The organism is Burkholderia puraquae, from assembly GCF_002099195.1.
GTDB classification, from domain to species: domain Bacteria; phylum Pseudomonadota; class Gammaproteobacteria; order Burkholderiales; family Burkholderiaceae; genus Burkholderia; species Burkholderia puraquae.
Window position 1 is genome coordinate 171,124 of sequence record NZ_NBYX01000008.1, and the last position, 114,632, is coordinate 285,755.

Below are 114,632 nucleotides of genomic sequence, written 5' to 3' on the forward strand. Positions count from 1 at the left end.
GGCTCCCGCTACTTCGTGCCGCGCGCACCGCTCGTGGACGATCGCGACATCGACCGGCGCATGCGCAACGGCCAGTTGTCGCTCGCGATCGAGATTCCGCCCGGTTTCGCCCGCGACGTCGCGCACGGCCGGCGCGTCGAGATCGGCGCGTGGATCGACGGCGCGATGCCGATGCGCGCGGAGACGATCCGCGGCTATGTCGCCGGCATGCACGAGAACTGGCTGCGCGACCAGGCGAAGCGCCGGCTCGGCGCGTCGCTCGCGCCGGCCGTCGAGATCGCCGTGCGCTATCGCTACAACCCCGACGTCAGGAGCCTGCCGGCGATGATTCCGGCCATCATGCCGATGCTGCTGCTGATGCTGCCCGCGATGCTGACGGCGCTGGCCGTCGTCCGCGAACGGGAGCTCGGGTCGATCGTCAACCTGTACGTGACGCCCGTCACACGGGCCGAATTCCTGCTCGGCAAGCAGGCGCCCTACGTGATGCTGGCCATGCTGAACTTCCTGCTGATGGTCGTGCTGGCCGACGTCGCGTTCGGCGTGCGGATCAAGGGCAGTTTCTTCACGCTCGCGGCCGCGGTGCTGGTCTTCAACGTGGTGGCGACGGGCATCGGGCTGTTCGCCTCGACATTCACCCGCAGCCAGATCGCCGCGATCTTCATGACAATCGTCGGCACGCTGATTCCCGTCGTGCAATTTTCCGGGCTGCTCACGCCGCTGTCGTCGCTGGAAGGCGCCGGCAAGTGGATCGGCGCGGTCTACCCGGCCACCTACATGCTCGCGATCAGCCGCGGCGTGTTCAACAAGGCACTCGGCCTGGCCGACCTGTCGTCGCAGTTCTGGCCGCTGCTCGCGGCGGCGCCCGCCATCCTGGTCCTGACCGCCGTGCTGCTGCGCAAACAGGAGCGCTGACCATGTCGCGCCTGCTCGTCATTTTCCGGCTGGGGGTCAAGGAGCTCTGGAGCCTCGCCCGCGATCCGATCCTGCTCGTGCTGATCGTCTACACGTTCAGCGCGTCGATCTACGTCGCCGCCACCGCGCGCCCGGAAACGCTGCACAAGGTACCGATCGCGATCGTCGACGAAGACGCATCGCCGCTGTCCGCGCGCATCGCCGCGGCGTTCTTCCCGCCGCAGTTCGCGCCGCCGCCGATCGTCGGCGCGGCCGCGGCCGACCGCGGCCTCGACAACGGCGACTACACGTTCTCGCTCGACATTCCGCCGGATTTCCAGCGCGACGTGCTCGCCGGCCGCCCTGCGACGATCCAGCTCAACGTCGACGCGACCCGCATGACGCAGGCGTTTACCGGCGGCGGCTACGTGCAGCAGATCGTGTCGGGCGAAATCGATGCATTCGTGCGGCGCTATCGCGGCGCATCGTCGCCGCCCGTCGATCTCGCGATGCGGATGCGCTTCAACCCGAATCTCGACGAAGTGTGGTTCGGCGCGCTGATGGAGCTGATCAACAACGTGACGATGCTGTCGATGATCCTCACCGGGGCCGCGCTGATCCGCGAGCGCGAGCACGGCACGATCGAGCACCTGCTCGTGATGCCGGTGACGGCGGCGGAGATCATGCTTGCGAAGGTCTGGTCGATGGGGCTCGTCGTCACGGTGGCGGCCGTCGCGTCGCTGACGCTGGTCGTGGGCGGGGCGCTGCACGTGCCGATTCCGGGCTCCATCCCGCTGTTCGTGGCCGGGATGGCGCTGCACCTGTTCGCGACGACGTCGATGGGCATCTTTCTCGCGACCCTCGTGCGCAGCATGCCGCAGTTCGGGATGCTGCTGGTGCTCGTGCTGCTGCCGCTGCAGTTGCTGTCGGGCGGGCTGACGCCGCGCGAGAGCATGCCGGTCGCGGTGCAGGACGTCATGCTGGCCGCGCCGACCACGCATTTCGTCGAACTCGCGCAACGCATCCTGTACCGGGGGGCCGGCCTCGATGCGGTCTGGATCCAGTTCGCGGTGCTGTTCGCGATCGGTTGCACGCTGTTCCTGCTGTCGCTGATGCGCTTCCGCAAGACGATCGCGCAGATGGCGTAAGCGGCCGGGTGAGCGGCCGGATGCCCGCGCGGCGCCCGGATTCGTCCGTTGATACAGATCAACCGTGCCGGAACCCTTCACGCGATCATGACGTCACGACTTGCGCAATCCGTAGCGGCCGCGATCGCGGCCACGCGGCATCGCGCTCACGGGCGGCCGGCGGCCGCCTCCCTGGAGAACGTCATGATGCGCCTGCCCTTCCGGATCGTTCTGGCCACGCTCGGCGTGTTCGTCGCACTCGCGTCGCTGCTGGGCGTCGTGCACGCGATGCTGGTCGGGGTGCATGTGCTTCCGTACGCGATCGTCGCGCTGGTGGCGGGCAGCGCCGCCTTCGTCGCGCAGCCGGATCCGGGCGCCGGCGAGCATTCATGATGCGCTCGTACCCGGCTCACGCCCCATCATGAACGGCATCCTTCGCCTCGCGTTCAAGCTGCTCGTGAACGACAGCGCGAAGTTCACCGCGCTGACCATCGGCATCACGTTCTCGGTGCTGCTGATGATCGAGATGACGTCGCTGTTCGCCGGGATCCTGAACAAGTCGTCGGCGTCCGTGATCAACATCGGCGCGAAGATGTGGGTGATGGACCCTGCCGTGAAGACGATCGCGAACAGCATTGGCATGCCCGACTACGTGCTCGACGCGGTACGCAGCATCGACGGCGTCAAGTATGCGGTGCCGCTCTACTCCGGCGCCGCGCTCGTCAAGCTGCGCTCCGGCACCTACCAGGCGGTGACGATCGTCGGCCTGGACGATGCGAGCCTGCTCGGCCGACCGACGATGCTGCAGGCGCGGACGACAAACCCGCCCGCCCCGGGCACGGAAACGGCAATCCCTGATTTCCGTCAATCGCTTCACGCGGATCCGCGCTGTAATCGATTCACTGCTCCCTCGACTCCCGGTGAGGCGATCCATGAAACTGACTTTTCTCGGCGCGACCGAAACCGTGACCGGCTCGAAGTACCTGGTCGAGCACGGCAAGCGCCGCGTGCTGGTCGACTGCGGCCTGTTCCAGGGCACCAAGAACCTGCGGCTGCGCAACTGGAGCCCATTGCCGGTCGCGCCCGACACGCTCGACGCGGTCGTGCTCACGCACGCGCATATCGACCATACCGGCTATCTGCCGGTGCTGGCGCGCGAAGGCTATCGCGGGCCGGTGTACTGCACGGCGGCCACGGCCGAACTCTGCGACATCATGCTGCGCGACAGCGCGCGGCTGCAGGAGGAAGAAGCCGACTTCGCGAACCGCCACGGCTACTCGAAGCATCATCCGGCGCAACCGCTCTACACGCTGGACGACGCGCAGCGCGCGCTGCACCTGCTGAAGCCCGTCGCGTTCGACGAATGCACCGCGCTCGGCGACGGCCTGGCGTTCCGCCTGCTGCCGGCCGGACACATTCTGGGCGCGGCGAGCGTCGTGATGCACTGGGATCACAAGGTGCTCGCATTCTCGGGCGACCTTGGCCGCTATCACGACCCGATCATGCAGCCGCCGCTGGCACCCGCGCACGCGGACTACCTGGTCGTCGAATCGACGTACGGCGACCGGCTGCATCCGGATTCGGACCCCGAGAGCGAACTGGCTGCGATGTTCGACAAGACCTTCGCGCGCGGCGGCGTGGTCGTGATGCCCTGCTTCACCGTCGGCCGCGCGCAGGAAATCCTGCACTACATCGCGCGCCTGAAGGCGTCGGGCCGGATGGCACGCGTTCCGGTGTTCGTCGACAGCCCGATGGCCACCGACGTGACCGAGATCTATCGCCACCATATTCTCGAACACCGGTTGACGCCTTCCGAAGCGAACGCACTCGGCCACGCGGCCACGATGATCCGGTCGGTCGAGCAGTCGAAGGCGATCGCCGACCATCAGGGCCCGATGGTCATCATCGCGGGCAGCGGGATGGCGACGGGCGGCCGCGTGCTGCACCACCTGAGCCGCTACGCACCCGATGCGCGCAACACGATCGCGCTGGTCGGCTACCAGGCGGCCGGCACGCGCGGCGCGGCGCTGGCCGCGCACGAGCCGACACTGAAGATCCACGGCGAGTACGTGCGCGTGCGCGCGCAGGTCGAGTCGATCACGACGCTCTCCGCGCATGCCGACTATGAAGAGATTCTCCGCTGGCTCGGCACGATGCAGCGCGCGCCCGTGCGGACCTTCGTCACGCACGGCGAGCCGGCCGCGGCCGATGCGATGCGGCGGCGCATCGCGGAGCGGCTGCACTGGGCGTGCGAGGTGCCGGTGTATGCGCAGTGCGTCGATCTCGATGCGGTCGAATCCGGCGGCACACGCGAGCCTGCCGCACTGTCCTCCTGACGGCGTAACTAACCGGACGGGGCGGGAACCGGGTGTCGCATGCCGGTTCCCGCCGCGCGCTACCGGGCCATCAACCGGGCCATCAACCGACTTCGATGATGACCTTCAGCGCCTGCGTCTGCGCCGCGCGGCCGAACGTGTCGTACGCGCGCTCGACGTCGTCGAGCGAGAACCGGTGCGTGATCAGGTGTTTCGGATCGAGGCGCCCGGCACGCACGGTCTTCAGCAGCATCGGCGTGCTGACCGTGTCGACGAGCCGGGTCGTGATCGAGATGTTGCGATCCCACAGTTTCTCGAGGTGCAGGTCGGCCTTGACCCCGTGCACGCCGACGTTCGCAACCACGCCGCCCGGCGCCACCAGTGACGTGCACATCTCGAACGTCGCCGGAATCCCGACCGCCTCGATCGCGCAATCCACGCCGACGCCATCGGTCAGCTTCATCACGTCCGCCACCGGGTCGCCGGTGCGGCCGTCGAAGCACTCGGTCGCGCCGAAGCGCCGCGCCACGTCCAGCCGGTTGCTGTCCGGATCGATCATGATGATCTGCGCGGGCGAGTAGAACTGCGCGGTCAGCAGCGCCGCCAGCCCGATCGGGCCCGCGCCGACGATCGCGACCGAACAGCCCGGCTGCACCTTGCCGTTCAGCACGCCGCATTCGAACCCGGTCGGCAGGATGTCGGACAGCATCACGAGCGCCTCCTCGTCCGCGCCTGGCGGAATCCGGTAGAGGCTCGTCTGCGCATGCGGGATGCGCACGTACTCGGCCTGCGTGCCGTCGATCCGGTTCCCGAGGATCCAGCCGCCGGTCGTGCAATGCGAATACAGGCCGCGGCGGCAATATTCGCAGCGGCCGCATGACGAGATGCAGGAAATCAGCACGTGATCGCCCGGCTTCAGCGCGTCGACGGCGGCACCGACCTGCTCGACGATGCCGACGCCCTCGTGGCCGAGAATGCGGCCGGGTTCGCAGGTCGGCACGTCCCCCTTGAGGATGTGCAGGTCGGTGCCGCAGATCGTCGTGCGCGTCACGCGCACGAGCGCGTCGGTGGGCGACTGCAGTTCCGGCATCGGCCGTTCCTCGAGCGCCTTGCGCCCCGGGCCGTGGTAGACGAGTGCTTTCATCGTGGTTCCTCCATCGAAAGAATGGGTTGCAGGTTCGCTCATCAGGACGGCGGCGCATGCCGCACCTGTGCCAGCACCATCGCGAGTGCGCAGGACGCGACCCGGACGGCAGCGCCGTCGGCGCGGCTCGTCAGCACGATCGGTACGCGCGCGCCCACGACGATGCCTGCGCTGACGGCACCCCCGAGGTATTCGAGCTGCTTCGCGAGCAGGTTGCCCGCTTCGATGTCGGGCACGACCAGGATGTCGGCGCAGCCGGCGACCGGCGAATCGATCCCCTTGTCGCGCGCCGCCCGCAGCGAGATCGCGTTGTCGAATGCGAGCGGGCCGTCGACGATCGCGCCCGTGAGCTGGCCGCGCTCGGCCATCTTCGCGAGCGCCGCCGCGTCGAGCGTCGAGCGCATCGCCGGATTGACGGTCTCGACCGCACACAGCACGGCCACGCGCGGGCACGCCACGCCCAGCGCATGCGCGACGTCGATCGCGTTCTGCGTGATGGCCGCCTTCTGCGCGAGGTCCGGCGCGATGTTCACCGCCGCGTCGGTCAGGATGAACGGCCGCGGATACGCCGGTGTCTCGATCAGGAAACAGTGGGACATCCGCTTGTCGGTGCGCAGCCCTGATTCGGCGGCGACGACTGCGCCCATCAGCTCGTCCGTATGCAGGCTGCCCTTCATCAGCGCGCCGGCGCGGCCGGCCGCCGCGAGTTCGACCGCGCGGGCTGCTGCCGCATGGCTGTGCGGCACGTCCTCGATCGTCCACGGCGAAAGATCGACGCCCGCATCGTGCGCGACACGCAGCACCTTGTCGCGCGGTGCGACGATCAGCGGCTCGATCGCGGTCCCGAGAGGCGACGCGCCGAGCTCGGCCAGCGCGACGAGACTGGTTGCGTCGCACGGATGCACGACGGCAACGACGAGCGGCGGCGCGTTGCGTGCCCGCGCGATCAGCCCAGGCAGCGCGCCGTCCGCACGCGGCAGCAGGCCGGGCAGGCACGCGCCGCCGCTTGCATCCGGGTAGCGGTGCCCGTTCATGTCTCGAACACGTAGGCGCCGGGTGCCGCGGCAAGCCCGGCGGCCGGCGTGCGAGCCGGCACGTCGCCCGACGAGCGCGCATGCAGCCAGTCGCGCCAGCAGGTCCACCACGATCCGTCCACTGCGGGCGTGTCGTGCACGAATGCGCGCGGGCTGCGGTACGGCGCGCCCGGTTCGCGGGTCGCGCAGCGGTAGTGGCGGCCCGGATGACCGGGTTCCGACACGATGCCCGCGTTGTGGCCGCCTGCCGTCAGCACGAAAGTCAATGCATGGTGAGTCAGCAGATGGAGCTTGTAGACGGAGTGCCACGGCGAGACGTGATCGCGCTCGGTGCCCACCACGAACGTCGGCACGTCGAGATCCGACAGCGCGACCGGCCGCCCGTCGACGCAGTAGCGGCCTGCCGCGAGATCGTTGTCGAGGAACAGCCGGGTCAGGTATTCCGAATGCATGCGGTACGGCATGCGCGTGGTGTCCGCATTCCACGACATCAGGTCGTTCGGCTTCGTGCGCTTGCCGAGCAGGTATTCGCTCATCATCCGGGACCAGATCAGGTCGCGCGCGTTCAGCAGTTCGAACGCGGCGGACATCTGCGCGCCGTCCAGGTAGCCCTGCCGCCACATCAGTGCATCGAGTGCGGACAGTTCGCTCGCGTCGATGAACAGGCCGAGTTCGCCAGGTTCGCTGAAATCGGTCTCGGCCGCGAGCAACGTGACGGATCGCAGTGCGCCGTGTTGCCGCCCGTCGCGTGCGAGCGCCGCCGCGCCGATTGCCAGCAGCGTGCCGCCGAGGCAATAGCCGGCCGCATGGACCGCCTCGCCGCAGATCGACCGGACGACGTCGAGCGCGGCCAGGCAGCCGTCGCGCAGGTAATCGTCGAGCCCGAGATCGCGCGCTTCCGCGCCCGGATTGCGCCATGACACCGCAAACACGGTATAGCCCGCATCGACCAGGAAACGGATCAGCGAATCGTGCGGCTGCAGATCGAGGATGTAGTACTTCATGATCCACGACGGCACGATCAGGATCGGCTCGCGCGCGACGCGCGGTGTCGCCGGGTCGTATTGCAGCAGCTCGCACAATGCGTTGCGCCACACGACCCGGCCCGGCGTAATCGCCACGTCGCGCCCCGGCAGGTACGCACGCGCGTCGCGGCCACGCGTGCCGCCGGCGCGATCGAGCCACGCGTTCGCATCGTCGAGCCAGTGCCGCGCGCCCGCCGCGAGGTTCGCGCCGCCGCTGCGCATCGTCGCGTCGAGCGCGACCGGATTGGTCGCCAGAAAGTTGCCGGGCGAGCACGCGTCGAGCCATTGACGCGCGGCGAAACCGACCAGCTCCTCATGGTGCCGCTCGACACCCGGCACGCCGCGCGTCGCGTCGCGCCACCAGCGCTGGACCGACAGGAAGCCGTCGCGATACGCGCAAAACGGCCAGCCCGACCAGGCGGGCGCGGCGAAACGGGGATCGGCGCGCCCCGCATGCACGGCCAGGCCGTCCGTGTCTGCGTCGTCCGCCGCGCCGTTCTCCGCCGCCGCGGGCGCGGCCGCCATCCACGCCTGCGTCGCGAGTTCGAAGCACTTGCCCGGCGACACCGCCAGATGCGCGCCCCAGTCGAGCATGGCCAGCGCGAGCGACACGGGCGACAGCCCGAAGGTCATCGCGGCGACGTTGGCATGCGCGGCGCGGTTCCATCGTTCGGCGGGCGTCGCCTCGGCCGGCGCGCATTCGGGCGTGCCGGTTTTCTGCCGGTCCGGATCGGGTTGCTGCCTCGATTCGCGCACGAGCGGCGCGCGGATGACGGACGCTTTCATCGCATGTACATGCCGCCGTTGACGTCGAATTCGGCGCCTGTCGCAAACGCCGCCGCGTCGGAACACAGGAAGGCGACGAGCGCGGCGATTTCATCGGGGTCGCCGAGGCGACCGGCCGGAATCTGCGGCAGGATCTTCGTGTCGAGCACTTCCTTCGGCACCGACTCGAGCATCGCGGTGGCCAGGTAGCCAGGGGCCACCGTGTTGACCGTGATGCCGTGCCGCGCGAGTTCGAGCGCCAGCGACTTCGTGAAACCGTGGATGCCGGCTTTCGCGGCCGCGTAGTTCGCCTGCCCGTACGCGCCTCGCTCCCCGTTCACGGACCCGATGTTCACGATCCGGCCGAAGCCGGCGGCAATCATCCCGGGCACGAACGGCTTCGTCATGTTGAACAGGCCGTCGAGATTGGTGCGCAGCACCGCATCCCACATGCTCTTGGTCATCTTCACGAAGGTGGCATCGTGCGTGATGCCGGCGTTGTTGACGAGCACGTCGACGCGCCCGAATTCGGCCAGCACGCGTGCCGCGCAATGCTGGCACGACTCGTAGTCGGCCACGTCGACCTCGTACGCATGAAACGTGCGGCCCGCCTCGCGTTCGTGCGTGAGCCACGTCGCGACGTGGTCGTTGCGTTCGGTGTGCGACACCGCCACCGTCATGCCGGCCTCGTGCAGGCGGCGGCTGATCGCGGCACCGAGGCCACCCATTCCACCCGTGACGAAAGCGACGCGCTTAGCGGACATGATCGTGCTCCTGCGCGGCATGGCTGCCATCGAGACGCCGGACGGCCGTGGCGTCGTCGCCCGCGTCGACGGCTTCCGTGATGCCGAGCTCGAACGCGGCCATCCAGTCGCGCCACGGCATGCTCGCCTCGTTGACCACGGCCAGCCGCCCGAGATCGGGCCACCAGTCGGTCTGGTAGCGCGACAGTGCGCCGGCGCCGTAATCGCGCAACCACGTGCGCCACGCACTCGCGCTCTCGAACTGCCCGCGCATGCACAGCTCGGTGGCGTCCTGCCAGATCGCGACAGTAGCGATCGTGTAGTCGCGCATCAACTGCCGGGCCGTTTCGCCGAAAGCCGTCCATTGGTTCGTCGCCGTCAGCGCCTGCTGCAGGCCGTGCACCGCGTCGCGGTCCCGCTCGATGCGCCGCCCTGCCAGCTCATGCCATTCGTGCTGCCAGTCGCGGGTCAGCGCGGCCATGCGCAACGCGAGATCGCAACCCGCGCGGCACGCGTCGTTCGGTGTGGTCAAAGCTTGGGGGCTCATCGTATTCGCTCCTTCGATCCGGTCGATGAATTGGCGTCCGCTTCACTGTGCGACCGTGGCGCACGGCACCCGTTGATCTGAGTCAAGCACTCGGAAACCCTGCTTCGTAGACTGGATTGCACTGGCGGATCATCCGTCGATGGAGCGATTCCGATGAGCTACAAAAGCCTAGTCGTGCACCTCGATACGAGCGCCCGCGCGCATTCGCGTCTCGAGTTCGCGTTGCGTCTCGCCCGGCGCTTCGGTGCGCATCTCACCGGGCTGTTCGCGGTCTATACGCCGGAGCCGCATTCGTTCTACGTGATGGCCGGTTCCGCCGACTATTTCCGCGCGCAACGCGAGCAGCGCGACGAGCGGCTCGGCGCGCTGGAGCGCCTGTTTCACGCGGAAACGGCCCGCGCGAAGGTGCCGTCCACCTGGGTGCGCGCAGACGAACGCGCGAATGTGGCCGTGCCGCGCGCCGCACGTCTTGCCGACCTCGTGATTGCGGGCCAAAGCGACCCGAACGATCCCGAAACCTACATCGACGACCAGTTTCCGGAGAACCTCGTGCTGTCCGCCGGTCGCCCGGTGCTGTTCTGGCCATACACCGGCGAATTCCCGTCGATCGGCGAACGGGTATTCGTCGCCTGGGACGGCAGCCGCGAAGCTGCCCGCGCCGCGCACGACGCGCTCCCCTTTCTCGAGCATGCGAAGCGCACGACGGTCGTCGCCGTGGTCGACGGCGATTCGGAAGCGGCGACCACGCGCATTCCGGCCGCCGATGCCGCGTTGATGCTCGCGCGCCATGCGCGCGACGTGAACGTGCTCGACATCGACACCGGAACCGGCGAGTCAGTCGGCGACACGCTGCTGTCACGTGCTTACGAAACGGGCTCCGACCTGCTGGTCATGGGTGCCTACGGCCATCCGCGCTGGCGCGAGCTGGTCATGGGCGGCGCCACGCGCACGGTGCTGGCGTCGATGACGCTGCCGGTACTGATGTCGCACTGAACCTGGCGATGCGTACGCTCGCGCTGCTCGTCGTCAATGCCGGTTCGTCGAGCGTGAAATTCGCGGTCTTCGCGTATCCGCCGCACGGCGATCCCGTGCGGCGGCCGCTGCACGAGGGTGAAGCGGTCGCAACCGGCAACAGTGTATCGATCCGCTTCGACGCTGCCCCGGGCGGCACGCTGCCGCTGCACGCGGGCGATCCGTACCGCGCCGTGCTCGCGCAGATCGCGATGTGGATCCGCGTGCAACTGCCGCATATCGCGCTGGGCGCGATCGCGCATCGTGTCGTGCACGGCGGTGCCCGGTACGTCGACCCTGTCGTTGTCGACGACGCGGTGCTCGACGCGCTTCGCACGCTGACGCCGCTCGCGCCGCTGCATCAACCGCATAGCCTCGATGCGATCGAGGTGCTGCGCGACGCGTTTCCCGACGTGCCGCAAGTCGCCGTGTTCGATACCGCGTTTCATCGCACGCTACCGCGCGCCGAGCAGTTGCTGCCGCTGCCGCATGCATGGTTCGACCGGGGGGTGCGTCGCTACGGGTTCCACGGTCTGTCATACGAATACCTGGCCGTCGCGCTCGCCGAGCAGTTCGGCGCACGTGCGCACGGTCGCGTGATCGCCGCCCATCTCGGCAGCGGCGCCAGCCTGTGCGCGATGCGCGACTGCCGCAGCGTCGCGACGACCATGGGCTTCTCGGCGCTCGACGGGCTGATGATGAGCTCGCGCTGCGGGACACTCGACCCCGGCGTGGTCCTGCACCTGCTCGAGGCCGGCAAACTGTCCGCCGAAGCATTGGGCCACATGCTGTATCACGAGTCGGGCCTCAAGGGCGTGTCGGGCGCCTCCGGCGATCCGCGTGTGCTGCTGGCGTGCGAAGCCGCCGGTGACGTACTGGCCCGCGATGCGCTGGCACTCTACGTCCATCGCATCGTGCGCGAAGCCGGTGCGCTCGTCGCGCTGCTCGGCGGCCTCGACATGCTGGTCTTCACCGCCGGCATCGGCGAGCACTCGGCGGTCTTGCGCGAGCGGATCTGCGCGGCGCTCGCGTGGCTCGGCATTGAAATGGATGCGCACGCGAACGCGGACCACGCGCAGGTCGTGTCGTCCGCGTCGAGCGCGATCGCGGTAGTCGTCGAGCCGACCAACGAAGCGTGGATCGCCGCGCGCGCCGCGGTCGGTGTGCTGCGCGCCAACCGCGACGCTTGATCCAGATCAGCGCGACCGGCATGCACGCGCCGATGATGATCTCATCCACATCCGTTCAAGGGAAACGCCATGTACTCGAACATTCTGGTTGCACTCGACGGCAGCGACACGTCGTCCCGTGCACTTGACGCCGCGCTGGCTATCGCGTCGGAGACGGGTGCCCGGCTGACTCCCGTCTACGTCGTCGATTTCCTCGTGCCAGCCTACGACATGTACGGCTACGACCCGTCGATCCTGATCGACGCCTTTCGTGAAGAAGGGCTGCGCGTCACCGACGACGCGGCGCGGCGCCTGAAAGCGCGCGACGTCGCCGGCACGCCGCAGATCACCAACGTCGCGCCGGCCGGTGACGACATCCCGCACCGGATCGTCAGTCTTGCCAACGAAATCAAGGCCGATCTGATCATCATCGGCACGCACGGCCGGCGCGGCGTACAGCGCCTCTTCCTCGGCAGCGTGGCCGAGCGCGTGCTGCGCCTGGCCACGTGCCCGGTGCTGATGATTCCGGCGGGCTGCCCGTCCGGTAAACCCGCCGAGACCGTCGCGGCATCAACCGAAAAGGAGCCGTCATGAGCTACAAGACCCTGCTCGTCCACCTCGACGACAGCGAGCGCTGCGCGACCCGCGTCGACCTCGCGCTCGAACTCGCGGCACGCTGGAATGCGCATTTGATCGGCCTCTACGTGGTCTGCCAGGATCTCTTCGAGCCGTTGCGGCGGCCCGACGAACCGCTGAAGCTGGCCGTCTACGAGCGCCTGTGCGACCAGCGGCGCAAGGAGGCCGAGGAGAAATTCCTGATGGCCGCCGAGCGCGCGGGACGCAGCGTCGAATGGCAGGCACCGACCGGCGACGCGACCGCCGCCGCCATTCTGCACGCGCGCCACGCCGATCTGCTGATACTCGGCCAGGAAGACCCGGACGATCGCATGACCTACGTGGCGCGCCATTTCGTCGAGGATCTCGTGATGGGCAGCGGCCGTCCGGCGATCGTCGTGCCCTACGCGGGCGACGTGCGAACGATCGGCGAGAACGTGCTGATCGGCTGGGACGGCGGGCGCGAAGCCGCCCGCGTGATGGCCGATGCGCTGCCGCTGCTGGCCCGCGCGCGCTTCGTCAACGTGGAGACGGTCGTGCGCGGGCAGCCGGATCCGGACAAGACGCCGGCGGGCGTCGACGTCGCCGCGTATCTCGAGCGGCACGGCGTGCGCGCGTCGTTCTCGACAACGCCGCGCGACCGGTCGGTGGGAGTAGGCGCGACGCTGCTGAACCGGGTGACCGACCTGCATGCGGACCTGCTGGTGATGGGTCTGTACAGCCATACGCGCGCGCATGAACGCGTGCTGGGCGGTGCGACGCGCACCGTCCTCGAGACGATGACGGTGCCGGTGCTGCTGTCGCACTGACGCCGCACGCATGACAACGGGGCAGCCGCCCGCGGCTGCCCTCTTCCGTCACAACACGGCCGCGCACGCGCCCCGCCCCTCACGCACGACCAGCACCGGCCGGTCGGCGGTGCGCAGCAGCGACTCGGCGACGCTGCCGAGCAACGCGCGGCGCACGCCGCGGCGTCCGTGCGTGCCCATGACGATCAGGTCCGCGTCGCATTCCGCGGCGGCTCGCTCCAGCACGGACGACACGTCCTCGCCGCAAGCGTCGAGCGTACGGGCTGTGCCGCGCACGCCGCATAGCCGAAACGCGGTCTCGGCGTCCGCCACCGCGATCGCGGCCCTGTCCGCATCCAGCCCCTCCGGGTCGCGCTGGTCGACATAACCGCTGTCGACGTCCGTCAGCCGTGGCGCGTCCGATACCACGCACACGGCGACGATCAGGCCGCCCGAATCGCGGGCGAGCGCGATCGCCTCGTCGAGCGCCAGCCGCGAACTGCGGCTGCCGTCGATTGCCGCGAAGATCCTTGCATACATGATGCCTCCCTGGTGCCGTCGGGTTTCGACCGGCATGCCACACCAGTCTGGGCCCGACGCGCGTCATCCGGTTGACGCCGGTCAAGCCCGCAGGGCAGCCGGCATATGCATCGGTCCCGATTGGCGAATGCAGACAAAACGCGCACAATTTCGGGCGACATCGCAGTTTCAGCCCGCCCCGCTTCTCATACCCCGAGTCCGGGCCGCCGCCCGCCGCCAGCCAGCCGCCGGCGAAATCCGTCAGGATGAACGGCAATGACAGTCAATGCGTCCTCCTCCAAGGCCGGGCCGGCTCCGCGCAGGATTCGGCCTGCGCGATACGCGACCCTGGCCGCGCTGCTGACGCTGGCGCTCGGCCTGGCTGCATCGTTTGCCTGCGCCCGGCTTCTGCAAAACCGGGCGCAGGAAGCCGCCCAGGCTCGCTTCGCGCAATCGGCGACGCTTGCGACGGCCGACCTCCGGCGCAGCCTCCTCGGCGCCGCTACCGTGTTGCGTGGCGCGCGCGGCTTCGCATCGACGCTGGCCGTGCCTCAATCCGGCGACGCGTGGCGCCGCTACCTCGCCGGTCTCGATCTGGACGGTTTGAAGTCACCCGTCCGCAGCCTTGGAAGGATCGAGCCGAGCGCCGCCGACGACAATCAGGCGACCCGACGGGCGCTGCAGCGCGCGGCAGAAACCGGCAAGACCGCGCTGGCCGCGAATGCGATCCAGGACAGCACGGACGCGACGATCACCCGCACGGCGCTGACGCTGTATCTGCCGATTTTTGCGAACGCTGAAGACGGGGCTTCGTCCTGGCCGCAGCACGCGCGCGCGACCGGATACGTTTATGCGGCGCTCGATCCGGAGCGTCTTGTCGATCCATCGGTCCTGGATCGGCTGCACATGGAAATCACGGCCGACAACCCGACGGCTCCCGTCTATTCCGGCGGCTTCAGCGGCGACGACGCCACTGCCGCCCGCGACGTGCTCATGCGAACGGATGCGTTGACGTTCGGCGGCACACCGCTCTCGCTGCGCTACAGTGCGCCGCCCGCCGACACGTCCGGATCCGCGATGGCCGTGCGGGTGGCCGGAATCGCGCTGTCGCTGATCCTGGCCGCCCTCGTGCAGCAGGCCGCCGTCAAGCGAATGTCTGCAGTCGTACCTGTCGGCGACGGCCAGCCGACCGAGGCCAGGATGATGGGCATCATCCGGTCATCGATGGAGGCCATCATCACCGTCGATGAAAGTCAGACGATTGTGATCTTCAATCCGGCTGCAGAACGCGTGTTCGGCGTCTCCGCGATGGAGGCGATCGGCGCACCGCTCTCCCGCTTCATCCCCGAGCGCTTCCGTGCCGCACACACGCGGCACGTCGAACAATTCGGCGTGACCGGCGTGTCGGAGCGCCAAATGGGACAGCAGCGCGTGCTGTTCGGCCTGCGCGGCGACGGCTCGGAGTTTCCGATCGAGGCGTCGATATCGCAGATTCGCGACGGCACGGGCAAGCTGTACACGGTCATGTTGCGCGACGTTACCGAGCGAGTCCGGGCGGAAAATGCCCTCAAGCAGTCACGCGAGGAACTGCGCGACCTGTCCGCCAACCTGCAGAACGTGCGGGAGGAAGAAAAGACGCGGATTGCGCGTGAACTGCACGACGACCTCGGCCAGCAACTCACGGCGCTCAAGATGGATCTCTCCTCCGTCGAACTGGGGCTTGCGGGCGTCGTCGCCCCCCACACCGGCGTGCGCGAGCAGTTGGGCAGCATGCATCGCCTGATCGATTCGACCGTTGCGTCGGTTCGGCGCATTGCGGCCGATTTGCGGCCGGTGATGCTCGACGATCTCGGTCTCGTCCCGGCGATCGAGTGGCTGGTCAACGATTTCACGCATCGCTACCGGATCACGGTCGACCGGGACATCGCCCCCGTCGATACCGCGTTCACCAGCGCCGGTGCCACGACGCTGTTCCGCATCGTGCAGGAAGCGCTCACCAATGTCGCGCGGCACGCCGATGCGACGCAGGTGACGCTCGTATTGAAAGTGGAAGACGGCTACTGCATGCTGCGCATCGCGGATAACGGTCACGGCGCCCCGGAGAGCGCTCACGACGAGCGCGATCGCCCGTCGTTCGGGCTGATCGGCATCCGTGAACGCGCGCACATGCTCGACGGCACGGTGACGATCGACAACCGGCCCGGGACGGGGTTCACGATTACCGTGGCGCTACCGCTTCACGCCATCCAGCAAGGAGACATACTGTCATGATCAGGGTACTCATCGCCGACGACCACGCACTCGTCCGGGACGGCCTGCGGCACATCCTGCAGAGCGCGAGCGGCTTCGAGGTCGCGGGCGAAGCACGCGACAGTGCATCCACGATCGCGCTCGTGCGTGACACCCCCGCGAATGTCCTGGTGCTCGACCTGTCGATGCCAGGCCGAAACGGACTCGAACTCATCAAGCAGATCAAGGACGAGAAGCCGGCATTGCATGTCCTCGTGCTGACGATGCACGCCGAGCAGCAATACGCGGTGCGCGCGTTCCGCGCAGGCGCGTCCGGCTACATGACCAAGGAGAGCGCGAGCGCCGAGCTGGTCGCGGCGCTGACCAAGATCGCAGCCGGTGGCGTCTACGTCAGCCTGACCATGGCCGAGCAGTTCGCCCAGAGTCTCAACGAGCCGACCGATCTCCTGCCGCACCAGCGTCTGTCCGACCGGGAATTCGACGTGTTCCGGCGCGTCACCACCGGCGAGTCGATCTCCGAAATCGCGGAAGCACTTTGTGTCAGCGTCAAGACAGTCAGCACATACAAGACGCGGATCCTCGACAAGATGCAAATGCCGAACGACACGGCGCTCGTGCGCTATGCGATGCGCCACAAGCTGTTCGACGACCCGGACGAGCTCTGACGGCGGCAGCGCGGTCGGGTGGCCTGCTCCGGTGAACACGCTGCCCCGGCCGCATCGACGGCTCGCCACCGCGCATGCGGACCGGACTGCGCCAAACTGCTCGCCTTCGATATCGGTGACGTTCACCGTCACCGCGTGATATCGAAGATAGCGTCCGACATCGTCACCGGCATTGAGTCAGGTCAACGGAATCGTCGGCCGTTGCAGCTGCGTGGCTGCCTGCCTGTTGACGAATTGAGCCAGGCGACACGTGCTTGCCGCTGCAGCGGCGATCGCGACAGGATTCCGCGCCCCTTGTAGGAAACGCCCTACAACGCTTCCACGTGTCCTACCCCATCTTCAATCCCGGCTGATTTCCGTCGTGCCGCACGCCATCCATACTCCGTATCAAGAAAAGCAAGCAAACGTGCCTCCCGGAGCAAAGGCAGCATCACCGTCGAGACCGGCGTACCGGTCCCCAGGCCCGTCCGGAGTGGTTCCCCATCAGGAAGGCGGCAGATGTCAAGGCCGCCGGTACGACGGCCAGCGCGAACCTGCACGACAGCGATTCGCCGCCGCCCCAAAAATTGGAGCCGATCATGCAAAGCAATGCCGATGTTTCGCCGACCATGCCGTTACGTCCGTTACCTCCATTACGTCCGTTCATTCCGTTGCATCCGGTGGAACGGGCAGACCAGCCGAAGCGGGCCGCGTCCCGTTGCTCGACGTGCGCGTTGCGTACCGTCTGCATGCCGGCTGACCTTTCGCCTGACGATTTCGCGCGTGTCGACGCGATGATCTGCACGACGCGGCACATCAGGCGCGGCGAAACGCTGTTTCGCGCAGGCGACACGTTCAACAGCATCTACGCGGTCCGGACCGGGTCGTTCAAGACCATCGTGATGCATCGCGACGGTGACGAGCAGATCACCGGCTTCCAGATCGTCGGCGAATCGCTCGGGCTCGACGGCGTGCACACCGGGCACCACAACGGCGATGCGATCGCGCTCGAGGACAGCACGGTCTGCATCATTCCGTTTGGGCAACTCGAGCAGATGTGTCGCGAAGTGCGGCCGATGCAGCATCACGTGTACCAGATGATGGGCGGCGAAATCGTCCGCGAATCCGCGCTGATGCTGCTGCTCGGCACGATGACCGCCGAACAGCGCGTGGCCGCATTCCTGCTGAACCTTTCTACCCGCTTCAAGGCGCGCGGTTACTCGGCCGCCGAGTTCGTGCTGCGGATGACACGCGACGAGATCGGCGAATATCTCGGGATGAAGCTTGAAACGGTCAGCCGAATGATGTCGAAGTTTCAGCACAAGGGGCTCGTCGCGGCGCAAGGCAAACAGATTCGCATCGTCGATCCGGAAGGCCTCGGGCAGATCTGACCTCACTGCGTGCGCGGCAAGCGCATCAGCCGCGCATGGCGAGCACCGCCGCCCCTGACAAACGCCCCGTGCGCAAGTCGTCGAGCGCGCGGTTCGCGTCGGTCAACGCATAGCGCACGGCCTCGACCCGCAACGGCATCGTATCGGCGATCCGCATGAATTCGACTGCGTCCGCACGCGTCAGGTTGGCGACCGACACGATGCGGCGCTCGCCCCACAGCCACGCGTACGGAAAGCCCGGGATGTCGCTCATGTGGATGCCGCCGCATACCACGATCCCGCCTTTGTCGACGGCGCGGAGCGCGGCCGGCACCAGTGCCCCCACCGGCGCGAAGATGAGCGCGGCATCGAGCGGCTCCGGCGGCGCTTCGTCGCTGCCGCCGGCCCACGCGGCACCGAGTGAACGCGCAAGCTGCTGCGCCGCGGTATCGCCGGGCTTCGTCAGCGCAAACACCTTCCGCCCCTCGACATGCGCGACCTGCGCGACGAGATGCGCCGCCGCGCCGAAGCCGTAGATGCCGATGCGCCGCGCATCGCCCGCCATGCGCAAGGTTCGATAACCGATCAGGCCGGCGCACAGCAGCGGCGCGGCCTCGAGATCGGAATAGCGCTGCGGCAGATGCACGCAATATCGATGGTCGGCGACGGTGCGCTCCGCATAGCCGCCGTCGATCGTATAGCCGGTGAATCCCGGGCTGTCGCACAGGTTTTCGCGGCCGGCCGCGCAATACGCGCAATGGCCGCACGTCGACCCGAGCCACGGCACACCGACGCGGTCGCCCACGGCGAAGCCCGTCACGCCCGCGCCGAGCGCGCGCACCGTGCCGACGATTTCGTGCCCCGGGATCAGCGGCAGCTTCGGATGCGCAAGCTCGCCGTCGACGACGTGGAGATCCGTCCGGCATACGCCGCATGCGTGTACGTCGATCAGCAACTGGCCCGCCGCCGGCAACGGGTCCGGCACGCGCGACTCGCGCAAATGCGGTGTCGTGCCGTCAAACATCATCGCAAGCATGCTCGCCTCCCCCCGCGCGCCGGTTCGTACGCTTCACGTCTCCACGCTAGTCGCTCCGCGCCGCTTGCGCATGGCCCGGTGACTGGCGCTTGATGTGGGTCAACGGCGGCCGGACGGTTGCTGACACGATGAAGTGGCATAACGCCCCCCGTGTGGCGACCAGGAGATGATCGAATGATATCCGTTCCCCCACTTGCCGCAAGCGCCCACCCCGAGGACCATCTGAGGCCGCTGCTGGCCTATGCGGTGCTGGCCCCGTCCAGCCACAACTCGCAGCCGTGGCGGTTCATCGTCGACGGCCCCACGATCGCGGTCTGCGCGGATCGTGTACGCGCGTTGCCCGTCGTCGATCCGTTCGATCGCGAGCTGATCATCAGCTGTGGTGCGGCCCTGCTCAACCTGCGCGTCGCGCTCGATCATGCCGGGCTCGCTCACACGATCAGCACGTTTCCGTCCGACGTCGATCCCGATCTGCTCGCGATGGTCCGGGTTTGCGACGACGGCTATTCCGACGCGTCGCTCGGCGCGCTGTTCGATGCGATTCCGGAGCGCGTCACGACGCGTGCGCCGTTCGAATCGACGGCCGTTCCGGAAACGCTGCAGCGCGAGCTGATCGCGGCCGGTGTCGCGGAAGGTGCCGAGATCACCTGCGTCGACTCGATCGCGCATCGCGCACGGGTGGCCGAGCTGGTCGCAGAGGCCGATCACGAGCAGTTCGCAGACCCGCGCTTCAGGCGCGAACTGGCGAGCTGGATCGATCCGCGCCGGCACGCCGACGGCATGCCGGCATTCGCGGCCGGCGTGCCGACGCTGCTGGATTTCGCGGCGCCCGTCGTGACGATGGCGGTACGGACCTTCGATCTCGGCAACGGGCTGGCCGCGCTGCATCATCAACTCGTCGGCGCGTCGCCGTTGGTCGTATGCATCTCGACCGTGCGCGACGATCGTGACGCGTGGCTCGCCGCCGGACAGGCACTGGAGCGCGTCCTGCTCGTCGCGACGCGCGCAGGCTATACCGCGTCATACCTGAACCAGCCGATCGAAACAGCCGGGCTGCGTGCCCACCTGCGTCACATGCTCGGGCTGCACGGCGAACCGCAGTTGCTGCTGCGCGTCGGGCGCGGCCCGCATACGCCGCATTCGCCGCGCCGCCCGCTCGACGAAGTCATCTCGTGATCGTGCCCTGCGGCGCGATACGGCTTTTCTGATCCGGACGAGGAAAGACAACATGAACCTCCTGCGTTATGCCGGCTTCTGCGCGATCGTCACGGCGGCCAGCCTGGCCGCGGCGCAGACGGCCGTGCCCGAGCCGACCGATCTCGTCAATGCGCAACACTGCATGTTCTGCCACACGTCCGACATGACGTTCCTCGGGCCGTCGTTCCACGACATCGCGCAGCGCTACCGCGGCGATCCGACGGCCGCGCCGGAACTGGAACGCAAGCTGCGCGTCGGCGGCCGCGTGCACTGGGGCGACACGCCGATGCCGTCCGCCGAGGATCGCGGCGGCCCGCTGTCTGCCGACGACGCGCACCAGCTCGTGCAGTGGGTGCTGAGCCAGTAACCGGCCCGCCAGCCAGCCGCTCATGTCGACCGTCGTCAAACGCGTTCCCGCCGGTACCGCACGAAGCGACCTGCGCCGCCAACCCGCACCCGGCCCTACGCCGGCGGACACGCGCAGCAAACGCGCACGCACGCGGCCCGACGCGATCATCGGCAACGAAGGCGTCCGGCGCATCCCGCGTCGCGCCAACGGCTCGAACCGCACGCCCGCCGCCGCCGCCGACGACGACGACGATGCCACCATCCTGCAGCGTGCAGGCATGCGCGGCATCCGGCTGCAACTCGACTACTGGAAGGCCGAGGAACGCCTGCAGAACGAACGCATCGGCCATGCCGTCGTCATCTACGGCAGCACGCGCATCGTTGCCCCTGCCGTTGCGAACGCGCGGCTGAACGAAGCCAATCGCCTGCTCGCGGCGCGCCCGCACGATGCGGGCCGGCGTCACGCCGTCGCGGCAGCGAGCCGGCTCGTCGAGCACAGCGCGTATTACCGCGTCGCGCGCGAATTCGGGCGCATCGTCGGCCACGCCGACCGGTGCACGCGAGCCGCGCGACTCGCCATCGTCACCGGCGGCGGCCCCGGCATCATGGAGGCCGCGAACCGCGGCGCGTACGAGCGCGGCGCGCCGAGCATCGGCTTCAACATCGAGCTGCCGCGCGAACAGGCGCCGAATCCGTACATCACGCCCGAGCTCTGCTTCCGGTTTCACTATTTCGCGATCCGCAAGCTGCACCTGCTCGAACGCGCGAAGGCAGCGGTATTTTTCCCCGGCGGCTACGGCACGTTCGACGAGCTGTTCGAAGTCCTGACGCTGCTGCAAACGCGCAAGATCCCGCCGCTGCCGGTCATCCTCGTCGGCGAAGCGTACTGGCGCCGCGCGGTGGACCTGGCCTTCCTCGCGGACGAAGGGATGATCGATCGCTGCGATCTCGACCTGTTCACGTACTGCGAATCCGCCCCCGACATCTGGCGCGCGATCGGCGGCTGGTATGCGCGGCGGCGCACGGCGCGGCCGGTGCGACGCCGCACGACGCCGAAGCCGCGTGCCGTGTAGGAATACGCCGACGCCCGCCGCACGATTCCTACCGCAGCTTCGGGGCACGCCGATTGAATCGCGCCGGCGCGGCAACGATACTGGATTCACGGATCACGGCTGCGCGGTATCCGGATTCCGGGCCATCAGGAGAGTCGTCATGTCACACGCTACCCATCTTCCCGATTCGGGCGATCACGCCGGCCGCGCCGACGCACCCGCGCTCGACACGCAGGCGCTCGTCGCCCTCGCACGCGACGCCGGCATGCTCGTGATCCTCGACGGCCAGATCGGGCGCGAGCGGTACGAGAGCGTGACGGGGTCGGTCGCCACGCTGGCGCGCTTCGCGCAGGCGCTGCAACTGTCGGCGCTCAAGGCCGCCTGAAGGCGCGCACGGCCGTGCCGCGCCGCCGGCATTCGGTGCGGCGGCGGCGGCCCCGCCCTCCGATGCAATGGCCGTTCTCGCGTTGCCGTTTCGTCCGTTCGCCCGGGTTGCCCGCATCCCGGTGACCGTGCGCCGGCCGGCGCCGGCCACGCCTTTCGCCCGGTCGTCTCCGGGATGAAGCCGCGATGAACCGGCCCCTTTCCGAGCGCATCGCCCACCTGCTGCCAGGCGTTGCGCTGCTCGCGAATTACCGGCGCGCATGGTTCTCGCGCGATCTCTATGCGGGCATCGCGCTGTCGGCCGTGCTGGTGCCCGTCGGCATGAGCTATGCCGAGGCGGCCGGCCTGCCCGCCGTCACGGGGCTCTATGCATCGATCGCCGCGTTGCTCGCGTACGCGCTGCTCGGCCCGAGCCGGATCCTCGTCCTCGGCCCCGATTCGGCACTGGCCGCGCTGATTGCCGGCGCCATCGCTCCGCTCGCCGGTCACGATCCGCAGCGCGCCGTCGCGCTCGCCGGCGTGCTGGCGCTGTCGGCCGGCACGATCTGCATCCTGCTCGGCGCGCTTCGCCTCGGCTTCGTCACCGATCTGCTGTCGCGTCCGATCCAGTACGGCTACCTGAACGGCATCGCCATAGCGCTCGCGATCGGCCGGTTGCCGGAACTGCTGGGCATGCCGGTATCGGGCGGCGACGTGTTCGGCAGCGTGCCGCGCATCGTGCACGCCCTCGTCGAACATCGGTTCTCCGGCGCTGCCGCGGTGCTCGGCATCGGTGCGCTCGCAGCCATTTTCCTGATGAAACGCGTGATGCCGCATGCGCCCGGCGTATTAATCGCGGTGCTGGCGGCGACCGTCGTCGCGCACGTGTCGCCGTTGCACGGGGTGGCAACGGTCGGCGCACTGCCGGCCGGCGCGCCCGTGCCGCACCTGCCGGTCGTCTCCGTCGCCGACCTGACCGCGCTCGCGTCCGGCGCGATCGCCGTCGCGCTGGTGTCGTTCGCCGACATCAGCATGTTGTCGCGCGCGCTGTCCACGCGCGCGGGCGATACGCCGGACCGCAACCAGGAACTGGTCGCACTGGGCGCCGCCAATCTGCTGGCCGGCGTGATGCAGGGCTGCGCGGTCAGCAGCAGCGCATCGCGTACGCCCGTCGCGATTGCCGCGGGCGCGCAAAGCCAGGTCACGAATCTCGTCGCGGCCGCGTGCATCGCGATCCTGCTCGTTGCCGCACCCGCGCTGCTGACCCTCGTCCCGCGCCCGGCGCTGGCAGCCGTCGTGATCTACGCGGCGTTCGGCATCGCGGACGTCCGCAGCGTCGTGCGCCTGTACCGGATGCGCCGCGGCGAATGCCTGATTTCGGTGCTGTGCTTCGCCGGCGTGATCGGCATGGGCGTCGTGCCCGGCATCCTGCTCGCCAGCGCGCTGTCGCTGCTGTCGTTCGTGTGGCGCGCGTGGCATCCGTACGATGCGGTGCTGGGCCGGCTGGCCGGCGTGCGCGGCTATCACGACATTGCGCGCCATCCGGAAGCCGTGCAGACGCCCGGGCTCCTGCTGTTTCGCTGGGATGCGCCGCTCTTCTACGCGAACGTCGAGATTTTCTGCGAGCATCTGCACGCGGCCATCGCAAAGTCGGCGGCGCCGATCGCGCGCGTCGTCATCGCGGCCGAGCCCGTCACCGATATCGACGTCAGCGCCGCGGACCGGCTCGTGATGCTTGGCGAGGAACTCCGGGAGCGGAAGATCGCGCTCGACTTCGCGGAAATGAAAGGCCCCGTGAAGGATCGCCTGCGCGCCTACGGGCTATTTGACGCATTGGGTTCCGCCAGCTTCTTCCCGACCGTGACCGACGCCGTCGCGCATCATGTCGGACGGCAACGCAGACATGCGGCACGAGGCGACGAACCGGTCACGCGCCCCGCCCCGCCGCTTGCCGCACGAAACCGGGCGGACAGCTAGACATATCGATACATACGCATGCGCCGCGTGCCGCATCGGATGACAACGAAACGCCGCCACGCGGGCGACATGGTCACGACCGCCGCTGCTTCAGACCGTGAACGTGTTCGACTTCCTCATCTCGATCCACGTCATCCCGGCGCGCAGCCCGTCGATCGCGGCTTCGCGCTCGGTGTCGTGAGTCCGGCTGTGCGCGAACGTGCGCTCGCATGCGCCGTCGGGCGACATCAGCGTCACGTGGATCGTGCAACGGTAGCCGCCCGTTCCGGTGGCGATCGTCTCGATCGCCACCGACCAGTCCGCGTCGTGTACCTCGCCTGACAGTGCCATTTGACTTCCCCTCTTCCGCGCGGACCGCGCATCCGGTTGCCGCTTGCCGGCGTTACTCGACGACCAGGTCGTCGACGACGGCGCGCACGCCGCGCGCCGACCATGCCGCCCCGCGCACGGCCTTGCGCTCGGAGAACGAGCCGACCTTGCCGGACAGCCGCACCGTGCCGTCACGCACCTCGATCGCGATGTGCTTCGCCTCGCGCTCGGCATGACGCATGATCGCGCGCTTGATGTTGCCGCCGATGTCGGCCGAGCCGATCGTCCCGTGCACGGCGATATGGTCGGTCACGCCGGTCACGCTGCGCATCTGCGAGATCGCCCGCACGGCCAGGTGGCTCTGGTACGCCCACTCGACGCTGCCGGACAGCGTGATCCAGCCGTGTTCGACCTGCACCTTGACCGTGTCGTCGTGCAGCCCGACCGTCCAATGCAGTACCGAACGCACCGCGTTCGCAATGTCCTCGTCGGTGCGGACGTCGTCGTCCGGCAAATGCACGGTCATGTCGACGACGAGCGCCTTGACGCCGCCCACGCGGTTCGCTGCGCGCTCGATCGCCAGTTTCTCCGCATAGCTCGGCGGGTGGCCCGAAAGCGTCACGATCCGGTTGACCACCTCGACACCGATACGTGTCGCGTCGATCGCCGGGTCGGACTCCAGTTCGTCCTGTACGTCCTGCTTCAACTGCTTGTCGGTCTTCATCGCCTGCACTCCTGTGAGCCGCGGCGCGCCAGTCCGCCGCACATCTCCAGATTTGCACACGCGCGGCCCCGGATCGCTGATGCAGGTCAACGGACGCCGCTCGACGCACGTCGCAGCCGGCCGGGGCATCGCTTGACGGAGGTCAAGCCGACGCTGCCCGGCCGCCTTATCGTGAGATCGCCGATGCGCGATGTCCCAGGCAAGCACGGCGATGCTCCAAGGAGACTCACATGACGGAACAGCAACTGCTGGCCTATTCGCCGGCGCCACCGGCAAGCCCGGTATCGCCACAGGGCGAATCCCCGGCCCTCATCGACCTGCCGCATCCGGACCTCGACAGCGGCCCGCCCTTGATGACGGCACTCGCGGCCAGGATGAGCGCCCGCGAATTCGCCGCCACGCCGCTGCCGCCCGCGACGCTCGGTGCGATGCTGTGGGCCGCGGACGGCGTCAACCGGCCGGCCGGCGGCGGCCGTACCGCGCCGTCCGCGCATGCGTTCAACGAAATCGACGTGTACGTCGCGCTGCCGTGCGGCGTCTATCGCTACGACGCGCCCGCGCATCGGCTCGTGCTGAAACACGCGGTGGATGCCCGCAACCTCACGGGTTACCAGGACTTCGTCGGCCGCGCGCCGCTGGATCTCGTCTACGTCGTGCGCACCTCGGCGATCCTCGACATGCCGCCGCAACAGCGCGACGTGTTCTCGGCGATCGCGGCCGGCGCCATCGCGCAGAACGTGTCGCTCTACTGCGCGGCCGCCGGGCTCGGCACGGTCGTACGCGGCTGGATCAACCACCGCGCGCTTGCCGACGCGCTGCGGCTGAACGAGGACGAGCTCCCGATCCTTGCGCAGACGGTGGGCTACCGGGCGGGCGGCACGGCATCGCATGCGTGAGCGTTCGCGCGGCCGCTTCAATAAAGACGGCGCGCGGAACGCTCCGCGCGCCGTTACCTCCCTTCGGGCGGCGCGTGCCCACGTCGCACGCTGCCTGCCGTCCGATCAGCTGATGGCCAGTTTCTTCTGTGTGACCGGCGCCTTCTTCGGGAGCGTCAGCGACAGCACGCCGTCCTGGTAAGTCGCCGTAGCGTTCGCATCGTCGATCTCGCCCGACAGCGAGAACGAACGGCTGATCGCGCCGCTGTAGCGCTCGCGACGGATCACACGCTCGCCAGCCTTCTGCTCCTTGTTGCGCTCGATCTTCGCGTTGATCGATACGGTACTTCCGGTCACCTGGACGTCGATGTCGTCCTTGGCGACGCCCGGCAGTTCCGCGTTGACCTTGTACGCATCGTCGCTTTCCGTCACGTCGATCTTCATCGAGGCCAGGTCGGGCTCGTCCGTCAGCGTCATCCCGCGCAGCGGCCTGAACAGCCCCTGAAACAGGTCGGCAACGGGTTCGATCGAAAACGGATCGTAACGCGTGACATTGCTCATGGTTCGTACTCCTTGAACGATAGACAGGCGGCCCGCGCGTTCGTCCCGCCCGCGCGACGCCATGATGAAGACCGGATTGGCCCGGCACCGTGTGCCGTGCAACGGACGAACGATCATCAGGATTCCAGCGTAACGGCCCGAATCGGCGCGCGCTTGATGCGCGTCAACGGCTGCGGGCGCTCACGTGCAGAACCGGAAGTAGCCGCTGTGGAGCAGGATAGGCCGGCCGTCCATCTCCTCGAGCAGGCAGCGTGCGGCGCGCTCGATCGCGGGGCGGTGGCGGGCAAACGCATCCACGAGATCCTGCTCGCGCGGCGACGCCGCGCGGAAGTGATCCTCCAGCGCTTCCGCGGTAATCGCGCAGCGCACGCGGCGGCCTTCGACCAGCGCCGGAAAGGTCAGTGCCGGATCCAGGCCGCAATAGGTCGGATGTTCGGAAGGAAAGGAGATCTGCATGATGGTCACCTCGGCAGGTTGCGCACGGGCAGGCGCCGGCTGGCGGCGCACCGTGCATGGCGGCCCTACGCCGCCGCCGCGGCCGGTGCGGCGTCGCTGCCGCGCACGAGCAGGACCGGGCAGCTCGATCCGCGCAGGAAACGTTCGGCGACGCTGCCGAGGAACAGCCGCCGCACCCCGCGCCGCCCGTGGGTACCGACCACGGCGAGATCGATCGACCGCTCGGCGACGTAGCGCTGCAGCCGTTCGGCGACACTCTCGCCGATCTCGGTCTCGATGAGTTCCGCCTCGCCGTTGACTGCCGCGTGTGCGATGGTCCGTTCCTCGCGTCGCAGGACCGACGCGCCGTCGCGCCGGATCTCGGCAAGCAATGCATCCGGGTCCATGCGTCCGCCGAACGTGATCAGCAGCGACTTGTCGACGACGAAAACGGCGAACAGGCGGGCACCGCACGATCGCGCCACCTTCAGGCCCTCGTCGAGCGCCCGTTGCGATGAAGAACTGCCGTCCACGGCGACCATGATGTTCGTATACATACCGACCTCGCTGGATGAACCGACGCGCCGGCGGCGTTCGGATTGGTTTTCATCATCGGCGTTCGCCGCAAGCGGGCGTTGACGGAGGTCAACGGTTCGAAATCATGCGGAAACCGGCTCGCGAGCAGCCGCGAGACGCCGGATCATCGCGGCACGACGGGCGCCGCCGGCGCGTCGGACGAACGCGCCGGGCTCCCATATGACCGGAAGCCTCGCTCGATGTCGAGGATCTTCGTCGCGCACGCGTCGTATCGCCAGCCCGGGCCGCCGTCGCTGTCGTACATGCCCTTGCACATCGCCTTGAGCCGGATCACCGAGGCGCCGCCCGACGTCGTGCGGGAGGCCCACAGATACACGTCTCCGGCCAGAAACGGAGCCGCCGTTTCGATCGTGTCCGCGTCGGCGCGCTTGATCCGGGTCGACGAATGCGCTTCGATGTAGCGGCGCGCGAAGTTCCATGCACGATCGCATTCGGCAGGCGTCGAACACCGCAGCGCCGCGGCCTGGCGCGCGGCTGACAATTGCGTTTCCGTCGACCGGAAGGCCGCGTTCCGTTCCGCACCGGCGCACGCGCCCAACACAAGCAGCACGCCCACCGCCCACACCTGTTGTTTCATCGCCCTGCCCCGCAACGCATCGAGTTCCGCCCGCAATCGGGCGGCATGAACACGCTCGGCGCGAATCCGGCCGGGGATGGCCGACATCCCGCATACGGCGCGCGGTCACGTCCCGTATCGCGCAAGCGTTCGAATCGACTGTATTGCCGCCACGGAGAACGCAGATGATCTGCATCAAGCACCCGACCCAGTGGCGCGGGCCGTACGTACCGCTCAGGCCGCCGTTCGCGTGGAAGCGGCGGCGTTACACGGAATCCGGGCCAGTGCCGGTTCGCGGAACCCCGTCCGGGGCGCGCGACCGCGACAGGCTTGACGCGCATCAAGCCGGAACGGGCAGCGGTCGGCTGCAATAGGGGGCGTCGCACACGCCACCGAGGGCCCGCCGGCCCGATCCCGCGACATCGAGCAGACGGGCACGAGGCCATTCCCGTTCGACAACAACCCGCGGGCGCCGCGGTATGCACGCCCTGCCATCGATCCGTATGCCATGTCCCGACCGCCACGCCTGCCGTTCAAGTCAAGCCGCGGAGCCGCACGACGCGAGACCCTGCAATTCGATCGCGCATTGCGCCGGCCCGCCACCTATCCCCATCCCGCCGGCCGGATCGAACGGATCGAAACGCACCTGTCCGTCGTCTATCTGGCAGGGCGTTACGCGTACAAGCGCATCAAGCCCGTCCGATTCGCGTTCGTCGACCTCGTGCGCCCCGCGCAGCGGCGCCGCTGCGCACTTGCGGAGTGCACGCTCAACCGGCCGTTCGCCGGCCCGCTGTACCTGGGCGTCTGGCCGCTCGTCGCGGATGGCCGGCGCGGTGCATTCGGCCCGCCCGTGCCGACCGCCGCGCGCCGGCAGCGACACGCTGCGGTGCCGGGCGAGCATGTGGTCCGCATGCGCCGGTTCGATGCGGATGCGATGCTGTCTGTCCGCAGCGCGTCGCACGATCTCGGGCTGACGGATGCGGACGCACTCGCGGATACACTGGCCCGCCACCACCTTCACGCGCCCCGCCGTGCGCCGCGCGGCCACCCGGGCAGCGCGGCCAGCGTCGCGGCGCAATGCCGGCCGCTGTGCGACACGCTCGACGTCGCCGTGCCCGCGGAAGCCGCGCTGCGCCGCTGGTACGAGGCCGAGCTGGCCCGCATCGCGCCGCTGCTCTCCGAGCGGCATGCGCACGGCTTCGTGCGCGCGTGCCACGGCGACCTGCATCTCGACAACGTCGTGCGCTGGCGCAACCGCATCCTGATGTTCGACTGCCTCGAGTTCGACGACACGCTGCGCTGGATCGACGTGGCGAGCGATCTCGCGTTTGCGCTGATGGATTATTCCGCCCGCGGGCGAGCCGACTGCGCCCACTGCCTCCTGTCCGGATGGCTCGCCCGCACGGGCGACCATGCGGCGCTGGGCGTGCTGCCGTGCTACTTCGTCTATCGCGCGCTGGTGCGGGCGATGACCGCGCGGCTGCGCGGCGACGAAGCGGCGCGCAGCCGCTATCTGCGCGTTGCGTCGGACATGGCGCGGACGCGGCGCGATACGCAACCGGCCTTGCTGCTGTGCCATGGCGTATCCGGCTCGGGCAAGTCGGTCGCCAGCCGCGCGCTGGCGGAACAGATCGGCGCGATCCGGCTGTCCAGCGATGTCGAGCGCAAGCGTGACGCCCGCGCGCCGCAGCGCACCCGGCTGTCCGCCGCCGCATACTCGGATACGGCAATCGACGCGATCTACGACAGACTCCGTGAGCAGGCCGGCGTGGTCCTCGCCAGCGGCTACACGGCGATCGTCGACGCAACCTTCCTGCGCAGCCACAACCGGGCGGCCTTCATCTCGCTCGCCGCGCAGCTCGGCGTGCGTGTCGCGATTCTCGATTTCACCGCGAGCCAGGCAACGCTCGCCGCGCGTGTCGCGGCCCGGGCCGCGCTCGGGCGCGATGCGTCCGACGCCGACACGGCCGTACTGGCCCGGCAGATCGGGCATGCGGAGCCGCTGGCCGGATCCGAGGCCGCGATCGCGATCCGGTTCGAGACCGACTGCGATGTCGCGGCATACGGCGACCGTGCATTCTGGGCGCCGTTGTTCGCCGTGCTACGCACATAGCCGTGCGGGGCGGGGCGCCCCGGGAAACGGCGCCTGCGCCCACGACCGGCGCGGGGCCGGCGATACGTCGTTACGCGCGGAAACGCTGCTCCTCGATCTGCTGCAGCTTGCCGACTTCCGCGACACCGCCGAGCAGCCCCGCAAGATACTCGACGATATCGTCGAGCGTCACGATGCCGGCGAGACGGCCCTCGTCGTCGACCACCGGCAAGCGCCGAATGCCCGACCGGCGCATTTCCTCGAGCGCGACGCCGATTTCGTCGGTGTCGGACACGACGACCAGGCCCCGCGACATGATCTGGCCGGCCGTCACGTCGCCCGGATCGTCGCCCCGGGCCATCACCTCGATCACCAGGTCGCGATCGGTGACGACGCCGATCGGGATGGCATCGCCCTCGCGATACTCGATGACGACGATATCGCCGACATGCGCGTGCCGCATGCGATCGGCCAGTTCGAGCGCACTGCATTCCACGGTGCAGGATTCGACCGGCCGGGTACTGATTCTTCCGATGTGCATGATGAGGCTCCTGTTGCGCGTTCGGTGGAGACCACGCACGCGACCCGCCCGGCGGCGGCGCATGCATCCCGGGTTCAGGGTAAGGGGGGTGGCCCGGGCACACTTGACGCACGTCAACGTGCCGACCGGCGGCGCATCGACCGGATGCCTGAACGACGTCGTCAGCGAACGCCCGGTGTGTTCCGGTGCCGGATCGGCAAGCTGCCTGCCGGCAGCGTTGCCCATGCCGCCTCGTCTTGCCGTCGACGATGCATTCATTCTCGATCGCACTGCGCGGCGTGCGTTGACGGAAGTCAATGCGCACCGCGGCACCGCGCTCGCCGTCGGCACGTCACGTCGCCTCGCATTTGACGGGGGCGCGCACCGTCAACGGCCGAACGTGCGCGTATGGTCGTCGTAATCGAACAGCCGGGCGTAGCGGCCCCAGTCGGTCACGACGCGCAGCGCCTGATCCGCGCTGCGCGGATCGAGATGGTCCTCGAGTTCCAGTTCGAAACGCTCGCGCGGCGCGCGATGCCCGGCGCGCTCGTCCAGCACTTCGTCGATATGCGCGGCCAGCGGCACGAATTTGACGACATGCTCCCGAAACAGGCGCCGCTGGGCCTCGTCGTCGCCATGCGCGAACAAGTGGCCCGCCGCGCTCAGCCGGATCGTGCGGTCGTGCCACTCGGCAAAGGCGAGCAGATGGAGCGCCGCGGCGGTCGAATGGAGCGCGTCGGTCCGCAGCGCGAGCGCCGCTGCAATCGTGCCGAGCTCCGCATGGCCGTCGTACGGCGCGGCCGCCAGGGTCTCGACGAACCCGGCGAGATGGTGGCTCGTCACGTCGGGCAGCGTCATGGCCAGCGCGCCGCCGGCCGCGTCGCGGGCCTCCGCCGCATCGGCGATGCGTGCGGTCAGCGTCGCATAGATCTTGCCGACGATCGCCTGGAAGGCCGGGTCATGCCGGCTGCGCGGACGCGGCAGCGACACGTTCAGCGCGGCGTCGATGCGTGCCGGGCCGGCGCCGAGCACGAGGATGCGATCGCACATGAGCACGGCTTCCTCGATGTTGTGGGTCACCATCATCACCGACCGGGTCGACAACTGACGCGCATCCCACAGGTCGAGAAAATCGGTACGCAACGTTTCCGCGGTGAGCACGTCGAGCGCCGAGAACGGTTCATCCATCAACAGCAGGACGGGTTCGCTGACGAGCGCGCGGGCAAACCCCACCCGCTGGCGCATGCCGCCCGACAGTTCGCGCGGATAAGCCGATTCGAAGCCGTCGAGCCCGATCAGCTCGATCGCGGCGGTGGCCCGTTCGCGCACCTCGCGTGGCGAGAGGCTCAACGCATCGAGCCCAAGCTCGACGTTTTCGACGACCGTCAACCACGGGTACAGCGCAAACGTCTGGAACACCACCGCGATGCCGCCGGTCGGGCCGGCCAGCGGCGCCCCGCGATACGCGACCGCGCCGGACGATGGCCTGACGAGCCCGCCCGCGATCCGCAGCAGCGTGGACTTGCCCGAGCCGGAGCGGCCGAGGAGCCCCAGTATCTCGCCCTCGCGCAGCGTGAGATCGATATCGGCCAGCACGTGCAACGGCTCCCCGGACGGCTTCGTGAACGACTTGCAGACGGCGCGCATCTCGAGCACGACCGGCGCCTGGCCGGACGACGGCGCGGCGGCATTCGCAACGTGCGCTTCCTTGCATTCACCGGGATTCGGCACACCAGTCTCCTGCGGGTAAAGGATCGGGTTCCGGCTCAATCGAACCGCGTTCTGCGTTCCGCGAACGCATACATGGGGCGCCACACGAGCCGATTGGTCGCGATCACGAGCAACGACATGACGGCGACGCCGAGCGCGATGCGCGGATAGTCGCCCGCGTCGGTCATCTGCGCGATGTAGGCGCCCAGTCCGCCTGCATTCAGGCGCGTGCTGCCCCAGCTCACGGCTTCCGCGACGATGCTCGCGTTCCATGCGCCGCCGGACGCGGTGATCGCGCCCGTCACGAAATACGGCAGGACACCCGGCAGCATGACGCGACGCCACCAGGTCGCCGGCCGGACCCGGAAACATGCGGCCGCTTCGCACAGGTCGGCCGGGAACGCGCTCGCACCGGCGATCACGTTGAACAGCACATACCATTGCGCACCCAGGATCATCAGCAGGCACAGCCAGATAGCGGGGTCGAGACGGAAGCGCACGATCGCGAACACGGCGACCGGAAACAGCAGGTTGGCCGGAAACGCGGCGAGGAACTGCGTGACCGGCTGAACGCGTGCGGCGACGCGCGGCCGAAGACCGATCGCGATACCGATCGGCACCCAGATCGCCGACGCGATCGCGACCAGCACCGTCACGCGAACGAACGTGAGCGCCCCCGCGCCTGCGACGACGCGCAAGTCCGTCCAGGTCAGCGTCGCGCGTCCGAGCCGGAACAGCACGACCACCGCATATGCGCATCCCGCGCCGCACAGTGCGAACCAGAGCGCATCGCCCGCGTGGCGCGGCAGCGTCATCCGGCCGCGCCACGGCCAGGCGGCCCCGGGCAGCCGCGCACGCGCCGCGCGGCGCAACAGCATGCCGACCGGGCCGACCGCGCGAGCCATCCATCGCGATCGATGGAACAGGTCGAGCATCCAGCTGTGCCGCGCGGCCGCGGGCGCGGCATCGCCGTAGCGAAACCGTTCCGACCACGCGACCAGCGGCCGGAACAGCAACTGGTCGTACAGGACGATCGCGATGCTCATCGCAACGATCGCCCAACCGACGGCGGCCAGGTCGCGGTTCGCGATCGCCTGCGCGACGTAGGCGCCCACGCCCGGCAGGTCGACGTGCAGGTCGCCGACCGCGATCGCCTCGGACGCGACCACGAAGAACCAGCCGCCCGACATCGACATCATCGCGTTCCAGACGAGACCGGGCATCGCAAACGGCACCTCGAGGCGCCAGAAGCGCTGCCATGCCGACAGCCGGAAGCTGCGGCTGGCCTCGTCGAGATCGAGCGGCACCGTGCGCAGCGCCTGGTAGAAGCTGAACGTCATGTTCCACGCCTGGCTCGTGAAGATCGCGAAGATCGCCGCGCACTCGGCGCCGAGGATGCGGCCCGGAAACAACGACAGGAAGAACAGTACCGTAAAGGACAGGTAGCCGAGGATCGGCACCGACTGCAGCACGTCGAGCAACGGAATCAGCACCCGCTCGGCCGCCCGGCTCCTGGCCGCCGCGGTCGCGTACACGAACGTGAAGGCGATCGACAGGAGCAATGCCGCGAACATGCGCGAGACCGTGCGCAGCGTATAGCCCGGCAGCGCCGACGGAGACAACGAGATGACCGGTGGATGGGCGACCGCGAGCGGGCCGGCCATCTGGTGCGCCGAGATGCCGGCCAGCAGCAGGAGACCGGTGACGATCAGCATCGCGGCGAGATCCCGCCAGCCCGGCGCAGGCAGCGCCCAGCGCCCGCCCCGCAATACCTCCGCATGGTGCTCCACGGTGCCCCTCCCTGCCGATGATCGCGGTTCATCTTCCGGGGCAGACAGGCCAGCCCGGTTGACCTGCGTCAACCGTCCTGCAGCGGCCGGCACGCGTCGCACCGATCGCGCTGCGGGCGTCGCTCAGGCCGCTTGCTGCCTCGCATGCGCGTGCGTATCCGGCCCGCCGCCCCACTGCGCGACGCAGGCCGCCAGCGCAGGAGAAATCGAAGCCTGCAGCGGCATCACGGGGGCCAGCGCCCGCATGGAATCCGGCAGCGTGGTCAATTCGCGCAGCGCATGCACGCGGCTCTCGTCGAGCGTGGGAGCCGGCAGCCGCGCCCCCGAGACCATGACCGGCCGCAGCAGCGGCCTGCCGTCGACGCGCTCGCCGTCAAGCCCGATGCAGTCGGCGGCAATCCGCCCGTCCGGGCCGTATTGCCGGAACACCTGCTTGCGGCCCGGCAGCGTCGCCTTGCCTTCCGAGCGCTTGCAGCGCGCCCGGCCTGCATACTCGACCAGCTTGTACGCGCAATCGAGGCAAGGCGCATCCGCCGACGTACTCATCTGCGTACCGACTCCGAAGCCGTCGATCGGTGCGTGCTCGCGGACGAGCGCCTGCAGCCGGTGTTCGTCGAGATTGCCGCTCGCGAAGATCGTGACGTCGGCGAGGCCGCCTCGGTCGAGGATCACGCGAACGTTGCGCGCATGCGCCGCGAGATCGCCGCTGTCGATCCGCACGCCCTTGATGCGGATCTGCTCGCGCGCAAGCCGCCGCGCGAGTTCGACCACCTTGTGCGCCGCCCGCTCCGTGTCGTACGTATCGATCAGCAGCATCGCGTTGTCCGGCTGCGATCGCGTGAAGTGCTCGAACGCGAGCGTTTCGTCGTCGTGCGCCTGGATATATGAATGCGCCATCGTCCCGTACGCGGGAATGCCGTAGCGCAAGCCGGCCAGCAGGGTCGCCGTCCCGGAGAATCCGGCGAGATAGCTGGCACGCGCCGACAGCATCGCGGCCTCCGCGCCGTGCGCGCGCCGCAGGCCGAAGTCGACCAGCAGCCTGCCGTGCGCAGCCAGCGTGACGCGTGCAGCCTTGCTTGCGACGAGCGTTGCATAGTGGAGCAGGTTCATCACGCGGCTCTCGACGAACTGCGCCTCGCGAAGCGGCGCCGTGATCCGCAGGATCGGCTCGTCGGCGAAGCACACCGTGCCCTCCGGCATCGCGTCGACCGTGCCCGTGAAACGGAAGCCGGCGAGCGATGCAAGGAAGTCCGCGTGAAGGCGCCCGGTTCCGGCCAGCCGTTCGAGCACGGCGGCCGGCATGCGCAGTCGCTCCAGATAATCGAGCACGGGCGCGAGGCCCGCCGCCATCAGGAACGCGCGCGGCTGCGGCAGCGCCCGTACGAAGAATTCGAAGCTGGCCGTGTCGTTCATGCCGGCATCGAAGGCGGCCTGCAGCATCGTCAGCTCATACCAATCCGTGAGCAACACGTCGTTCGCGTTCGCTTCCTGCAAGGATCCGTTCATCATGCGCTCTCCCGCGCGGCACGCCGCATCGATACCGGCGGCCAATTGCCATCGTTACATCCCCTTCTCGCCGTGCTCGCACACGCCGTTGCCACGGGCACGCCGCAACCGCCCCTGGCGCGCGCCGCATCATCCACGCTGTTTCTCCTCGAAATACGGCTGGCGTGCAGCCACAAGGCGCAGTTCGTCGAGCAGCGCCGCGGCCGCGCGCAGCAGGTCGTCGAGCGACACGATGCCGACCAGTTCACCGGCGTCGTCAACCACCGGCAGCCGGCGCACGCCATGCTGGCGCATCCGCTTCGCGAGTAGCCAGAGATCGTCGTCGACGTCCGCGACGGCGACGGGGGCCGACATGATGTCGCCGACGAACAGCGAACCGGCCGGTGCGTCGGGGCCGACGACGGCAAGCACGATGTCCCGGTCGGTCAGCATGCCGACCGGCTCGCATCGTCCTTCCCTTTCACGCACGACGACCAGGTCGCCGGCGTGTGCATCGCGCATCATCGCGGCCGCCTCGACGACGGTCGTCTGCGCGGAACACATGGCGATATCGCGGGTGCAAAGCATCGCGGCATTCATGTTCCCTCTCCCTGCCCGGGCGACGCGGAACGTCGGTCGACGCCCGCCGCCGCCCGACGATTCATGCAACGGCAATTCGATCGACCACGTCGTGCATCGCATCGATCGATGGATCCCGCCCGAGCTCCCGCTCGACGTCCCTCTTCAACTCGCCGCCGTTTTTCATGGTCATGGACTGCTGTCCGTATCCCATGACGACAACCGTAAATCCGGCAGCATCGCCGGCACTTGATGCAGGTCAGCGTGGCGCGCGCTGAGGCGTCTCGCCCGAGGTCCGGCCTGCCGTCGTGAAATCGGCATGGCGGCTGCATCGCGGCCGATCGCGCTCCGCGAGACGCGACACCATCTGCCGCCCCCGGTCCGACAGGCGCACATGCGCCTCCGCAAGCGGCGCGGCATCCAGCCGGACGAGGCCCCGGTCCACGAGACAATGAAGATCGGCAGGGTCGCCCTGCTGGCGTCTCGGCTCGCTGGCGAGCACCATCAGGATCGCGATTTCGTGGGGACTCAACAGGCGGTCGCCGTCGGTGTCGACCGGACGATTCCGGTGCGGTGCGGCGGGCGGTACGTTCGGCATCGCCTCGCCGGGCAGCGTGATGATCTGAAGACTCGACGTGCGCGCGAACAGGGAAGGCATGATGGAGGCCCGTATCATGAACGTGAAGACGCAGACGGCACGGTGCATGTCGGTCTTCGATCATGACCGGCACGCGCGAACCTCGATCATCGCGCTTGCCGCGCGAGCGGTCTTGATACAGGTCATCAAGCGCACGCATGCCACCGAAACTACCAGCGATTCGTCTGACGCAATGCCCTCCGACGGCCCGGTTCGCGTGCCTGTCAGGAACCCGTCACGTTGATCATTCAGCCTTTCGCCGCCCGACCGAAACTCCGCGATACCGTACGCATCTTCACGTCGGCTCTTCGGGTTTTTGCTCCCGATCTCATTGCATCAACAAAGCACTCCGAATCATCTGATTTTCTCCGATGAAACGAATGTCGTGTATGGCTTGCGTGAAATCAATGCGCAACGGACAGCGGGAATCCACCATGCATCACCATCCTGAAGAGGTCCGGACATGAACTGGTATTACGAAGTCGAACGCGAACTTGCCCATATCGAAGGATCCATTCGTCTACTCGAACAAACACGAGACCACTTCCATACGAAGACGCCGATCAGCGATCCCGCGTACTGGCGCGCAAGACTGCACGCCGTCAGGGCGACGGCCGAGCAGCACAAGACGCTGTTGCGCCGCGCCGACGAGATCCTCGCACGCCTCGAACGATTCTGATTGGTTCGCGCCGCCCGCTTGCATTCGCGATGCGCAACGATCGGACGATTCGGGCGACATGAACCTGGAACGGGTCGCGCACCTCGATCCATCCATCGAAGCCTACCTGGTCGGCGCGGGGTAGATCGCAGCGAATCGGCCCGCGCAACCGCGCTTGACCTCCATCAACGCTCCGTCGCGGCATCGCTCATAGATCGCAAGGAAGCACGCGGAACGATTCGCTCCGCGAAGCCGGCGGCCGATCATGCCGAACGAAGCCGCAGCACGCCGCGCGCTGCTCATGCATCTTGGCAGCATCTCGCGAACCCTCAGTTGCGTGCTCGAATACGAGCCGGACGACAGGACGATCGACTCGCTGCTGGCGGCCCAGCCGATGCTCGCCGAAGCGCCGCTGCTGAATCACGTGTTCGCGCACATGAACGTAGCCGCGCTTGCCGGCCGCACGCACCATCACGTTGCCCGCTCCGTACTCGTGCGATGCTCGCGGACGGCCAGCCGCCGATCGATCGACCGGGCGAAACGGGCGAGCCTCCGGGAAGCCAGGCCGCAACCGATATCGCGCGCGGAAATCGCACACGTCGCGACCGGCTTTTGCCGTGCCAGCGCCTGCATCTGCGCGAATGCCGTCAGGTCGCCACGCAGGCCCATCGTGCAGAAGAATGCGGTCGCGCGCAGTTCGTGCCCGTGACGGGCCAGCCAGGTCGACACCGGCGTCGATGCGCGCCCGGCCCATACCGGCGTGCCGAGCACGACCACGTCGTAGGCCGCTGGCGAACAGGCCGTCGGCCGCAGGTCCGCGTCGCGCTGACGGATCACGTCGGCAAGCGAACGCAGATAGCCGATGGCCCCGCCGCGCCGTCGATCGTCGTGCTCCCGCAGCCGTTCGCAATCCGCGCCGAGTTCGGCGGCCAGCCGGCGCGCCTGCCCCGCCGTCGTTTCGCTGCGCGAGTAGAAAACGACGAGCATGCGTCGAGAAGCCTCCATGATCTGCTCCGTGCGTCGATCCAGGATCCGAAGACCAGCTTACGCAGCGGTGCGCGGGCCGACGCTGATTCAGGTCAACCCGCCGCCGGACAATCCGGCGACAGTAGACCTGTCTGAATTCCCGGCGGCTTCTCGCCGACGCGCCATGTGGTATGACTTGATCGAACAGCAACGGCAATGGTTGCGTACATGGGACGCGGCGGCCCGATTCACGCGCGGTCTCTGGCCCGGTGCGGCGGCGGCGTGCTACGCCGATCTGTTCGAGCCCCTGCTCGACCCGCGTGTCGGCGCACCACGGTTCGGGATCGAAGCGATCGCACCGGACGGACGACGAATCGACGTCGACGAAACGATCGCCGCACATACCCCGTTTTGCGCGCTGCGCCGTTTCACGCGCGCCGGTGCGCCGCGCGTGATCCTGCTGTGCGCGCCGTTGGCCGGCCATGCGGCCGTGATGATGCGCGAGACGGCGGAAACGCTGCTGGCCGATGGTGACGTGTGCATCACCGACTGGATCGATGCGCGTGACGTGCCGCCTGACGCGGGTCGATTCGGCCTCGACGAATACGTGGCGATGCTCGACGGCTTCATCGATGCGCTGCTGGCCGACGCGCGGCCCGTGCACGTCGTTGCCGTCTGCCAGGCGACGGTTCCGTCGCTCGGCGCATTCGCGCTGCGTGCGCAACGCGGGGCCGCCCTGCCGGCGAGCCTGACGCTCATCGGCGGTCCGCTCGATGCCAGGATCAATCCCAGCGCGCTCGGGATCGCAGCCAGCTCGCATTCGCTCGCATGGTGCCGCTCCACGTTGATCGACACAGTGCCGCCCGGCTACGCCGGACACGGGCGGCAGGTTTTTCCGGCCTATCTGCAGCGCGCCGAAATCTCGATCGCGTACCCGCAACGCTACATGACGCTGCTCGATCGCTACCGGCGCGCGGTGACGTGCGGCGGTGCCGACACGCTCGCGCACGCGCGCCGGGCACTGCGCGAATACTTGACGCTCCTCGACATGCCCGCCGAATACTTCCTCGACACGGTCGACATCGTGTTCCAGCGCGCCTGCCTCGCAACCGGCACCTGGCACGTTTTCGGCCAGCGTGTCGACCCCGCCGCACTGCACGCCATCGTGCTGACGACCATCGAAGGCGGGCGCGATGCGGTCACCGGTGCCGGGCAGACCCATGCCGCACTGGCCATGTGCAGCGGCCTCGCAGCGGATGCGCGAGCGCGCGTCGACATCGACGATTGCGATCACTACGGGCTGTTCACGGATGAGCACTGGCGCACCGACGTTCATCCCGCATTGCGGGCCGCATTTACCCGCGCCGAAAGCGGCCGGCGGCGCCCGCGCGCGGCGTGACGCCGTCGAGATCGAACGCCATCAGCGGCTGCGAGCCATGGGCGGCCCACCATGCGTCATCGATTTCCAGAAAATCCTGTACGGTTCGACAGGCTGCGAAGGCCGGGATCGCGCGCTCGTCGTCCTCGAGCTGCCCATCGAAGCCAGGCTTGGATCAGCAGCTGCGCGTACTCGGCGCTGGTCAACTCGATTGCATCGAAATCGATCAGCGTCGCAGCGACAATTACCGCGCCGTCCAGACGGAACTCGCCGGAAAGACACCGCCTAACCAAGTCGGACGCCTGCCCCCGGCGGCACGTCGTCGCATCGGAACCGGTGACATCGCACGCCAAGGCGCCGGCCACACCATGCGAGCCTCGCAACGAAAGTCGTCGAGCCGGCCGCGCACTATCGCAGCGCATGCTCCGCCGAAAACGCGCCTGCCACGAAGCGGATCACGTCATCGAGCGACGCCGTGCATGCAGCCCCCTCCGCGAGCTCGCGAAACGCACCGTCCGGCCCGAAGCAGACGAGCGGCTTGCGCCAGCGCCGCGCGAGCGCAATCTCCTCGGCCGTGCCGTGCCCGCCCGGCAGCGCGACGATCAGGTCGCTGCTCAGCACGTTCACGTAGTTGCGGTTGATCGTATGCGGCGCCGCATCCGGCTCGCGGCGCGGCAGCGGCGTGAGGATCGGGATGTCGACGAACGGATGCGGATAGCCGTCGAGCGGCACGAAGCCCGCGAGCGGATCGGCCTGCGTCGGCAGGATGCCGATCGATCGGCCGGCCCGCCCGGGCACGCCGGCAAACGCGCGCGCGACCGCCAGCATCACGCCCTGCCCGCCGCCCGTCAGCAGGTTGAAGCCGGCCTGCGCGAGCCATGCGCCGAGCGGCTCGGAAAACGCGAGCCACGGCTCCTTGCCCGAGCCCATCACGCCGACCGTCTTGTTCTTCTGTTGCATCGTGGTTTCCGGTGAAGTCGTCGGGTTGCGCGCGATCGCCGCGCTCATTCGAGCTCGACGCCCTTGAGTTCGGGAATCAGGAACAGCAGGATCGTCCAGGTCAGCACGCGTACGCGCCCGTAACGGTCGCTCAGTGCACCGAACAGGATGCCGCCCGCGACGGCACCGATCAGCGTCCACGTGTCCAGCGCGCCGCCCTGCCCGGGTGTCAGCTGCAGCGCCGCCGTGATCGCCGGCAGCATGAAGCCGAGGATCAGCAGGTCGAAGCCGTCCATCGCATAGCCAATCGCCGATCCGGCCAGCGCTTTCCACGCGTACGCACCGACCTGCTCCGCGCGCTGGGCCGACGGGCCGCCGAGCGTCGAAGATTTGAGGTTTGCTGCCATGGTGTCCTGCCACGATTGTCCGGCAACATTCTAAGGCCTGGGTCCGCGAGCGAAGGGCCGGCAGGCCAGCCGGCGGCGATGGCCCGCGCGCGTCGGCACCCGCCTGCTGGGCGGCGAGCGGGAATCTGCGAGCAATGAACGGGAAGGAAAAGCGGCGATCCGATGCCGGCGGCGAAGCCGGCGATGTCGCGGTCAGGCCGGACACCGGATGAAAGACAGCATGCTGGCGGGGTGTTGCCGTCCGGCCCGCTTGCACGAACCGGACGGCGCCGGGCGGCCTGGCGGCCCGGCCGGCTTCAGCCCTGGTCGTCTCCGGGCCACCAGGTCTTGGCCTCGCGGTCGACGGCGAGCGTGGCGAGATCCTTGCCTTCGAGCCATTTCGGCCGCGGGCCGCGGCCCGACCATGAGCGGCCGGTCGTCGGATCGTAGTACTTGGCAGGTGCCTTGCGTTTTCGCTGGACGATATAGCCAAGCGCGCTCAGCACTTCCTGCTGCGAAATTCCCAAAAGCTCAACCTGTTCCTTGAATGCCGCGAGCGCGGCCTGCTTCTCCTTCTGCTTCGCATCTGACAGCTTGATATTCAGGTCCCGAAGTTGTGCTTCGAGTTCCTGCAGGGCCTGGGTCATGTATTCATCCTCTATGGGCATGTTTTCGCAAAAAGCTCCGATGGCGGAACCTACCACGAAGTTCCGCCAATGGGGGCTGTCAAATGGGTGAATCGTTTGCCTGAGCCGGCACGGCTTGCGCGATACGCACTAAACGACGTCGCGCGTCAATCAATGACAGGCTGGACCGGGCCGGCAACGCGCAGCCCGCCGTGTACGGAAGCATGGCGAACGGCTGCGGCAAGTCAGCGCCGCACCTGGCACTGGCGCGGCATGGCGCGAATGATAGCAGTGCTCGGCGTCGTGTTGCAGAAGTCGCCGGCCGGCGTCGATGCGGATACGTCCGTTTACAGGCCAACGTCGCGGGCTTCCCACGCGATCCGGTCGAACAGCGCGCGCAGCTTCCCGCCGCGCGCCGCGTTCAGCGCGGCCGCATGCGCGACGCGCCCGGCGAGATGCGCGCGGAAATCCGGATGCGCATCGCGATTCTGCGACGCCGGCCCGCGCCGGATGCAGTTGGTCAGGATCGCCTTCAGGAGATCGAACTCATCGCGCGCCAGGTTCGGATGACGATTGACGACCACACCGGCCAGTTGCTGGCGCATGCCGCGCCGCATCACGCGCGTCTTGCGCAGTTGCAGCGCAAAGCCTTCCTCGAGCGCGATCGCGGCGACCCGGATCTGCAGCCGCGCGACGTCGCGTGCCAGCACGGCGCCGCCGGAAAATGCGAGATCGTCGGCATAGCGCGTGTAGGCGGCACCGAGCGAACGCGCGAGCGCGGCAAGCCGCATGTCGAACCGGAACGCGCTCAGGTTTGCCAGCGCCGGCGACGTCGGCGCGCCCTGCGGCAGATGCCGTTCGCGATAGCGCTGACGGCCGATCCAGTCGAACCGGTCGCGCAGGTCCGGCGCGAGCAGCCGCGCGGACGGCACGCGGTTGGTACACAGCCCGGTGAGCATGCGTGCGACTTCGACCGGATACCCGAGCGTGACGAACAGCGCGTGAATGCGGGCGGCGCGTACCGATACGAAGAAATCCGCGAGATCGAAACGGACGACGACATCGCGATCCGCGTGCGGCGCCGCGAACGACACGATCCCGTGCCCCTTGCGAAAACCGTGTACCGCACCATGCGGCGCGATGCGATCGAGCAGCCCGTGCAGGATGCGGCGCTGCGCTTCGCGCAGCCGGCCTTTCGGAATCTCGACCAGGCGGGACCCGCCGCTGCGCTTGTCGTGCGCCGCGTACGTGTAGTGATGCAGCGGCGTGGCACTGCTGCGCGCGTCGACGCGCCAGTGGTCGGACAGCCAGTCGAGTTCCGGCACGCTCACGCTAAGCCAGCCGGCAAGATCGCCCGGGGTCGCCCATTGCGGCACGTCGCAGCCCGCGAGCGGCGCCGGCAACGGCCGCTGGACCGGCGGCCGCCGCACGACGCGGATCGCGGCGGGCCGGTCGCTGCCGTACCAGGCGAGCACGAAAGCCGGCGCATCGGCGAGGTCCGCCGCAAGCGCATCGATGTCGACGTCGGCCCAGCGCGCACCGAAGCGTGCGAGCGCGGCATCCGCAACCTCGTGAGTCCACAGTGGCGCGCCGCCGAGCACGGCTGCCATCCGGGACAGGACGCCGGCGCGTTCAGGCGCACCGGCCAGCATCGCCTCGGCAATCGTGCTGGTGGTGTCGTACAGGGATGAGCTCATCGAGAAAAAGGGGCGGGACGGTGAGTCAACGTAACCGGTACTGCGAGGGGAGGCGTTACGCAACGCGCAACCGGTCCCCTTGCGACGCATCGGGGTGTCGATCTCATCCACGGGGTAGCCCCGTAGTCCTGGAACATCGGCTGCCTGTTCCGGGCGTGTGCTTGACCCACCGGCCCGCGATGCGACTTTAATGGCCGCGAACGCGGCGTGTCAAACCAGATGGCGAGCCGGCGCTGCCGCGGCGCGCCGGATCGCGACGAGCGGCCTACGTGTGCCGGGCAAACAGTTCGCGGTACGCGATCGGCGCGACGCCGACGCCGGCCATGTTGTTCAGCATCGCGGCCCAGGTCGCGTTGTCGACGCTCACCGGAAACGACCGCACGCGGTTCGCGAGCAGCCAGAAGGTGCGTGTCATGCCGTTGCTCATCGCGACTTCGTACCCGCTGCCCTCCAGCCAGTAGCCGACCGGCGGCAGCGCCACCGGTTCGAGGCGCCCGGCCCGGAACGCGGCGGCGGCCGACGCGTACTTGCTGTCGAGCGGCATGACGCGGCGCGGCACGCAGTCCTGCGAGTTCGGTTGCGGAAATCTCGGGCTCGTGCCGAGCCACAGCCCGTAGAACGTCTGAGCGTCGAGATGCACGACGAAGCGCTCCGTTTCGGCGGGCGTCGCCGCCATGTAGCAGTCCGCCTGGCCCGGAACGGCAACGCGCCACATCGCGCGCGTCGCGCTCAGGTCGACCAGTTCGCTCGCCCGCGGACGCGGCTGGATGGAGGACGGCCGTCCTGCTTCGCGCAGGTCGCGCGCGCGATCGAGTCCGATACGAAGACGTGTCAGCATGGGCCCTCTTCTTTCTCTCGTGATTTGTTCGAATGAGCCAGGGAGCGGGCAAATACGTCGTCGCGTGTTTGCAATACGGGTGCCGGGTGCCCTGACGCTCCCGATGTGTCCGGGAATCCGCGCAGTGTAGCGCCTTTCCGTGCCGGCACGAGTCGACTCGACCGCCCCGACATCGCCGTATGCGCGCGGCGCAGCTCGCGCACCGGACGAACCACGCGACCGAACTTCGGGCAAGAACCCGTCCGGTTTCCCGTCCGGGGAGTCATCCCGCTCTCAAACGCTGAAGCCCCATGCACGCCGATGCGCCTCGCCTGCCACGCTCGCCACACCATCAACCATCGAATCAATATTCACCGCCGATTATTTGAATATCGAAACAATCAAAAAATAAAAACAACCACACGAAGAATTCAATGAAATTGTATTCAAACGAAAAATTATCGAATCCGGTTAACGATAAATTAATTCGATTGGCACTCTCATATTCAAATAAATAATCTGTGTTGTGCGCCGCAACACCGCGAGTCAAAAATCAACGAGATAACGGAGGCGCAGCACGAATCATTACATTCGTGCTTTGTCGCAAAGTTTCCACCTTATCAGGCCACCGCTGATTTCCAGACACGGGTGAATCAGCAATCCGGAAAGGCAGACATGTCTTTCCGGACGTGGCCGACGTCGTCAAATCGCATCATTTCATTCATTTCCAAAGGAAAGTCATGAAGAAGATTGCAACCGTGCTGTTTTCGGCACTGATGCTCGCCTCCACGTGCGCGTCCGCGCAGGCGCTTTGCAAGGCCGGCAAGATCGACAAGATCGAAACCGACAGCGCCGGCAACCTGCTGGTGACCATTAACGACGGCGCCTACTCGTTCAGTGCCAAGGAAGTTTATTCAATTATTTACCAGGCATACTCGGAAAACAGGAATCTTTTTATCTACGGCAATAATTGCGCAAATGGCTCGCCGGCGACCCGATTTGCCATTCGCTAATCGACCTTGAAACGCTCGACGATTATCAATACGTGGAGCCCGGGGCTGGATTGACATTCTGAATCCAGCGCCATCGCGGGCTGGGGTGCCGACACTGCGCAACATGGCGCCTTCATGCCCGCTGCCCGATCACCCTGTCCCTTCCGTTCCGGTACCCATGAAGCAATCGTGCTTGCCGCTACGCGTCAGGCGCTGTCCTGCATTTTGTCGCCCTGACCACATCCTGCGCCGGCAAGGCCAACGCCGAACCGCATCGCGACGGCCATCGCGCTCAATCGGCGATCCAGCAGTCGCCCCAGCCGCGTCATCGGGTCGATCGCGCCAAGCGCCAGCACGGGCCGCTGCGTAATATCGAGCGTCCCGGCGCATAGGTCGGCGAGCGGATCACCGCCCGGATCGGCAAGCGCCAGGGCAATCCCGTTTTCGCGGCGGGTGAGACCGATCGGCATGGCGGCCCGGCCGGGATCGAGCTGGTTAGCGAGCGAGCGTTCTGAAAGCCAGCCCCGGCCGAGCGCGAAGGCGCCCCTCGCCTCCCTGGCCAGCCGCAACGATTTCCGCGGATATCGGCCGAGCCGACGGCCTGCGATCGCGGGGAACTATCGCAGAAACGGCGCCAATGCTTCGGACGCTTCGGAGAACCGCTGCTCGAGGAAGTCGAGCAATGTGCGCACGCGCGGCGCCATATAAAGCGTTCGCTGAAAAAGCGCGTTCACGGGCACGTCCGGGCAGCGCCACTCCTGCAGGAGCAGCTTGAGCCGCCCGGCCTGAAGATCGGCACCGATGTCCCAGATCGATTTCATGGCCACCCCGCGCCCCTCCATCGCCCATTCGCGGGCAAGCGAACCATCGTTGGTCTGACGTGAGCTGTCGAGCGGCGCGGTGAACAACGCGGTTTCCCCATCGCGCGTGAAACGCCAGTTGTTCGCCGCGCCGGCCGCCGAAGAAAGTACGATGCATCGATGCTCGCGCAAATCGTCGGGATGGTTCGGCATGCCGTGCTCGGCGATGTAGTCGGGCGACGCGCATAGCGCGCGGCGATTGTCGGCCATGCGCTTGGCGACCATCGAGCTGTCCGCCGGCATGCCGAACCGGATCGCGAGATCGATATCGTCCTGCAGCAGGTGCGACAGCGAATCCGAGAGCACGAGCGTCAGCGTGACGTTCGGATGGCGTTCGTTGAATTCGTCGAGCCATCGACGCAGCACCGTGCGCCCGAAATCGGAGGTGGCCGATACGCGCAACGCCCCGCTCACCGATGCACGTCCGGCCTGCAACGCCGCGCGCGCATCTTCCAGCGTTTGCAGCGCATGCTGGCAGTGTGCGAGATACATACGGCCTTCATCCGTGAGGCGCAGCCTGCGGGTCGAACGCTCGAACAGCTGAGTATGGAGTTCGCCCTCGAGCTTCACGAGCCGGGCGCTCGCCGCCGCGGGGGACAGTCCGAGCTTTCTGCCGGCCGCCGAAAGACTGCCTTGGCTTGCTGCTTCAACGAAAAGGCGAATGTCGCCGAGATTGTCCATGATCGCGTCACGCGAAAAGAATGTTGGGTTGTGCCGCGCGATGCCCCGCGTGGCCCCGGGCATGGTAACGCGATGCGGACAGACGAAGGAAAGGCCGACCGCCAGGATCGGCCCCGGCCCGCTTACTTGGCGACCACGCCGAGCTGCTGCAGGAACGTCAGGTTGTCTTCGAGATGCCAGTTGTCGGTGATCTTGCCGTCGCGAATGCGATAGACGTCCGTGGCGATGAAGTCGACCACCTGCCCCTTCCCCTGCACGCCGTTGAAGGTGCCGGTGAAGTGACCGGTGAAGTGCAGATGGGTGACGACCCGGTCGCCGGCGACGATCATCTGTTCGACCTCTGCGTGGACGTCCGGCACGGCACGATGGAAGCCCTTCGATGCCGCCAGCGGCCCGGCGATGCCCTGCGGCCGGCCGGCGGGCAACGTGCGGTCCGTGAAATCGGCCGCCAGCGCCTCGCGGGCCTGGGCCTCGTCGCCCGTGCTCCAGAAGGTATCGTAAAGGCGTGCCGCGCGGATCTGTTGCTCGGCCAGCTGCTTCGAGAGGCTCTTGTCGACGATCAGCGTTTTCGGCTGCACGAGGTCGTCGCCGGTCGCGGCGACGGCAGGCAACGCGGCAGCGGCGGTGACGGCGGCCAGCGCGATGCGGGAAACGGCGGAACGGACGGTGCGGGTTTTCATCATGGGAAGTGGCATGGCTGACTCCGGGAAGGCGGCGAAACCGCAGTGGATGTGCAGCCATTCTGCTTGCCACCGTGCCGATTGATAATTGGTCTCGGCTTTGAATGATTTTCAATCCAGACAGGAAAATCGGACGAATGCCGGCCGGCCCGGCAATTCGAGCGACTTCGCACGATCGAACCGGTGCGGAGCCGCTCCGGCAGCCCGCTAGATCGTCTCGCTTTCGCGTACCGTCATCGGGCTTTGCAGTGCGAACCGCGCAATGTCGTCCTTGCGCATGAACGCAACGCCGGGATGGCTCTTCGCATAACGCAGGAACGCATCCCATGCACGCGTCATCTGCGGCGTTCCGCTGATACGATCATGCGCGCTGATCGACATCATGCGTCGGCGCGTTCCCGCTTCTTCGTACAGCTGATCGAACTCGAACTTGATCTGTTCGAGGAACTTGTCCGGCGAGTAATTCCGGCCTTCCACCAGCAGGATGTCGTTATTGCGCAGCGTATACGGAACCACGACGAAATCCTTGCCGTTGACCTTTTCGATGAACGGCTCGTCGCGGCTCGTATCATCGATGTGATACACGTAGCCCAGCTCCTGCAGCAGCGACAGCGTGTTCGGCCCGCGTCGCAGCCAGTTCGCGTTGTAGCCGACCGGACGTTGGCCCGTCACCGCCTCGACCATCGATCGCGCCTGGATCAGAAATTCGCGTTCCTGCGGTCGCGACATCGCATACTGCGAGTTCCACGTCGGCCCGTGGCCCGACGCTTCATGGCCGCGCGCCACGATTTCGCGCGCAACCTGCGGATGCCGTTTCGCCGCCTCGCCGATCATGTGAGCCGTCACCTTCACGTCATGACGGTCCCACAGATCCAGCATTCGGGGAATCCCCTCGCGATACCCGTACGCAAACCACGCTTCGGCAGCAAGATCGGCGGGAACGCCCGCCGGAAAATCGACTTTCGGGAACGGATTGTCGGCGCCCTTCGGCGGCTGTCCGCCCGCCTCGAACTGCATCGAGATCGAAATGACCAGCCGCGCACCGTTCGGCCAGAATTCACCCTGCATGGGCGCAGCGACCGGGTTCGATCGGGCGCTGCCCGTTTGCGCACCAGCCTGTGTGGATTGAAGCATCGCACCGACGGCAAACGCGCCTGCGCCGATTCCGGCCCTGGTCAGGAAGGAACGGCGCGTCGGCTGATCGGGCGCCTGCTCGATCGGGTCACGATCCGCAGGATCGATTTGAATTGCCATGGAAATCTCCTCATGACGCGCAAGCGCGTCTCTCGCACCGCAACGCGATGCATGATGACGAATGAACGGGTATTGAATGTCACGCAGATTCGTGCGCGCACAACGAATTTTCGGCAAGCGGTCCCATTTTTAAAATGGGCCTTGAAATGAATAGACTTTCAATCCAGACCAAAGAATTGATGCTCCGTCGAGATACGGCAAGCCATCTCGGTCCACCGCTCTTCAATGCGTCGATACCCTTCGGTAAATGACGGTGAGCGCCATCGCCGCCGAAGCGCTCAGCGCCAGCAGCAAGGTCGGCGCCATCGCATCGTGATGGCGATCCTTCAACCATCCGAACGCGATCGGCCCCGCAAAACCCGCCAGGTTTCCGAAACAATTGATCGTCGCGATCCCCGCCGCCGCCGCCGCGCCGGTCAATCGCATGGTCGGCAGGTGCCAGAACAGCGGCAACGCCGTCAGCGTGCCCGCAGCGGCCAGCGAGAGCCCCGCGATCACGGCAGGCAGAACGCCACTGAACAACGCGCTCACGATGAAACCGGCCGATGCCACGCAAGCGCCACCTGCAACATAGGCCGCCCAGTTGCCGCCACGGTCCGCGCGACGGGCGCCGATATTCATCGCCAGCACCGCAATCAGATAGGGAATCGCACTGCAAAGGCCGATCCACGACAGTTTCGTCAGCCCCGTGTCCTTGACAAGCGTCGGGAGCCAAAAGCCGATCCCGTACAGACCGACGAGAAGCAGGAAATAGATCGCCGTCAGCAACGCCATCTCCGATGCCGACAACCCGGCTGCACGCCGCGAATCCGCGGCATGACTTGCGTCGACATCGAGGCCTCGCAATACCGCGCCCGCCTCTTCCGGCGACAGCCAGCGCGCATCCGTCGGTCGGCTCGGCAACAGATAGCGCACGGCGAGCCCCACGCCGACCGTCGGCAGGCCTTCGATCACGAACGTCCATTGCCATCCGGACAGCGCCCCGAAGCCGTCGAGATGCGTCATGATCCAGCCCGACAACGGGTTGCCGACAATGCCTGCGACCGCCGTCGCGCTCATGAACAACGTCGTCATCCGACCGCGCCGGTGAGCAGGAAACCAGTAGGTCAGGTACAGCACGATGCCGGGGAAAAATCCGGCCTCCGCTACGCCGAGCAGCAACCGCTGCAAATAGAACGTGGCGGGAGAATGTACCCACGCCGCAGCCGCCGAGACGATGCCCCAGGTCACCATGATGCGGGCGATCCACAAGCGCGCGCCCACCCGATGCAGCAGCAGGTTGCTCGGCACTTCGAACAGAAAGTAGCCGACGAAGAATATGCCGGCGCCGAGACCGTAGACGGTGTCGCTCAATCCAAGCTCACCCGCCATCTGCAGTTTCGCGGCCCCGACGTTGACCCGGTCGAGATACGCAAGAACCTGCGCAACCAGAAGCAACGGCATCAGTTTCCAACCAATGCGCCGATAAAGTGCGTCGAGATTCTCCGGCGACCTGCCCGCCGAAATTGCCTTTCGTTCGTCGGGTGTATCGCACCCGGTGCTGCGCGTGATGTCCATTTCTGTCTCCATGAATGTTTTTCGACGCGGGCCGCGTCATGCACACGCGCCGGTCTCGGAGCGGGCCGCGTCACGAATCGTCTTGATGTAAGGCGCACCGCTGAAGTCGCAGACGAGCACGCAGCACTGCCATCCGAACGCCGGTTCGACACGCTCAACGACATCTCGCACGACGTCGTGAATCAGTCTCCCCATGTCGTGCAGTACCGGCTCGCTCCTGGGCTTCGTCAGCAACAGCCTGACGACGATGAATTCGTGTGCGGGGTCATCTCCGGACAGGAACTGATCGGCCGTATAGACGCGGCTCTTCAATTCGGCGAGCAACGCATGCCCTTGCGCAGCGAGCCGTTCGTGCAATGCACCCATCAATGATCGGAAATCGACCAGGCGTGCAATGCGGGGCGTGGATTCGATGATCAGATGCGGCATCTCTTCACCTCCGTTGAAAGAATGCATCGACGGGAGGTTAGGATTCGGTTCGCCTGATGTAAATTAATGTTTCGCATATCGATTCATCAGGATTTGTTATGTATTCAGCGATCGATCTTCGCCTGCTGCGCAGCTTCATTGCAGTCGCACGCTCCGGCAGCGTGACGCGAGCCGCAGCGCGACTTCACCTCACTCAACCCGCACTGTCACAGCACCTGCGCGAGCTGGCGGACCTGCTCGACGTGACGTTGTTCGATCGGGTGGGCCGCGGCATCCTGCTGACACAAGCCGGCGCGGATCTGTTCGCGGAAGTCGAGCCCATCCTGTCGAAACTCGACGTGACGCTGGCCAATGTCCGAAACCGCTCGCGCGAAGTTCACGGCGCGTTGCGCATCGGTGCGATCGACACCTACGCACGATCGCTCGTCATGCCGACGATATCGGCCCTGCTCGCACGACACCCGCAGTTATACGTGTCCGTTCACGAGCTTCCGGCTGCGGCGATCGACCAGGGGCTGGTGGAGAATGAACTGGACATCGGCGTGTCGTTCTCGCATCTGTCGAATGCGGACGTCGAGCAGAGAACGTTGTTCACCGAACGGCTGGCGCTGGTGCGTCGATCCGCCAATCGCAAGATCCGGAAGACCGTCAGCCTGCGGGAAGTGGCGACTCATCCGCTCGCGCTGCTGAATCGGGCGTTCGCCATGCGCGGTCAGATCGACGCCGCATGTGCCGGCGCAAACATTGCGCTGAACGTACGGGTCGAGGCGGCCAATGTCGACTCGCTGATACGGCTCGTCGAGCGCGCCGATTACGCGACCATCGCGAGTCCACTGGCGATACCGCCCCGCGCGAGGATCGTGACGGCGACGATCGTGGACGATGGCCTGTCGCGCATCGCCGCGTTGCGCTGGCGTCGCGGCAAGACCTTCACGCCCGCCATGGAACGTTTTGAAGAAGCGTTGTCGCGAACGATCCGCTCGTCGGGCCTCGACATGCCGGACAACGATTCGGTATGCACATCGGAGTCATCCCGGCCTCCGGGCACCAGAAAGCGCTAACGGTAGCCTGAACACGCCTGCGCCCCCGAACGGGGGCGGCGCAGACGCAGCTCGAGATCATCCGACGACGCTCGCGGCATGCGGCAATCGGGCGCGAGCGTTCGGGCAACCTGCGACGAATCGGGGATCAGACTTCAACGGCCCGGGCCGCTATGCGATCGCACCGCCACCGTCGACCAGCACGGTCGAACCGGTCGCGTACGGGGTCGACGCGAGGTAGAGCACGGCGTTCGCAACGTCCTCGGGTTGACCGACACGGCCGGCCGGCAATCGCGCCGCAGCGCCTTCGTACATCCTGTCGCGCGATTGCGCATCGAGCTTCGACCAGAGCGGCGTCGCGATCAGGCCCGGGGATACCGTATTCACACGCACCGGCGACAGCTCGAGCGCAAGCCCCCGCGCCAGCGATTCAAGCGCCGCGTTGATCGCGCCTTGCAGGACCGAGGTCTTGCTCGGCCGCACGCTCAGGAAGCCCGACACGAACGTCAGCGAGCCGCCCTGCCGAATGCGTACGGCCCGCGCGATGCGATAGGCGCCCCAGAACTTGCTGTCCATCGCCGCGTGGGCATCGGCGAGTTCGAGACCCCGCACCGGCCCCGTGGGTGTCTGCGCGGCCGACACGACAACGTGGTCGAATTCGCCCGCCGAATCGAAAAATGCACGTACGCTCGCGTCGTCGGTCGTGTCCATCACACCGGTTCGCACGCCGTGCCCCATCCTCGCTGCGCTCGCCGCCAGCCTGGCCGCGTCGCGCGACGCGATCGTCACGCTCGCCCCGCGCTCCGCAAAGGCCCGCGCGGTCGCTTCGCCGATCCCGGAGCTTCCGCCGACCACCAGCACGTTTTGTCCATCGAGTTTCATCGTTCGCTTCCTCCGATCAAAAGCGTGTTCCCGAGCGCGAAGCCGCGCCCGTCGCACGCATCAAATGTTCTGAATGCCGCTTGCGGCAAAGGGTTGTCAGCCGTCCATGCCGAACCGTCGCGGTAGCCGCGCCTGTCACCGCCGAACAACGGGGCGCCGGCGAAGTCGGCAAGCCCCCTGTTTTCCGCGAGACGACGCCGCAGATCCGGTCATCGGTTCGGCGTCCCACGCTGCTCATCGGCGGCGAGCGCCGTCACGAATTCGACGGAAACACCCGGCGCAATGGACACGAACAACTGAAGCTCGTTGGACAACGGTACTTCACTCAACGCGTAGTCGATCCGCCTGCTGGTCAGTCGATCGATCAACGTCGCCCATTCGCGGTGCGTGTCGACGCGAAGCGCAATGTGATCGATGCGCGGCGCGCTACGGCCTTCGTGCGCGGGAAGCGTTGCGCGCGTGACATGAATCATCGGGCGGCTATCGAGGTACAACCAATAGCCGTCCACCCTGAACGGCGGTCGAGGCCCGATATCAAGACCGACGACCTCATCGAAAAAGCGGCGTGTACCGTCAATGTCATCGGTAACGATGGTGGCGTGGTCGAAATGCATGCTTCGTGTCCATGCTGGAAAGTCTTGTATGCATTCTGTCGCACGCCGGTCGATCCTGATAATTGGCTTCGCCATTGAATGATCTTCAATGACGACAAGAAGATGGCGGCTGCGGGTTGCTCGGGGTCTCGGTTTCGCCGCACGCAAGCGGATTCACGAGACAAGATGTAACCGTGGCGTCATGCACGCACGGCTTCGGCAATCTTGTGATGATGCTCGGCCGCCTCTCCGGTGGCCGGCATCGCGCCGCCGTCGGTCCGAGCGGCTTCGGGCGCGCGATGAGCCGCGTACCGGCCCATTCCTCGAGCGACCGGATGCGGCGGCCGAACGCGGGATGCGTGACGAACCGGTTCTTCGCTGCGCGCATGAAGCTGCGCGTACGCGCGAGTTCGACGAAGTCCTCGAGCCATTTCAGTTGCCTGGCTCGGCTCCTGGGTGGGCAGTGACGTGCTGGTCGGTATTCGCGAACCGCATTCGCCGCGCAGCCGCCGCGATGGACGAATGCGGCTTGCGCAGCGCGGGCCGCGAGTGGCGCCCGATCCTACAGCACCTGCGGCGCATCGCGCAGCACGGCGCGCAGCGCGATATCGAACGGCGTCGCGTGATCGATCCCGGCGGCGCGCACACGCGACGCGTCCAGATGGCAATCGTACGGGCGCGGCGTCGCGTCGGTCGGCTGGTCGATCCGCCTGAGCGATGCTTCGATGCCGAGCGCGGCCGCGATCCGCTGTGCGATGTCGTACTTCGTCATCGGCTCCTCGCCCGACCAGTGACGGAGGCCCGTGATCGATGCCCCCGCGAGATGGCGCAGCGTCAGGTCGCGGATGACGTCCGCGACGTCCGGCGTATACGTCGGGTAACGGATCGCCCATGCGTCCATGCCGACCGCGTCGGCGCCCGGCCGCGCGGAGGCGACGATCGCCGGCACGAGGCTCGTGACGGCCGATTCGCTCCAGTCGACGATCGGGCCGTAGAGCAGCGGCAGGCGCAGCACGCAGGACAGCGGCGACGCGGCGAGGAGTGCCGCCTCGCCTTCCAGTTTCGTGCGACCGTAGATGTTCAGCGGATTCGGCGCGGCGTCTTCACGGTACGGGGCCGCCTTGCCGTCGAAGACGTAGTCGGTGGAGATGCCGAGTGTCCACGCGCCGTGGCGCGCGGCGAGCGCACCGATGCGGGCCGGCGCGGTGACGTTGATCGCGCGGGCGGCGGCAGGGTCGCGTTCGCAGACGTCCGGGCGGCGTTCGGCCGCGCAGATGATCACGGCGGCCGGTTGGCGGGTGGCGAAGAGGTGTTCGAGGGCCGGCTCGTCGAGGACGTCGAGTTCGGCGAGGTTTTCCGCGGGCAGCGCAAGGCGTTTTGCGCCTGCGCTTTGCGGGTTCCGGATGGTCGCGACGAGGTTCAACGACGATTCGCGGGCCAGGGATGCGGCAACCGCACGGCCGAGGAGGCCGGCGGCGCCGATGAGAAGGACGGTCGGGTGCGGCACGGTAGCTATCTTTGAAAGGGAAACGGGAACCCCCCAATCTATACAAGAACAGGCAACCGATGTCGACTCCCCTGCTACGTCGGCTGCGTGCCTGCCGTCTCACGAACCGTGAGCGAAGAGGCGATCGACGCCGAACACCTGCGTGAACAGCAGCCACAGCAATACCGCATCGAGCGCAAGCATCACCACCGTACCCGTCGCGACCGACACACGGCTGTAGGGCTTCTTCCTGGGCTGCACGGTCGCATCATCCGGTGACACCTGACATTGCGCGGCGATCTCCGCCGGCCAGCGTGGCAGACGGCTCATGCGCATCCCGATCCAGCGAAACACACCCGCGAGCGTCGTGAGCGGCGCGAACAGCACCGCGAACGGGCCGAACATCTGCCATAGGCGGTACATGCCGTAAAGGAACGGTTCACGGCGGTTTTCGATGGGCAATAACAGATCCGGAGCCGGCACACTCACCGCCCCCTCCTCCATGTAGCGACGAAAGTATTCCCAGTGTGCAAGCAGTGGTTCATCTGGTCCGATACCCTTCGGATGGACAGGCATGACGGCGCCCAGGTAAAACGCATGCGTCACTTGCCCGTTCGCGTCCGGCAAATAGCCGAGTACACCCCAGTTCAGTCCGCCCTTCTTCAGGCAGAACACCAGCTTGTCCCAATCGAGCGACCACACGCCGTCGGGGCCGTTATGCTGGAACACGTGGACCTTGCGTGTGGAGCGCACCAGCCGGATCGGTTTGTAGGTATAGCTCAACATGTCCTGCTTCCATTGATAGCCGATCATGAAGATCAAAGGGACGCCCAATATCACAAGCAATGCGAGAAGCACCAGCGAAAGAGCAATCGAATCGAATCGATTGGTAAAGATCGAGATCAATACCAGTGTGTCGACAAACAGAAGCGGCATCAGCAAAAGCGTGAACACCATCCCGCCGAAGCCACGTCGCATGTATCGGCTATCGGCGACTTCCAGATAGGTTGCGTTGTACGACACGGCCATATCCAGCGACGTCGGCTGCCCGGTGATCCGTGCTGGCTTCGTCTTGCCAAGTTCGTACGCAAGCATTTCGCCCGTCGGCGCCCAAGGATCCTTCGGCGGCATTCCGAACTCGGCCTCGAGCCAGTAGCGCTTGCTGAACAGCTGGCCCCAGTAGGCCTTTAACGACGAGTCATTACTCATATTTCTTACCCTGCAATTGCGTTTTCGTAGTTCTTCTGTTCCTCGGGACCATCCGCGTAGCTGTTTTCAGGCCCCCAGAGACAATTGCGCGTCCAGGTCAACGTCGGAGGATCCTTGAAAATATCTATCGATACCGTCAGGATCAGGATCACTGCCGTAACGATCCACGCTGGTGGCCCTAACGATTCCACCTCTGCTCCGCTCGCAATCGCGACAAACAATGCGCGAGTCAAGCCGAAAGTCAAATAAGCCTCACCAGACATTCGGGTGAAATACAGCACGACCATCGCACCTTCGCGTTTTTTCCATGCTTCGACAAGATTCACAGCATCGATGCCGGTCGCAATCCACATTGCCACAACCCCCGCGCCCGCACCACCCACCTTTACAAAACGCAGAAATCCCCCACCCAGGCTCTTGGCAACCGGCCCGAGCAATGGCAATCGCCGTACGCCGGACGACTTGATGCCGGTGCTGACCAGGTCCAGCGTGCCCCCCACCAAACCGACCGTAGCAGTCCTGAACGCCCATGCCACGCGCCCCTGTTCACTCTTCAGCGCCTTGCCCATCGCGTCCTCTGCATTCGCCCACCCCAGCGTCGAAAACACCAACGACACCGACGCGAGCATGCCGGGCGACCGCGCATAGCGCAGCACCGTGCCCATATAGCTGTTGACCGGAATCTTCGTGACCACCTCCGCGCCCGGCGCCTTCCCGAGCGACAGCACCCGGTCGGCCGCGAGCTTGCCTTGCGCGTCGGAAGGCAGCCGATACAACGCGTCCTTGTCGGCCTCGCTGGCGTCCAGCAGCAGGTTCCACGACCTGACTTCCTCATCGAGACTGTAGCCGGCCTTCTTCGCCTCCTCTTCCAGGATGGCCATCCGTGCCTGCACGATCATCGCGCGATCGGCCTTGTCCGGACCGCTCGCGGCAGGCTGCAAGGTTTCCAGCGCCTCGTGCATCGCGCTGAACACGTCGCGCCGCGAGCCCACCACCTGCAACCGCTGCACCGGCATGCCTGCGTGCATCCCCAGTACGGTCTTCAAGTCTTCGGACGCCGGATCGCGTTCCTTGATCACGGCCACCATCCTCGGCCCGAGCTCCACGATCAGTTCCGGCAGCGTATTCTTGCTGTCGATTGTCTTGTACGCGTTTTCCCCCGCCATCTTGAGCTTGCTGATCACGGTCTTGTATAGCGAAAACAACTTCGACCATTTGCCGGGGTTCGGCAGATGGTTGGCCGTATCAGCCGTCTTGCCGTCGTCCTTCTGCGCGCCCCCGCTGGCCTCTGCAGCATGGGCCTTCAGTTCGGGATGGTTGAAGAACAGCGATCGCCATATCAGGTTGTGAGCCGCCATGCCGCCCCGCAACCACTCGTCGTAGAGCTTCACGCACGGCCCATAGCCGCCTGTCCCCATCACGCACGCAGCGAACAACGCGGTAAAGCCGACCCCGGTGTTGATGTCCTTCGCATCGAAGTGGTAATCGAACACCGTCGTCATGCCGGCGCTTCGCATCCACGCCACGTGGGCTTCCGCCAGCGGCCGCATGATCCGGTTGTCGTATTCGTCGGATGCCTTTTCATACTGCTGCCGATACGTCTTGCGCAGGTTAGGATTGATCAGCTTGTCGTACTTGCCCCACGCCTCGGTACGCGCGTGATCGAGGTCGTTCGCCGTGAACTTCACTTTCCTGGCCTCATCGAGCAGCGGCTGCATTTGCTTGCGGTAGCTTTCCAGCAGGAAAGCCGTCCCGCCGCTCTTGACCAGTTGGTTGTAATCGTCCTGCGATTGCCGGACCCGGCTGTTGTACAGATTCATCTCGGCCTGACGTTCGACCGCGGCCTGCAGGTTCGTCAGGTTGGTATCCAGGTCGGTCGGCCGTTTCCACTGATCCGAGAACCCCTCCCATCGCGCATTCATGTACGCCGGAATTTCCTGCGCGATACCGGCCGGATCCTGAAGCACGAGCACCAGGCCCTTCGCGGGCGCCAACCCGTCGCATACCGTCTTGAGCGTCGTGGCGGACAGGATGTCGCGGCACAGGAACGGGCTCCACCGCAACGCGCTGACCTCGTCCACGAGCTTCATCGCATATTCGGCGACGATCATGTCGACCTGGTAAATCTGGAACGCGTGAGCAGGTTGCGGCGCCCCGGGCGTGCCGTGGTTGTACCAGGCGCCGATATCGACGAGACGCATGAACTTCTTCCGCTCGTTCGCAGACAATCCCGCATTTTTGTCGCGAATCGCCTTGGTCCACCACGCATCGGAAAACCCGAACCACACCTTGCCCGCGCTGCCGGGATCCTGGATCGTGACCACCGACGCATTGGCCAGCTTGATCGCATCGCGCTTGCAGTTTTCGTGGAAACGATCGCCACCCGGCGGCTTGTCGTCGACGAGCGGCACGATCGACAGGATTCCCGATTCATCGACGGCGTACGCTTCCCAGTGCTGGTGCGTCTCGTAGAACAGGTACAGGTAGCCCGGGCGCAACGTGCGCCCCGTATAAACGGTTTCGCTGACGTTCAGCGGCACCTCTGCGGGCCCCAGCAGCGCCGTCGCGTCGGGCGGCTGGTGCGTGACCTTGTAGCTGCCGAACGTCTTCGTCGGCGCGATGCCATACCGTATCGGCAGGATCGGCAAGCCTTTCTTTTCACAGAAGGGGCAGGGTGTCGTCATCAACTCGCTCCTTGCGTCGAGTGATCGGTATTCGCCGGTGCAACGTGTCTCGCCTGGGCCGCTCGCTCCAGATCCCGGACGATGGCCTGCCAGTCGTCGTCGCTCCAGAGCGACGTGAGACGCCGGTAACGGGTCGGGTGCCCCGCGCACTGCTGCAGCATTGCAATGACTTCGGGGTGCGTATCGAACCCCGGATACTTCAACATCCCGTGCCGCGCAAACGCCATGACGTCGTCGCGTTCGCTCAGGCCGTGCGCTTCGGCTCTGATGAGCCACGCTTCGACCTGCGGGCCGTACAGCACCGGCTCGGCGCGCCACGCGGGCTCGGTTTCGAGCGCGGCGTGCACCGCACCGATACGCCCGATACGGCGCCACACCGCCTCGCCCGGCGCGAAACGCACGTGATGCGATCCTTGCGACGGCGTCGAGTACGCAAGCCACGCGCCGCCTGACGGGAACGTCCAGACCGACACCGGGCCGAACAGCACCGACCGCTGGCCGGCATCTAGCATCCAGCCCAGATGCAGGAACACGACCGGGTCGTAGAAGCGGAATACGCCGCGCGCGCCATCCGGAAAATGCGGCACGAGCAATTGCCGCAGATGCGCGCGCACAAATGCGGACACCGCGTCGGACTGCAGCAGCCCGACGCACAGCGATGCGGCGGTCGCGTCGTCGCGATCGGTCAGCAAACGCAGCGCCTGCGTGCGCTGCGCGTCACTCAAGTCCTGCCAGGCCAGCAGGAACGGCAACTGCCGCGACTGCGCGTCGAATCCGGGCGGCGCCAGCGCACGCAACGGGAGGTTTTGCCACGACAGCATCGCGTCCTCGTCGCCCTGCAACGGGTCGAGTAGCAGGAAGTGGCGCGCATCGAGCGCGTGACCGTCGAAGTCGATGCGTTCCATCGTCAGCCCGCCGGCAGCATGACGATGCTGTCGTGGCTCGCGGCTGCTCCCGACAAGCGCAACTGGCAATCCTTCGCGCTGCTGCTGCCCAGCGAGGTTTGCCCACCCGCGCCGCGAGGCCCGGTCAGTTCGCGCTGCGCCGACTTGAATTCCACCCGCCCCGGCGCGCCGACCTCGATATTGCCGCCCTCCATCTTCAGGTACGCTTTCGCGGCATTCAGCAGCAGACGCTTCGGTGCCTGCAGATTCGCCGCGCCCTGGCTGCTCGACAACACGACCGCCTGCTGCGCGGCCGCGCCGAGCGTGCCCGCGTTCTGCGCCTGCAGGCTCACCGCGCCGGAGGCCGCGTGCAACGCGATGCCTTGCCCGGCGACAGGGCGCTCGCCCGCGGCGTTGCCCTGTGTATAGAACGCAATGCCATGAGTTGCCGCCAGGGTTGTCTTGCCTTTGGCCGTCCATTGCAGATCCTGGCCGGCGCTCAGCACGGTCTCCGTCCCCGACACCCAGACCTGGCTGCCGGGCGTCACGGCGGCGAGACCGTCCGCGCCGTGTGCGACGACATGCGGACGCGACCATGCCACAGTACTACCGCTGCCGCCGCCGGCCTGGGCGGACGTTCGACCGGCGCGCGTCGCGGCGAGCGCCTGTTCGCTCTGCTGCAACCCGGTCACGGCGGCCGATTGCGTCGATCCGTCGGGCCCCGTCGCATGTCCCGTGTCACCCGGCGCAGCGCCGACACGGGCGGCAGGCTGCGCCGGCTCGGCACCTTGCGTGCGCGCCGCCTCTGCGAGACCGTCGAGCAGTTGACGGTTCTGGGTCAGCACCTGGCCTGCCGCGCTCGCATCCATCTGGCTGGCGCCGCGCGCCGCGTTGACGAGCATGCCCGAGCCGCCGCGCAACGCGGCGGCCGCGTCGGTCGTCAACTCCATGCCATACCCACGATCGGCCTGCCGCTGGTTGTCCTGAATCTCCTTGAGATGACCCAGCGTCAACCCGCTATTGTGGTTCGTCGTATAAAGACGCGCGCTCGCCTCGCCGGCCGTGTCGTCGAGCAGGAACTGGCGATAACCGCCCGTGCCTTGCTGACTCAGGTTCAGATCCTGCGTCTTGATGCCCGTCAGTGCTGCGGGATGGCCATTGCCCGCGAACCACGCGGCCGCATTACCGGTGCTGCTGGCCGGACCGCCCGCTTGCGCATTGTGCTGCGCATCGGCATTGCCCTGGCCGTTGTACAGCGAGCCCACCACCACCGGCCGGTCCGGTTGTCCCTCGAGCCATTCGGTCCACACCTCCTGCCCGACGCGCGGCACGCTCACGCCGCCCCAGTTGTCGCCACCGACCGGCGTCAGCACACGCGTCCATGTGCCGGCATTCCGATCGGCAGGCGCGTTGGGCACGTGTGGATGATCCTCGAGACTCGCGGCCTTCTGCCCGCGCTGCGCATGGTGCTGGATCCGGACGCGGTAATCGCGATCGGTGTGAACCGGATCACCCGCACCCACGACGATCGCCGTTTGCGCACCCTGCACCGCCACCACGGGATGCGAGTGCGCGCCGTGACCTCCTTCGATCAGCGGCCGGTACGTCTGTCCGGCCGGCAAGGCGACGAAGCTGTTCGCATAGACGGATTCGTTGCCCACCAGCGGCGCGCCGTCGTGCGTCCCGCTGCCGAGCGCGGCGTGCAGCGCATGGGCGACGCCGTATTCGTTCACGTCGGTGTCCAGCATCGGCGGTATGTCGCCGAGCGCCTGCTCGATCGCGGCGTGAACGTCCGCATCGACGTTCGCGCGCACGCTGTGCTGAACGCGCAGGCAAACGAACGCGTCCGACGCCTTCAGCGCCGGATGCCCGTCGATCGTGAAACGCATTCCCGGATGCAGCGTCATGCACGTGCTGCGCCCCTCGCTGCACAGCGTGGCGACGCGTTGCGCGTCGAGTTGCTGGCGCGCGCGCTGATCGCCGAGTGCCGCGGTCTGGAACGCATAAGGACCGGAGACGTCACGATCTTCGCCGGCCATTGCGACGCCGTCAACTTGCGCGCCGGTCAGCCGGTTCGACAGCGTGCGGTGATCCCAGCTGGCGCGCGCGACCCGGCCGATACGCCAGCGACGCGCGGTCATGAAGTGCTGGATGCTGCCCGCCGGATCGCCGTCGCTCGTCTGGTGGAAGCCGATGACCGCCGGCTTGTTCGGCGTGAATGACTGGTTCGAGTCGGCGAGCACGAGCGTGTGCTTGCCGAGGCTGGACGCATGGGCGTCACCGGCATGCTCGAACCAGTAGAAGATGCCCTCTTCGGCCCATAGCCGCTGCAGGAAATCGAAGTCGGATTCGCCGGCCTGGGTGGTCAGGCTGCGCTTGCGGTATCTGGCGGGATCGGCCAGCGCCCAGCGCCACGCCGGCACCACGGTGCCCGCGGTGTAATAACCGAAAATCTGCTCACTGATGTCGAGCACGCTGGCATTCTGGAAATTGTAGTGATCGACGCGCTGACGGAGCACCGAGAGCCACGGCTCGACCTCAAGACGAAAGCGGGCAAGCCCGCCGTTGTAGCCGATCCGCTCCGCCGCAATGATGTGACCGTGAACGGGACGGCGGACGTCGCTGCCTTCACGCGCACGCCATTCGATCAGGATCGTCGCGCCGACCAGGCGCTCCAGCGGCAGCGCCGCGTTCCCGGACAACGCCGTCAACTGGAACCGGTAGCCGCCGTGATCGACCGCCTCCCACCCGAGCAGACTCTCGGCGACCAGCGCGTTCGCGCCCAGCGGCGTGGTGACCCAGAGAAACCGGTCGTACTGCGACCAGTCTCCGGCGAGTTTTTTTAGAACGTCCATATTCGTCGACATGAATGTGTTCGTTGTAGGTACGACGCGCGCTGTTCGCTACGCCTCGTGTCGTGGCCAACGTACAACTGCCGTCCGATCGAAGTCGGCCGGCATTCCCGCAAGCCGGTCAGTGAGCGAGGGCACATGGATTCCGGTCACGCTGCGGCACTGCGATATGCACACCTCCAACGGCCTGCCTGAGCGTACAGAACGCCGCGCCATAGACCGGGCCGGCATCCCCGCCCGGAATGATCGAGACGTAGTAGGTCCGGTCGAGATCCAGCGGTTTGGGCGGCGTACGCACGATTGCACCTTTCACCTTCTGTCCATACACCAGGCATTCGCCGCGCTTCAGGTAGACTGGCTCGGCCTCGGCCGGCATCTCCAACCACCAATAGGTCAAGTCGGGACTCGCCGGGCCAGTCGGCCTGGCGACACCCACCGTGCGGATCCGGATTACGCTTCCTGCCCGTTCGTCGCTCACGGGCAGGCAGGCGGCAGGGTTCCCGTCGACCTGCCTGATCTCCAGTTCGACGGGCGCCTCCGACGTTGCCATCGCGCGCGACAGGCAAGACAACGACGCGAGCAAGCCCAGCGCGCTGTTTCGGAACAGTGTCTGCATTCCCCTGATCCTCCCGGAACGGCACAAGAATGTGATCAAGCGCTTGGGGTGACCCGACATAACCATGATCAAAGCCCGTCAACGGCGCTCGGCGCAACCTTGTCCGCGTCATCATCCGCGGCCGGTACGCCACGACTCGGAGCCCATTGCGCCGCTCAGTATCCGGCCGACGCGCACGGGTTCCCTTCCTGCCCCGGCGTCGCAATGCGGACACCGCCTCCCGCTTGCCTGATCACGCAAAACGCCGAGCTGTACACCGGGCCATAGTCCCCCCCAGGTACGATCGAGATGCTGTAGAACTTGTTGATGTCCAGCGCCCTCGGCGCCGCACGCACAACCGCACCGGCCACGGTCTGGCCATAGACGAGACACTCGCCTCGCTTCAGATAAACCGGCGGCGCACTCTCCGGAACCTCCAGCGCCCAATACGTGACAACGGGACTGACCGGGCCGGTCCGTCTCGTCACATCGACCCCGCGGATCTGGATCGGGTCGGAACCAGTGTCATCACTTGCCGGCAGGCAAGCAGCCGGTTTTCCGTCGATCTGCCTGATGTCCAGGCGAATCGGACCATGCGACGTGGCGACCGCACATGAGGCAAAAAACCAGCACGATATACATGCCACGGCACTGCTTCGCAAAATTTTCCTCATGCTTCGAATCCATTCATCGCGGCATCGAAACCACTTGAGTTGATCAGGAATTCAAACATCACCACCGTGCGACGGCGCCCGTCTCGCTACTTCGGCAAATTGTCCATATTCTTCGGATCCCGCAGCAATGGCGCGAGCACCCAGTTGAGTTCTTCCGGCGCACCGACGTATCCGCGGTGAATGATCGCCTGGTATTTCTTGAGCACATGAATCGCGAAATAATCCGCGACCAGATTTCCCTGCTGTTCCATGTTGTAGTCGTGAAAAACGTTCTGAGGCGTGATGGTGTACTGATAGGCACTCTCGCCGCGAATGGTGACGGTCAGCCCGTGCCAGCGCACCGAATATCCGAGCTGATATTGCCAGACGTGCGTCATCTCGTGCATGAACCACGCCATGTCGCCAACCGCCACCGACGCGGCGGAGAAGTCCTCGAGAAAGTCCTCGTCGCGAAAATACATGTGCCCGTTAGGGGTAACCGCGGTTCTCTTGCGCTGCATGTCGAACCAGAAGTAACTCCCCCGGTGCACCCGCACCTTGTCGTAATCGATGCCGTCCTTGAAGACTGTCCGGGCCATCTCGATCTCGCCCGCCGTCAACGGCCGATCGTGTCCCTTGACCGTCACCGTCTGCTCCGATTCACCTAACTGAAACTGGTTCGTCTGCACGCCCTTGATCTTGACCTCGACCGGCGTTGGCGGCGTGCCCGACGTGCGTCCACAGCAGTCCACCATCTGGGTCGGGGTCAGCAGCGCCGACAGGATCCCCAGCGGGCTCGCCGACGCCACGCGCTCGGTCTTGCCCGCGTCATCGGTCACGCCCGACGCCGTGGTGCCGTCGGCCAGCTTCAACTGATAAGCGACCTTCGACAGCGGCACGCCGTCCGCGTTGACGAAGCGCAGTTGCTCGTCGTAAAGCGCGAGCGGCACGGGTATCGGGAGCGCCGGCAGCACCGGCGACTGCGCACCCGGCCCCATGAACGGATGGGCGCCCGCCTTGACGGCAAACGATCCGGGCGTCTCGACCAGGATGTCCGCGCCCTTCAGCGTGATCCTGCTCGGCCCCTGCTGAAGCACGATCGCATCCTTCGCGAGCACGTCGATCCGGTCATCCGACGACGTGATGCGCACCGACTGGTCGGCCAGGATCTGCATCGACGATGCATGCGCCTCGACGCTGACCGGCCCGTGGCCGGCCACGGCCTTGATCCCGCCCGCGGCCGCGTACACACTCGCCGCATCGCCGGACGCACCGGCGACCGTCGCGGCGGCGGCGAGATGCGCATCGCCCTGCGCGGTCAGATGCACATGCTTCTCCGCATAGGTCACCGCGCTGTTGCCGGTACTCATCACGACGTTTTGCGGCGACTCCAGCACGACGGCCGGCACCGCGAAGCGCTCGACCGGATCCCCGCTGCCGCCCTGTCCGCCGGCGGCCGGCTTGGTCGCGCTCTGCCCGTTCACCGCTCCCGTGTACTTGCCGTCCTGCGCGGGATCGATCGCCTTCAGGAAATCCGCCTGCGCGGCGTTCGCCGACAGCCGGCCGGCGGTCGCGTGCGCCGCCGACTCGTCGAGACCCAGTGCGGTTTTCACCGCCTGCTTCAACTGGGCAACGCTCTCTCCCAGATCCATTTGCGTCGAAGCCGCTTCCGTGCGCGCGGTGCCCGACACCAGCACGCCTTCGCCCGCCCGTACGACGCCCCAGCCTTCGGTCGCGAGATCGAATCCTTCACCGCGATAGGCACCGCGAACCGTGCCCTGCTGATCGATCAGATAGCCTTGCGCAAGCCGGCTGTTCGCGACGCTGTTGGAAAGTTCGTGACGCAACTGGCCCGACGAATCGTCCATCACCCAGCGGCTGCCCGCTGTGCCGTCGAGTGTCTGCGTCTGCATGCCGGTCAGCACGCCCGCATGATTCGCGCTGCTGCCTTCACCGGCCGCGAACGGGGGTTGCACGCGACCGCCGTAAAGCTGGCCCAGCACGACCGGCATGTCGATATTTCCCGAGTCGAAGCCAACCACGACTTCCGCGCCGATGCGCGGCGTAAAGCTGTGGCCGAAGTTCGGGCCCGCCGCCTGTTCGGCGATGCGCGCGACCACGCCGGATCGGTGGTCGCCCGGCGCGTGCCCGTGCGGGTTCGACCGGCTCGCGGTGTCGGTCAGTCCGCCCGGCAGCGGCGCCGTGCCGCGCATCCACGGAAACTGCACGCGCACCTGATGATCGCGCGTGCTGCTCACCCGGTTCGACGGTTCGCCGACGACGGTCGCGGTCTGCACGCCATGCACGACCGGCCGGTCGCGGTAAGGCGGCACGATAGGCACGCCGGGCGGCACCGCGGCAAAGCGGTTGCGATAGAGCCCCTGCTCCAGTTCGCCGTGCTCGAGCAGTTGCGCGATATCGGCGCCGAGATTGTTGACCGCCTCGTGCTCGAGCGTCAGCGGGACGAATGACACCGTACCGTCCGGATAGCCGGTCAGCGTGTGAACCTTGCCGATCTCCAGTGTGCGCGACGAGCCGGCGCCATAGTGAATCCGCTTTGACAAACGCAGCGCGTCGAGACGCTGCGACGCGTAGCGCTTCGCCTGGTCCGACGTCTCGAAACGGCCGGCACGCTGCGCGTCGAGCACTTCGCGCGCGGGCATCGCGGGTGCATCGCGATCGGCGTCGTCCTGGGCATGCCCGGCGAGCGCGACGAGATTGCTCGCTTTCCAGCTCGCGGCGGTGACGCGATCCGGGACCAGCTGGCGACGCGTGGTGAAATAGGTCATCACACCGTCGAGGTCGCCCACGTCCTGCCGGTTGTAGGTGACGGTGCTGCCTTTGGGTTGTCCGGCGCGCCGGTCGAACACCACGACGGTATGGTTGCCGGACGGCTTTTCGCCCACGTCCTGCGCATGCTCGATACGAAACGACAGACCGGCCTCGGACAACTGGCGCATCACGAAGTCGAAGTCGGTTTCGCGATACTGGCCGCGCAGCTCGAACGTGCGCAACGGCTCCGTCCGTTCATAACGCCGATGCGCCTCCGGATAGTCGCCGAACACGCGCTCGCAAATGCCTTCGGTATCGAGGCCGACGAAATACAGGCAATTGCGGCGAAACCGGAGCAATTCTAGCCAAGAGGCCATCGTCAGCCGGTAACGCGTGATCTCGCCGTCGCTATCACTGTATGCGGCCCGCACCACGTATCCGTTCCAGCAGCGCTCGCCCGCGCCGGTCGCGAGACGCAGGCGGATCGCCGTGCCGAGCAGCGGATTCAGGTCGAGGAACGGCGTGCTCGACAGCACGTCGATCTCGAACCGGAAGGATTCGTCCATCGCTTCGCGGCCATGAAACCGCTCGACCGCGAATGCACCCGGCATCGCCGTATCGATCCGGATCTGGCGAGTCGCTTGCGAATAGCCCTTCAATGCAGCAGCAATATCCATTCCGTCCTCTTGCGTCACGCCGGCCGCGAGGCTCGTTGCCGGTCACGCGGAATCGCTCAGTTGATCGCGTCGGCCTTCTTCCTGGCCACCCGCGCGTTCGCCTCGTCGACCAGCTCCTGGATCGAACTGTACGTAGGATTCCTGACTCCCGATTTTTCCTGCTTGCCCTTGCCGCGCAGGAACATCCATTCCGGCCACTGCCGGATGTGATCGAAGGCGCCCACGACGAACTCGCCGCACGGCGGAACGTGCAGTTCCTCGGCGGACTTTTCGCCGGCGAGATACGCATCCGACTCCGGACCGAACACGCGGTCCTGGCACGACTCGTGCCAGAAAACCATGACACGGCTGCGATCCGACTCGGGGAAATCGTCGAACACGAACCCGTCCTTCCGGTCGGAAACGGCGATGGTGCGCAGATTCCCCTGCGCATCGCGAATACCGACTTTCCAGTGCGGATCGTCGTTCCGGTCGTAGTCTTGCCACGGGTTGATCGCTTCCTGGAGCACCTCGCGGCTGCCGTCGTGCTTCTCCAGCTCGAACACCACCGTGCTCTTTGGAAACGCCTCCGAATGCCCGAGCTTCGGGTTGCCCTTTATCTTGACGATGCCGTTCGCGGGCACCCGCACCTCGAGCCCGTCCTTCGCACGGACCGGCTCGACACCGTCGGGCTGGTCGAACAATGCGACCACCGGGCCGACATAGCCTTCCGGAATCACGTAGATCAATGGCATGCGCCGACTCCTATCCAGTCCGAACACGATTGCCGCGAGCAGCACGACAACAAGCAACACGACGTAGCGCCACCTCACGCGACGCCCCGACGACGGCGGTGGCACTACTTCTTCCATAGCTTGGGATCCAGGTCTTCGCTATCGGGCGCGCGGCCCTCGTTGGGATTTCGATGAAGGTGGTAGTCATTCCAGGCCTGAACGGTCGTGTCACGGGTGGCCGGCGGTCGCTTGAAGCTGTCCTGCAGACGTTGCCAGACGGCACCCACCTCCTCGTATGCGGAAATATGCAAGGGCTTGCCAAGCCCGCCGCTCGCGCCGTCGCCGATCTTGCCGAGCGGATCGGCCGGCCACGCGACGACGTCCATGCCCGGCAGGATGACGGGCGGCCCGTCGCCCGGCACGCCGGACCACCCCGACGGATCCGGGTCGCTCATGTGGCGCGTCGGCGTGCCCGGCGCGGTCTTGATGTCGCGGATCGCCGGGTAGTCGTCGCGCCGGTCGGGCGTACCGCCGAGCGCCTGCGTGAAGATCCACAGTTTCGATCCGAAGTTGCCGTCGAGCGTCAGTTCCACCCGCAATACGTTGGCAAACATGATGCGCTTGTTGTCTCCGGCGAGATGGGTGGCGGGCGTGCCGATCCGCACGTGGGTACCGAGGAACAGCTTGTTGCCCGCGGGGTCCTCGATGAACGATTCGCAGTTGGGGAACCCGTCGCCATAGACGAGCATGCAGATGTCCATCCAGCGGCGCACGCGCTCGACCCTGATCCACAGATGCCCACGCGTATCGAGCGTGGGAACGACGGTGGTGTGAAGCGTGTTCCAGTCCAGCCGCGACCCCAGGAACGCAAAATTCTTGCCCCCGTACCACGACGTCACTTCGGCAATCTGTTCCCCCGCGTGCCCCTGCTCGAAGGCGTTCGCATCGGCGGTTCCATCGGGCTGATATTTCTTCTCCGTATAGGGCTCCGGGCCGTCGGAGGCCCACCATGGCCCCGACGACGTATTGGATCCGGCGTACTTCGAGCGCCTCAGCCGCTCCTGGAACTTGTCCTTGCTGCCCGCCGCCAGGTTGCACGAATACAGCTGCCATACGCGTGACGTCACCTTGCCGGTCTGGCGAGCCAGGTAGCTCGGGTGAAAGCTCTCCTCCAGCGAAAAGCCGCGCGTGTCGCCGTGAAAGCGGAAACCCAGCCGCTCGAACTTCTTGTTCGGGTGAAACGAACGGATATTGACCGTGTATTCCACGAGCCTGACCAATTCGACCTCGACCGGATGGCCGTCCTGTTGCGCCATCGGCGTGCTGTCGGTCTGGGTCAGCACCTTCGGGACGGCGACCGTGTCAGCTCCAGCCATGATCGATGTCCTCGTTGCCGGTGTATTCGACCCGGATCGGTTTCGCCGCGGCCTTGGTCGAATAGGTCGCCGTCCGCCCGTCGCCGGCGCTGCTGCGCGCAGCCAGCGCATCGCCATTCGTGCTGACCATCCGGTAAGGCAGCCCCTTCACCGCGCCGCCCGTCTGCGCGTCGCGCAGCCAGTAATACTCGTTGTAGAGCCCGTGATCGCCCCACGCGCCCTTCGCCTTGTCCAGGTCGGTCGGCCCCTGGAACTGATGGTCGGCCGCGTGCACCGTCAGGTTGCCCGGGCACTCGAACGTGACGTTGCCGCCTTCGATCAGCAGCGACGCGCCGCCGCTCACGGCAAGCCGCAGTGCCTGCCCGGCGGCCAGTTCGACGTCGCTCTTCGTCGCGGCGACCGTCAGGTCGTCCTTCGCGCGCAGGGCCAGCGTGCCATGCTGCGCCTGCAGGTCGAGGTTGTCCTTGCCCGCAATCAGGCTGAGGCCGGCCTCGTTTGCCGCGCCCGTCCCGTTCGCGCCCGCCAGCCAGCCGATGCCCTGGCCACTGTGAACCCGCAGCGACCGGCCGACCGCCAGGTTGGTATCGCCGCCGCTGCCGACCGTCAGCGTCTCGCCGGCGGCCCACTGCAGCGCCTGGCCTGCGAACAGCCCCTGACCGCCGCGAGCGGCGATGCCAAGCAACGCGTCGCCGGTATGCGGCAGCGCGTTGCCGGTGCCGCGTTGCGCGGCGTCGGCCGTGGCCTGCTCGAACCCTTTCGCGCTCACCGTGGTCGCCAGGCTGCGCGACAGCGCGTCGAGCGGTGCCGCCTCGCCGTCGAGCGACGACTGGCCCGCCTTGCGCACGCCGCGCTGTGCGGCAAGCGGCAACGTGCGGTGCGTGTCGGCCGCCTTGTCGAAGGTGCGCGCCAACGCCAACTGTTGCGCCAGCAACGACTTCAGCGCGGCGACGTCGCCGGCGGGTTGCGCCGGATCCGGCGCATAGCTCGAGATCAGGACACCGCGCGTCGCGCGCACGGCGCCATAGGCATCGGAACGCAGCTCGGCGCCCTGGCCGCGAAAACTGCCGAGATAGTTGTCTGCCTGGTGACGCAGGTGACCGAGGTTGAGTTGAGTTGCGGCGTGCGTCGTCGCCATCTGCAGGCGCCCCATGCCATCGCTGTCGTCCGTCACCAACTGATTGTGGCCCTGCGCGTCGAATCCCTGGCTCTTGAAACCGGACAGCGCGCCCGCGTGGTTGTGCCGCTGCGCGCCCGCACCGCCGCCGTGCCACGCCGGGCTGTAACCGCCAACCTGATTGCCCTGCGCGCTCGGCGCATGATCGGCCGCCTTTGCGTAGATCGACTCGTCGAGCGGTCGGCCCGTCTCACCGCCCGGCGTCGGTGATTCGCCGCCCTCGCCACGGCCATTGAACAAGCCGCCGAGGATCACCGGCCGATGCACGAGACCATTCATGAACTGCACCAGTACTTCGTGGCCGATCCGCTGCGTCTGCTGCAAGCCATGGCCGTCGCCGGCCAGTCGCTGCATCGCGCGCGTCGCGAACACCCCGGTGTCGCCGTCCGCCTGCCAGTGGTAGCGCAGCTTCAACCGGCCCTGCGCGTCCGTATGAACCGGGCCGGCGGCGCCCGGCTGCGACTCGCCCTGCGGGCCGACCACGATCGCGGATTGCGCGCCCAGCGCCGTCGGCACCGGATTCAGCCGCTGGCCCGTCCCGTCCTCGAGGGTGGGCCGCCAGACCTGCTCGCGCGGCACACTAGTGAAACGGTTCGCGTAACCGCCGATACCCGCCTCCTTCAGCACGCGCGGATCGAGATCGTCCGGCGGCAGCGTGCCGAGCGTCTGCTGCAGCGCCTCCATCACGGTGCGCGGCAGGTTGTTGATACCGACGTGCATCACTTCGGTGACGAGAAAGATGTCGGGCGTTTCCGCCGAACCGCGCACCTGCCGCCACGGCGGGTTCGCGACGCGCAGCGCGCGGCCGGCCCGCGCCGTATGCAGCGTGCTGCAGCCCGCCCAGCAGCGCGCCTCGGACAGGATCGCATCGGCCTGCCGGCGCGCCGTGAACTCGGCTGCGCGCAGCGTCGTGAACGCTTCGGGCCCGACGTCGTCGTACAGCTCGCGATAGCCGTCCGGATTGACCACGCTCGCAGTCGCCGTCACCGACTGGTTGCCGCGATAGTCGCTGCTGATCAGCGTCACCCGGTCGGCCGTCAGCGAGACGACCTGGCCCATGCCCAGAATCACGTCGCCCGTGCCGACCGCCATGCCGTTCAGGCGAAGCGGCAGGCCGCCGAGCCGCCGGGAGGTGTCGTCCTCGGGAAGCTGCGCGCTGTCGTCGAAGACGAGCAGCGTATGGCCCGCCGGGGCGTCCTCGTCCTCTACAAAGCAGAAGCCTAGACCAGCTTCCGCCAGCACGTGGCGGACGAAGTCGAGGTGCGTGTGAGTCCGGTACTGCACGCGGTATTCGCACGGCCCAAGCGCATCGATACGCTGATTGGCATCGGCGGTGAAACGCCAGCGGGCGGTACCGCGATAGGTAGCGAATACGGTGTCGAGCACCTCGGCGACCGTCCGGTTCACGAACGTGCGCTGATCGCGGCCGTGCGCGAGCGCCTCTAGCCATGGCACCAGTTGCAGGTGGTAGCGGGCCAGCGTGCCGTCATAGCCGACGCATCCAGCTTCGGCCACGAGGCCGCTGCGGGTCGTGGCCGATCCGTTCGCCAGCGTGGTGGTGATGGTGACGCGCTGCCCGACCATCGCATCGAGATCGAGCCCGGGATCGGTGGCGAGCGCATAGACGTTCCAGCGATAGATCTCCGAAAGCGCTTCGCGACCGCTCCAGCGTTCGATCTGCAAGGACGAGATCGAACCCGGCCCGTCGAGTACGTGAAGGCGATTCAAAGCATTGAATAGAGACGGCAGTTGCGAGTTAACATCCATGCGGGTCTCTCTCACCTGTTACGTTTTTCTATTAAATGCGCCGCGGCGCAAAAAACTGCCCTCTCGAAAGCCCGATGACGAATACCAATGAAGCCGGCCCGGCATTCGTTTTTAAAATGACACAAAAATGTAAAATCATTCTGCGCCAATTGATATAACCCTAATTTATGGCGCCTTGGCCATTAGAATATCATCAGCTTGATAGCAAGTGCCAACCGGGGATTGGAACTCGGATAGAATGGCACACCAACCCTGATTTGATTTTTGCCTGCGATCCGGCGTGCGCCGGACATAATCGGCGGTGGTGGCGGCCGTTGAGCGGCATTAATTACCGATATTCATCCTTCGGTCGCCGAAGGCCGCGAATTAAATACCGATCGCTCGAAGCGGCACATTCAAAATAGCAGGAGGCCTCTATATGACACGCCCGTTTATCGTTCTCGGGGACAAGCACAGTCATGGCGGCGTCGTAACCAGTGCGTCAGGTATCGCCAAAATCGACGGCAAGGGAATTGCCCGTCGCAACGACACGGTTACCTGCCCGCTTCACGGCGTCAATTACATCGACGAAGGTGACGACACCGCGATTATCGAGAGTCGCGCCGTCGCCCGGGATGGCCACAAGACGAAGTGTGGCGCGATCCTGATTGCCAGCCAGTCGAATACCGGCAGCGAATGAGCACGGTGCCCGACTCTCCGGCCGCCCGCCCGGGCGGGCGATCGCCGGTTCGCGCGGCCACCCGGGTGGCCGTCGCGTTCGTCGCGGTCTGGCTGTTGGCCGCCGCGTACTGGAAAGCGACCGACCATGTGCCGAGCGTCAAGGAGCTGTTCATGGCCGGCGTCGGCGTGCCGCTTTTGCTCGTCATTGCGGTAGCCAGTATCCGCAAGGGTTTCGCTCCGGCACCCGGCTCGGCACCGAAGCCCGGGCCGCAAGCTGCCGGCGCGCCAGCCGCAGCGACCGACAACGATCCGTCGCTCATGTGGACGATGGCGCTGCTGGATGCAAGCCTGCGCCTGCCGGCGGGTATGCATGTCGAGGACGTGCTCGCGCTTGCCCGCGACGGTCAGGTCGTCGGGCTGCATCCGACGCTGCAGCGGCTTGACGGTACCAAGGTGTTCGCGGCTGCCGCCGCGTCGATCTGGCGCGACGACCCCAATGACGGCATGCTCGCGCTCGACGTCTTGCAGAGCGAAAACGACGAGCAGCGCCGCGCGATGCTGCTGGCAGCCGAAGCGATCGACGAGCTGATGGAACGCCATGCCACTACCCCTGTCACGCCGCCCGGCGAAGCGTCGCGGGGCACGGTACTTCCATTCGCACTGCACCTTCTGCTGCCCGAGCGCTGGCGCGCCGATGCCCCGGCACTCGCGGCCTGGCTCGACCGGCACCTCGAGCGCGGTCACTGGCGGCCGGCCGTCGAGCCGGCACGGATCACTTTCGTTGCGCAACCGGTCGATGCATTCACAGCGCTCGATGCACTGAACGTCGAGCTTCATCGGACACACGCGACGGCCCGGCATCTCGTGCTGGCGTGCGACTCGATGTTGAGCCAGCCGACGGTGAACGCGCTCGACCATGCCGGCCGGCTCTTTGCGCACAACCGCCCCGACGGCCAGGTGCTCGGCGAAGGCGCGTGCGCGCTCCTGCTCGCGCTGCCGATGGCGGCGGGCACGCCGGACACGCCCCGGATTCATCGGCTCGCGACCGCCGAACAGCCCGCGTCGACCGGACAACCCGACGGCGATACGGTTGCCGGACTGCTTCGACAAGCGGTCGCTCGAATGACAGATGCCGAACCGGCCATGGCCGGCTGTGCACTCGTGAGCGACGCGGACCAGCGCAGCAGCCGTCGCGCGGAGATCGGCGATGCAGCCCAGCGCATGTGGCCCGACGACCCCGACATCCGGTTGCGTTGCCGGCACCTGGGCATCGCGAACGGCGATGGCGGCGGCGCGCTGGCGCTCGGCCTGATCGCCGCGGCCGGCGCTCACGCAGTCGACGCACAACGGCCGACACTGGCGGTTTCGATCAGCGACCCGCTGATGCGCGGCGCGGTCGTCGTCAGCCATCCCGTCGCGCCCGGAGCGAACGGCGGTTCGCCGCCCGCATAAGGGCAGTCGGCTTTCGTCATGCGTGGCGGTACCGGCGACGGCACGCCGGTAGGCTCAAGTCAGGAATCCATTGCCGGCGCAGCGCGGGCAACGCAACAACACGTCGCCGGTGCGGCTGGAAAAGACGATCAGCTGGGTGAAACTGCTGGTCGTCACGTGCAGGCGCAGCAGCCTGTCCATGACCTGCGCAAATGCATGAATGCCGGTGCCCGTGCCGACGAACGCCTCTTCGTCGACAGTCAGGTGAAGCTCGATCCCGCGGACGATGCCCGCGAAGTTTCGCTCGGTCACCCACGCCGTCACCGCCTTCTGCGTCAGTTTCACCACGCCGTCGATCAGCCGGACCGACGGGGCCGACCGTTGCAGATCGTGCAGCGCAAGCAAGTCCCGAACAGTGGCCGCGCCGCCCGTCAGCGACACGGCATTGAGCGACAGTTGCGAAATCAGCCGCCACTGCGCACCGCGTTCGTGCCGGGGATACAGCGGGCGGGTCGGCCGGTGCAGCAACGCAACCCGTCGCGCAAGGCTGCCGCCCTCCATCATCAGGTCGCCCATCGGCGAACCATGGCCTAGCCGCTCGGGCAGATCTCCATTGCTGCACGTGAGCCGGATGTCGAGCGCCGCCGGCGGCGGCCGGCGCGCGAAATCGCCGCTCACGAACGTCAGCGTCACGTCCTCGCCGGGACGGCCCGGCGTCGCCCCGCGATCGAGGCCGGCTTGCCAGTAGAGTGCCGCCGCCCCCGCATGCCGCCCATGGCGCAGCGAGTGCAACGGATCGACGGCCACGGCCTGGTTGCCTTGCGGCGACGCTTCCACCTGCGCAACCGAATCGACCGAATAGATCGTGCACGCATGGGCGCTCTGTTCGTCGGCCTCCAGCGCGTATGCGTCGGCAGCGTCCGACGTGCTCGATCGCTCACCCAGTTTGCCCACCGCCTCGAACAGGTTGACGACCGGCGTGCAGCCAAGCACCAGGTGACTCGCGTCGAGCACCGCCAGCGCCTGCGCGGCCGCGGATTCGGCCGGCATGTCCTTCAACACGATGTGCATGCTGAACTGCCTGCCGCCCAGCCGGCCGGCCTGGCGCAGATCGCAGTCGAAGAAGCCGAATTTTTCCGGGTACGCAAAAAACTCCGTCAGCAGCAGGTAGGCCGGGGCCGCCGACTCGGGATACGGGACGAGACTGTCTGCGCGATCCATGCCTGCCGCGGCGCAAGGCGTACCGTCGAGTTCGATCCACCGGCCACCGTGCTCCGGCTCGACATAAGCGCGCAGCGCCTTCATCGACAGCGCGTCGCGAAGCATCGCGGTGAAGACAGGCGTGCCCTGCGTATAGAGCCGGACCGAACCCACATTCAGCTCGGCAATCGACAGGTGGGCGGATTGAATCGCAAACGTCATCGAGATCAGCGCCGTCGCACCGGCAGGCAGGCGCAACGTGAGCGGCACGTCGGCGATGGAGTGGAACTGTGCTGCCGTCAGTTGCAGCGGCGAAAGCGTGACATCATACGTAGTCCGGAACAATATCTTGGATCCGTGCAGCGGCCGGCTGTACAACTGCGTACCGCGCGGCACGGTAACGGCGGCCGACATCTGTGCCGCCCGGCCGCTGTCCATCTCGAAGTGCGCGATCGAACATGACGGAAATGCACGCAGGTAGTGCGGGTACAGCGTCTCGAGCAATGCCTCGGTAAACTGCGGGTAGTCGTCATCGATGCTGCGGGCCGTACGTGCCGCCATTAACGCAAACGACTCGACCAGACGTTCGACGTGAAGGTCCATGCTGCCGCTGTCCATCCCGCCGGTCAGCGACAGCCGGCTTGCGATCTTCGGATAGTGCGCGGCGAATTCACGCACGTACTGCCGCAGGAAGGTGAGTTCCCGTTCGTAATAGGACAGCAGGTCTTCCGGACTCATACGTCGTCGTTCTCCGTCGGCAATGCCCTGAAGCAGACGAGATCTGCGAGACGCTGCGGACGCGGGCCCGGCCGGTGCCGACGCGCATCGAACGCAGCATTGCGTCTGCCCTGCAGCCCCTTGCGCGCCACCGGAAACCTCCGGGTGCCGGTGCAGGACACGCGCGAGACATTGAAACGCGATGCGAAAGCACGCCGGCCAACGCGGCGTGAACAGCGTCACCATGAACGTGCAATCATGTCCGCAACCGGTTCATTTGGCAACGCAGTGCCCGCGCAGCAAGCACCCCGTGCGAGCGCCACACGTCACGCCCCACCAGCAAAAACAAAGCCCGGCGCACTCTCCATGCGCCGGGCTCCTGAACCGGAACGGTAACTCCGCCCCGCCTTACTTCCGGTCGAGCGAATACCGCCCCGGCCCGATCAGTGCGAGCAACAGCAACCCGCCGATGATGCTCACGTTCTTGTAGAAGTTGATCATCGCCATGTATTGCTCCATCCCCTGCAGCGTCCAGTAGCGATGGCCGATCAGCGCGGTCGCGAGCGTATAGGCAGCGAACACCAGTGCGAGCGGCCGCGTATAGAAGCCGATCGCAATCAGCAGGCCGCCGGCCAGCTCGACCGCCACCGCGATCGCGGCTGCCAGCTCGGGCGCCGGGTTCCCCGTCGACGCCATGTACGCGACCGTGCCCGAGAAGCCGCTCAGCTTCTGCCAGCCGAACAGCACGAACAGGATCATCAGCAGCACGCGAGCCGCCAGCAGCAGCTCGTCCTTCTTCGACTCCAGCGAAACGTAACGCATAGCAATCACCCTTGAATTGACGGTTTGATGCGTCCGGTGCCGATACACGCCGAATCGGCGCGCCAGATCGGCAGCGAACCACTCCTCGCACGATCGGACAGCAAGCCGGCTGGCCCGCCGCCGAAGAATCCATCTGGTCGCACCGTTCCTGGTGCGCTCCGGATCGGTTCTGGCGAAGCACGGGTGCAGTCTACTGTCTCGCCAAGAATCATCAATCCGTCAAAACATGATTCGCTATCTCGTACAAGTGGACAATTGAAGACATCAACGCCGTGATCAAACTCTGCGATGCTTGAATTCGGGATCGACATACAGGAGCTTGATCCCGCCGCGGCCGCCGAAGATCGGCTCCGACGGTGCGCCGGCCGCGCCGATGCCGACGATCCTGCCGCCGGCTTCCGCAACGAGCACCCGTTGGCCGCCGTCGCTCGACGCGAGCCTTTTGCGCCATTTCCTGCCGCGATCGTGTTCGTCGAGGACGGCACGCGCCTGCGCGGGTGCGAGATCACGACAGGTATGCCGCCAGACCATGACATGAAAATCGGCGATTGCCTGCGCATCGTCGAGGCTGGCGGATCTGATGGATATTGCGGACATCGAAGGCTCTCCCGCGCAGCTCGGCACGCGCGGACGCGGTGCATACGCCGGGGATTGTCGACGATCCGGCGGCGATGTCAGCACCCCGCCGGCATCACGGGTCAGCGCGCCACGGCTTCCGTATTCCGGATGCTGCCGAGGAACCGCGTCAGCTCCACCGTCTGCGGCCGCTCGAAGATGTCTTCCGCCGTGCCGCTCTCCCACACCCGTCCCTGGTGCATGAATACGATCCTGTCGCTCACCGCACGCGCGAAGTTCATCTCGTGCGTGACCATGATCAGCGTCATGTCCTCGCGCGCGAGCTGCTCGACGACGCCCAGCACCTCGCCGACGAGCTCGGGATCGAGCGCCGACGTGATTTCGTCGCACAGCAGCACGCTCGGCTTCATCGCGAGCGCACGCGCGATGGCAACACGCTGCTGCTGGCCGCCCGACAGCTGTTCCGGAAACGCGTCGAACCTGTCGCCGAGGCCGACACGCTCGAGCATCAGTTCCGCGATCGCACGCGCCTGCTGGCGATGCACGTTCTTCACGACGGACTGCGCGAGCATCACGTTTTGCCCGGCGCTCAGATGCGGAAACAGGTTGTATTGCTGGAACACCATCCCGACCTTGAGCCGCAGCGCACGCAGGTTCGCATGCCGTGCATCGACGCGTTCGCCGTCGATCGAGATCGTGCCGGCGTCGATGCTCTCGAGCCCGTTGAGCGTGCGCAGCAGCGTACTTTTGCCCGAGCCGCTGCGGCCGATGATCGATACGACCTGCCCGCGCTCGACGGAGAAATCGATGCCCTTGAGCACATGATGGGTGCCGAAGTTCTTTTCGAGACCACGGGTTTCAACGAGCGGCATGCCATCTCCTTTGCAACGTGCGCGCGTAACGGGTAAGCGGATAACAGAGTGCGAAATAGATCAGCGCGACGAGCCCGTACACGACGAACGGCCGGAACGTCGCGTTCGAGATCGCGATGCCGGCCTTCGTCAGCTCGGTGAAGCCGATGATCGACACCAGCGCCGTATCCTTCACGGCCTGCACGCCGAAGCCGACGGTCGGCGCGACGGCGATGCGCGCCGCCTGCGGCAGGATCACGTGACGCAACTGCTCGACGTAGCTCATCGCCAGGCTCGCCGACGCCTCCCACTGCCCTTTCGGCACGGCCTCGACGCAGCCGCGCCAGATTTCGGCGAGATACGCACTGGTGAAGAATGTGAGGCCCGCGGTGGCCGCGACCCACGGAGGCACGTCGACCCCGACGAGCGGCAGGCCGAAGAACACGATGAACAGCTGCATCAGCAGCGGCGTGCCCTGGAACACCTCGATATAGAGCTTCGCGCAGCCGCGCAGCACGGCCGAATTCGATACGCGCATCACGAGCAGCCCGAGTCCGACGACACCGCCGGACAGGAACGACACGATCGACAGCACGATCGTCCAGCGCGCGGCCAGCAGCAGGTTCGCGAGAATCTGCCCGAACGTGAAGTCGGTCATCGCGCACCTCGCACGCGGCGCGAGAACAGGCGCCGCCCCATCGAGCCGAGCGTCGCGCGCAGCAGCAGCGCCATCGCCAGGTACGCGAGCGAGATCACGAAATACGTCTCGAACGCGCGGAAGTTGCGCGACTGAATGTAGCCTGCCGCATAGGTCAGATCGGCCACCGAGATCTGCGACACGACCGCCGAACCGAGCATCGTGATTACGATCTGGCTCGACAGCGCCGGAAACACCTTGGCAAGCGCCTGCGGCAGCACGACGTAGCGCAGCATCTGCGCGCGCGACATCGCAAGCGCGGAAGCCGCTTCCAGATGCCCTTTCGGCACGGCGGCGACGCCCGCGCGGACGATCTCGACGGAGTACGCGCCGAGATTGAGCGTCATCGCGAGAACCGCGGCCGTGTACTCGCCGATGTGCACGCCGAGCGCCGGCAGGCCGAAGAAGATGAAGAACAGCTGGACAACGAATGGCGTATTGCGAATCGCCTCGACGTATGTGCCGATCAGCGGGCGCAACCGCACGGCCGCGCGCGCATCGGCGCTGTACGCGGCCGCGCCGAGCACGCCGAGCGCGACGCCGAGCACGGTCGCGACCGCGGTCAGCGCGAGCGTGATCGCCGCGCCGCTCGCGAACACGCCGGTGTAATCGGCGAGCTCGCCGAATTGAAGCTGATAGCTCATGGGAAGTGGATGGATTCGGGTTCGGACAACGACGCCCGCCGCGCCGGGCATGCCGGCCGCGACGGCGCGTCAGGCGACACTGCGCTGCGTCACAGTCCGGCCGGCAGCGGCTGGCCGAGCCACTTCTTCGACATCGTGCCCAGCGTGCCGTCCTGCTTCGCATGTGCGATCGTGTCGTCGATCTTCGCGAGCAGGCGCGGTTCGTTCTTGTTGACGCCGACGAAGCACGGCGAATTCTTGATCACGAACTTGACCTCGGGCCGGCGCGGCGGATTCTTCGCGAGAATCGCCGCCGCGACGATATTGCCGGCGGCGATCAACTGCACTTGTCCCGACAGGAACGCCTGGATCGTCGCGTTGTTGTCCTCGAAGCGCTTGATCGTCGCGTTCGGTGCGAGCTGCGACAGCGCGATCTCCTCGAGCGCGCCGCGCGTGGCGCCGACCGTCTTGCCGGTCAGATCGGCGGGGGTGCTCACCTTCACGTCGGACGGCCCGAACACGCCCTGGAAATACGGCGCGTAGGCGGTCGAGAAATCGATGACCTTCTCGCGCTCCGGCGTCTTGCCGAGCGACGAGATCACCATGTCGACCTTGTTGGTCGTCAGGTACGGAATCCGGTTCGCGCTGTTCACCGGCACGAGCTTCAGCTTCACGCCGAGCGATTTCGCAAGCAGTGCGGCCATGTCGATGTCGTAACCCTGCGGCTGCATGTCCGTGCCGACCGAGCCGAACGGCGGATAGTCCTCGGGCACCGCGACGCGCAGCGCGCCGTTTTTCGCGATGGTGTCGAGCGCATCGGCATGCGCCGGCGCGGCGGCGAACAGCGCGATCACGGGCGCGGCGATCAGCGCAGCCAGCCAGGTGCGTCGGGGGAACGGTCGGGTCGTCGGGCTCACGGTGAATCTTCCTTGTCTGGTATGTCGTCGGGGGCGCGCGCAACCGTTGCGCGGCCCGACACGACTCCAGCAAGAACCGGGCCACGCCCCATGCGGCGCTTGCCGCATCGACACTGGCCGGAAGTTCTGTCGAACAGCATTCCTCATTTCGGTGCATGAACCGGCAGCGACGGCAGCGGTTGCCCTCGCAGCGAGCGTCAGCGCACCAAATTAACTGACTGGTTCACCTGCCGCCGGGCCCCCTATGCACGGATTCGAACAGGCCCAGTCGAAATTTGCATTCCGTTTGTGACCGGAATTACGGCTGAATACGTTCGTGACGTACCGTGCCGTTCGCCACGCCCGGCGAATCGCAATCACGATGAGCGCGCTTGATTCCGCGCCCTCGTCCGCCGGTACAGCTGGTCCCGATCGTCTCGCGATCGGGATGAATCCAATCCCATCCGTGCGCGAGGATACAGTCATGGCATCGATTCCCGAACCGTCGACAACCGGCGAAACCGACAAACGCAGCTGGCTCGAATCGCACGAAGCCGGCTATCACAAGACCCTCGGCAATCGACAGGTGCAGATGATCGCGATTGGCGGGGCCATCGGCACCGGGCTGTTTCTCGGGGCCGGCGCACGGCTGCAGGCAGCCGGCCCGTCGCTCGCGATCGTCTATCTGGTGTGCGGCGTGTTTTCGTTCCTGATCCTGCGCGCGCTCGGCGAGCTCGTGATGCATCGCCCCAGCAGCGGCAGCTTCGTGTCGTATGCGCGCGAATTCCTCGGCGAGAAGGCGTCGTTCGTCGCAGGCTGGATGTACTTCCTGAACTGGGCAATGACTGGCATCGTCGACATCACCGCCGTCGCGCTCTACATGCATTACTGGGCACCGTTCGCGGGTGTGCCGCAGTGGATCTTCGCGCTTGTCGCGCTCTGCATCGTCGCGACGATGAACCTGATCGGCGTGAAATGGTTCGCCGAGATGGAGTTCTGGTTCGCGCTGGTCAAGGTCGCCGCGATCGTGCTGTTTCTCGTGGTCGGTGCGGCGATCCTCGGCACGGGCATGCCGGTCGCCGGCCATGACACCGGCATGCATCTGATCACCGACAACGGCGGGTTCTTTCCGCACGGACTGATGCCGGCGCTGGTGCTGGTGCAAGGCGTGGTGTTCGCGTTCGCGGGCGTCGAACTGGTCGGCACGGCCGCCGGCGAGTGCAAGGACGCGCGCAAGGTGCTGCCGCGCGCGATCAACAACGTGATCTGGCGCATCGCGATTTTCTATGTCGCGTCGGTAGTTCTGCTCGTCTGCCTGTTGCCGTGGAGCGCGTACAAGGCGGGCCAGAGCCCGTTCGTGACGTTCTTCGGCGCGCTCGGCGTGCCGGGCATCGGCTCGGTGATGAACCTCGTGGTGTTGACGGCCGCGCTGTCGAGCCTCAACTCGGGGCTGTATTCGACCGGGCGCGTGCTGCGCTCGCTCGCGATGGGCGGCTCCGCGCCCGCGGCACTGTCGCGGATGAGCGCACAGTCGGTGCCCTATGTCGGCATTCTCGTGACGGTCGCGATCTACGTGGTTGGCGTGCTGCTCAATTATCTCGTGCCGTCGAGCGTGTTCGAGATCGTGCTCAACATTGCGTCGCTTGGCATCATCAGCACGTGGGGTTTCATCATCGTCTGCCAGATGAAGTTCCGCGCGGCCGTCAACCGCGGTGACGTGGACGACGTGCCGTTCAAGATGCCTGGAGCACCGGTCACGTCGTGGCTCACGCTGCTGTTCCTGCTCGGCGTGCTGGTGCTGATGGCGTTCGACTATCCAAATGGAACCTGCACCGTGGCATCGATTCCAATCGTCGCACTGCTGCTTGTCATCGGTTGGCGTTGGGTGAGCGGCCGCGCACGTCGTGTGTTGCTAAAACCGACGATTCCGTCGGTCACGCTCACACAAAACGTGCTCGAAAAGGACGAAAAGTAATACGGCATGGTACGGAATCCGGAGCAACGAAGGTGACCGCTGCGGTTGCGGTCGACTTCACGAAAGTGCGCGCGGCGATCGATTGCGTGATCCAGGCAGTTCAGCGTGGCGTCGCCCTGCGCGCGCCGAGATGATCTATGCGCTGGCGATCCGTGCACGCAGCTCACGTGTTGCTGGCCGAACAGCCAACGCTGTGCCTGAAGTTCGGCGGCGGCCAGACGCAGTCGACTTGCAATTGGAAAGGGTCGGGTAGATTGCCGCGAGGTGGAGGGCAGAAACACCCGCTTTAACAAATCAATCGATAGGTCAGGCCGAGGTGCGGCGGATTTTTTGCAAATCCCGGCCGCCCTTCGGCAACGTACGCGGAATCCGCCCCGCCCTACGTGCGTGCCGCACCACGCGCGGGCATGTCGACGGCCGATTGCATGAACCGTTGATCGACTGTCGCGGAGATCCGCTGGGCCGTTTCATACAACGCCGCGCCGATCTGTCTGACCGACAGTGCACCCGCTTCGCCCGACTGCGCCAGGTACGGGCAAGCGAGGATCGCGATGGCCGAACCCGACTTGTCGACGATCGGCGTCGCGATATCGGTGATTCCGGGAATGCGCTCGTTGGGGTGGCAGAGATAGCCGTCGACCAGATGGGAGGGCAACGCTTCGTCGCCGTGCGGCAGATTCCTCAATTCGACATCGTGCCCGTCGGCCCGCGACAACCGGATCCGTACGTCTTCGTCCTGAAAGGCTTGGTACATCTCGCCCGCGGCGCTGCCGTGCAACGAAACGCGCGTCCCGACGCGGACCGCGATGTTCCATTCCGTTTCCGCGCCGGCCGTTGCTATGACGATCATCGTGTCTCCGTCGAATACCGTCAGGTAACACGACTGGACCGTCTGAAATGCGAACTGTTGCAGCAGCGGCGTGACGAGCGCGCCCAGCGATCGCGTCGGCGCGTGATGCTGCCCGAGAAAGTAAAGCTTCATGGTCAGCGCGTACCGGTCGTAGCGATCCACCCGGCAGATATAACCGCGGTCCTCGAGCACCTGCATCATCCGGTACAGCTCGCTTCGGCTGCGCTTCAACGCGCGGCAGATGTCCGCCTGCGCCATGCCGTACTGGCGATCGATGAGCAACTCGAGGATATCGAGCCCCTTCTCGAGCGCCGGCGCACGATATCTTGCCTTTTTCGCAGGTCCCGTATCGACGAGATCCACGGCGTCACTTTCTGGATTCTGCATGGGCTGAAATTCCGGTCGTCAGGCAACGCCAGGATCACCGGGGCCGCGGCCCGGCGCGATGACAAGCTGGCGTGCCTGTCGCATCATGAGTCGACGAGTATGTTCGTGACGAGTATCTGGCGAGACAATGCGCGCCGACGTGCGACGCGCTCATCTCGAGTTCACGCGAGCCACTCAACAAGCCTGCTTGTCCGGCCACCATGGTTGCGGTGTTTCCCGAATCAGATAGTCATCCAGGTTCTTGTCGACAAGCCACTTGGGGCGTGCACCTTTTCCCGACCACGACCGGCCGGTGTCCGGATCGTAGTATCTTGCCGATGCCTTTTGTCGATTGGTCTTGACGAAACCCGCCGCGCGCAACAACTCGATTTCCGTGATGTCGAACAGCTTGACGTGCTCGGCAATCTCCTCGAGTTTGACCTTCTTCTCCTTCTGCCTGGCTTCTTCGACAATCAGATTCAAGTGACCGAGCTGCTTTTGAAGCTCGCGAATCGTAGGACTCTTCATTTGATGCATTCCGAGATTAAGTCAATTAGCGGCCTTCCGGCGCGCGTAAGCGATGCTGCATTTCCGTGACTGCATGACCCATCTCATGGCACCCGATCCCAAAGACAGGGCGCAACGTCCCGATACATACGCGTCATACGGGACACGCCACCGACGTGAGTCTCGAACTCGCCCTGCCCGCCGTCGCACCAGGATCCCGAACGACGCCGGCGATTCACGACGGGGCTGAATTTACGGCATCCATTGACGCAGCACATATCACTCAATGCATGATTCGTGCCATTTCCCCGCGCTCCGTTGCGATGCCGCATAAAAACGTCGACAAACCAATGGCTTTTATCCGTCGATCAAAATATCTGAATAAAACCGGTTCCCGCGGTAAAACGTTTGCGCTCCGTCCGCGGCGCAGTCCGTTACGTAACGACACGTCGTAACGCACACGTGACGAACAGGACATCGGCACCACCCGCTCTCTCGAGCATTCGATCGAATGAACGATTAGTGATGCGAATCAGATTTCGAAAAATGCATCCTGGAAACGTTTCAGCCCGTCACGCAACCGCTGCCGCATTGCCTGCTGCCTGTCCTCGACGACCACCTGATCGCTTTTGCACGCCGACAGGCGTTGCGGTCGTGCGCGCAATCGCGCATCATCCCACCCTGACGCTGGCCGAACACAGCACGGCGAATCCGCTTCGGGCCACCCACCTCATCCACTGCGCAGACGCCCCATCCCATGTCCTCACCGATCCTTCCCGCCATCGTCGCCCTCCTGGCCGCGACAACGGTTGCACCGGCCAACGGCGCAGAATCCGCTCCGCTCAATCTTTGCGAGTTCGTGCCGGTATTCAACGAGAATTTCAGCGCGTTTCGCGTCTCGCCACGCCCCCTGGGCGACGCGCAATGGATCGCGCACACACCGTGGAATGGTGATTTCGGTGATGCCGCGTTCTCCGATCCGGGGCCTCAAGGGCCGTTCAGCGTGGTCAACGGCGAATTGCACATCACGGCGAGCCGCACGCCGCAGGGTCGCTGGCATTCCGGCCTGATCGCCGCGGCGGATGCATCCGGCAATGGCCGCGGCGTGCGCTACGGATATTTCGAAGCCCGCATGAAGATGCCGCCCGGCCCCGGCACATGGCCTGCGTTCTGGTTGATGAGCCTCAAGCCCGTCGCCGATCCGGCGCCGCGCGTGGAAATCGACGTCGTCGAATACTACGGGCACGCAACCGATCGGTATTCCTCATCGCTTCACGTGTGGTATCGCGGCGCGAACCAGAATCAGTCGCGCCATGTCACGCATCGCAGCCCCGTTCCGGCCGACTCGCTCGTCAACGGGTACCACGACTACGGAGTCCGCGTGCTGCCGGACAAGATCACGTACTACCTCGATCGCCGCCCCGTCTGGGAACAGGCGACGCCAGCCGAACTCGACACACCGCTCTATCCGCTCGTCAATCTTGCGCTGGGCTCGGGCTATCCGATCGACCAGACACCCGACCCGTCGACGCTCGCCGTCAAATGGGTGCGGCTCTACGCACTCGACGAAGCGGGCCGATCGAGCCGTTGTGCGCGGCCGAAATAGCACTGACCGCGCCCCGGCCCGGGGCCGCCACGCGCGCCGCCGGCTGGCCGTGAACTAGGCCGGCTGCAGTTCCCGCGCCGTGCAAGCCGCGAAGACCTCGAGCAGACGCTCGACCCATGCGTCCGGCGACAGCCCCATGTGGCGGGTCGCCGAGTGCGCGGCGATGCTCATCCTGTGCGTCGCATCGTCATCGCGCGCAATGCGGGCAATCGCATCGGCGAATGCCGCCTCGTCGGCGGGATCGCACGCGTCGCCGGCGCCACACGCAACAATATCGCCCGCCAGCAGTGCGGACTGCGCGACAACAACCGGCAACCCGCTCCACATCGCTTCCGCGGCCACGAGGCCGTACGGCTCCGGATAGCGCGACGGCATCAGCAGCGCGCGTGCGGATTGCACTCGTTGCGCCACCTCGCTCGGTGCGAGATGGCCGCAAAACGTCACCTCCGGATACGCTGCGCGCAACGCGGGCATCATCGGCCCGTCGCCGATGATGACGAGCCGCACGCCTGCGCGTCGTGCCGCGCGCACGGCCAGGTCCGGCCCCTTCTCCGATGCCAGCCGGCCGACGAACACGAACGTGTCGTTGCGTTCCGCGGCGATGCGCGCGATGCTCCACGGCGTCACGGGGTTCGGCACAGTCTGCAGGCAATCGACCGGAATGCCGCCGCGCTCGAGCGGTTCGCGCATCGAGTGGTGAATCATCAGGACGCGAGGCCCGGCGGAATCGAAGTGAAGCGTGTGCGATTGAACGGCCTGCCGGACCGTGCGCCACACCTTGTGCGCGTAGTGTCGCTTGTCGCAATCGCGCGTCACGCATGCCGCGCCGAGCGGCACACGCGTACAGACGGTACCGGCACGGTAGTCGGCAAATGCCCCGTTCGGGCACACGAGGAAGAAATCGTGCGCCGTAATCACGGTCCGCCCGCGTACGCGACGCAGCGCCGCGAACAAGGACGGCGACAGGATCTGGCTCCAGCCGTGCACGTGATAGACCGTGCCCGGCGTGTCGTGCCGCGCGATCCACGCATTGAGCGTTCTGACCGTGTCCGGGTTGTACACGCCACGCCCCAACGCGGCGGCCCCCGCCTGCAGCAACCGGATGCCCCGCAGGCAGACGACCTCGATACCGAGCGCGTCGAATTCCGGATTGGCGCCGTCATCGCCCGTGACGTACGTCACCTCGACGCCACGCGCCCGCATCAGGCGCAGTTCGAGTAACGCCAGCGCCGTCGCGCCGCCATTGGCGACCGACACGTCGTTGATGATCACCAGCCGTTCCGGCTGAACCGTATTCATACGAGCGACTCTCCCGGCACCCGCACGCGACCGGCCGGCTGCCGCGATCCGGCCACCGCGCCCCTCAGCGCGGCGGCAAGATCGGCCACGTGCGCGCATGCGTCGTCGAGCACGGTGCGATGCACGTGCGCGTCGATGCCCTCACCGAGTTGGCGGGCAACGAGCCCGACGACGGCGTCGATCGAATCGACGCCGACCGTACAAAGACAATGCCCGCGCCCGACGCCCGATAGAAACGACTCGAGCTTGACGTCCCACGCGAACCCGATCTGCGGGATCGCATACGAGAATGCGGCGATGTTCGCGTGAAGCCGGTGAGCCATCAGCAAGTCGAACGATGAAATCAGTCGCGCAAGGTCGGCCGGCGTCGCAGCACGCGGCGCGAAAGTGATTCGGCCAGACCCGGCCGCCTCCGCGAGCATCGGTCGCAGTTCGCCGATGTATGCCTCGTCTTCGGGGCTGCCGTTGGCGAAAACGACGAAACGCCATCCGTACGCGCTGCCGGCACGGACGAGTGCGCGATACCATTCGGCTTGCGCGGCCGCCGATACGCGAATGCTGCCGCCGTGGTACTTGAGCGCGATCGGATGGGTAATACCCAATCCTATCGTGGTGCCTGCGTGATCCGGCGCCCGGGATCGCGCGACATGCCGCGACACCAGGTGGCCGGGATCGTGCACGACCTGCGCGGCGCGGATCCCGGCACCGCACAGCCGCGCCCGCCAGATCTCGGCCGAGCGTCGCTCGCGTACCGACGCATGAAACAGCGCAACCCCGCCGAGCGCGCGCCGGAACAGCAGTTCGCCGCGCGACGTCCAGTCGCCGGATACGCCTACGCCGAAGACGGCTGCCGGCAAACCGAGATCACGGACCTCCGCCATTGCCGCATCGAGCTTCATCGGGAAGTTCAGGTCCGCATCGCTCAACAGATTGCCGCCGCCGACAATCACGGCGTCGACGGTGCGCAACGCCGAACGCCAGCGCGGGCGCAGCTCCGTGTGCAACTTGTACCCGAGCACCGATTGCACGATCGCATGACGCACGACACGCGGGCTGTGATGCATCAGCGTCAATACCGATTTTCGGGAGGTGGCGCCGCACGCGTAGTCGGTTCGGCCCGCGAGATCGATCACGCGAATCTCGATGCCCGGCAACGCCGCTGCGAGCTCCGCCTCGAGACATTCGGACAGCATGCCGTCGCCGAGATTCGGACTGTACTTCACGTTGACGAGCGCGACGCGCGGCGCATGCGGCATTTCGTTGGCGACGGGCGCCCCGTGACGAACGCGGTTCTGCATGATGGGATGATCGGGAAGCATTGTTGTGTCGCAGGACGTGTTCCAGGCTCGCTGGACGTTACCGCGTGGAAATGCGCGGCACGATGACGGAAAGGCATGCGAGCGGCAGCTTCGCGCTGCACATTCACGGATGCGAAGCCGACGTTTGCATCGAATCCCTGCAGGCGCGTTAGGGTGACGATACGCTTTCACTATACCTTCCAGTCCCATTATGATTCGCATACCGTAACAAATATTAAAGGTTTGCCACACCGAAGCGGTGATGCCGACGCCCACACGCGCGTGCCGGTTTCCGATGCCGTTCTTCCGCTCATAGCTGTGCCGCACGTTCCGGTGTCCGGCGTCCGCGCAACACGTCGATGAACGCAATCAGGTTTCCAGCCAGCCGGCCGCGCCGATCGATATAGGCTTCCGGCGCGATCGATTTCACCATGTTGGCCGCGAAGTTGCGCACGATCTGGCGGCACGCATCGCTACGCGACAGCGTCCCCTTGGCCATCATGTAGACCGGGTTCATGACTTGCGAGTAACCGAGCCGACGTCCGGACACGCGGCCGCGCTTCACGCCCAGATGCACGCCCACAGCACTGCCGAGTTTCACGAGCCGGCCGTGGCGCTGGGCGACCCGGGCACCAAAATCGAGATCCTCCAGCCAGCCGTACAGCACGAGCCGTTCATCGAAACGCAACGCGGCAACCGCCGACGCACGGAACGCCATGTTGCAGCCGTAAGGACTGTAGCCGTCCATGGCCCATCTCTGCGTGTCGCCCCGTACGGCGGCCAGCGCCCGCTTCGCATCGTCGATCGTGAGTCCGGGGCCGAGAATGCCGTCCGCAACGACGTGCCCCGTCACGCAGGCGAGCATCGGATCGCGCTCGAATGCGTCCGCAACCACGCACAGCCAGTCCGTTTGCGGAACGAAATCGTCGTCGAAGAACGCGACATAGTCCGTACCGGCCGGCATCCTGTCGAGGATCGCATTGCGTTGACGCGTCAAGCCAGGCTCGACGAACACGACGGACAGATCATCGGCTTCGGCAAGCGCACCGATGTCGTCCGGCCCCGTACACGCGACGATGATCGACGCCGGCCGAAGCGTTTGCGCACGCAGGCAGGCAACGATGTTCGCCAGCTCGGCGGGCCGGCCGCGCGTCGCGATGCCGGCACACACGCGCGATTCGCGCGATGTCGCGCGGTCATCCACGTTGACGGTTCCGCTCTCGCGAACTTCCCATTCATGAGTCATCACACACCCTCGTTACTGGCGAATTCGGTTGTCGCCGACAGTCGTGGCCGGAACGCCGTCGATACCGAAGATTTCCGTCAGCAGCTTCGCGCGCCACAGGCCGGCTGCCAGCACGCTCAGCATCGTCAACTCCCCGACCAGGCGCGCGCCTGCCATCCCAAGCGCACCCCATTGGTTCGCCAGCGGAATCGCGCATGCAAGGCTCACGATCGCGCCCAGCACGCCGGCCTGTGCAAGCAGGCGCTCGAGCTTGCGCGGAATCAGGAAATAGGCACCGAGCACCTGCGTGCAGACGCTGACGGGAAGCACGAACACCATGAGATTCAACACCGGCACACAGCGCTCGAAGCCCGCACCGAGCGCGAGCGGAATCAGCCGCTCCGACAGCAGGACAGTCGCGACAGCCATAAGCGCCGCCCCGGAAAAGAACCACACGAACACCCGCCGCATCAGACGATTCGCGCGCGCCGGATCGCTGCCGACCAGGCTGGTCAGTTTCGGCACCAGGATCTGCGCGGCCGGCGACATCACACTCAATCCCGCCGCGACGAGCCGCTCGGCGACACCGAACGCGCTGACCTCGGACGCATGCGCCATGGTCGACAACAGATACGTCGACGCGCCTGCCAGCAACACCGATGTACCGCCATAGACGAAGATGACCGTCGACCTGCGGATCAGGTCCACGGCCCGCTTCAGGTTCGAGACGGCGCCGGCGAACTCTCGCCGGATCAGCCAGTACGCAAGCCCGAGCTGGACGACGCTCGACGTCAGCAGCAGCGGAAATACACGCTCGACGTCGGACGGGTGATGCACGAAGCCGACGATCAGCGACAACGAAATCGCGAAGCCGATGACCTCGATCCGGACGCTCGCGATCGCGCGGCCGGTGCTGACGAGATACCATCCGACGTTGAATGCCGAGACCAGCCCCATCGCGATGACGACCGGCCCGCTCGACAAGTGCTGGCGAAACGCCAGCGACGCGCCGATCGCGATCGTTCCGGCGACGATGGCCGGCACGCACAGCAGCTGCCGGGCGATCACGTGGGTGCGCAGAATCCCGGCCCGCTCGGCGCTGCCTGCGGCATGCACGGTATCGCGCGCGCCGACCGTCGGAAAGCCGTAGCTCACGAACAGCCAGAGCGAATTCGACAGCGAGGCGCCCGCCAGCACCAGGCCATAACCGCTCGCGCCGAGCGCACGTCCGTAATACGGGAGCATGAACAACGGATACAGATAGCGGAACATGTAGGCCACATACACCGCAAGCAATTCCGTACGAGACGAGGTGGTGTTCATGACGCCCTCGGCCCCGGATTCGACGCACGCCTGACGTTCAATGCCCCGAACGCCGCCGCCGCAAACAGATAGACGCATGGACCGAGGTCGAACACCGTACCCGAGAGCGTCGCGCCGATCAGCGCCGCGGCCAGCGCTTGAACGGCGGCGAAACTGACGATCCGATCCGATGCCCATGTCGCGGGCCGCACGCGCACGCGCACGGTGCGGTAAAGGAACAGACCGAACAACGTCGCGCCCAGCAGACCAAGATTGCCGAGCGTCACCGCGACGAAGCTCGATGCCCTCGCGCTGCCCAGGCCAGCGCCGAGCCCGAACGTATCGACGAAGTTGATCAGCGACTGCATGTTCCACGCGCTACGCTCGATGCCCGAATCGCTGCTCATCTTGCTCGTCAACGTCCGGTTGATCACCTCGGACACGGCCGTGACGACCGGCGAATCGATTGCGATCAGGACGCACGCGATCAGTGCGGCCGCCACGCAGGCCACCGCCAGCATCCGGAACTTCCTTGCCTGGCTGGTACGGACGATCGCGCCGGAGCGGCTGGCCATGAAGACGGCGAGATAGATCGAGAGCCCCACGTATCCGGTGCTCGACGTCGACAGCAGCACGAAACCGGCCGTCAGCAGCGCAAGCAATCCAGACAGGCGCCGCCGATAGCCGAGCAGCCAAAGATTGGCCGTGAACGCAAACAGCGGCAACGAGAACCCGGCAAACGCCGATGCTTCGGAGAAGGTCCCGCTGATTCGCCGCATGCCGCCGACCTCCGCACCGTCCAGGATCGAGTACTGCGCGGTCTTGAGCGGATCCAGCAGGCTGACGCCCGCAGCGCTGCCGAACAGGTCGGCCGCCGCGGCGATCGCGTTCAACGCGGTCAGGCACAGGAAGGCATCCGCCACCACCCGGCTGGCGTCGCGCCGCCGCATCACCATCGAGGCGGCCAGATACAGCAGGCATTCGCCGATCAAGTATGCGGACTGGCTCAGGTTGCCGGACACGGGGCCAAGCGGCTGCAGCATGAGTTGCGCCGTGCCGATGTTGGAACGATCGATGGAATAGACCGACGTGGTGTCGGCCAGCATGCGCGGAAACACGACGGCCGTCATGCACGCGTAGCCGGTCAACACCAGCAGCCAGAACCCGGGCGAGCCGACGCGCAGGCTGCCGCGGATCGCGCGCGAATCCTCAAGGAACAGCGCACGTGCGACGAAGAGCGGCATCATCAGGCTGGCCGGCAACACGCCCAGCCCGCCGAATGCGACCGCCTCGGTCGCCCCGAACAGCGTGCTGGCCACCATGACGTAGACCGCCCACCGATAGGGCAGCACGAACGTCAGGATGCCGAGCGCGACGACGATCACGCCGAACAGGCTCAGCTCCACGATGGTTCGCCCTTTTCCGTGCTGCCGGCCGTGTCGCGCGCCCCGGCGGCAGATGCCCGGTTGCGCAACGTTCTCGCCATCACTTCCAGCAGGCCGTCGCGAAAGCGCTCGACCGTGAATCGCTGCGCATTGGCGCGGCACACGAGTGGATCGAACACGCCTGCCGCCTCGAAGCGCGTCACGGCGTCCACGATGTCCGCGTGTTCCTGCCGCGAGAAGAACAACCCCGTGCGTAGGCTCTCATCCCCGGATGCGATCACCGTCTCGAGCGCCCCGCCGCGCCCGTATGCGATGACCGGCGTTCCGCACGCTTGCGCCTCGACCGGCGTGATGCCGAAATCTTCTTCGGCAGCGAATACGAACGCCTTCGCACGCTGCATGTAGTCGATGAGCACCGCATCCGGCTGATACCCCAGCAGCGTGACGTTCGGCGTGGCGGCGGCCTTGACGCGCTCGAAATCCGGGCCGTCGCCAATGACGACGAGACGCCGTTCCGGCATGCGGGCGAACGCCTCCACGATGAGCGGCACGCATTTGTACGGCACCATGCGCGACGCCGTCAGATAGAAATCCTCTTTCTGCGTGCCCAGCGAAAAACGCCCGATGTCGACCGGCGGATAGACGACCGCCGCGTCGTAGCCGTACACCTTGCGGATGCGTCTTGCGATGAAACCGGAGTTCGCCACGAATGCATCGACGCCGTGCGCGGTACGCTGATCCCAGATGCGAATGTAGTGGAGCATCGCGCGCGCGATCCAGCCTTTCACCCCCTTCGACAAGCCCGACTCGTTCAGGTAACGATGCTGCAGATCCCACGCATAGCGAATCGGCGAGTGCACGTAGCTCATGTGCAGTTGATCCGGCCCGGTGATGACCCCCTTCGCGACCGCATGGCTCGATGAAATCACCAGGTCGTAGCCGGAGAGGTCGAGCTGTTCGATCGCGAACGGCATCAATGGCAAGTACGCGCGATAGGCCGATCGTGCGTACGGCAGCCGCTGGATGAACGACGTGGTGGCGACCTTGCCGAGCAGTTTCTCGCGCTCGCTGTCCGGCAGGAAATCGACCACCGTGAACAGGTCCGCCTGCGGCCAGATGTTGAGGATTTCGGCGAGGACCTTCTCGGAGCCCGCATAGGTCGTCAGCCAGTCGTGCACGACAGCCACGCGACTGAAATGCCGCCCCGCCTCGTGTTCGGTGTGCCGCGCGTCAGCCTGCGAACTCGTCACGGCGTCACGCATTGAAGTTGTATCGTCCATGCAGATCCCCGCCCGAAAGTTGCCCCTGGCCGCCCGTCACGTCGGCCGGCCGCCTTTTCCATGCCGGCATCCGTCATTCCTTGCCGTAATACGCGTGGCTGTCGCGATTGTGGCGATACCGCCCGTAGCCGTACGCATAGCGCCCCGGCCGCACGCTGAGCCCGTTGAAGATCAGTCCGTGCGGAGACACGCCCACGTGTCGCAGCCGCCGGATCGATTCCTTGATCTCGCCGTGTTTCGTCACGCCCTGGCGCACCACCAGGAACGTCACGCCTGCGTAGCCGGCCAGTTGCGCGGCGTCGGGAACCGCAAGGATCGGCGGCCCGTCGCACACGATCACGTCGTACGTCGCGCCCAGTTCGGACAGAATCGCGTGCAGATCCGAATCGAACAGCGCGTCGCTCGCATTGATCTGCACGCTGCCCGTCGCGATGAAATCGACACCCTTCAGGATCTCGCGATGCACTACGTCTTCAGCGCGATGGGTGCCCTGCAACAGCTCGACGAGCCCGGCCCCCGGGCCGACGGGAACCGTCCGCTGAAGCCCGCTTCGACGCAGGTCGGCATCGACCAGCAGCACGCGCTTTCCGGCCGAGCCGAGCACGGCAGCGAGGTTCAGCGAGATGAAGGATTTCCCGATGGAAGGCGTCGGGCCGGTGATGAACACCATCCGGTTCGGCACGTCGGTCATCGCGAACTCCAGTGCGGTCCGGAAGCTGCGCAGGCTCTCGAGTGCCGGGTCCATCATCGCGTTGTGCGCGAGAATCAGTTCGCGGGACGGCATATTCGCGACCCGGCGCAAACGCGTCAGCGACGCTTCCTGGCGGCTGTACGGCACCGTCGCATACACGGGTACGCCGCAGACGTGCTCCACCTCGATCGGGTCGTCGATCGAGTCGAACATGCGGCGGCGGCTGAACGCAACCGTCGCGCCGATCAGCAACCCGAAGACTGCCGACCCGACGATCACGAGCAGGCGCTTCGGCCGGACCGGCTCTTCGGGAACGGCCGCCGTGTCGACCAGTCGTACGTTGCCGACCTTCCCCGCCTTGACGAGACGCAGTTGCTCCTGCGTATTGAGCAAGTTCGTGTACAGCTCGGTCCCGACCTGCACGTCACGTTGCAATCGCAACACGTCCTGCTCGACGGGGGGCAACGCACGAGTCCGCTGGTCGATACCCGAGATCTCCGCCTGGGCCGTATCGAGCTGCGCATCGAGCGCACGTATGGCCGGGTGTTCCGGCGTGAAGCGCGCCATCAGTTCGTCGCGCTTCTGCTTCAGCGTCGTCAGGCGTGACTGCGCATCGACCGAGCGCTGCAACAATGCCGTTGCTTCCTCGTCGAGATTCAGCGTTCCGTGCTTTGCGCGATATTCGTTGAAACGATTCTCGGAGAGCTCGAGCTGGGCCCTCAGTTCCGGCAACTGAGCACTGAGGAAGCTGATCGATCGCTCGGCTTCCTCGGATTTGCGCCGCTCGTTCTGATGGACATATTCGGTACCCAGCGTATTGAGGATCATCGCCGTCTTCACCGGGTCGGACCCGTCGAGCGTGACGCCGATCACGTCCGATTGCTTGCCTTTCTCCGCGATGTTCAGGCTCTGCCGGAGATCCTCGATCGTCGACAATGTCGAATACCGGCGCAGCACGAACGTGGCACCCGGCTTGCCGCGGACCGACGTGACCAGCAGGACGAGCGGGCCGTCCGGTGTGGCCACCTTCAGCGGCACGCCGACCGTGCCGCCCGCGTCGACATCCGGGCCCGACAGGCGGTACGTGTTGCCGGGCCGCAGCGCCATGACGAAGGTTTCACCATAGAGCTTGTCGGGCACGTCGAACTGGGCAACCGAGATGCGTTCGGTGCCGGTCACATAGCCGAACGGCAGCGGATCCGACACACGTGTCGCGTGCCGGGACAACAATGATCCGATCAGCGGCAAGTAGCGCGGATGCGCGTCGATGGCCAGCGACAAGGTGTCGACCACCTTGCTCGCCACCAGGCGGGACCTCAGCACCTCGATTTCCGACGATGCCTGGGTCTTGACGTCGAACATCGACGAAATGTCGCCGAGCATGCTCTTTGCCGAATTCGTGTTTTCCTCGACCTGCACCAGGATATCGGCCCGATACACCGGTACCCCGAGAAACGCATAGGTCGTACCGATCAACAGCATCAATCCCGTGACGAGCGCGATCAGCCGCCGGTTGTCGTAGAGCGCGTCGAGATAGCTCGCGATATTCCCGGGCGGCCCGTCGTCCGGTTCCGCGTAACGCACTGGCGCATCAAGATGGTTCATGGGTCGTTTCCTGCAATGTTTGGGTATGACGGGTGACATCGGCCAGCAGACCGGACCAGTGCCTGACGCCCGTCATCAGCCGGTCGACGGTCGCCGCGTATGCGGCACTGTCGAGCCGGTAGGGATCCGCCACATCCCCGTCCGGCAGCAGGCGGCAGACGCGTCCGGAGACGGACGGGTAACGGTGTACGATGACCTGACGCTGACGCTCGCTCATCGTCAGCACGAGCGCGGACGACTCGATCATCCAGCGCGCCAGCAGTTGCGAGCGATGCTGGCCGAGGTCGATGCCGATACGCCGCATGATGGCGATCGCAGCCGGATCGGCGCCCATGCCGGGCATCGCGTCGACGCCTGCCGACATCACATGCACACCCTCCAGCACGCGTCGAAACAGCGCCTCTGCCATCGGGCTTCGGCACACGTTCGCGGTACACACCAGGAGCAGACGGTTCATGTCAGAACGCGATGTTGCGGCCGGTCGCGAGCGTCTGCGCGCTAGGCAGGAACATTCCCACCACACGGCTCCAGCGCACCAGGGACGACGCATCGACGAACACCACGTCGTCGGGCATCAGATCGAAATCGTTCGCGAGCGCCATCGCGGCCGGCGATGTCGCATTCAGGTGAAAGACCGTCGGCGCGCCGCCGCGCCTGCTGCGCACGACATAAACCTGGCTCGCATCGCCCGAATACGGACTGACGCCGCCCGCATAGCCGAGCGCGTCGTTCAACGTCAGGCGCCCGTTGTTGAACGTCGCCGTCATCGTGTGCCCGACTTCGCCGAGCACGAACACCTTGCTGTCGCTGAGCGGATACACGCGCACGAGATCGCCGCTTTGCAGCAGGATCCGGTCGGGGTTGAGTCCCTGCTCGATCATGCGCGGCAGGTTCACCGTCACGGTCGCATCGCCGCGCGTGACCGCGACGCGTGCGCGATCGCCGTTCGACGTGAATCCACCTGCGCGATTGATCGCTTCGGGCAGCGTCATCGGCAGGTCGTTCATCACCTGAAGGCCGGGAATGCGGACTTCACCGTCGAGATAGATGCGCCGGCTGCGATACGCCTGAATCCGCAAGGTCACCTGCGGATCGCGGATGTAACGCGCCAGGTGGCGCGCAAGCAGGTCGCGCGCCTGCAATTCCGTGAGCCCGCCGACCTTGACGGGGCCGACATACGCGAATTGCACCACCCCGTTCGTGTCGACCGTATAGCCGGAAACGATCGCGTTCGAACCGGTCGTATCGATGCCGTTCGATGTCGCGACGACGGGCATGTTGAGTTCCGGGTGATCCCATACGACGATGCTGAGGACATCGCCGGGCCCGAGCGTGTACGGTCGCGCCTGCTGAAACAGCGAGAGCACGTCCTTCGGGATCGACGGCCCGGCCTTCGCTCGCGTCTGGTCGATCAGCGCGGCATCGATCTCGACGAGCGCGCCGGTGGGCGGCGCATCTTCGGTTACCGTGCCGCCCGTCGTGGCCGCAAGCGACGCCGCATGCGTCGCCCGGCCACAGGCCCCCGACGGATCCGCGGAAACGTCGGCCGGGCACCCACCGCGAAAAGTCATGCCCGGTGCAAACGCGCAGCCGCCGAGCCACGTCAGCGCGAGCGCGACCGACAGGATTCCGCCGCATCGTGCAACCCGGTGACGTACGTTCCGCGCTTCCTTCGATACGACGGACAGTGCTATCGTTCGAATACCGATCAGATGGTCAATCATATTTTTTGGCCTATGTGTTGGGTGGCTGCTCGAATCGATCCTCCACCGTCTTCTGTCAATCACGCGCATCGCAAAGCAACCGCACGCCCTGGCATATCAGCACTCACCCCGAAACGATCTCGCTTCTTGCCATTTCATGAAAATCCCGCACCTGCTTGCTGTTGCAACGAGTATTTCGCTCAGCGTCACCGCCCTCGCACAGTTCCCTGCATCCACCGCTTCCGCCAGACGCGTGCCCCACGCCACCCGCACGACGCAGACCGGTGCGATGCTTCCAGTTCCGGCCAGCGCGGCGAGCGACGCCGCATCGTCGGCCAGACCCGACGCACCGAAGCTGTCAGGCGCGACGGGCAAGCATCACGCACCGCTGACGCGTCGCCAGCACCTTGCCCGCTACCGCGACCGGAACAGCGGCGCCGCAAGCGGCACGACCGGCGACCCGTACCAATACGACGGCTGGTCGGCATCCTCGGCTTACGCCAATCCGGCCCCCACTTCCCCGTGATGCCGCCGCGTCGCGGGCCGGCCTCGCGACGTCGATCACGCACCGCATGCAGGCGTCAGTAAGCTCCCTCCCGTCGCATCACGACCTTGACGGTTCGCAGCAAGATGCCGAAGTCGAGCAGCGGCGACCATTGCTTCACGTACGACACATCGAGCGAGACGCGCTGCGCGTAATCGACATTGCTGCGTCCGCTCACTTGCCATAGCCCGGTAATGCCGGGCGTGCTCATGAGGTAGTAGTGCGCATCGCTGCCATAGCGGGCGAGTTCCTGGTCGACGATGGGGCGCGGGCCCACGAGGCTCATTTCACCGCGCAGCACGTTCCACAATTGAGGCAATTCGTCGAGGCTGGTACGGCGCAGGAAATGACCGACCGGCGTGATGCGCACGTCGTTCTTCAGCTTGAAATCCCGTATCCATTCCGCGCGCGCCTCCGGATCCCGGGCAAGTGTTTCGCGCAACACTTCGTCGGAATTGACGACCATCGTGCGGAACTTCAGGCACCGGAAACGCGTTCCATCCCGGCCGACACGGACGTGCCCGAAGATGGCCGGCCCCCCGTCGCGCTTCACGACAATAATTAGTATTACGAATAATGGCGCCAGAATAAAAAGAAGCGGAATCGAAAGCGCGAGATCGAAAACGCGCTTGAACACGAGCCGCAGCATTCGAGAGGCCACTACCGGCCCTTGTGCCGCCACACTGCGCGCCCGCCGGCCGAAGCGCACGAACAGCTTGAGCACTGCGAGCGCGAGCGTGCGTGCCAGCAGCATCCCGAGCCCGCTTGTGATCGTCCAGTAGATGAACCATAGTCCGCGTACCAGATGCAGCCGGTGCAATACGAAGAGCAATGCGTATCCGCCCGCCTGCACGATAAGCCACGCGACAATCGCTCGACTCATCAGGTTGACCGCCGAGCGTTCGCGAGTGCCGCGATACAGTCCGCATGCCGGAAACACGGACAGCGCGAGCGCAACCGCAAAAGCCACGAGCAAGCCATCGAATCCGGAGTGCGACAGGCCGTCGGCCGGAAACCCGAAATGCAATGCGCCAAAGGCGCCGACCACGATCAACGTGCCGTCGATCACGCGCAAGAAGAACCCGTCCATCATTGACCCCGACATATACGAAATATCGATTGATTATTTATTTCGCAATACTAATTTTATGACTTGACTGGATTATTTGAATCGATTAATGGCTACGCGCACGCCTGCATGCCGGCGGATCGGCTCTGCTGGAATCTGCCAGCCCGTTCCGTTGCGACGAGAATGACTTCGTTCCCGGACCGGCCCGAATCGATTGGCCTGCCGGAGCGATCAATGGTGTGAATGCCCGGATTCGACCGCTTCGCCCCCGCGTCGCGTCCGGATTTCGGAGTGTGGTTTCGATTCATGATCGGTCTATCGTTCTGGTATTCGTTACTGCGGCACACATCGTGTAACGCACAATCCGTGCCACTGTTACGAATTTTCTTGCTGCATTGCAAAAAAATGCCAACAAAACAATGACCTATGATTTTTTTCTCAAACCGTCTGATTAATTAAGCTTCCATGCGTAAAACGTTTGCGAATCGAGAACCGTGTCGCCCGTTACGTAACGACACCCCGTAACGCACACACGATGGAAATAACGCCAGCAATTCGATTCCATGTGTCAGACGCGGGAAAATGAGGGGGATATTTCGATGTCACCGGAAATCTTCCGGTTATTTTCCTGCATCGGATCTGGACGGGCTGTTCACTGGCGAACAAAAGGAAACGACTGTGCATTTCCGGTTTCCGCCAGAAATCAAATGCTCGATAAATGACGAGCGTCGCGAAGACTTGCGCTGGCGCGCATCTGCACCTCGCTTCGGCGCCGGTGAAATGAAATCGATCGTCATGGCCGCATGAACGCGCGCATCAGGCCGGTTTGCGCTGGCGAACCGGCTCACCCTTGAGCAGCACCGCCCCTTTTCCGCGCTCGCTCGACGCATCGCCCTGGTTCCTCAGCGGGCAATCGTTCATCGTCATCGGCAAACGTATACAGGTCGTAGCCATTCTTCTGCCTTGCGCTCGCACCCAGCCCCGCAAGTCGGGGGCGATGACGGGATGGCTCGATTTCATCGCGTTTATCACACCACGCCAGATTTCCCACACAGGGGGGCCATCCGTGCAGGAAGAGGATCGCCGGCCCCGAGCCAGCAGTGGCTACATCGATCGTGGTTCCGGTGGCGCTGATTCGCCGAACCAGAAAGTCATTCATATGGGTGTTCATGCTGTGCCTTGGCCCAACCGTCCCGGTCACGGTGGAGTACAGCATCGCGCCGCTTGGAAAGTCGCGGGTCAAGCTGATTGAGCCACCAAGGGAATAGGCGATCAAAAATCTGCCTCGCGTTGAACAAGCACGCAAGACGGGGACGGTTGGCGGCCGCAAATCGGCGCAATCGAGACGACTAGCGCGCGACAGTTTTCCGGTGGGCGCGGTACCAGTGCGAACACATCCGCGGTAGCTTTCAACGGAACACCCACCTGCGGGCAGTGGGCAGTGGGCAGTGGGCAGTGCCAATCGCGCTGATCCATGTTTCAGGAACACGACAATCCCCTGCTTCTTTCAGGCCACCTGATTCAATCGATATTTTCGACATCAATTGACACGAACCAGTCACAACCGCGCATCGCGACTGTCATTCAGCGCCATGTTTGATATGTGAATCACACAGATCGATTTCATTCCAGCAACTCGACCTGCATTTCAATCGACCGGGCATCCTGCATCGTAAAAAGACACATGGCCCGGAAATACGCGTTGGCAAACGAAAGCGTTTCACGGGCATACGGGTTGAAGCCGTCCACGGCGGCTATCCTCCGCCTGACAAGGATTTCAGCCCGATGCCTGCCGGAATGAACAGCTTCAGCACATCGTCGGTCGCCCCTGTGTTTAGTAGCGCAAGCGAAAAATCCTGATCAAACATCCATACCACCAGCAAGTTTTCAATGCCTGAAAAATTCACTGAATAAATACAATCAAAACGGTGTGTTTACGGCAAAAAATCGACGACCTTTAGCCCGCACTGCCCCACCCCACTCCCGCCTGCATTTTTCTCAACAATGATTACAAAAAATTACCAAGTAATACCGATTTAAATATACGATGGCGCACGTCCTTACGTTTTCCCGACACTCCCGTAACCCCCGGGAACGCGTCGCGCCGGAGACGGCCTGCAGGCGAATCGCCGCAGGCCGTCTCGGCAGCCGCGCGTCACGGGATCGCTTTTCAACCGGAGACCACCCATGGCAACGAACACGCCCGTGACCAGCGGCGCGAACGCGAACAGCCTGTTGCAACAGGCGGCGCAATCGATCATCAACGGCTCGACCGGCAATCCGTCGATGGACGTCGGCACGCTCGTCAAGACGCTGGTGAACGCGAAGACGGCGGGCCGGGCCGCGGCGCTGGCCGCGTCGCAGGCAACCGGCACCACGCAGATTTCCGCATTCGGCGCGCTGTCGTCGGCGCTGGGTGCGCTCGAGGCGGGCCTCACCTCGCTGACGAATGGCGGGCTGCAGTCGACGTTCACCGCGGTCGCAAGCGGCAAGGGCCTGACTGCGACGGCGGGTGCGGGCGCGGTCGCCGGCACCTACACGGTCGGCGTCACGCAGATCGCGACCGCGCAGGCGCTGGCTTCGTCGGGCTTCGACGGGAAAAAGGCGCTCGGCACCGGCACACTGACGCTATCGCTCGGCAGCCAGTCGTTCAAGGTCGACGTCAACGGCACGAACAACACGCTGTCGGGCATCGCGGCCGCAATCAACTCCGCGTCGAACAACCCGGGGATTAGCGCGACGGTCATCAACGGCACCGACGGCGCGCACCTCGTGCTCGCATCGTCGAAGACGGGCTCGGCGAACGCGATCAGCGTCGCGGTCGGCAACGTGGCCAACGACAACGGGCTGTCGAACCTCGGCGTCACGTCGACGGCCGACACGTCCGGCGGCGCGTCGAAGATCGATTCGGCGAACAGCGCGGCCGCGTGGCGGCAAAGCGCCGTCGCGCAGGACGCGAAGTTCACGCTCAACGGCATCGCGTCGACCAGCGCGAGCAACGCGGTGTCGGGTGTGCTGAGCGGTGTCACGCTGAACCTGTCGGCGGCCGCGGTCAGCGCGACCGATACGCAGACGCTGACGGTCAGCACCGATACGAAGTCGCAGGCAGCCACGATCACGAATTTCGTGAACCTGTACAACACCGTCGTCAAGACGACGGGCGCGCTGTCGAGCTACACGGCAGGGGCAAGCTCGCAGGGCGCGCTGATCGGCGATTCGACGCTCAACACGATCCGCAACTCGCTCGCGTCGATCGTCGCGCGCGGCGTCCCCAACGAGAACGGCAACGGGCACACGAACCTGTTGGCGATCGGCATCTCGCTCGAGAAGGACGGCACGCTGAAAGTCGACAGCGCGAAGCTCGACAGTGCGCTGACCAACAACCCGTCGGGGGTCGCGCGCCTGTTCAACTCGACGAACGGGATAGGCACGCGCCTGACCGAGCAGATCGCGCCCTTCACGAAAAAAGGCGGGATGATCGAAGTGCGCACGAACGCGCTGAGCGCCGACCTGAAGCGCATCACGCAGCAGCAGACGGACCTGGCCGACTACGCCACGCAATTGACCAAGCAGTACCAGGCGCAGTTCACGGCGCTCAACACGCTGATGGCCAAGATGAACTCGAACACGCAGTACCTGACGCGGCTGTTCGGCGGCGCCAACAGTAGCGGCACGCTGTCGAACAAGTGATGAGCGTCCGGGCCGCGCGATGATCGTGGCGGCTGCCGCCGGTCAATGGATCGACCGGTTCGCGCCGCGGCGCACGGTGTCCCGCCTGGAAACGTCGCTCACGCCCCGCGGAGCGCAAGCATGTGCCGGTTTTCCTTCCCCGGTTCGCTGCATTGCATGCAGGCAGGCATGCCTGCCCCGCGGTTCGCCGGAAACGGGCGTGCCGTCAGCCGAGACCTTCGACGCGATCGGCGAACAAGTCGATCGCACGCGACACCTGACGCCCGAAATAGCCCGGCCGCTCGCGCTCGTAGGCACGGAGCAGCGACGTGCATTCACGCTCCGCCCAGCGCCACACGGGGCCCTGTTTCGCAAAGACCGGGTGATCGTGCAGCTCGGCCGGTACCGTGTGCTCGTCGTCCCAGCCCCAGAAATAGGCCTGGTGCGCACGCGCGAACGGCATCCCCAGATTGCTCGCCACGGTCTCGTCGTGGCGCAGCGTGAAATCGACGATTTCCTTGCGCACACGGCCGCCGATATCGTCGTGACGCGCTTCGATCCAGCAGTGATACCTCGCCAGTTGCGACAGATGCCGCGCGGTGCGGCGCCGCTCGCGCGTCGTGCACAGCGCATACAGGTTGCCGCCGCCGAAATCCAGCACCTCCCCACCCGCGAATGAGCGGTAAGGCTTGCCGGTCAGCAGCGTCAGCACCTGCGCACCGACGATCGCATAGTCGGCACATCGCATGTAGCCGCTGCGCGTCGTCGCTTCGGACACGCTCCGGTGGACGACTTCATCGATCACGGCGTGCAGCATGGCGTCAACCGGTGCCGCCAGGATCGGCGGCTGGCTTGTCGTCGTGACTTGTTGGATGGAAAGCGGATGCGGATTCAACGGTTCGTCAGTAAAAGCGCTCGGCGGCGCAACATTACGAATCGTTACAAGAAGCGATGGGACGGGTTGATCAGATTTGTATGCTTTTGTCGTCCAACGTGAACATGCGCCGGTCAGCCGGCGGCAGCAGATCGCGGGACGCAACAGGGCGGATGGGCGCGTGGTGGCGTTGCGTTCGCGGCTCGCGGCTCGCGGCTCGCGGCTCGCGGCTCGCGGCTCGCAGGCGGCGCGATGGTGCGATGGTGCGATGGGATAGATGAAGATGGCGCCGTGCCTCGGCATCGTGCCGGCGGTACGCCGTCGTTCGCGACAACGGGCAGCCCGCGCGGCGGCCCAGCCGCTACAGGCGGCTTTGCCGCCTTCGCCAGCATTGAAAATCCCGGCAGGTTCGCCGCGTTAAGCGTTCGGCCCGAACGCCGCGCCGGGTTCACACCATCCAGCGCATGGCAGATACGCCACTAGCGCCGCGTGTCCAACGCGTGCGCGCCGCATCGCGACAAAGCGACCGTGCTTGCGGCCAGCGCGCGCCGCTACCGCGCGCTTTCCGCCGCACTCATGCGAGCGAAGGCGGCCGCCTGCCCGGCACGTCATACGGTCGCGCATCGCAAGACTCGGACGGCACACCACGCGCGCAATTACGCAGCGATCCGCCGGCGGAAATGCTCGGTGCCGGCCACGATCTTGTCGAGCACCGCATCGAGCGCCCAGAATCGTTCGCGCACGTCGTAGTCGATCGCGCGGCAATTGATCGACCCGAACGTGCCGATCCGCTGGTGGTAGAGCTTCGCGAGCGCCGGGTACCCCAACACCTCCGATACGGCCGAGACGACGAGAAACGTCGAAAGCTCGTCGGCCAGCGCCGGATTCGTATGTGCTTGCGTGCGCAACCACCGGTACAGATCCGGATGGAAGTTGGTGAACACGCCGTTGAAGCCGGCGGAACCCGCTTTCATCGCATCCCAGGCAATCGCGGCGTTCGCGTTGAGGATCTTCATCGGCGAACCCTCGGCGAGCGCGACCCGCCGCTTCACCGTCTCCAGGTCGCAGCTCACGTCCTTGAGCATCACGAACCGGCCCGTGTCGATGCACGCGCGCAGCTCGTCATCCGACAGCAGCCGCCGATAAGGCGCCGGACACTCGTACAACCCGAGCGGCAAATCCGCCGGCAATTGCGCGAGCAGCCGGTGAAGATGGTCGAGCAACGCGGCACTGCCCTTGCGCTGCGGATCGAGGCGATTGGTCACGAGCACGACGCCCTGCGCGCCCGATTCGGCCGCGGCGCACAGCTCCGCGACCTGCGCGTCGAGATCGTCGCTGATGTGCCCGGACGCGACGACGGGCACGCGCCCGGCCACCCGTTCGACCACGAAGCGCGCGAGCTCCGCGCGTTCGGCCAGGCTCAGGAACTGCATCTCGCTCGATTGCGCGACCGCGAACAACGCATCGGCGCCGTGCGCCAGATACCATTCGATCAGCCGCTCGAGCCCGGCGTAGTCGATCGCGCCGGCATCGTCGAACGGCGTCAGCATCACCGGTACGATGCCCTCGATGGTCACGTTCGATTGCTGCGGGTGTTGCATCTGTTTCTCCTTGCTTCAGTGAATGTTGGCCGCAAGCCGCGTGCTCAGGCCGGCAGTGGCCCGGGCGCGGCGTTCGCGGCCTGCTCGGGAATCGGCTTGCGCACCAGCAGCAGATAGGCCATCGCACCGGCGAACGCGATCGCCGCGGCCGTCAGCAGCGCCGGCACGAACGACCACTTCTGCGCAATGATGCCCGTGAGGATCGGCGCGAGCGCACCGCCGATGAACCCGCCGAAATTCTGGATCGCGCCGAGCGATGCAATGCGGCTCGGCGGCGCGGCCGCCGTCGCGAGCGCCCACGAGCAGGCCGACGCCGCGTTCGCGAGAAAGATCACGACCGAAATGCAGGCGAGCGCCACCGTGTTGCTCTGCACGAGCGCGGCGGGAATCGTGAAGGCGACCATCCCGAGCATCGCCACCACCACCGCATTGCGCCGGCTCACGACCGGCGAGCGGCTGCGGCGCGTGACCAGATCCGACAGCCAGCCGGCGAGCAGCGAGCCGACGAAGCCGCACAGGAACGGCACCGATGCGGCAAAGCCGGTACGGATCAGGCTCATGTGCCGCTCCATCGTCAGGTAGCCCGGCAGCCAGGTCAGGTAGACCCAGTTCAGGTACACGGATCCGAAGTAGCCGATCAGCATCCCCCAGGTCGTGCCGTGCGAGAACAGGCTGCGCCATTCGGCGAACGTCAGTTTCGGTGCCGCGACCGTGCTTTGCGCGTCGGCATCGAGATAGCCGCGCTCGGCCGAAGTCAGTTGCGCGCGCACCGGATCGCGGTACAGCGCAAACCAGACGACGGCGACGACGAGACCGGCCGCACCCGTCGCGATGAACGCCCAGCGCCAGTCGAACGATGCGACGAGAATCGACAGCAGCAACGGCGCAAGCGCGGTGCCGAGCGGCGACGCGGCGTTGAAGATCCCGGTCGGCATACCGCGCGCGCGCAGCGGAAACCAGTTGCTCACCACCCGCGCGGCCGACGGGAACTGCGGCGCCTCGCCGATGCCGAGCACGATGCGCGCGACGATGAACCAGCCGAACGTCGACACGATCCCGCCCGCCGCCTGCGCGAACGACCACACGATCAAGCCGATCCCGAGCAGCCGGCGCGGCCCAATGCGGTCGACCAGCCCGCCGACCGGGAACTGGCACAGCGCATAGCTCCACGAGAAGGCCGACAGCAGCAGCCCCATCTGCGCGAGCGACAGGCCGAGATCGCCGCGGATCGCCGAGCTTGCGACGGCCAGCGTGCCGCGATCGAGGTAGTTGACGATCCCGCTCGCCATCAACAGCGCGAGCGCGATGCGTTGCCCGCGCCGGATACGCGGCGGGGCGGGCGGGACGGTTGAGGTTTCGTTCATTGCGGTTGTCTCCATGTCACTGGTATCGGCCGGTTCCGGCCTGTCCGTCTCATGCGGAATTCAGGGGGCCATCCGCGCCACTTCGTCGCGCGCCGGGATCGAGGTCTGCGCGCCGTAGCGCGTCACGCTGATCGCGGCGGCGCGCTGGCCGAAGCCGATCGCGTCGTCCATCGATGCGCCGCTCGCGCGGGCGGCCGCGAACCCGCCGACGAACGTGTCGCCGGCCGCGGTCGTATCGACGGCGACCACCGACATCGCACGCAGGCGGCCGTTGCCTGCGCCGCCGCGCCAGCACACGCCGCGCGCGCCGAGCGTGACCAGCACGTTGCCGACGCCCTTCGCGCACAGTGCATCGGCAGCGCGCACGGCCGACGCATCGTCGCCGACGGCGATGCCGGTCAGCGACTCGGCTTCGGTTTCGTTGACGACGAGGTAGTCGACCCGGGCCAGCAGCGCGTCGAACAGCGGCTGCGCGGGCGCGGGATTGAGCAGCACCGGCGTGTGGTGCGCGGATGCACAGGCAATCGCGCGCGCCACGGTGGCGGCCGGCACTTCGAGCTGGCACACGAGCAGCGCGGCGCCGCCAATCGTTTCGCGTGCCGCATCGATCCGGTCGGCATCGAGACGCGCATTCGCGCCGGGCACAACGACGATGCTGTTCGCGCCGCCCTCGTCGACCGTGATCGCGGCCACCCCGGTCGCCGTGCCGCCGATCCGGTCCAGGTGCGTCACGTCGATACCCTCGGCCGCCAGCGCGTCGTGCAGGCGCGCACCGAACGCGTCGTCGCCGACGCAGCCGATCATCGCGACCGACGCGCCCAGGCGCGCGGCCGCGACCGCCTGGTTCGCCCCCTTGCCGCCGTGAACGGTCTGGAAATCCATGCCGAGCAGCGTCTCGCCCGGCACCGGCAGGCGCGGCGCACGCGTGACGAGGTCGATGTTCACGCTGCCGACGACGGCGATGCGCGGTGGATAGATGTCGCTCATTTCTGAATGTAACCGCTTACATTTTCGGCGAACAAAATGGCCGAAATGGCCGTCGTCGATGAAAATTTCACGATATGGATAGAATGTGTGTCTGACATAATACGGAAGCACGTCAAGATAGCGCTTACATTCTCACAGGGGAGAGCAGGAATGCAAGCGGTGCCACCACGATTCGAGGGTAAACAATGACGCATTTGACAACGCGCGGCGCCGTCACCGGCACCACGCCGGGAGACGGTCGATGAGCGCGCCTCCGTCCCGCGCCGGCGCGCCCCGGGCTCGCCGCGGCAGCGGCCGCTCGGTGCTCGGCGATGTCGCGAAGCTGGCCGGCGTATCGACCGCGACCGTCTCGCGCGTGTACAACGATCCCGGCAAGGTATCGGCCGACGTGCAGCAGCGTGTGCGCGACGCGGCGCGCGTGCTGAACTGGATTCCGAATGCGGCGGGACGTGCGCTCGCGTCCACGCGCACCCACATCACCGGCGCGATCATTCCGACGCTCGACGACCAGGTGTTCGCGTCGCAGGTCGCGGGCATGCAGACGGTCATGGCCGAGCACGGCATCACGCTGTTCCTCGGCTGCTCGAACTACGATCCCGCGCAGGCGCTGGCCCAGGTGCGTGCGATGCTGTCGCGCGGCGTGGAAGCCGTGTCGCTGGTCGGCGAAGCGTATCCGCCGGAACTGTTCGAACTGCTTGCGATGCACCGCGTGCCGTACGTCGTCACGTATGCGTATCGCGACGACAGCCCGCACTGCTGCATCGGTTTCGACAACCGCGCGGCGTTCGCGCGGCTCACCACCCACCTGCTCGACCTCGGCCATCGCGATTTCGCGATCATCATGCAGCCGTCGGCCGACAACGACCGCGTGCAGGCCCGCCTGCGCGGCATTCACGATACGCTGGCCGCGCGCGGGCTCGCGGTGCGCCCCGTCCATCAGCACGAAGGCGCGGCCACGATCGCATTCGGGCGGGCGAGCCTGAGAGCAATCGTCGACAGCGACGCGGCGACGCGGCCGACGGCCGTGATCTGCGGCAACGACGCGCTCGCGCTGGGCGCGTTGCTCGAGGCGCAGGCCCTCGGCATCGAGGTGCCCGCGCAGTTGTCGATCACCGGGTTCGACGACATCGCGCTCGCGCGCGAGATCCAGCCGCCGCTGACGACGATGTGGGTCGACACGAACGCGATCGGGCGCCAGGCCGCACAGGCGTTGCTCGACGCGCTCGAGCACGGCGCAACGGGGCCCGGTCATGCCGTGCTGCCGGAGTTGCGCACGCGGGAATCGGCTGCGCCGCCGGCACAGGCGCGCACGGCGCGAAAGAAATGAAGACGCGCCGGGCGGCTTCGGCTGCCCGGCCCGCTCGTCACTGCATCACGTCGGTTGGCAGCGTCTTGTCGAGATTGTCGTGCCACGCGAGGATGGTCTTCGGCACGGTTTTCTTCCACGCCGGCACGTTCGTGTAATAGCGCATCCTCACGTTGTTCTGCGCGTCGAACACGAGCAGCCCGATCCACAGCTCGTTACCGCGGCGCATCACGATCGCCGCGTTCGTCGTCGCGATGCCGCGCACCCAGTACGACGTCACGCGCGCGTTGAGGCCGTCGAGATCCTTCTCGTCGGCGCTGTAATTGACGTTGTCGACGAGCGTCTGGTAATCCGCGCCGAGCAACTTGTGCGCGGTCGCGTTCTGCGTCGCGTCGGCAACGACCTTGAGGCTCAGCAGGTCGGCAGCCGGCCTGGCCTGGAACTGCGACGCGGTCACATACTCGCCGCCGTAGGAGACGCCCGCGCCGGCACCGCAATCGAAATCCGCGCCGTGTTGCGCGACACCGATGCGTCCGCCCTTCCGTTCGAAGTCGAGCCGGCACTTGTCCTTGCGGTAAGTGCCGCTGTCGCCGTGCAGCACGATGTCGCCGTCGAGCCCGCCCGTATTCGCGCCGTTGTTGCCGCCCAATTCGAAATGCAGGCGCGGCGGTGTGCCGGTGAACGTCAGCACGCCGCCGAACGACGGGTTGTCGCTCGTCATGTACCACGTCTGCTGCCAGCGGTCGGCGGCCAGCGGCTTGCCGTTCAGGCTCGCGAGCCGTTCGCGGTAGCGGTCGCCCAGGCACTGCGCATCGGCGCCGCACTGGTCGCGCTGCTTGAGCCACTTCAACTGTGCGGCCTTCAGCGCGGCCGTATCGCCGCCTTTCGCGAGTGCCTGCTTCCACGCCGCCGCGAGGCCGCCGTCGAGCTTCGACAGCGCGGCGTCCCCGCAGATCGTCTTCTCGGTTGGCGAAGCGGCTTTCGCGCAGTCGAAGCCGGCGGCATGCGCGGCGGCCGGCAGCAGCGTCAGCAGCGCAGCAGCCGCGACGGCTCGCAGATGCAGGTGCGATGCACCACGGGCGGGATTCGCGGTTTGCCCGCGCGCATTCGATCGGTTCTGGATGGTCATCGGCTTGGCTCGTCGCTGGATCGCGCGCCTGTAGAAGCTACCGGCACGCAGCATTCGGGGTAGAAACACCCGGCCCGGCATGCGGCGCATGCCGTTGCTCGCCGAAGCCTAACCCGAATGCGCTACGCCGATCAATCGACGTTCGATGTCAGCGCAACCGTCGAGGCGGCCACGCTGCATTGCACGATGCCATTACGCAATGCGGCCTCCCCGGCGGCATCGATGAACCCGATGAACACCATCACCCCCTCTCCTTCGTGCGCCGACAGCCCTTCGTCTTCCATCGACGAGAAGCGGATGCGCCGCGCGGCGACCTGGCAGACGCGCGTGGCGACCGCGCCGTCCGCATCGGCCACGCGCACGATGCCCTTCGCGCGCAGGATCGTGCGCGGCAACGCCTTCAGCCACGCACGCAGCCGCGCCTTGTCGAGCACGTCCGGCGCGGCGACGGTGACGCTCGCGAACGCCGGCATCGCGCTATGTCCGATCGGCCGGTGCGCACGCACGATATCCGGCATGCTGCGGCGATCGGGCACGCCCGCGTCGAACAGCAGCGCGAGCGGAATCTCGCCATGCCGCGCGGCGACGACAATATCGGTCGGTGCACATGCTCGCACGTCGTCGAGCACCGCATCGCGCTGTGCCGGCGCAACGCAGTCGAGCTTGGTCACGACGATCGCGCCCGCACCGTCGAGCTGGCGCTGCGCCATCGCGCCGACGAGCGGATCGGCGAGCGTATCGCGCCACGCAAGCGCATCGGCAACGACGAGCACCGACGTCAGCCGGAAGGCACCGTTCAACAGCCCGATCTGCGCGATCTTCGCAGGATCGGCCACGCCGCTCGCTTCGACGAGCAGCAGGTCGGGCCGCACGTCGCGCGTCGCGACGCGCGTCAGCGCATCGACGAGCGCGCCGCCGATCGTGCAGCAGATGCAGCCGTTGTCGAGTTCGATCATGTCGTCGCCGCGCGCACGCACGAGGCGCGCATCGATGTTCACCGCACCGAAATCGTTGACGAGCACCGCGATGCGCCGGCCATGCGGCGCCTGCAGGATCGCGTTGACGAGCGTCGTCTTGCCCGCGCCGAGATAGCCGCCGATCACCGCGAGGTCGATCGGCCCGAGCGCGAGAGCAGCGGGTGCAACCTGCGTGCTCATCGCGGCGACCGGAACACGCGGCCGCCGAGCACGGTGCCCCACACCGCGAGTTCCTTCAGGCGGGCGGGCGCACATACCGACGGATCGTCGTCGAGCACCGCGAAATCCGCGAACTTGCCGATCTCGACGCTGCCGACGAGATGATCCATTCGCAACGTATACGCCGCGCCGAGCGTGATCGCATGCAGCGCATCGTCGACTGCCAGCCGCTCGCCTTCGCCCAGCACGCGCCCCGACGCCGTCTCGCGCTGCACCGCGCACCATGCGGTAAACAACGGATTCAGCGGCGTGATCGGCGCATCCGAATGCAGCGCGAACGGAATGCCGAGCCGCCGCGCGGAGCCGGCCGCATCCATCCGGTTCGCGCGATCGGGGCCGATGGTCTGGCTGTAATGCGCATCGCCCCAGTAGTACAGATGGTTCGCGAAGAAGTTCACGCACATCCCGAGCGCGCGAATGCGCTTCAACTGTGCCGCGTCCGCCATCTGGCAATGCTGCAGCGTATGGCGGTGATCGGGGCGCGGATGGCGCGCGAGCAGCGTCGCCATCGCATCGAGCGCGACGTCGGTCGCTTCGTCGCCGTTGGTATGCACGTGCAGTTGCAGCCCCGCGCGATGGAACGGCTCAAACACGTCGACGAGCTGTGCCGGCGGAATCAGCCACAGCCCGTTCGGCTGCCCGCCCGCATAACCGGGCCAGCGCACGCGCGCGGTGAAGCCCTGGATCGAGCCGTCGACGATGAACTTCACGGGCCCGAAATGCAGCTTGTCGGTATTGCGTTCGATCTCCGCGAGCACGCTGTCGGCCGAGCGCGCCGGATTGCGCTGCGGCGCGAACGCCGGCACGATCCGCACCGGATAGTCCGGATCGGCGGTGACTTCGTGCAGCGTGCGGTTGCCGTCGGCCGACAGGTCGTTGACGAGATCCGTGGCCGTCGTCACGCCCGCGAGCTGCGCGACGCGCCCGAAATTCCAGACCGCGTGCGGTTTCTCGCTCGCGGAAATCGCGAGCTTGCCGCCGATCGTCTGGTAGACCGGCAGCATCGCCGCGAACTCCTGCAACTCGCCGGTCGGGCGGCCGTCGGCGTCGCGCGTCACGCCGTCGATGTCGGTGTCCTCGTCGATGCCCCCGCGCGCGAGCATCGCGCCGTTCACGTTCATCAGGTGCACGCTCGCATGCAGGATCGCGATCGGCCGCTGCGCCGACACGCGGTCGAGTTCGTGCGCGGTCAGCCGCGCGGTGCCGAAGAAGATCGGATCGAAGCCCCACGCGAGCAGCGGCCCGTCGTCGGTCATCGCGCGCTCGGCTTCCGCGAGCCGTTCGAGCACCGCGTCGAGCGAGCGCAGCCCTGGCCAAAGCGTGCCGTCGGGGCCGCGCCGGTCGTAGTAGCCGACGTACACGGCATCCCACATCGCGCCTTCCATCAGGTGGCAATGCCCTTCGACAAGCCCCGGCATCAGCACCTTGTCGCGCAGCGTGTCGTCGGGCGTGCACGCGCCGAACCGCGCGTGCCACGTGGCGGCGTCGGCGGCATCGCCGACCGCGAGGATGCGGCCGTCGCGCACGGCGACGTGCGTGGCCGACGGCTGCGCCGGGTTCATCGTCAGGATGCGGCGCGCCGTGAACACCGTCACGGGCGCGGCCGGGATTGCGGATGCTGGCATGGGATGCGGTTCTCCTTGCGGCGGAACGCCGATGCGTCAGGATACGGCGTATTGCTTCACGGGACGGCCGTGCAGCATCACATGCACGGCCGCGACGACGAGCACGTTGACGACGAGGCACACGAGGCCGAGGTTGATGCCGCCAAAGTCGACGTGGAACATGTAGAAGATCATCGCGAGCACCTGGCCGCAGATCATCCCGGCCCCGACCGCGACGGGCCGCACCCGGCGCCCCGCGAGCAGGATCAGCACGCCCGGCAGGAACTGCGTGACGCCGTAGTACGTGGTGTTGATCAGCGTCAGCATCAGGTTCGGCGTGAGCATCGTGGTCGCGATCGACAGCAGCAGGTAGCCGACGATCACATATTTCGCCGCGCGCTTCTGGCGCGACTCGGGCAGGTTCGGCATCAGGTTGCGCGTGACGATCGGCCCGATCGCGAGACAGATGCCGGCCAGCACGAGCAGCCCCGACAGCGCGGCGCCGGCCGCGACGAGGCCGATCAGCCAGCCGGGCAGCAGGTGCGTGACGGCGGCGAAGAACGCGTCGTTCGGCGACGCGAGCGTCAGCTTCGCGGTGATCGCGTAATACGACGCGATCACGAGGAACGGATACATCAGCATGTACAGCGGCATCACGACCTGCGTGCGCCGGATCGCGTTCGGCCCGCGCGCGGTGAAGAAATTCTGCGCGGCGAACGGCATCAGGTAGAAGCCGAGCGACTGGAACAGCATCGTGCTCATCGAGAAGCGCAGCTGCGATCCGCTCATCGTGTTGCTGACCTGCCGGCTCGCGGCGTCGAACACCGGATGCACGCCGCCGACCTGCCACGCGACGGCCACGCCCGTCACGACGATCGCGAGCAGCATCAGGATGTCCTTCAGGATCGCGATATACGCCGACGCACGCACGCCGGAGATCGCGATATAGGTGAACGCGAGCGCCGCGCACACGAGGATCAGGTACAGCGGCTCGACGTGCCAGCCGAGCCCCTTCAGCGCCGCGACGAGCCCGGTGAACTGCAACTGCCCCCATGGGATCAGGAACAGGATCGATGCGCACGCAACGACAAGCTCGAGCCCGCGGCTGCGGTAGTGGCCCTTGAACAGGTCGGGCAGCGTGATCGCGTTGTGGCGCTTGCCGGCCTCCCAGATCTTCGGGCCGACGAAATAGCCGATCGGGTAGGCGAGCAGGATGTAGCCGAGGAACCACACGCCGTAGGTCGGCCCTTTCGCGTAGATGCCGCCGGGGAAGCCGACCATCGTGCCGATGCTGTAGATCTCGCCGGCGGTCAGGAAGAACACGAGCGCCGTGCCGAACTGGCGCGACGCGACGAAGAAGTCATGCACGCTCTGCTGGCCGCGGCCGCGGCCGGACCGGATGGCGAGATAGAGCGACAGCGCGATCAGCGCGGCGAAGACGACCGTGGACATGCGCACCTCTGCGAAGGAAAGGAATGCGTAGGGTTCGCCGGAAAGCGCGGGCGGCCGGCAGTCCGCAGGAAACGGATGCGTGCGCTAGGCGGCGCCGCTCGCGCGGCGGTCGAACAGCATCCAGCACGCGAACAGGCAGCCGGACGTCAGCACGAACCACGCGAAGATCCACATGAAGATGAACGGCACACCCAG

The 114,632-nt window shown here is 66.3% G+C and carries 105 protein-coding genes and 3 pseudogenes (2 of these 108 only partly in view); 32 read left to right on the forward strand and 76 right to left on the reverse strand.

Features of this window, described 5'->3' with window-relative positions:
- The 5 genes and pseudogenes from rbbA to B7G54_RS17715 all read left to right on the forward strand — a co-directional run.
- Nucleotides 1–912 carry the 3' end of a ribosome-associated ATPase/putative transporter RbbA gene (gene rbbA, locus B7G54_RS17695; RefSeq protein ID WP_085040232.1) on the forward strand. The gene continues 1,899 nt to the left of window position 1, outside the view, so 912 of the gene's 2,811 nt are visible here — the last part of the coding sequence; the start codon falls outside the window, past its left edge; it ends in the stop codon at nt 910–912.
- Nucleotides 913–914: 2 nt separating this feature from the next.
- Nucleotides 915–2,039 carry an ABC transporter permease gene (locus B7G54_RS17700; RefSeq protein WP_085040233.1) on the forward strand — a complete coding sequence of 375 codons (1,125 nt, stop codon included), beginning with the start codon at nt 915–917 and terminating at the stop codon, nt 2,037–2,039.
- Between the two features lie 183 nt (nt 2,040–2,222).
- Complete coding sequence (locus B7G54_RS17705; protein ID WP_085040234.1) at nt 2,223–2,411, forward strand: DUF2964 family protein; 189 nt, start codon at nt 2,223–2,225, stop codon at nt 2,409–2,411.
- Nucleotides 2,412–2,439: 28 nt separating this feature from the next.
- Nucleotides 2,440–2,877: pseudogene (locus tag B7G54_RS17710) on the forward strand (ABC transporter permease); the annotation flags it as partial.
- Nucleotides 2,878–2,950: 73 nt separating this feature from the next.
- Nucleotides 2,951–4,354, forward strand: coding sequence for an MBL fold metallo-hydrolase RNA specificity domain-containing protein (locus B7G54_RS17715; protein ID WP_085040235.1), 1,404 nt, complete (start codon nt 2,951–2,953; stop codon nt 4,352–4,354).
- Between the two features lie 82 nt (nt 4,355–4,436).
- Here B7G54_RS17715 and B7G54_RS17720 read toward each other — a convergent pair whose 3' ends face one another.
- From B7G54_RS17720 to B7G54_RS17740, 5 genes are read right to left on the reverse strand one after another with little or no spacing between them, the layout of a single operon-like run.
- Nucleotides 4,437–5,477, reverse strand: a complete 1,041-nt coding sequence (locus tag B7G54_RS17720) for a zinc-dependent alcohol dehydrogenase family protein (RefSeq protein ID WP_085040236.1) — start codon at nt 5,475–5,477, stop codon at nt 4,437–4,439.
- A gap of 41 nt (nt 5,478–5,518) precedes the next feature.
- Nucleotides 5,519–6,511 carry a bifunctional enoyl-CoA hydratase/phosphate acetyltransferase gene (locus B7G54_RS17725; protein ID WP_085040237.1) on the reverse strand — a complete coding sequence of 331 codons (993 nt, stop codon included), beginning with the start codon at nt 6,509–6,511 and terminating at the stop codon, nt 5,519–5,521.
- Nucleotides 6,508–8,322: a PHA/PHB synthase family protein gene (locus B7G54_RS17730; protein ID WP_085040238.1), complete on the reverse strand. Its 1,815-nt coding sequence runs from the start codon at nt 8,320–8,322 to the stop codon at nt 6,508–6,510. Before B7G54_RS17730 ends, B7G54_RS17725 begins: the two co-directional genes overlap by 4 nt.
- Nucleotides 8,319–9,065, reverse strand: a complete 747-nt coding sequence (locus B7G54_RS17735) for a beta-ketoacyl-ACP reductase (RefSeq protein ID WP_085040239.1) — start codon at nt 9,063–9,065, stop codon at nt 8,319–8,321. Before B7G54_RS17735 ends, B7G54_RS17730 begins: the two co-directional genes overlap by 4 nt.
- Nucleotides 9,055–9,591, reverse strand: coding sequence for a hypothetical protein (locus tag B7G54_RS17740; protein WP_085040240.1), 537 nt, complete (start codon nt 9,589–9,591; stop codon nt 9,055–9,057). Before B7G54_RS17740 ends, B7G54_RS17735 begins: the two co-directional genes overlap by 11 nt.
- Nucleotides 9,592–9,744: 153 nt before the next feature.
- On the opposite strand from B7G54_RS17740, the gene B7G54_RS17745 reads away from it, so the two are divergent.
- The 4 genes from B7G54_RS17745 to B7G54_RS17760 all read left to right on the forward strand — a co-directional run bounded on the left by B7G54_RS17745 (nt 9,745) and on the right by B7G54_RS17760 (nt 13,195).
- A complete protein-coding gene (locus B7G54_RS17745; RefSeq protein ID WP_085040241.1) occupies nt 9,745–10,584 on the forward strand; it encodes a universal stress protein in 840 nt (279 codons plus the stop codon).
- A gap of 8 nt (nt 10,585–10,592) precedes the next feature.
- Complete coding sequence (locus tag B7G54_RS17750; RefSeq protein WP_085040242.1) at nt 10,593–11,792, forward strand: acetate/propionate family kinase; 1,200 nt, start codon at nt 10,593–10,595, stop codon at nt 11,790–11,792.
- Nucleotides 11,793–11,861: 69 nt separating this feature from the next.
- Nucleotides 11,862–12,365, forward strand: coding sequence for a universal stress protein (locus tag B7G54_RS17755; RefSeq protein WP_085040243.1), 504 nt, complete (start codon nt 11,862–11,864; stop codon nt 12,363–12,365).
- Nucleotides 12,362–13,195, forward strand: coding sequence for a universal stress protein (locus tag B7G54_RS17760; protein WP_085040244.1), 834 nt, complete (start codon nt 12,362–12,364; stop codon nt 13,193–13,195). The genes B7G54_RS17755 and B7G54_RS17760 overlap by 4 nt, the downstream gene beginning before the upstream one ends.
- A gap of 48 nt (nt 13,196–13,243) precedes the next feature.
- On the opposite strand, the gene B7G54_RS17765 is transcribed toward B7G54_RS17760, so the two are convergent.
- Entirely contained in the window at nt 13,244–13,714 is a 471-nt protein-coding gene (locus B7G54_RS17765) for a universal stress protein (protein ID WP_085040245.1), read from the reverse strand.
- Between the two features lie 255 nt (nt 13,715–13,969).
- Here B7G54_RS17765 and B7G54_RS17770 point away from each other — a divergent pair, with 255 nt between their 5' ends.
- Nucleotides 13,970–15,964, forward strand: coding sequence for a PAS domain S-box protein (locus B7G54_RS17770; RefSeq protein ID WP_085040246.1), 1,995 nt, complete (start codon nt 13,970–13,972; stop codon nt 15,962–15,964).
- A complete protein-coding gene (locus B7G54_RS17775) occupies nt 15,961–16,608 on the forward strand; it encodes a response regulator (protein ID WP_085040247.1) in 648 nt (215 codons plus the stop codon). The genes B7G54_RS17770 and B7G54_RS17775 overlap by 4 nt, the downstream gene beginning before the upstream one ends.
- A gap of 430 nt (nt 16,609–17,038) precedes the next feature.
- Here the strand turns inward: B7G54_RS17775 and B7G54_RS39760 are convergent, their stop codons facing one another.
- Nucleotides 17,039–17,338, reverse strand: coding sequence for a hypothetical protein (locus tag B7G54_RS39760; RefSeq protein ID WP_244289377.1), 300 nt, complete (start codon nt 17,336–17,338; stop codon nt 17,039–17,041).
- Between B7G54_RS39760 and fnr the strand changes: the two genes are divergently transcribed.
- Nucleotides 17,268–17,978: a fumarate/nitrate reduction transcriptional regulator Fnr gene (gene fnr, locus B7G54_RS17780; RefSeq protein WP_244289365.1), complete on the forward strand. Its 711-nt coding sequence runs from the start codon at nt 17,268–17,270 to the stop codon at nt 17,976–17,978. The two genes, B7G54_RS39760 and fnr, sit on opposite strands and share 71 nt — an antisense overlap.
- Before the next feature lie 25 nt (nt 17,979–18,003).
- On the opposite strand, the gene B7G54_RS17785 is transcribed toward fnr, so the two are convergent.
- Nucleotides 18,004–18,993 carry a zinc-dependent alcohol dehydrogenase family protein gene (locus B7G54_RS17785; protein ID WP_085040248.1) on the reverse strand — a complete coding sequence of 330 codons (990 nt, stop codon included), beginning with the start codon at nt 18,991–18,993 and terminating at the stop codon, nt 18,004–18,006.
- 174 nt (nt 18,994–19,167) lie between these two features.
- Between B7G54_RS17785 and B7G54_RS17790 the strand changes: the two genes are divergently transcribed.
- From B7G54_RS17790 to B7G54_RS17810, 5 genes are all read left to right on the forward strand, one after another.
- Nucleotides 19,168–20,169: an Acg family FMN-binding oxidoreductase gene (locus B7G54_RS17790; protein WP_085040249.1), complete on the forward strand. Its 1,002-nt coding sequence runs from the start codon at nt 19,168–19,170 to the stop codon at nt 20,167–20,169.
- A gap of 52 nt (nt 20,170–20,221) precedes the next feature.
- Nucleotides 20,222–20,557: a c-type cytochrome gene (locus tag B7G54_RS17795; protein WP_085040250.1), complete on the forward strand. Its 336-nt coding sequence runs from the start codon at nt 20,222–20,224 to the stop codon at nt 20,555–20,557.
- A gap of 22 nt (nt 20,558–20,579) precedes the next feature.
- On the forward strand, nt 20,580–21,611 hold the full coding sequence (locus B7G54_RS17800) for an LOG family protein (RefSeq protein ID WP_085040251.1): 1,032 nt from the start codon (nt 20,580–20,582) through the stop codon (nt 21,609–21,611).
- Nucleotides 21,612–21,750: 139 nt separating this feature from the next.
- Nucleotides 21,751–21,975 carry a hypothetical protein gene (locus tag B7G54_RS17805; protein ID WP_085040252.1) on the forward strand — a complete coding sequence of 75 codons (225 nt, stop codon included), beginning with the start codon at nt 21,751–21,753 and terminating at the stop codon, nt 21,973–21,975.
- Nucleotides 21,976–22,160: 185 nt separating this feature from the next.
- Nucleotides 22,161–23,930, forward strand: coding sequence for a SulP family inorganic anion transporter (locus B7G54_RS17810; protein WP_085040253.1), 1,770 nt, complete (start codon nt 22,161–22,163; stop codon nt 23,928–23,930).
- 90 nt (nt 23,931–24,020) lie between these two features.
- Here the strand turns inward: B7G54_RS17810 and B7G54_RS17815 are convergent, their stop codons facing one another.
- Complete coding sequence (locus tag B7G54_RS17815; protein WP_085040254.1) at nt 24,021–24,260, reverse strand: hypothetical protein; 240 nt, start codon at nt 24,258–24,260, stop codon at nt 24,021–24,023.
- A 52-nt stretch (nt 24,261–24,312) separates the two neighbouring features.
- The gene (locus tag B7G54_RS17820) at nt 24,313–24,963 is read right to left on the reverse strand and encodes a BON domain-containing protein (RefSeq protein WP_085040255.1); all 651 of its coding nucleotides are present in this window, start codon (nt 24,961–24,963) and stop codon (nt 24,313–24,315) included.
- Nucleotides 24,964–25,193: 230 nt separating this feature from the next.
- On the opposite strand from B7G54_RS17820, the gene B7G54_RS17825 reads away from it, so the two are divergent.
- Complete coding sequence (locus B7G54_RS17825; protein WP_085040256.1) at nt 25,194–25,859, forward strand: nitroreductase family protein; 666 nt, start codon at nt 25,194–25,196, stop codon at nt 25,857–25,859.
- 105 nt (nt 25,860–25,964) lie between these two features.
- On the opposite strand, the gene B7G54_RS17830 is transcribed toward B7G54_RS17825, so the two are convergent.
- From B7G54_RS17830 to B7G54_RS17845, 4 genes are all read right to left on the reverse strand, one after another.
- Nucleotides 25,965–26,399: an Hsp20/alpha crystallin family protein gene (locus tag B7G54_RS17830; protein ID WP_085040257.1), complete on the reverse strand. Its 435-nt coding sequence runs from the start codon at nt 26,397–26,399 to the stop codon at nt 25,965–25,967.
- Nucleotides 26,400–26,579: 180 nt separating this feature from the next.
- Nucleotides 26,580–26,855 (reverse strand): DUF1488 family protein, encoded by a 276-nt coding sequence (locus B7G54_RS17835; RefSeq protein WP_085040258.1) that lies wholly within the window; start codon nt 26,853–26,855, stop codon nt 26,580–26,582.
- A 65-nt stretch (nt 26,856–26,920) separates the two neighbouring features.
- The gene (locus tag B7G54_RS17840) at nt 26,921–27,391 is read right to left on the reverse strand and encodes a universal stress protein (protein ID WP_085040259.1); all 471 of its coding nucleotides are present in this window, start codon (nt 27,389–27,391) and stop codon (nt 26,921–26,923) included.
- 143 nt (nt 27,392–27,534) lie between these two features.
- A complete protein-coding gene (locus tag B7G54_RS17845) occupies nt 27,535–28,008 on the reverse strand; it encodes a hypothetical protein (protein ID WP_085040260.1) in 474 nt (157 codons plus the stop codon).
- 487 nt (nt 28,009–28,495) lie between these two features.
- On the opposite strand from B7G54_RS17845, the gene B7G54_RS17850 reads away from it, so the two are divergent.
- The gene (locus B7G54_RS17850) at nt 28,496–30,100 is read left to right on the forward strand and encodes a bifunctional aminoglycoside phosphotransferase/ATP-binding protein (protein WP_085040261.1); all 1,605 of its coding nucleotides are present in this window, start codon (nt 28,496–28,498) and stop codon (nt 30,098–30,100) included.
- 70 nt (nt 30,101–30,170) lie between these two features.
- On the opposite strand, the gene B7G54_RS17855 is transcribed toward B7G54_RS17850, so the two are convergent.
- From B7G54_RS17855 to B7G54_RS17885, 6 genes are all read right to left on the reverse strand, one after another.
- Nucleotides 30,171–30,620, reverse strand: coding sequence for a CBS domain-containing protein (locus tag B7G54_RS17855; RefSeq protein ID WP_085040262.1), 450 nt, complete (start codon nt 30,618–30,620; stop codon nt 30,171–30,173).
- Nucleotides 30,621–30,986: 366 nt separating this feature from the next.
- On the reverse strand, nt 30,987–32,246 hold the full coding sequence (locus B7G54_RS17865; RefSeq protein WP_165765589.1) for an ABC transporter ATP-binding protein: 1,260 nt from the start codon (nt 32,244–32,246) through the stop codon (nt 30,987–30,989).
- A gap of 119 nt (nt 32,247–32,365) precedes the next feature.
- Nucleotides 32,366–34,099: an ABC transporter permease gene (locus B7G54_RS17870; RefSeq protein ID WP_085040265.1), complete on the reverse strand. Its 1,734-nt coding sequence runs from the start codon at nt 34,097–34,099 to the stop codon at nt 32,366–32,368.
- A gap of 123 nt (nt 34,100–34,222) precedes the next feature.
- Entirely contained in the window at nt 34,223–35,605 is a 1,383-nt protein-coding gene (locus tag B7G54_RS17875) for a nicotinate phosphoribosyltransferase (RefSeq protein ID WP_085040357.1), read from the reverse strand.
- Between the two features lie 129 nt (nt 35,606–35,734).
- Complete coding sequence (locus B7G54_RS17880) at nt 35,735–36,184, reverse strand: CBS domain-containing protein (protein ID WP_085040266.1); 450 nt, start codon at nt 36,182–36,184, stop codon at nt 35,735–35,737.
- 238 nt (nt 36,185–36,422) lie between these two features.
- Nucleotides 36,423–36,821: a hypothetical protein gene (locus tag B7G54_RS17885; protein WP_085040267.1), complete on the reverse strand. Its 399-nt coding sequence runs from the start codon at nt 36,819–36,821 to the stop codon at nt 36,423–36,425.
- 16 nt (nt 36,822–36,837) lie between these two features.
- On the opposite strand from B7G54_RS17885, the gene B7G54_RS39335 reads away from it, so the two are divergent.
- Nucleotides 36,838–37,044 (forward strand): hypothetical protein, encoded by a 207-nt coding sequence (locus B7G54_RS39335; protein WP_133059183.1) that lies wholly within the window; start codon nt 36,838–36,840, stop codon nt 37,042–37,044.
- Between the two features lie 219 nt (nt 37,045–37,263).
- Complete coding sequence (locus B7G54_RS17895) at nt 37,264–37,479, forward strand: hypothetical protein (RefSeq protein WP_085040269.1); 216 nt, start codon at nt 37,264–37,266, stop codon at nt 37,477–37,479.
- 187 nt (nt 37,480–37,666) lie between these two features.
- Here the strand turns inward: B7G54_RS17895 and B7G54_RS39080 are convergent, their stop codons facing one another.
- Nucleotides 37,667–37,933, reverse strand: coding sequence for a hypothetical protein (locus tag B7G54_RS39080; RefSeq protein WP_165765588.1), 267 nt, complete (start codon nt 37,931–37,933; stop codon nt 37,667–37,669).
- Nucleotides 37,930–38,463, reverse strand: a complete 534-nt coding sequence (locus B7G54_RS17905; protein ID WP_085040270.1) for a flavodoxin family protein — start codon at nt 38,461–38,463, stop codon at nt 37,930–37,932. The genes B7G54_RS39080 and B7G54_RS17905 overlap by 4 nt, the downstream gene beginning before the upstream one ends.
- A gap of 145 nt (nt 38,464–38,608) precedes the next feature.
- Between B7G54_RS17905 and phaZ the strand changes: the two genes are divergently transcribed.
- Nucleotides 38,609–39,823: a polyhydroxyalkanoate depolymerase gene (gene phaZ, locus B7G54_RS17910; RefSeq protein ID WP_085040271.1), complete on the forward strand. Its 1,215-nt coding sequence runs from the start codon at nt 38,609–38,611 to the stop codon at nt 39,821–39,823.
- A gap of 387 nt (nt 39,824–40,210) precedes the next feature.
- On the opposite strand, the gene B7G54_RS17915 is transcribed toward phaZ, so the two are convergent.
- The 5 genes and pseudogenes from B7G54_RS17915 to B7G54_RS17940 all read right to left on the reverse strand — a co-directional run bounded on the left by B7G54_RS17915 (nt 40,211) and on the right by B7G54_RS17940 (nt 44,288).
- On the reverse strand, nt 40,211–40,810 hold the full coding sequence (locus tag B7G54_RS17915; RefSeq protein WP_085040272.1) for an SLOG cluster 4 domain-containing protein: 600 nt from the start codon (nt 40,808–40,810) through the stop codon (nt 40,211–40,213).
- A gap of 26 nt (nt 40,811–40,836) precedes the next feature.
- A pseudogene (locus tag B7G54_RS17920) lies at nt 40,837–41,148 on the reverse strand (MFS transporter); the annotation flags it as partial.
- Between the two features lie 296 nt (nt 41,149–41,444).
- Nucleotides 41,445–41,774 carry an H-NS histone family protein gene (locus B7G54_RS17925; protein WP_085040273.1) on the reverse strand — a complete coding sequence of 110 codons (330 nt, stop codon included), beginning with the start codon at nt 41,772–41,774 and terminating at the stop codon, nt 41,445–41,447.
- 326 nt (nt 41,775–42,100) lie between these two features.
- Nucleotides 42,101–43,450 (reverse strand): reverse transcriptase family protein, encoded by a 1,350-nt coding sequence (locus B7G54_RS17935; RefSeq protein WP_085040275.1) that lies wholly within the window; start codon nt 43,448–43,450, stop codon nt 42,101–42,103.
- A 265-nt stretch (nt 43,451–43,715) separates the two neighbouring features.
- Nucleotides 43,716–44,288: a plasmid fertility inhibition factor family protein gene (locus B7G54_RS17940; protein ID WP_085040276.1), complete on the reverse strand. Its 573-nt coding sequence runs from the start codon at nt 44,286–44,288 to the stop codon at nt 43,716–43,718.
- 719 nt (nt 44,289–45,007) lie between these two features.
- Here B7G54_RS17940 and B7G54_RS17945 point away from each other — a divergent pair.
- Nucleotides 45,008–45,280, forward strand: a complete 273-nt coding sequence (locus tag B7G54_RS17945; protein ID WP_085040277.1) for a hypothetical protein — start codon at nt 45,008–45,010, stop codon at nt 45,278–45,280.
- Nucleotides 45,281–45,465: 185 nt separating this feature from the next.
- Here the strand turns inward: B7G54_RS17945 and B7G54_RS17950 are convergent, their stop codons facing one another.
- The 6 genes from B7G54_RS17950 to B7G54_RS17975 all read right to left on the reverse strand — a co-directional run bounded on the left by B7G54_RS17950 (nt 45,466) and on the right by B7G54_RS17975 (nt 50,720).
- Complete coding sequence (locus B7G54_RS17950; RefSeq protein WP_085040278.1) at nt 45,466–45,828, reverse strand: hypothetical protein; 363 nt, start codon at nt 45,826–45,828, stop codon at nt 45,466–45,468.
- 48 nt (nt 45,829–45,876) lie between these two features.
- On the reverse strand, nt 45,877–46,800 hold the full coding sequence (locus tag B7G54_RS17955; protein WP_085040279.1) for a LysR family transcriptional regulator: 924 nt from the start codon (nt 46,798–46,800) through the stop codon (nt 45,877–45,879).
- 122 nt (nt 46,801–46,922) lie between these two features.
- The gene (locus tag B7G54_RS17960) at nt 46,923–47,483 is read right to left on the reverse strand and encodes an ester cyclase (RefSeq protein ID WP_425266500.1); all 561 of its coding nucleotides are present in this window, start codon (nt 47,481–47,483) and stop codon (nt 46,923–46,925) included.
- 204 nt (nt 47,484–47,687) lie between these two features.
- Nucleotides 47,688–48,728: a polysaccharide deacetylase family protein gene (locus B7G54_RS17965; RefSeq protein ID WP_425266501.1), complete on the reverse strand. Its 1,041-nt coding sequence runs from the start codon at nt 48,726–48,728 to the stop codon at nt 47,688–47,690.
- Nucleotides 48,729–48,956: 228 nt separating this feature from the next.
- A complete protein-coding gene (locus B7G54_RS17970) occupies nt 48,957–50,291 on the reverse strand; it encodes an MFS transporter (RefSeq protein ID WP_085040282.1) in 1,335 nt (444 codons plus the stop codon).
- 36 nt (nt 50,292–50,327) lie between these two features.
- Nucleotides 50,328–50,720, reverse strand: a complete 393-nt coding sequence (locus tag B7G54_RS17975; protein ID WP_085040283.1) for a 5-carboxymethyl-2-hydroxymuconate Delta-isomerase — start codon at nt 50,718–50,720, stop codon at nt 50,328–50,330.
- Between the two features lie 98 nt (nt 50,721–50,818).
- Here B7G54_RS17975 and B7G54_RS17980 point away from each other — a divergent pair, with 98 nt between their 5' ends.
- The gene (locus B7G54_RS17980) at nt 50,819–51,781 is read left to right on the forward strand and encodes a LysR substrate-binding domain-containing protein (protein ID WP_085040284.1); all 963 of its coding nucleotides are present in this window, start codon (nt 50,819–50,821) and stop codon (nt 51,779–51,781) included.
- A 150-nt stretch (nt 51,782–51,931) separates the two neighbouring features.
- Here B7G54_RS17980 and B7G54_RS17985 read toward each other — a convergent pair whose 3' ends face one another.
- The 14 genes and pseudogenes from B7G54_RS17985 to B7G54_RS18050 all read right to left on the reverse strand — a co-directional run bounded on the left by B7G54_RS17985 (nt 51,932) and on the right by B7G54_RS18050 (nt 72,077).
- Nucleotides 51,932–52,642 (reverse strand): SDR family oxidoreductase, encoded by a 711-nt coding sequence (locus B7G54_RS17985; protein ID WP_085040285.1) that lies wholly within the window; start codon nt 52,640–52,642, stop codon nt 51,932–51,934.
- Between the two features lie 209 nt (nt 52,643–52,851).
- The gene (locus B7G54_RS17990; protein ID WP_085040286.1) at nt 52,852–53,256 is read right to left on the reverse strand and encodes a VOC family protein; all 405 of its coding nucleotides are present in this window, start codon (nt 53,254–53,256) and stop codon (nt 52,852–52,854) included.
- A gap of 244 nt (nt 53,257–53,500) precedes the next feature.
- Nucleotides 53,501–53,671, reverse strand: a pseudogene (locus B7G54_RS17995) (helix-turn-helix domain-containing protein); the annotation flags it as partial.
- A gap of 126 nt (nt 53,672–53,797) precedes the next feature.
- Nucleotides 53,798–54,742, reverse strand: a complete 945-nt coding sequence (locus B7G54_RS18000; protein WP_085040287.1) for a dTDP-4-dehydrorhamnose reductase family protein — start codon at nt 54,740–54,742, stop codon at nt 53,798–53,800.
- A gap of 99 nt (nt 54,743–54,841) precedes the next feature.
- Nucleotides 54,842–55,930 (reverse strand): DUF6708 domain-containing protein, encoded by a 1,089-nt coding sequence (locus B7G54_RS18005; protein WP_085040288.1) that lies wholly within the window; start codon nt 55,928–55,930, stop codon nt 54,842–54,844.
- Nucleotides 55,931–55,935: 5 nt separating this feature from the next.
- Nucleotides 55,936–58,614, reverse strand: a complete 2,679-nt coding sequence (locus tag B7G54_RS18010; protein WP_133059184.1) for a T6SS effector BTH_I2691 family protein — start codon at nt 58,612–58,614, stop codon at nt 55,936–55,938.
- A complete protein-coding gene (locus B7G54_RS18015; RefSeq protein WP_085040290.1) occupies nt 58,614–59,519 on the reverse strand; it encodes a DUF4123 domain-containing protein in 906 nt (301 codons plus the stop codon). The genes B7G54_RS18010 and B7G54_RS18015 overlap by 1 nt, the downstream gene beginning before the upstream one ends.
- A 2-nt stretch (nt 59,520–59,521) precedes the next feature.
- Nucleotides 59,522–62,365, reverse strand: coding sequence for a type VI secretion system Vgr family protein (locus B7G54_RS18020; protein ID WP_085040291.1), 2,844 nt, complete (start codon nt 62,363–62,365; stop codon nt 59,522–59,524).
- A gap of 106 nt (nt 62,366–62,471) precedes the next feature.
- On the reverse strand, nt 62,472–62,966 hold the full coding sequence (locus B7G54_RS18025) for a hypothetical protein (RefSeq protein ID WP_085040358.1): 495 nt from the start codon (nt 62,964–62,966) through the stop codon (nt 62,472–62,474).
- A 155-nt stretch (nt 62,967–63,121) separates the two neighbouring features.
- Nucleotides 63,122–63,619, reverse strand: coding sequence for a hypothetical protein (locus B7G54_RS18030; protein WP_244289367.1), 498 nt, complete (start codon nt 63,617–63,619; stop codon nt 63,122–63,124).
- An 86-nt stretch (nt 63,620–63,705) separates the two neighbouring features.
- On the reverse strand, nt 63,706–67,047 hold the full coding sequence (locus B7G54_RS18035) for a type VI secretion system Vgr family protein (RefSeq protein WP_085040292.1): 3,342 nt from the start codon (nt 67,045–67,047) through the stop codon (nt 63,706–63,708).
- A gap of 56 nt (nt 67,048–67,103) precedes the next feature.
- On the reverse strand, nt 67,104–67,826 hold the full coding sequence (locus tag B7G54_RS18040; protein WP_244289368.1) for a hypothetical protein: 723 nt from the start codon (nt 67,824–67,826) through the stop codon (nt 67,104–67,106).
- 59 nt (nt 67,827–67,885) lie between these two features.
- A complete protein-coding gene (locus tag B7G54_RS18045; RefSeq protein WP_085040294.1) occupies nt 67,886–69,136 on the reverse strand; it encodes a hypothetical protein in 1,251 nt (416 codons plus the stop codon).
- Nucleotides 69,123–72,077 carry a type VI secretion system Vgr family protein gene (locus tag B7G54_RS18050; RefSeq protein ID WP_085040295.1) on the reverse strand — a complete coding sequence of 985 codons (2,955 nt, stop codon included), beginning with the start codon at nt 72,075–72,077 and terminating at the stop codon, nt 69,123–69,125. The genes B7G54_RS18045 and B7G54_RS18050 overlap by 14 nt, the downstream gene beginning before the upstream one ends.
- Nucleotides 72,078–72,495: 418 nt before the next feature.
- Here B7G54_RS18050 and B7G54_RS18055 point away from each other — a divergent pair, with 418 nt between their 5' ends.
- Nucleotides 72,496–72,756, forward strand: a complete 261-nt coding sequence (locus B7G54_RS18055) for a PAAR domain-containing protein (protein ID WP_011350302.1) — start codon at nt 72,496–72,498, stop codon at nt 72,754–72,756.
- Nucleotides 72,757–72,761: 5 nt separating this feature from the next.
- Nucleotides 72,762–74,189, forward strand: a complete 1,428-nt coding sequence (locus B7G54_RS18060) for a hypothetical protein (protein ID WP_244289369.1) — start codon at nt 72,762–72,764, stop codon at nt 74,187–74,189.
- Between the two features lie 54 nt (nt 74,190–74,243).
- Here the strand turns inward: B7G54_RS18060 and tssF are convergent, their stop codons facing one another.
- The 7 genes from tssF to B7G54_RS18095 all read right to left on the reverse strand — a co-directional run bounded on the left by tssF (nt 74,244) and on the right by B7G54_RS18095 (nt 80,571).
- A complete protein-coding gene (gene tssF, locus B7G54_RS18065; RefSeq protein WP_085040297.1) occupies nt 74,244–76,106 on the reverse strand; it encodes a type VI secretion system baseplate subunit TssF in 1,863 nt (620 codons plus the stop codon).
- 387 nt (nt 76,107–76,493) lie between these two features.
- Nucleotides 76,494–76,907, reverse strand: a complete 414-nt coding sequence (locus B7G54_RS18070) for a DoxX family protein (protein WP_085040298.1) — start codon at nt 76,905–76,907, stop codon at nt 76,494–76,496.
- Nucleotides 76,908–77,183: 276 nt separating this feature from the next.
- Nucleotides 77,184–77,504: a GNAT family N-acetyltransferase gene (locus tag B7G54_RS18075; protein ID WP_244289370.1), complete on the reverse strand. Its 321-nt coding sequence runs from the start codon at nt 77,502–77,504 to the stop codon at nt 77,184–77,186.
- 101 nt (nt 77,505–77,605) lie between these two features.
- Nucleotides 77,606–78,355 (reverse strand): amino acid ABC transporter ATP-binding protein, encoded by a 750-nt coding sequence (locus B7G54_RS18080; RefSeq protein WP_085040299.1) that lies wholly within the window; start codon nt 78,353–78,355, stop codon nt 77,606–77,608.
- Complete coding sequence (locus B7G54_RS18085) at nt 78,342–78,992, reverse strand: amino acid ABC transporter permease (RefSeq protein ID WP_085040300.1); 651 nt, start codon at nt 78,990–78,992, stop codon at nt 78,342–78,344. Before B7G54_RS18085 ends, B7G54_RS18080 begins: the two co-directional genes overlap by 14 nt.
- Entirely contained in the window at nt 78,989–79,675 is a 687-nt protein-coding gene (locus B7G54_RS18090) for an amino acid ABC transporter permease (protein ID WP_085040301.1), read from the reverse strand. Before B7G54_RS18090 ends, B7G54_RS18085 begins: the two co-directional genes overlap by 4 nt.
- Nucleotides 79,676–79,764: 89 nt before the next feature.
- The gene (locus B7G54_RS18095) at nt 79,765–80,571 is read right to left on the reverse strand and encodes a transporter substrate-binding domain-containing protein (RefSeq protein WP_085040302.1); all 807 of its coding nucleotides are present in this window, start codon (nt 80,569–80,571) and stop codon (nt 79,765–79,767) included.
- A gap of 463 nt (nt 80,572–81,034) precedes the next feature.
- Here B7G54_RS18095 and ansP point away from each other — a divergent pair, with 463 nt between their 5' ends.
- Nucleotides 81,035–82,525 (forward strand): L-asparagine permease, encoded by a 1,491-nt coding sequence (gene ansP / locus B7G54_RS18100; RefSeq protein ID WP_085040303.1) that lies wholly within the window; start codon nt 81,035–81,037, stop codon nt 82,523–82,525.
- Between the two features lie 379 nt (nt 82,526–82,904).
- Here ansP and B7G54_RS18105 read toward each other — a convergent pair whose 3' ends face one another.
- Nucleotides 82,905–83,762, reverse strand: coding sequence for an IclR family transcriptional regulator (locus B7G54_RS18105; protein ID WP_085040304.1), 858 nt, complete (start codon nt 83,760–83,762; stop codon nt 82,905–82,907).
- A 174-nt stretch (nt 83,763–83,936) separates the two neighbouring features.
- Nucleotides 83,937–84,269, reverse strand: coding sequence for an H-NS histone family protein (locus B7G54_RS18110; RefSeq protein WP_085040360.1), 333 nt, complete (start codon nt 84,267–84,269; stop codon nt 83,937–83,939).
- A 155-nt stretch (nt 84,270–84,424) separates the two neighbouring features.
- Here B7G54_RS18110 and B7G54_RS38655 point away from each other — a divergent pair, with 155 nt between their 5' ends.
- Nucleotides 84,425–84,703 (forward strand): hypothetical protein, encoded by a 279-nt coding sequence (locus tag B7G54_RS38655; protein WP_133059185.1) that lies wholly within the window; start codon nt 84,425–84,427, stop codon nt 84,701–84,703.
- Nucleotides 84,704–85,005: 302 nt separating this feature from the next.
- Nucleotides 85,006–85,854 carry a glycoside hydrolase family 16 protein gene (locus B7G54_RS18115; RefSeq protein ID WP_085040305.1) on the forward strand — a complete coding sequence of 283 codons (849 nt, stop codon included), beginning with the start codon at nt 85,006–85,008 and terminating at the stop codon, nt 85,852–85,854.
- 54 nt (nt 85,855–85,908) lie between these two features.
- Here the strand turns inward: B7G54_RS18115 and B7G54_RS18120 are convergent, their stop codons facing one another.
- The 9 genes from B7G54_RS18120 to B7G54_RS18160 all read right to left on the reverse strand — a co-directional run bounded on the left by B7G54_RS18120 (nt 85,909) and on the right by B7G54_RS18160 (nt 97,732).
- The gene (locus B7G54_RS18120; protein ID WP_085040306.1) at nt 85,909–87,153 is read right to left on the reverse strand and encodes a glycosyltransferase family 4 protein; all 1,245 of its coding nucleotides are present in this window, start codon (nt 87,151–87,153) and stop codon (nt 85,909–85,911) included.
- Nucleotides 87,150–88,778: a polysaccharide pyruvyl transferase family protein gene (locus tag B7G54_RS18125; protein WP_244289371.1), complete on the reverse strand. Its 1,629-nt coding sequence runs from the start codon at nt 88,776–88,778 to the stop codon at nt 87,150–87,152. Before B7G54_RS18125 ends, B7G54_RS18120 begins: the two co-directional genes overlap by 4 nt.
- Nucleotides 88,762–89,697, reverse strand: coding sequence for a glycosyltransferase family 2 protein (locus B7G54_RS18130; RefSeq protein ID WP_085040308.1), 936 nt, complete (start codon nt 89,695–89,697; stop codon nt 88,762–88,764). The genes B7G54_RS18125 and B7G54_RS18130 overlap by 17 nt, the downstream gene beginning before the upstream one ends.
- A gap of 12 nt (nt 89,698–89,709) precedes the next feature.
- A complete protein-coding gene (locus B7G54_RS18135) occupies nt 89,710–90,999 on the reverse strand; it encodes an oligosaccharide flippase family protein (RefSeq protein WP_085040309.1) in 1,290 nt (429 codons plus the stop codon).
- Complete coding sequence (locus tag B7G54_RS18140; protein WP_085040310.1) at nt 90,996–92,384, reverse strand: hypothetical protein; 1,389 nt, start codon at nt 92,382–92,384, stop codon at nt 90,996–90,998. The genes B7G54_RS18135 and B7G54_RS18140 overlap by 4 nt, the downstream gene beginning before the upstream one ends.
- Complete coding sequence (locus tag B7G54_RS18145) at nt 92,375–93,625, reverse strand: glycosyltransferase family 4 protein (RefSeq protein ID WP_244289372.1); 1,251 nt, start codon at nt 93,623–93,625, stop codon at nt 92,375–92,377. The genes B7G54_RS18140 and B7G54_RS18145 overlap by 10 nt, the downstream gene beginning before the upstream one ends.
- 91 nt (nt 93,626–93,716) lie before the next feature.
- A complete protein-coding gene (locus tag B7G54_RS18150) occupies nt 93,717–95,939 on the reverse strand; it encodes a GNVR domain-containing protein (RefSeq protein WP_085040312.1) in 2,223 nt (740 codons plus the stop codon).
- Nucleotides 95,926–96,396 (reverse strand): arsenate reductase/protein-tyrosine-phosphatase family protein, encoded by a 471-nt coding sequence (locus tag B7G54_RS18155; RefSeq protein ID WP_085040313.1) that lies wholly within the window; start codon nt 96,394–96,396, stop codon nt 95,926–95,928. Before B7G54_RS18155 ends, B7G54_RS18150 begins: the two co-directional genes overlap by 14 nt.
- A 1-nt stretch (nt 96,397) precedes the next feature.
- Nucleotides 96,398–97,732: a polysaccharide biosynthesis/export family protein gene (locus tag B7G54_RS18160; RefSeq protein ID WP_425266499.1), complete on the reverse strand. Its 1,335-nt coding sequence runs from the start codon at nt 97,730–97,732 to the stop codon at nt 96,398–96,400.
- Nucleotides 97,733–97,931: 199 nt separating this feature from the next.
- Between B7G54_RS18160 and B7G54_RS38660 the strand changes: the two genes are divergently transcribed.
- Nucleotides 97,932–98,168 carry a hypothetical protein gene (locus B7G54_RS38660; protein ID WP_133059186.1) on the forward strand — a complete coding sequence of 79 codons (237 nt, stop codon included), beginning with the start codon at nt 97,932–97,934 and terminating at the stop codon, nt 98,166–98,168.
- A gap of 55 nt (nt 98,169–98,223) precedes the next feature.
- On the opposite strand, the gene B7G54_RS18165 is transcribed toward B7G54_RS38660, so the two are convergent.
- Together B7G54_RS18165 and B7G54_RS40005 are read right to left on the reverse strand one after the other, a co-directional pair.
- Complete coding sequence (locus B7G54_RS18165; RefSeq protein WP_085040314.1) at nt 98,224–99,276, reverse strand: sugar transferase; 1,053 nt, start codon at nt 99,274–99,276, stop codon at nt 98,224–98,226.
- A 1,602-nt stretch (nt 99,277–100,878) separates the two neighbouring features.
- Nucleotides 100,879–101,004 carry a hypothetical protein gene (locus B7G54_RS40005; protein ID WP_279628080.1) on the reverse strand — a complete coding sequence of 42 codons (126 nt, stop codon included), beginning with the start codon at nt 101,002–101,004 and terminating at the stop codon, nt 100,879–100,881.
- Nucleotides 101,005–101,442: 438 nt separating this feature from the next.
- On the opposite strand from B7G54_RS40005, the gene fliD reads away from it, so the two are divergent.
- Entirely contained in the window at nt 101,443–102,945 is a 1,503-nt protein-coding gene (gene fliD / locus B7G54_RS18170; protein ID WP_085040315.1) for a flagellar filament capping protein FliD, read from the forward strand.
- A gap of 205 nt (nt 102,946–103,150) precedes the next feature.
- Here the strand turns inward: fliD and B7G54_RS18175 are convergent, their stop codons facing one another.
- The 4 genes from B7G54_RS18175 to rbsK form a co-directional block, all read right to left on the reverse strand.
- The gene (locus B7G54_RS18175; protein WP_106408988.1) at nt 103,151–103,741 is read right to left on the reverse strand and encodes a hypothetical protein; all 591 of its coding nucleotides are present in this window, start codon (nt 103,739–103,741) and stop codon (nt 103,151–103,153) included.
- Nucleotides 103,742–104,454: 713 nt separating this feature from the next.
- Nucleotides 104,455–105,399, reverse strand: a complete 945-nt coding sequence (locus B7G54_RS18180) for a dihydrodipicolinate synthase family protein (RefSeq protein ID WP_085040316.1) — start codon at nt 105,397–105,399, stop codon at nt 104,455–104,457.
- A 44-nt stretch (nt 105,400–105,443) separates the two neighbouring features.
- Complete coding sequence (locus B7G54_RS18185; protein WP_085040317.1) at nt 105,444–106,763, reverse strand: MFS transporter; 1,320 nt, start codon at nt 106,761–106,763, stop codon at nt 105,444–105,446.
- 60 nt (nt 106,764–106,823) lie between these two features.
- Complete coding sequence (gene rbsK / locus B7G54_RS18190) at nt 106,824–107,750, reverse strand: ribokinase (RefSeq protein ID WP_085040318.1); 927 nt, start codon at nt 107,748–107,750, stop codon at nt 106,824–106,826.
- 241 nt (nt 107,751–107,991) lie between these two features.
- Between rbsK and B7G54_RS18195 the strand changes: the two genes are divergently transcribed.
- Complete coding sequence (locus B7G54_RS18195; protein ID WP_085040319.1) at nt 107,992–109,077, forward strand: LacI family DNA-binding transcriptional regulator; 1,086 nt, start codon at nt 107,992–107,994, stop codon at nt 109,075–109,077.
- Nucleotides 109,078–109,114: 37 nt separating this feature from the next.
- Here the strand turns inward: B7G54_RS18195 and B7G54_RS18200 are convergent, their stop codons facing one another.
- The 5 genes from B7G54_RS18200 to B7G54_RS18220 form a co-directional block, all read right to left on the reverse strand.
- Nucleotides 109,115–110,185: a lysozyme inhibitor LprI family protein gene (locus B7G54_RS18200; RefSeq protein WP_244289373.1), complete on the reverse strand. Its 1,071-nt coding sequence runs from the start codon at nt 110,183–110,185 to the stop codon at nt 109,115–109,117.
- A gap of 131 nt (nt 110,186–110,316) precedes the next feature.
- Nucleotides 110,317–111,342 carry a CobW family GTP-binding protein gene (locus tag B7G54_RS18205; RefSeq protein WP_085040320.1) on the reverse strand — a complete coding sequence of 342 codons (1,026 nt, stop codon included), beginning with the start codon at nt 111,340–111,342 and terminating at the stop codon, nt 110,317–110,319.
- Nucleotides 111,339–113,006: an amidohydrolase gene (locus B7G54_RS18210; RefSeq protein WP_085040321.1), complete on the reverse strand. Its 1,668-nt coding sequence runs from the start codon at nt 113,004–113,006 to the stop codon at nt 111,339–111,341. The genes B7G54_RS18205 and B7G54_RS18210 overlap by 4 nt, the downstream gene beginning before the upstream one ends.
- 36 nt (nt 113,007–113,042) lie before the next feature.
- On the reverse strand, nt 113,043–114,437 hold the full coding sequence (locus B7G54_RS18215; RefSeq protein ID WP_085040322.1) for a sodium:solute symporter family protein: 1,395 nt from the start codon (nt 114,435–114,437) through the stop codon (nt 113,043–113,045).
- 84 nt (nt 114,438–114,521) lie between these two features.
- On the reverse strand, nt 114,522–114,632 hold the 3' portion of the coding sequence (locus B7G54_RS18220) for a DUF3311 domain-containing protein (RefSeq protein WP_085040323.1). It continues 87 nt past the right edge of the window; 111 of the gene's 198 nt are visible here — the last part of the coding sequence; its start codon lies beyond the right edge, outside the window; the stop codon is at nt 114,522–114,524.

Excerpts from the sequence above, each read along its gene's own strand:
- B7G54_RS17800 (WP_085040251.1), top strand. The coding sequence starts at position 20,580 with ATGTCGACCGTCGTCAAACGCGTTCCCGCCGGTACCGCACGAAGCGAC.
- B7G54_RS18145 (WP_244289372.1), bottom strand. The coding sequence starts at position 93,625 with ATGCGTGACGCCGTGACGAGTTCGCAGGCTGACGCGCGGCACACCGAA.
- B7G54_RS17895 (WP_085040269.1), top strand. The coding sequence starts at position 37,264 with ATGAACTGGTATTACGAAGTCGAACGCGAACTTGCCCATATCGAAGGA.
- B7G54_RS18015 (WP_085040290.1), bottom strand. The coding sequence starts at position 59,519 with ATGGAACGCATCGACTTCGACGGTCACGCGCTCGATGCGCGCCACTTC.
- B7G54_RS17785 (WP_085040248.1), bottom strand. The coding sequence starts at position 18,993 with ATGCTTGCGATGATGTTTGACGGCACGACACCGCATTTGCGCGAGTCG.
- B7G54_RS18180 (WP_085040316.1), bottom strand. The coding sequence starts at position 105,399 with ATGCAACACCCGCAGCAATCGAACGTGACCATCGAGGGCATCGTACCG.
- B7G54_RS17990 (WP_085040286.1), bottom strand. The coding sequence starts at position 53,256 with ATGCATTTCGACCACGCCACCATCGTTACCGATGACATTGACGGTACA.
- B7G54_RS17815 (WP_085040254.1), bottom strand. The coding sequence starts at position 24,260 with ATGGCACTGTCAGGCGAGGTACACGACGCGGACTGGTCGGTGGCGATC.
- B7G54_RS39335 (WP_133059183.1), top strand. The coding sequence starts at position 36,838 with ATGAACGTGAAGACGCAGACGGCACGGTGCATGTCGGTCTTCGATCAT.
- B7G54_RS18075 (WP_244289370.1), bottom strand. The coding sequence starts at position 77,504 with ATGTCCGCAATATCCATCAGATCCGCCAGCCTCGACGATGCGCAGGCA.
- B7G54_RS18175 (WP_106408988.1), bottom strand. The coding sequence starts at position 103,741 with ATGCTGCACGCCGTGATCGATGAAGTCGTCCACCGGAGCGTGTCCGAA.
- B7G54_RS17940 (WP_085040276.1), bottom strand. The coding sequence starts at position 44,288 with ATGCTGACACGTCTTCGTATCGGACTCGATCGCGCGCGCGACCTGCGC.
- phaZ (WP_085040271.1), top strand. The coding sequence starts at position 38,609 with ATGTGGTATGACTTGATCGAACAGCAACGGCAATGGTTGCGTACATGG.
- B7G54_RS17755 (WP_085040243.1), top strand. The coding sequence starts at position 11,862 with ATGTACTCGAACATTCTGGTTGCACTCGACGGCAGCGACACGTCGTCC.
- B7G54_RS17935 (WP_085040275.1), bottom strand. The coding sequence starts at position 43,450 with ATGAGCTCATCCCTGTACGACACCACCAGCACGATTGCCGAGGCGATG.
- fliD (WP_085040315.1), top strand. The coding sequence starts at position 101,443 with ATGGCAACGAACACGCCCGTGACCAGCGGCGCGAACGCGAACAGCCTG.
- B7G54_RS18055 (WP_011350302.1), top strand. The coding sequence starts at position 72,496 with ATGACACGCCCGTTTATCGTTCTCGGGGACAAGCACAGTCATGGCGGC.
- B7G54_RS17730 (WP_085040238.1), bottom strand. The coding sequence starts at position 8,322 with ATGAAAGCGTCCGTCATCCGCGCGCCGCTCGTGCGCGAATCGAGGCAG.
- B7G54_RS18090 (WP_085040301.1), bottom strand. The coding sequence starts at position 79,675 with ATGAGCTATCAGCTTCAATTCGGCGAGCTCGCCGATTACACCGGCGTG.
- B7G54_RS17715 (WP_085040235.1), top strand. The coding sequence starts at position 2,951 with ATGAAACTGACTTTTCTCGGCGCGACCGAAACCGTGACCGGCTCGAAG.
- B7G54_RS18185 (WP_085040317.1), bottom strand. The coding sequence starts at position 106,763 with ATGAACGAAACCTCAACCGTCCCGCCCGCCCCGCCGCGTATCCGGCGC.
- B7G54_RS17915 (WP_085040272.1), bottom strand. The coding sequence starts at position 40,810 with ATGAGCGCGGCGATCGCGCGCAACCCGACGACTTCACCGGAAACCACG.
- B7G54_RS17830 (WP_085040257.1), bottom strand. The coding sequence starts at position 26,399 with ATGAGCAATGTCACGCGTTACGATCCGTTTTCGATCGAACCCGTTGCC.
- B7G54_RS18050 (WP_085040295.1), bottom strand. The coding sequence starts at position 72,077 with ATGGATGTTAACTCGCAACTGCCGTCTCTATTCAATGCTTTGAATCGC.
- B7G54_RS18165 (WP_085040314.1), bottom strand. The coding sequence starts at position 99,276 with ATGGACGGGTTCTTCTTGCGCGTGATCGACGGCACGTTGATCGTGGTC.
- B7G54_RS18195 (WP_085040319.1), top strand. The coding sequence starts at position 107,992 with ATGAGCGCGCCTCCGTCCCGCGCCGGCGCGCCCCGGGCTCGCCGCGGC.
- B7G54_RS17810 (WP_085040253.1), top strand. The coding sequence starts at position 22,161 with ATGAACCGGCCCCTTTCCGAGCGCATCGCCCACCTGCTGCCAGGCGTT.
- B7G54_RS17820 (WP_085040255.1), bottom strand. The coding sequence starts at position 24,963 with ATGAAGACCGACAAGCAGTTGAAGCAGGACGTACAGGACGAACTGGAG.
- B7G54_RS17775 (WP_085040247.1), top strand. The coding sequence starts at position 15,961 with ATGATCAGGGTACTCATCGCCGACGACCACGCACTCGTCCGGGACGGC.
- B7G54_RS17725 (WP_085040237.1), bottom strand. The coding sequence starts at position 6,511 with ATGAACGGGCACCGCTACCCGGATGCAAGCGGCGGCGCGTGCCTGCCC.
- B7G54_RS18150 (WP_085040312.1), bottom strand. The coding sequence starts at position 95,939 with ATGAACCATCTTGATGCGCCAGTGCGTTACGCGGAACCGGACGACGGG.
- B7G54_RS17705 (WP_085040234.1), top strand. The coding sequence starts at position 2,223 with ATGATGCGCCTGCCCTTCCGGATCGTTCTGGCCACGCTCGGCGTGTTC.
- B7G54_RS17795 (WP_085040250.1), top strand. The coding sequence starts at position 20,222 with ATGAACCTCCTGCGTTATGCCGGCTTCTGCGCGATCGTCACGGCGGCC.
- B7G54_RS18080 (WP_085040299.1), bottom strand. The coding sequence starts at position 78,355 with ATGCCGCTCGTTGAAACCCGTGGTCTCGAAAAGAACTTCGGCACCCAT.
- B7G54_RS17875 (WP_085040357.1), bottom strand. The coding sequence starts at position 35,605 with ATGAACGGATCCTTGCAGGAAGCGAACGCGAACGACGTGTTGCTCACG.
- B7G54_RS17700 (WP_085040233.1), top strand. The coding sequence starts at position 915 with ATGTCGCGCCTGCTCGTCATTTTCCGGCTGGGGGTCAAGGAGCTCTGG.
- B7G54_RS17880 (WP_085040266.1), bottom strand. The coding sequence starts at position 36,184 with ATGAATGCCGCGATGCTTTGCACCCGCGATATCGCCATGTGTTCCGCG.
- B7G54_RS17740 (WP_085040240.1), bottom strand. The coding sequence starts at position 9,591 with ATGAGCCCCCAAGCTTTGACCACACCGAACGACGCGTGCCGCGCGGGT.
- B7G54_RS18070 (WP_085040298.1), bottom strand. The coding sequence starts at position 76,907 with ATGCGTTACGTTTCGCTGGAGTCGAAGAAGGACGAGCTGCTGCTGGCG.
- B7G54_RS17845 (WP_085040260.1), bottom strand. The coding sequence starts at position 28,008 with ATGAAACAACAGGTGTGGGCGGTGGGCGTGCTGCTTGTGTTGGGCGCG.
- B7G54_RS17865 (WP_165765589.1), bottom strand. The coding sequence starts at position 32,246 with ATGCGCGCCGTCTGCAAGTCGTTCACGAAGCCGTCCGGGGAGCCGTTG.
- B7G54_RS17960 (WP_425266500.1), bottom strand. The coding sequence starts at position 47,483 with ATGATGAAAACCCGCACCGTCCGTTCCGCCGTTTCCCGCATCGCGCTG.
- B7G54_RS17855 (WP_085040262.1), bottom strand. The coding sequence starts at position 30,620 with ATGCACATCGGAAGAATCAGTACCCGGCCGGTCGAATCCTGCACCGTG.
- B7G54_RS17745 (WP_085040241.1), top strand. The coding sequence starts at position 9,745 with ATGAGCTACAAAAGCCTAGTCGTGCACCTCGATACGAGCGCCCGCGCG.
- B7G54_RS17750 (WP_085040242.1), top strand. The coding sequence starts at position 10,593 with ATGCGTACGCTCGCGCTGCTCGTCGTCAATGCCGGTTCGTCGAGCGTG.
- B7G54_RS39760 (WP_244289377.1), bottom strand. The coding sequence starts at position 17,338 with ATGCAGACGGTACGCAACGCGCACGTCGAGCAACGGGACGCGGCCCGC.
- B7G54_RS18205 (WP_085040320.1), bottom strand. The coding sequence starts at position 111,342 with ATGAGCACGCAGGTTGCACCCGCTGCTCTCGCGCTCGGGCCGATCGAC.
- B7G54_RS18135 (WP_085040309.1), bottom strand. The coding sequence starts at position 90,999 with ATGAACACCACCTCGTCTCGTACGGAATTGCTTGCGGTGTATGTGGCC.
- B7G54_RS18035 (WP_085040292.1), bottom strand. The coding sequence starts at position 67,047 with ATGGATATTGCTGCTGCATTGAAGGGCTATTCGCAAGCGACTCGCCAG.
- B7G54_RS17805 (WP_085040252.1), top strand. The coding sequence starts at position 21,751 with ATGTCACACGCTACCCATCTTCCCGATTCGGGCGATCACGCCGGCCGC.
- B7G54_RS18210 (WP_085040321.1), bottom strand. The coding sequence starts at position 113,006 with ATGCCAGCATCCGCAATCCCGGCCGCGCCCGTGACGGTGTTCACGGCG.
- B7G54_RS18200 (WP_244289373.1), bottom strand. The coding sequence starts at position 110,185 with ATGACCATCCAGAACCGATCGAATGCGCGCGGGCAAACCGCGAATCCC.
- B7G54_RS17985 (WP_085040285.1), bottom strand. The coding sequence starts at position 52,642 with ATGAAACTCGATGGACAAAACGTGCTGGTGGTCGGCGGAAGCTCCGGG.
- B7G54_RS18160 (WP_425266499.1), bottom strand. The coding sequence starts at position 97,732 with ATGCGCGTGATTGACAGAAGACGGTGGAGGATCGATTCGAGCAGCCAC.
- B7G54_RS18115 (WP_085040305.1), top strand. The coding sequence starts at position 85,006 with ATGTCCTCACCGATCCTTCCCGCCATCGTCGCCCTCCTGGCCGCGACA.
- B7G54_RS18155 (WP_085040313.1), bottom strand. The coding sequence starts at position 96,396 with ATGAACCGTCTGCTCCTGGTGTGTACCGCGAACGTGTGCCGAAGCCCG.
- B7G54_RS18130 (WP_085040308.1), bottom strand. The coding sequence starts at position 89,697 with ATGACTCATGAATGGGAAGTTCGCGAGAGCGGAACCGTCAACGTGGAT.
- B7G54_RS17720 (WP_085040236.1), bottom strand. The coding sequence starts at position 5,477 with ATGAAAGCACTCGTCTACCACGGCCCGGGGCGCAAGGCGCTCGAGGAA.
- ansP (WP_085040303.1), top strand. The coding sequence starts at position 81,035 with ATGGCATCGATTCCCGAACCGTCGACAACCGGCGAAACCGACAAACGC.
- B7G54_RS18105 (WP_085040304.1), bottom strand. The coding sequence starts at position 83,762 with ATGCAGAATCCAGAAAGTGACGCCGTGGATCTCGTCGATACGGGACCT.
- B7G54_RS17760 (WP_085040244.1), top strand. The coding sequence starts at position 12,362 with ATGAGCTACAAGACCCTGCTCGTCCACCTCGACGACAGCGAGCGCTGC.
- B7G54_RS18215 (WP_085040322.1), bottom strand. The coding sequence starts at position 114,437 with ATGTCCACGGTCGTCTTCGCCGCGCTGATCGCGCTGTCGCTCTATCTC.
- B7G54_RS17925 (WP_085040273.1), bottom strand. The coding sequence starts at position 41,774 with ATGACCCAGGCCCTGCAGGAACTCGAAGCACAACTTCGGGACCTGAAT.
- B7G54_RS17825 (WP_085040256.1), top strand. The coding sequence starts at position 25,194 with ATGACGGAACAGCAACTGCTGGCCTATTCGCCGGCGCCACCGGCAAGC.
- B7G54_RS17945 (WP_085040277.1), top strand. The coding sequence starts at position 45,008 with ATGAAGAAGATTGCAACCGTGCTGTTTTCGGCACTGATGCTCGCCTCC.
- B7G54_RS17765 (WP_085040245.1), bottom strand. The coding sequence starts at position 13,714 with ATGTATGCAAGGATCTTCGCGGCAATCGACGGCAGCCGCAGTTCGCGG.
- B7G54_RS17980 (WP_085040284.1), top strand. The coding sequence starts at position 50,819 with ATGTATTCAGCGATCGATCTTCGCCTGCTGCGCAGCTTCATTGCAGTC.
- B7G54_RS38660 (WP_133059186.1), top strand. The coding sequence starts at position 97,932 with ATGCTTCCAGTTCCGGCCAGCGCGGCGAGCGACGCCGCATCGTCGGCC.
- B7G54_RS18020 (WP_085040291.1), bottom strand. The coding sequence starts at position 62,365 with ATGTCGACGAATATGGACGTTCTAAAAAAACTCGCCGGAGACTGGTCG.
- tssF (WP_085040297.1), bottom strand. The coding sequence starts at position 76,106 with ATGAGTCCGGAAGACCTGCTGTCCTATTACGAACGGGAACTCACCTTC.
- B7G54_RS17970 (WP_085040282.1), bottom strand. The coding sequence starts at position 50,291 with ATGGACATCACGCGCAGCACCGGGTGCGATACACCCGACGAACGAAAG.
- B7G54_RS18025 (WP_085040358.1), bottom strand. The coding sequence starts at position 62,966 with ATGCAGACACTGTTCCGAAACAGCGCGCTGGGCTTGCTCGCGTCGTTG.
- B7G54_RS17955 (WP_085040279.1), bottom strand. The coding sequence starts at position 46,800 with ATGGACAATCTCGGCGACATTCGCCTTTTCGTTGAAGCAGCAAGCCAA.
- B7G54_RS17835 (WP_085040258.1), bottom strand. The coding sequence starts at position 26,855 with ATGCAGATCTCCTTTCCTTCCGAACATCCGACCTATTGCGGCCTGGAT.
- B7G54_RS17850 (WP_085040261.1), top strand. The coding sequence starts at position 28,496 with ATGTCCCGACCGCCACGCCTGCCGTTCAAGTCAAGCCGCGGAGCCGCA.
- B7G54_RS18030 (WP_244289367.1), bottom strand. The coding sequence starts at position 63,619 with ATGAGGAAAATTTTGCGAAGCAGTGCCGTGGCATGTATATCGTGCTGG.
- B7G54_RS18110 (WP_085040360.1), bottom strand. The coding sequence starts at position 84,269 with ATGAAGAGTCCTACGATTCGCGAGCTTCAAAAGCAGCTCGGTCACTTG.
- B7G54_RS17840 (WP_085040259.1), bottom strand. The coding sequence starts at position 27,391 with ATGTATACGAACATCATGGTCGCCGTGGACGGCAGTTCTTCATCGCAA.
- B7G54_RS18010 (WP_133059184.1), bottom strand. The coding sequence starts at position 58,614 with ATGACGACACCCTGCCCCTTCTGTGAAAAGAAAGGCTTGCCGATCCTG.
- B7G54_RS18085 (WP_085040300.1), bottom strand. The coding sequence starts at position 78,992 with ATGACCGACTTCACGTTCGGGCAGATTCTCGCGAACCTGCTGCTGGCC.
- B7G54_RS17770 (WP_085040246.1), top strand. The coding sequence starts at position 13,970 with ATGACAGTCAATGCGTCCTCCTCCAAGGCCGGGCCGGCTCCGCGCAGG.
- B7G54_RS18045 (WP_085040294.1), bottom strand. The coding sequence starts at position 69,136 with ATGGCTGGAGCTGACACGGTCGCCGTCCCGAAGGTGCTGACCCAGACC.
- B7G54_RS17975 (WP_085040283.1), bottom strand. The coding sequence starts at position 50,720 with ATGCCGCATCTGATCATCGAATCCACGCCCCGCATTGCACGCCTGGTC.
- B7G54_RS18120 (WP_085040306.1), bottom strand. The coding sequence starts at position 87,153 with ATGAATACGGTTCAGCCGGAACGGCTGGTGATCATCAACGACGTGTCG.
- rbsK (WP_085040318.1), bottom strand. The coding sequence starts at position 107,750 with ATGAGCGACATCTATCCACCGCGCATCGCCGTCGTCGGCAGCGTGAAC.
- B7G54_RS17905 (WP_085040270.1), bottom strand. The coding sequence starts at position 38,463 with ATGGAGGCTTCTCGACGCATGCTCGTCGTTTTCTACTCGCGCAGCGAA.
- B7G54_RS18005 (WP_085040288.1), bottom strand. The coding sequence starts at position 55,930 with ATGAGTAATGACTCGTCGTTAAAGGCCTACTGGGGCCAGCTGTTCAGC.
- B7G54_RS17790 (WP_085040249.1), top strand. The coding sequence starts at position 19,168 with ATGATATCCGTTCCCCCACTTGCCGCAAGCGCCCACCCCGAGGACCAT.
- B7G54_RS17735 (WP_085040239.1), bottom strand. The coding sequence starts at position 9,065 with ATGTCCGCTAAGCGCGTCGCTTTCGTCACGGGTGGAATGGGTGGCCTC.
- B7G54_RS17885 (WP_085040267.1), bottom strand. The coding sequence starts at position 36,821 with ATGCCTTCCCTGTTCGCGCGCACGTCGAGTCTTCAGATCATCACGCTG.